The 115,343-nt window shown below is 62.9% G+C and carries 96 protein-coding genes and 1 tRNA gene (2 of these 97 running past the window's edge); 53 read left to right on the forward strand and 44 right to left on the reverse strand.

Translation table 11 applies throughout. The annotated features are described in order from the left end of the window. The 3 genes from TM49_RS01040 to TM49_RS01050 form a co-directional block, all read left to right on the forward strand. Positions 1-678 carry the 3' portion of a homospermidine synthase gene (locus tag TM49_RS01040; RefSeq protein WP_045684572.1) on the forward strand. The gene continues 765 nt to the left of window position 1, outside the view, so the window shows 678 of its 1,443 coding nt (coding positions 766-1,443); its start codon lies beyond the left edge, outside the window; its stop codon occupies positions 676-678. A gap of 162 nt (positions 679-840) precedes the next feature. Next, positions 841-2,253 (forward strand): chloride channel protein, encoded by a 1,413-nt coding sequence (locus tag TM49_RS01045; protein ID WP_045679158.1) that lies wholly within the window; start codon positions 841-843, stop codon positions 2,251-2,253. Positions 2,254-2,388: 135 nt separating this feature from the next. Then, the gene (locus tag TM49_RS01050) at positions 2,389-3,111 is read left to right on the forward strand and encodes a phosphoadenylyl-sulfate reductase (protein ID WP_045679159.1); all 723 of its coding nucleotides are present in this window, start codon (positions 2,389-2,391) and stop codon (positions 3,109-3,111) included. A gap of 28 nt (positions 3,112-3,139) precedes the next feature. Here the strand turns inward: TM49_RS01050 and TM49_RS01055 are convergent, their stop codons facing one another. The 3 genes from TM49_RS01055 to TM49_RS01065 all read right to left on the reverse strand — a co-directional run bounded on the left by TM49_RS01055 (position 3,140) and on the right by TM49_RS01065 (position 6,802). Next, positions 3,140-4,117: a LacI family DNA-binding transcriptional regulator gene (locus TM49_RS01055; RefSeq protein ID WP_244464847.1), complete on the reverse strand. Its 978-nt coding sequence runs from the start codon at positions 4,115-4,117 to the stop codon at positions 3,140-3,142. Positions 4,118-4,345: 228 nt separating this feature from the next. Further along, positions 4,346-5,566, reverse strand: coding sequence for an NAD(P)/FAD-dependent oxidoreductase (locus tag TM49_RS01060; RefSeq protein ID WP_045679161.1), 1,221 nt, complete (start codon positions 5,564-5,566; stop codon positions 4,346-4,348). Between the two features lie 129 nt (positions 5,567-5,695). Further along, positions 5,696-6,802 carry a TRAP transporter substrate-binding protein gene (locus tag TM49_RS01065; protein WP_045679162.1) on the reverse strand — a complete coding sequence of 369 codons (1,107 nt, stop codon included), beginning with the start codon at positions 6,800-6,802 and terminating at the stop codon, positions 5,696-5,698. A 319-nt stretch (positions 6,803-7,121) separates the two neighbouring features. Between TM49_RS01065 and TM49_RS23580 the strand changes: the two genes are divergently transcribed. The 16 genes from TM49_RS23580 to TM49_RS01145 all read left to right on the forward strand — a co-directional run bounded on the left by TM49_RS23580 (position 7,122) and on the right by TM49_RS01145 (position 31,376). Next, positions 7,122-7,748, forward strand: coding sequence for an adenine deaminase C-terminal domain-containing protein (locus tag TM49_RS23580; protein WP_045679163.1), 627 nt, complete (start codon positions 7,122-7,124; stop codon positions 7,746-7,748). A 228-nt stretch (positions 7,749-7,976) separates the two neighbouring features. After that, positions 7,977-8,618, forward strand: coding sequence for a TetR/AcrR family transcriptional regulator (locus TM49_RS01075; RefSeq protein ID WP_045679164.1), 642 nt, complete (start codon positions 7,977-7,979; stop codon positions 8,616-8,618). Further along, positions 8,615-9,580: an HlyD family secretion protein gene (locus TM49_RS01080; protein ID WP_045679165.1), complete on the forward strand. Its 966-nt coding sequence runs from the start codon at positions 8,615-8,617 to the stop codon at positions 9,578-9,580. The genes TM49_RS01075 and TM49_RS01080 overlap by 4 nt, the downstream gene beginning before the upstream one ends. Continuing rightward, positions 9,577-10,512, forward strand: a complete 936-nt coding sequence (locus TM49_RS01085; RefSeq protein WP_045679166.1) for an ABC transporter ATP-binding protein — start codon at positions 9,577-9,579, stop codon at positions 10,510-10,512. Before TM49_RS01080 ends, TM49_RS01085 begins: the two co-directional genes overlap by 4 nt. Next, positions 10,502-11,647: an ABC transporter permease gene (locus tag TM49_RS01090; RefSeq protein WP_045679167.1), complete on the forward strand. Its 1,146-nt coding sequence runs from the start codon at positions 10,502-10,504 to the stop codon at positions 11,645-11,647. The genes TM49_RS01085 and TM49_RS01090 overlap by 11 nt, the downstream gene beginning before the upstream one ends. A 148-nt stretch (positions 11,648-11,795) precedes the next feature. Next, complete coding sequence (locus tag TM49_RS01095) at positions 11,796-15,128, forward strand: transglutaminase family protein (RefSeq protein ID WP_045679168.1); 3,333 nt, start codon at positions 11,796-11,798, stop codon at positions 15,126-15,128. A 169-nt stretch (positions 15,129-15,297) separates the two neighbouring features. Next, positions 15,298-17,655 (forward strand): circularly permuted type 2 ATP-grasp protein, encoded by a 2,358-nt coding sequence (locus TM49_RS01100; RefSeq protein ID WP_045684573.1) that lies wholly within the window; start codon positions 15,298-15,300, stop codon positions 17,653-17,655. A 7-nt stretch (positions 17,656-17,662) separates the two neighbouring features. Further along, the gene (locus TM49_RS01105; RefSeq protein ID WP_045679169.1) at positions 17,663-18,538 is read left to right on the forward strand and encodes a transglutaminase family protein; all 876 of its coding nucleotides are present in this window, start codon (positions 17,663-17,665) and stop codon (positions 18,536-18,538) included. A gap of 221 nt (positions 18,539-18,759) precedes the next feature. Further along, positions 18,760-21,219, forward strand: a complete 2,460-nt coding sequence (locus tag TM49_RS01110; protein WP_045679170.1) for a glycogen/starch/alpha-glucan phosphorylase — start codon at positions 18,760-18,762, stop codon at positions 21,217-21,219. Further along, entirely contained in the window at positions 21,220-23,433 is a 2,214-nt protein-coding gene (gene glgB / locus TM49_RS01115) for a 1,4-alpha-glucan branching protein GlgB (protein WP_045679171.1), read from the forward strand. Positions 23,434-23,446: 13 nt separating this feature from the next. Beyond that, the gene (gene glgC, locus TM49_RS01120; protein WP_045679172.1) at positions 23,447-24,709 is read left to right on the forward strand and encodes a glucose-1-phosphate adenylyltransferase; all 1,263 of its coding nucleotides are present in this window, start codon (positions 23,447-23,449) and stop codon (positions 24,707-24,709) included. Positions 24,710-24,712: 3 nt separating this feature from the next. Next, positions 24,713-26,158 (forward strand): glycogen synthase GlgA, encoded by a 1,446-nt coding sequence (gene glgA / locus TM49_RS01125; protein WP_045679173.1) that lies wholly within the window; start codon positions 24,713-24,715, stop codon positions 26,156-26,158. A 1-nt stretch (position 26,159) separates the two neighbouring features. After that, positions 26,160-27,785: an alpha-D-glucose phosphate-specific phosphoglucomutase gene (locus TM49_RS01130; RefSeq protein WP_045679174.1), complete on the forward strand. Its 1,626-nt coding sequence runs from the start codon at positions 26,160-26,162 to the stop codon at positions 27,783-27,785. A 7-nt stretch (positions 27,786-27,792) separates the two neighbouring features. Then, the gene (gene glgX / locus TM49_RS01135) at positions 27,793-29,820 is read left to right on the forward strand and encodes a glycogen debranching protein GlgX (protein ID WP_045679175.1); all 2,028 of its coding nucleotides are present in this window, start codon (positions 27,793-27,795) and stop codon (positions 29,818-29,820) included. 9 nt (positions 29,821-29,829) lie between these two features. Further along, a complete protein-coding gene (locus TM49_RS01140; protein ID WP_045679176.1) occupies positions 29,830-30,318 on the forward strand; it encodes a MaoC family dehydratase in 489 nt (162 codons plus the stop codon). Positions 30,319-30,320: 2 nt separating this feature from the next. Next, entirely contained in the window at positions 30,321-31,376 is a 1,056-nt protein-coding gene (locus TM49_RS01145; RefSeq protein WP_045679177.1) for a DUF2332 domain-containing protein, read from the forward strand. Positions 31,377-31,400: 24 nt separating this feature from the next. On the opposite strand, the gene TM49_RS01150 is transcribed toward TM49_RS01145, so the two are convergent. The 5 genes from TM49_RS01150 to TM49_RS01170 are packed head-to-tail and all read right to left on the reverse strand — an operon-like array spanning position 31,401 to position 37,292. After that, a complete protein-coding gene (locus tag TM49_RS01150) occupies positions 31,401-31,943 on the reverse strand; it encodes a sarcosine oxidase subunit gamma (protein WP_045679178.1) in 543 nt (180 codons plus the stop codon). After that, entirely contained in the window at positions 31,936-34,893 is a 2,958-nt protein-coding gene (locus TM49_RS01155) for a sarcosine oxidase subunit alpha (protein WP_045679179.1), read from the reverse strand. The genes TM49_RS01150 and TM49_RS01155 overlap by 8 nt, the downstream gene beginning before the upstream one ends. Further along, positions 34,890-35,186 (reverse strand): sarcosine oxidase subunit delta, encoded by a 297-nt coding sequence (locus tag TM49_RS01160; RefSeq protein ID WP_045679180.1) that lies wholly within the window; start codon positions 35,184-35,186, stop codon positions 34,890-34,892. Before TM49_RS01160 ends, TM49_RS01155 begins: the two co-directional genes overlap by 4 nt. 4 nt (positions 35,187-35,190) lie before the next feature. Continuing rightward, positions 35,191-36,027, reverse strand: coding sequence for an alpha/beta fold hydrolase (locus TM49_RS01165; RefSeq protein ID WP_045679181.1), 837 nt, complete (start codon positions 36,025-36,027; stop codon positions 35,191-35,193). An 11-nt stretch (positions 36,028-36,038) separates the two neighbouring features. Beyond that, a complete protein-coding gene (locus TM49_RS01170) occupies positions 36,039-37,292 on the reverse strand; it encodes a sarcosine oxidase subunit beta family protein (protein WP_045679182.1) in 1,254 nt (417 codons plus the stop codon). 305 nt (positions 37,293-37,597) lie between these two features. Here TM49_RS01170 and rpsU point away from each other — a divergent pair, with 305 nt between their 5' ends. After that, a complete protein-coding gene (rpsU, locus tag TM49_RS01175) occupies positions 37,598-37,810 on the forward strand; it encodes a 30S ribosomal protein S21 (RefSeq protein WP_024710130.1) in 213 nt (70 codons plus the stop codon). Between the two features lie 175 nt (positions 37,811-37,985). Continuing rightward, on the forward strand, positions 37,986-38,849 hold the full coding sequence (locus TM49_RS01180) for a tetratricopeptide repeat protein (protein ID WP_144409422.1): 864 nt from the start codon (positions 37,986-37,988) through the stop codon (positions 38,847-38,849). A gap of 127 nt (positions 38,850-38,976) precedes the next feature. Here the strand turns inward: TM49_RS01180 and TM49_RS01185 are convergent, their stop codons facing one another. Further along, a complete protein-coding gene (locus TM49_RS01185) occupies positions 38,977-40,440 on the reverse strand; it encodes a TonB family protein (RefSeq protein WP_045679184.1) in 1,464 nt (487 codons plus the stop codon). Between the two features lie 70 nt (positions 40,441-40,510). Further along, the gene (locus tag TM49_RS01190; protein ID WP_045679185.1) at positions 40,511-40,960 is read right to left on the reverse strand and encodes a hypothetical protein; all 450 of its coding nucleotides are present in this window, start codon (positions 40,958-40,960) and stop codon (positions 40,511-40,513) included. Between the two features lie 180 nt (positions 40,961-41,140). On the opposite strand from TM49_RS01190, the gene hemP reads away from it, so the two are divergent. From hemP to TM49_RS01210, 5 genes are read left to right on the forward strand one after another with little or no spacing between them, the layout of a single operon-like run. Then, positions 41,141-41,314 (forward strand): hemin uptake protein HemP, encoded by a 174-nt coding sequence (gene hemP, locus TM49_RS22860; RefSeq protein ID WP_082074562.1) that lies wholly within the window; start codon positions 41,141-41,143, stop codon positions 41,312-41,314. Between the two features lie 10 nt (positions 41,315-41,324). After that, the gene (locus TM49_RS01195; protein WP_045679186.1) at positions 41,325-42,389 is read left to right on the forward strand and encodes a hemin-degrading factor; all 1,065 of its coding nucleotides are present in this window, start codon (positions 41,325-41,327) and stop codon (positions 42,387-42,389) included. 13 nt (positions 42,390-42,402) lie between these two features. Next, complete coding sequence (locus tag TM49_RS01200; RefSeq protein WP_082074862.1) at positions 42,403-43,263, forward strand: heme/hemin ABC transporter substrate-binding protein; 861 nt, start codon at positions 42,403-42,405, stop codon at positions 43,261-43,263. Positions 43,264-43,276: 13 nt separating this feature from the next. Beyond that, complete coding sequence (locus tag TM49_RS01205; protein ID WP_082074863.1) at positions 43,277-44,365, forward strand: FecCD family ABC transporter permease; 1,089 nt, start codon at positions 43,277-43,279, stop codon at positions 44,363-44,365. Positions 44,366-44,372: 7 nt separating this feature from the next. Next, a complete protein-coding gene (locus tag TM49_RS01210) occupies positions 44,373-45,167 on the forward strand; it encodes a heme ABC transporter ATP-binding protein (protein ID WP_045679189.1) in 795 nt (264 codons plus the stop codon). A 65-nt stretch (positions 45,168-45,232) separates the two neighbouring features. On the opposite strand, the gene rsmD is transcribed toward TM49_RS01210, so the two are convergent. Next, positions 45,233-45,790: a 16S rRNA (guanine(966)-N(2))-methyltransferase RsmD gene (gene rsmD / locus TM49_RS01215; RefSeq protein ID WP_045679190.1), complete on the reverse strand. Its 558-nt coding sequence runs from the start codon at positions 45,788-45,790 to the stop codon at positions 45,233-45,235. Continuing rightward, on the reverse strand, positions 45,771-47,273 hold the full coding sequence (locus tag TM49_RS01220; RefSeq protein ID WP_045679191.1) for a pseudouridine synthase: 1,503 nt from the start codon (positions 47,271-47,273) through the stop codon (positions 45,771-45,773). Before TM49_RS01220 ends, rsmD begins: the two co-directional genes overlap by 20 nt. Positions 47,274-47,357: 84 nt before the next feature. On the opposite strand from TM49_RS01220, the gene TM49_RS01225 reads away from it, so the two are divergent. Next, a complete protein-coding gene (locus TM49_RS01225; protein ID WP_045679192.1) occupies positions 47,358-47,786 on the forward strand; it encodes a nucleoside deaminase in 429 nt (142 codons plus the stop codon). On the opposite strand, the gene TM49_RS01230 is transcribed toward TM49_RS01225, so the two are convergent. The 4 genes from TM49_RS01230 to TM49_RS01245 form a co-directional block, all read right to left on the reverse strand. Beyond that, entirely contained in the window at positions 47,783-48,262 is a 480-nt protein-coding gene (locus tag TM49_RS01230) for a GNAT family N-acetyltransferase (RefSeq protein WP_045679193.1), read from the reverse strand. The genes TM49_RS01225 and TM49_RS01230 overlap by 4 nt on opposite strands. Next, positions 48,262-48,948 carry a hypothetical protein gene (locus TM49_RS01235; RefSeq protein ID WP_144409424.1) on the reverse strand — a complete coding sequence of 229 codons (687 nt, stop codon included), beginning with the start codon at positions 48,946-48,948 and terminating at the stop codon, positions 48,262-48,264. The genes TM49_RS01230 and TM49_RS01235 overlap by 1 nt, the downstream gene beginning before the upstream one ends. 185 nt (positions 48,949-49,133) lie before the next feature. Beyond that, positions 49,134-52,127, reverse strand: coding sequence for an isoleucine--tRNA ligase (gene ileS / locus TM49_RS01240; RefSeq protein WP_045684575.1), 2,994 nt, complete (start codon positions 52,125-52,127; stop codon positions 49,134-49,136). 386 nt (positions 52,128-52,513) lie between these two features. Next, entirely contained in the window at positions 52,514-54,385 is a 1,872-nt protein-coding gene (locus tag TM49_RS01245) for a glycoside hydrolase family 2 protein (RefSeq protein WP_082074563.1), read from the reverse strand. Between the two features lie 195 nt (positions 54,386-54,580). Between TM49_RS01245 and TM49_RS01250 the strand changes: the two genes are divergently transcribed. Then, a complete protein-coding gene (locus TM49_RS01250; RefSeq protein WP_045679194.1) occupies positions 54,581-55,555 on the forward strand; it encodes a LacI family DNA-binding transcriptional regulator in 975 nt (324 codons plus the stop codon). A 51-nt stretch (positions 55,556-55,606) separates the two neighbouring features. On the opposite strand, the gene murB is transcribed toward TM49_RS01250, so the two are convergent. After that, entirely contained in the window at positions 55,607-56,593 is a 987-nt protein-coding gene (murB, locus tag TM49_RS01255) for a UDP-N-acetylmuramate dehydrogenase (protein ID WP_045679195.1), read from the reverse strand. Positions 56,594-56,804: 211 nt separating this feature from the next. Here murB and TM49_RS01260 point away from each other — a divergent pair, with 211 nt between their 5' ends. From TM49_RS01260 to TM49_RS01270, 3 genes are all read left to right on the forward strand, one after another. Then, a complete protein-coding gene (locus tag TM49_RS01260; RefSeq protein WP_045679196.1) occupies positions 56,805-58,415 on the forward strand; it encodes a bifunctional helix-turn-helix transcriptional regulator/alpha/beta hydrolase in 1,611 nt (536 codons plus the stop codon). A gap of 181 nt (positions 58,416-58,596) precedes the next feature. Then, positions 58,597-59,460: a HupA family protein gene (locus tag TM49_RS01265; RefSeq protein ID WP_045679197.1), complete on the forward strand. Its 864-nt coding sequence runs from the start codon at positions 58,597-58,599 to the stop codon at positions 59,458-59,460. A gap of 5 nt (positions 59,461-59,465) precedes the next feature. After that, entirely contained in the window at positions 59,466-60,788 is a 1,323-nt protein-coding gene (locus TM49_RS01270) for a surface lipoprotein assembly modifier (protein ID WP_045679198.1), read from the forward strand. Here the strand turns inward: TM49_RS01270 and TM49_RS01275 are convergent. Together TM49_RS01275 and TM49_RS01280 are read right to left on the reverse strand one after the other, a co-directional pair. Further along, positions 60,785-61,981, reverse strand: coding sequence for an MFS transporter (locus TM49_RS01275; protein WP_045679199.1), 1,197 nt, complete (start codon positions 61,979-61,981; stop codon positions 60,785-60,787). The genes TM49_RS01270 and TM49_RS01275 overlap by 4 nt on opposite strands. Before the next feature lie 43 nt (positions 61,982-62,024). Then, positions 62,025-62,630: a TetR/AcrR family transcriptional regulator gene (locus TM49_RS01280; RefSeq protein ID WP_045684577.1), complete on the reverse strand. Its 606-nt coding sequence runs from the start codon at positions 62,628-62,630 to the stop codon at positions 62,025-62,027. Positions 62,631-62,834: 204 nt separating this feature from the next. Here TM49_RS01280 and TM49_RS01285 point away from each other — a divergent pair, with 204 nt between their 5' ends. From TM49_RS01285 to ligD, 10 genes are all read left to right on the forward strand, one after another. Then, positions 62,835-63,893, forward strand: coding sequence for a LacI family DNA-binding transcriptional regulator (locus tag TM49_RS01285; protein WP_045679200.1), 1,059 nt, complete (start codon positions 62,835-62,837; stop codon positions 63,891-63,893). A gap of 136 nt (positions 63,894-64,029) precedes the next feature. Beyond that, complete coding sequence (locus TM49_RS01290) at positions 64,030-65,295, forward strand: ABC transporter substrate-binding protein (RefSeq protein ID WP_045679201.1); 1,266 nt, start codon at positions 64,030-64,032, stop codon at positions 65,293-65,295. Between the two features lie 90 nt (positions 65,296-65,385). Then, positions 65,386-66,282 carry a carbohydrate ABC transporter permease gene (locus TM49_RS01295; RefSeq protein ID WP_045679202.1) on the forward strand — a complete coding sequence of 299 codons (897 nt, stop codon included), beginning with the start codon at positions 65,386-65,388 and terminating at the stop codon, positions 66,280-66,282. Then, positions 66,279-67,097: a carbohydrate ABC transporter permease gene (locus tag TM49_RS01300; RefSeq protein WP_045679203.1), complete on the forward strand. Its 819-nt coding sequence runs from the start codon at positions 66,279-66,281 to the stop codon at positions 67,095-67,097. The genes TM49_RS01295 and TM49_RS01300 overlap by 4 nt, the downstream gene beginning before the upstream one ends. 9 nt (positions 67,098-67,106) lie before the next feature. After that, on the forward strand, positions 67,107-69,344 hold the full coding sequence (locus TM49_RS01305) for a glycoside hydrolase family 2 protein (protein ID WP_045679204.1): 2,238 nt from the start codon (positions 67,107-67,109) through the stop codon (positions 69,342-69,344). An 8-nt stretch (positions 69,345-69,352) separates the two neighbouring features. Further along, positions 69,353-70,435: an ABC transporter ATP-binding protein gene (locus TM49_RS01310; protein WP_045679205.1), complete on the forward strand. Its 1,083-nt coding sequence runs from the start codon at positions 69,353-69,355 to the stop codon at positions 70,433-70,435. A 200-nt stretch (positions 70,436-70,635) separates the two neighbouring features. Continuing rightward, a complete protein-coding gene (locus tag TM49_RS01315) occupies positions 70,636-71,154 on the forward strand; it encodes a putative pterin-binding protein (protein ID WP_045679206.1) in 519 nt (172 codons plus the stop codon). Positions 71,155-71,157: 3 nt separating this feature from the next. Then, complete coding sequence (locus TM49_RS01320; protein ID WP_045679207.1) at positions 71,158-73,749, forward strand: PAS domain-containing hybrid sensor histidine kinase/response regulator; 2,592 nt, start codon at positions 71,158-71,160, stop codon at positions 73,747-73,749. A gap of 474 nt (positions 73,750-74,223) precedes the next feature. Beyond that, the gene (ku, locus tag TM49_RS01325) at positions 74,224-75,090 is read left to right on the forward strand and encodes a non-homologous end joining protein Ku (protein ID WP_045679208.1); all 867 of its coding nucleotides are present in this window, start codon (positions 74,224-74,226) and stop codon (positions 75,088-75,090) included. Then, positions 75,091-77,580 carry a DNA ligase D gene (ligD, locus tag TM49_RS01330; protein WP_045679209.1) on the forward strand — a complete coding sequence of 830 codons (2,490 nt, stop codon included), beginning with the start codon at positions 75,091-75,093 and terminating at the stop codon, positions 77,578-77,580. Positions 77,581-77,681: 101 nt separating this feature from the next. Here the strand turns inward: ligD and TM49_RS01335 are convergent, their stop codons facing one another. From TM49_RS01335 to gltB, 14 genes are all read right to left on the reverse strand, one after another. Continuing rightward, a complete protein-coding gene (locus tag TM49_RS01335) occupies positions 77,682-78,782 on the reverse strand; it encodes a Gfo/Idh/MocA family protein (RefSeq protein ID WP_045679210.1) in 1,101 nt (366 codons plus the stop codon). Between the two features lie 251 nt (positions 78,783-79,033). Further along, complete coding sequence (locus TM49_RS01340; RefSeq protein WP_045679211.1) at positions 79,034-79,819, reverse strand: ThuA domain-containing protein; 786 nt, start codon at positions 79,817-79,819, stop codon at positions 79,034-79,036. Between the two features lie 57 nt (positions 79,820-79,876). Continuing rightward, entirely contained in the window at positions 79,877-80,905 is a 1,029-nt protein-coding gene (locus tag TM49_RS01345) for an ABC transporter ATP-binding protein (protein WP_045679212.1), read from the reverse strand. 12 nt (positions 80,906-80,917) lie between these two features. Beyond that, on the reverse strand, positions 80,918-81,751 hold the full coding sequence (locus TM49_RS01350; protein WP_045679213.1) for a carbohydrate ABC transporter permease: 834 nt from the start codon (positions 81,749-81,751) through the stop codon (positions 80,918-80,920). Beyond that, positions 81,748-82,728 carry a carbohydrate ABC transporter permease gene (locus tag TM49_RS01355; protein WP_045679214.1) on the reverse strand — a complete coding sequence of 327 codons (981 nt, stop codon included), beginning with the start codon at positions 82,726-82,728 and terminating at the stop codon, positions 81,748-81,750. Before TM49_RS01355 ends, TM49_RS01350 begins: the two co-directional genes overlap by 4 nt. 96 nt (positions 82,729-82,824) lie before the next feature. Next, positions 82,825-84,102: an ABC transporter substrate-binding protein gene (locus tag TM49_RS01360; RefSeq protein WP_045679215.1), complete on the reverse strand. Its 1,278-nt coding sequence runs from the start codon at positions 84,100-84,102 to the stop codon at positions 82,825-82,827. Between the two features lie 144 nt (positions 84,103-84,246). After that, complete coding sequence (locus TM49_RS01365; protein WP_045679216.1) at positions 84,247-85,272, reverse strand: substrate-binding domain-containing protein; 1,026 nt, start codon at positions 85,270-85,272, stop codon at positions 84,247-84,249. A gap of 188 nt (positions 85,273-85,460) precedes the next feature. After that, a complete protein-coding gene (locus tag TM49_RS01370) occupies positions 85,461-86,063 on the reverse strand; it encodes a GNAT family N-acetyltransferase (protein WP_045679217.1) in 603 nt (200 codons plus the stop codon). An 80-nt stretch (positions 86,064-86,143) separates the two neighbouring features. After that, positions 86,144-87,136 (reverse strand): KpsF/GutQ family sugar-phosphate isomerase, encoded by a 993-nt coding sequence (locus TM49_RS01375; protein ID WP_045679218.1) that lies wholly within the window; start codon positions 87,134-87,136, stop codon positions 86,144-86,146. A 30-nt stretch (positions 87,137-87,166) separates the two neighbouring features. Then, a complete protein-coding gene (locus TM49_RS01380) occupies positions 87,167-87,961 on the reverse strand; it encodes an alpha/beta hydrolase (RefSeq protein WP_045684578.1) in 795 nt (264 codons plus the stop codon). Positions 87,962-88,030: 69 nt separating this feature from the next. After that, positions 88,031-88,918, reverse strand: coding sequence for a UTP--glucose-1-phosphate uridylyltransferase GalU (gene galU / locus TM49_RS01385; RefSeq protein WP_045679219.1), 888 nt, complete (start codon positions 88,916-88,918; stop codon positions 88,031-88,033). Between the two features lie 158 nt (positions 88,919-89,076). Then, positions 89,077-90,531 (reverse strand): glutamate synthase subunit beta, encoded by a 1,455-nt coding sequence (locus tag TM49_RS01390; RefSeq protein WP_045679220.1) that lies wholly within the window; start codon positions 90,529-90,531, stop codon positions 89,077-89,079. A 14-nt stretch (positions 90,532-90,545) separates the two neighbouring features. Continuing rightward, positions 90,546-90,869, reverse strand: coding sequence for a heavy metal-binding domain-containing protein (locus TM49_RS01395; protein WP_045679221.1), 324 nt, complete (start codon positions 90,867-90,869; stop codon positions 90,546-90,548). Between the two features lie 45 nt (positions 90,870-90,914). Then, positions 90,915-95,636 (reverse strand): glutamate synthase large subunit, encoded by a 4,722-nt coding sequence (gene gltB, locus TM49_RS01400; protein WP_045679222.1) that lies wholly within the window; start codon positions 95,634-95,636, stop codon positions 90,915-90,917. Positions 95,637-96,295: 659 nt separating this feature from the next. Here gltB and TM49_RS01405 point away from each other — a divergent pair. From TM49_RS01405 to TM49_RS01425, 5 genes are all read left to right on the forward strand, one after another. Next, positions 96,296-97,348, forward strand: coding sequence for a threonine aldolase family protein (locus TM49_RS01405; protein WP_045679223.1), 1,053 nt, complete (start codon positions 96,296-96,298; stop codon positions 97,346-97,348). Positions 97,349-97,507: 159 nt separating this feature from the next. Beyond that, positions 97,508-97,807: a BufA1 family periplasmic bufferin-type metallophore gene (locus TM49_RS01410; protein WP_045684579.1), complete on the forward strand. Its 300-nt coding sequence runs from the start codon at positions 97,508-97,510 to the stop codon at positions 97,805-97,807. Between the two features lie 64 nt (positions 97,808-97,871). Next, the gene (bufB, locus tag TM49_RS01415; RefSeq protein WP_045679224.1) at positions 97,872-98,759 is read left to right on the forward strand and encodes an MNIO family bufferin maturase; all 888 of its coding nucleotides are present in this window, start codon (positions 97,872-97,874) and stop codon (positions 98,757-98,759) included. Continuing rightward, complete coding sequence (locus tag TM49_RS01420) at positions 98,752-99,519, forward strand: HvfC/BufC N-terminal domain-containing protein (RefSeq protein ID WP_045679225.1); 768 nt, start codon at positions 98,752-98,754, stop codon at positions 99,517-99,519. Before bufB ends, TM49_RS01420 begins: the two co-directional genes overlap by 8 nt. Beyond that, the gene (locus TM49_RS01425; protein ID WP_082074566.1) at positions 99,513-100,082 is read left to right on the forward strand and encodes a DoxX family protein; all 570 of its coding nucleotides are present in this window, start codon (positions 99,513-99,515) and stop codon (positions 100,080-100,082) included. The genes TM49_RS01420 and TM49_RS01425 overlap by 7 nt, the downstream gene beginning before the upstream one ends. 52 nt (positions 100,083-100,134) lie before the next feature. On the opposite strand, the gene TM49_RS01430 is transcribed toward TM49_RS01425, so the two are convergent. After that, complete coding sequence (locus tag TM49_RS01430; RefSeq protein WP_045679226.1) at positions 100,135-100,626, reverse strand: Hsp20 family protein; 492 nt, start codon at positions 100,624-100,626, stop codon at positions 100,135-100,137. A gap of 582 nt (positions 100,627-101,208) precedes the next feature. On the opposite strand from TM49_RS01430, the gene TM49_RS01435 reads away from it, so the two are divergent. Further along, positions 101,209-102,129 carry an alpha/beta fold hydrolase gene (locus tag TM49_RS01435; protein WP_052699653.1) on the forward strand — a complete coding sequence of 307 codons (921 nt, stop codon included), beginning with the start codon at positions 101,209-101,211 and terminating at the stop codon, positions 102,127-102,129. On the opposite strand, the gene hisN is transcribed toward TM49_RS01435, so the two are convergent. After that, entirely contained in the window at positions 102,116-102,892 is a 777-nt protein-coding gene (gene hisN, locus TM49_RS01440; protein ID WP_045679227.1) for a histidinol-phosphatase, read from the reverse strand. The genes TM49_RS01435 and hisN overlap by 14 nt on opposite strands. A 406-nt stretch (positions 102,893-103,298) precedes the next feature. Next, positions 103,299-104,174 carry an N-formylglutamate amidohydrolase gene (locus TM49_RS01445; RefSeq protein WP_045684584.1) on the reverse strand — a complete coding sequence of 292 codons (876 nt, stop codon included), beginning with the start codon at positions 104,172-104,174 and terminating at the stop codon, positions 103,299-103,301. Positions 104,175-104,357: 183 nt separating this feature from the next. Between TM49_RS01445 and cpdR the strand changes: the two genes are divergently transcribed. Both cpdR and TM49_RS01455 read left to right on the forward strand, forming a co-directional pair. Then, a complete protein-coding gene (gene cpdR / locus TM49_RS01450) occupies positions 104,358-104,720 on the forward strand; it encodes a cell cycle two-component system response regulator CpdR (RefSeq protein WP_045679228.1) in 363 nt (120 codons plus the stop codon). An 87-nt stretch (positions 104,721-104,807) separates the two neighbouring features. Continuing rightward, positions 104,808-104,882 (forward strand) — tRNA-Val (locus TM49_RS01455). A gap of 388 nt (positions 104,883-105,270) precedes the next feature. Here the strand turns inward: TM49_RS01455 and TM49_RS01465 are convergent. Then, on the reverse strand, positions 105,271-105,543 hold the full coding sequence (locus TM49_RS01465; protein ID WP_045679229.1) for a hypothetical protein: 273 nt from the start codon (positions 105,541-105,543) through the stop codon (positions 105,271-105,273). Positions 105,544-105,616: 73 nt separating this feature from the next. On the opposite strand from TM49_RS01465, the gene TM49_RS01470 reads away from it, so the two are divergent. The 4 genes from TM49_RS01470 (at position 105,617) to TM49_RS01485 (ending at position 107,960) form a co-directional block, all read left to right on the forward strand. Continuing rightward, entirely contained in the window at positions 105,617-105,946 is a 330-nt protein-coding gene (locus tag TM49_RS01470; protein ID WP_144409429.1) for a hypothetical protein, read from the forward strand. Then, positions 105,946-106,578, forward strand: a complete 633-nt coding sequence (locus TM49_RS01475; protein WP_045679231.1) for an SOS response-associated peptidase — start codon at positions 105,946-105,948, stop codon at positions 106,576-106,578. The genes TM49_RS01470 and TM49_RS01475 overlap by 1 nt, the downstream gene beginning before the upstream one ends. A 150-nt stretch (positions 106,579-106,728) precedes the next feature. Further along, positions 106,729-107,736, forward strand: coding sequence for an SDH family Clp fold serine proteinase (locus tag TM49_RS01480; protein WP_045679232.1), 1,008 nt, complete (start codon positions 106,729-106,731; stop codon positions 107,734-107,736). Next, positions 107,733-107,960, forward strand: a complete 228-nt coding sequence (locus tag TM49_RS01485) for a hypothetical protein (protein WP_045679233.1) — start codon at positions 107,733-107,735, stop codon at positions 107,958-107,960. The genes TM49_RS01480 and TM49_RS01485 overlap by 4 nt, the downstream gene beginning before the upstream one ends. Before the next feature lie 148 nt (positions 107,961-108,108). Here the strand turns inward: TM49_RS01485 and TM49_RS01490 are convergent, their stop codons facing one another. The 7 genes from TM49_RS01490 to TM49_RS01520 form a co-directional block, all read right to left on the reverse strand. Further along, the gene (locus tag TM49_RS01490; RefSeq protein ID WP_045679234.1) at positions 108,109-108,486 is read right to left on the reverse strand and encodes a hypothetical protein; all 378 of its coding nucleotides are present in this window, start codon (positions 108,484-108,486) and stop codon (positions 108,109-108,111) included. Continuing rightward, positions 108,486-108,671, reverse strand: a complete 186-nt coding sequence (locus TM49_RS01495) for a hypothetical protein (RefSeq protein ID WP_045679235.1) — start codon at positions 108,669-108,671, stop codon at positions 108,486-108,488. The genes TM49_RS01490 and TM49_RS01495 overlap by 1 nt, the downstream gene beginning before the upstream one ends. Positions 108,672-108,681: 10 nt before the next feature. Further along, positions 108,682-109,107: a hypothetical protein gene (locus tag TM49_RS01500; protein ID WP_045679236.1), complete on the reverse strand. Its 426-nt coding sequence runs from the start codon at positions 109,105-109,107 to the stop codon at positions 108,682-108,684. Continuing rightward, positions 109,107-109,343 (reverse strand): hypothetical protein, encoded by a 237-nt coding sequence (locus TM49_RS01505; protein WP_045679237.1) that lies wholly within the window; start codon positions 109,341-109,343, stop codon positions 109,107-109,109. Before TM49_RS01505 ends, TM49_RS01500 begins: the two co-directional genes overlap by 1 nt. Next, positions 109,340-110,026, reverse strand: a complete 687-nt coding sequence (locus TM49_RS22490; protein ID WP_052699654.1) for a peptidoglycan recognition protein family protein — start codon at positions 110,024-110,026, stop codon at positions 109,340-109,342. The genes TM49_RS01505 and TM49_RS22490 overlap by 4 nt, the downstream gene beginning before the upstream one ends. Positions 110,027-110,090: 64 nt before the next feature. After that, entirely contained in the window at positions 110,091-113,282 is a 3,192-nt protein-coding gene (locus tag TM49_RS01515; RefSeq protein WP_045679238.1) for a hypothetical protein, read from the reverse strand. Between the two features lie 9 nt (positions 113,283-113,291). Next, positions 113,292-115,343: the 3' portion of a phage tail protein gene (locus TM49_RS01520; protein WP_244464771.1), read on the reverse strand. 174 nt of this gene lie beyond the right edge of the window; only the last 2,052 of its 2,226 coding nucleotides appear in the window; the start codon falls outside the window, past its right edge; the stop codon is at positions 113,292-113,294.

Here is a 115,343-nt window from a genome sequence, read left to right on the forward strand (position 1 = left end):
CCGAAGAACGCCCGCAAGCACAAGAAGGGCAGCAAGGCGGCGATTTTCCTCGAACAGCCCGGCGCCAATACCCGGGTGCGCACCTGGTGCCCGACGCCCGGCGCGCAATATGGCTTCCTCGTTACCCACAATGAGTCGATCTCGATTGCCGACTACTTCACCGTGCGCAACGACAAGGACAAGGTGAGCTACCGCCCGACCTGCCACTATGCCTACCACCCCGCCGACGTCGCGGTGCTGTCGCTCGACGAGATGTTCGGCAATGGCGGCAATCCGCAGGACGACAGCCTGGTGCTGGAAGAAGCCGACATCCTGACCGGCATTGATGAACTCGGCGTGCTGCTCTACGGCCACGACAAGAACGCCTACTGGTACGGTTCGCGGCTCTCCATCGAGGAAACCCGCAACCTCGTGCCCTATCAGAACGCCACGGCGCTGCAGGTGACCTCGGCGGTGCTTGCCGGCATGGTCTGGGCGCTCGAAAATCCGGATGCCGGCATCGTCGAGGCCGACGAGATGGACTATCGCCGCTGCCTCGAGATCCAGACCCCCTATCTTGGCCCGGTCGAAGGCCACTACACCGACTGGACACCGCTGACCGGCCGGCAGACGCTGTTCGCCGAGAAGAAGGACGAAAGCGACCCCTGGCAGTTCAAGAACATCCTCGTGCAGTTCTGACAGCGGCGCGGCCGCGGGAATATCGGAAAAACCGGATTTCTCCCGCGGCCAACCTTGAAATCGGCGGCGCACAAGAGGATAACGAAAAAGCGGGCCCCAGCGCGTTATCCGGGGACGGGAACTTATTGTACCGATTGATTAAACCGCCGCGAAAGCCGCTCGATGCGCCCATATTACAAGAACGTCAAAATGTTCCGCCGCAGCCGTGTGATGTGGGGATCATGGCGAATATGGCAACCGCGGCTGGTGTTCTGGGTCGGCGCCGTCATGATCGGCGTCATCAGCGTGCTGTTTGCCCGCGCCGCCGACGAGGCGATGGACATCTTCAACCATGTCCGCACGGCCAATGCCTACACACCCTACCTGCCGCTGATCATCACCCCGCTCGGCTTCATGCTTTGCTCCTATCTCGGCAATCGCTGGTTTCCGAATTCGCAGGGGTCCGGGATCCCGCAGGCGATCGCCGCCCGGCATCTGCATCACACCGAAAGCCAGCACCGGCTCCTGAACCTCAGGATCGCCGCCGGCAAGATCCTGATCACCGTTCTCGGCCTCTTTTGCGGCGCCTCGATCGGGCGTGAGGGGCCGACGGCGCAGGTCGGCGCCTCGATCATGATCCAGACCGCGCGCTGGGGAAAGATGATCCAGACCAAGGGCCTGATCGTCGCCGGCTCCGCCGCCGGCATCTCCGCCGCCTTCAACACGCCGCTCGCCGGCATCGTCTTCGCCATCGAGGAGATGAGCCGCGCCTACGAATCGCGCGCCAACGGGCTGGTGGTCTCCGCCATCATCCTCTCCGGCCTTGCCGCCATCGGGCTTGCGGGGAACTACACCTATTTCGGGCAGGCCTCCGCTATCGCGGTCGCGCCGCAGGAATGGGTTGCGGTTTTCGTCTGCGGCATCGGGGGCGGTCTTCTCGGCGCGCTGTTCTCGCTCTATTCCCTGAAGGCAGCTCGCCGGCTGAAGCGCTGGGCGCAACCGGCGCCGATCAAGCGCATGGCGCTGGTTGCGGGCGGCTGCGGCCTTGCGGTCGCCGTCATCGGCGTCATATCCGGCGGTTCGACCTTCGGGACCGGCTACGAGCAGGCCCGCACCGTCATCGAAGGCGGCGATATCGGAGCCTTCTATTTCGTCGGCAAGCTCGCCGCGACCTTCCTGTCGATGGCGTCCGGCATTCCGGGCGGCCTGTTCGCGCCGTCGCTGTCGGTCGGCGCAACACTGGGGTCATCCATTGCCCATGTTCTCGGCATCTCGATCGGCCTCGGTGCAATCCTCGGCATGGCAGGCTATTTCGCCGGTGTCGTGCAGTCGCCGATGACCGCCTTCGTCATCATTCTCGAAATGACCGACAATCATGATGGCATCATCACCCTGATGGCGACCTCGATGCTCGGCTACATCGCCTCGCGGCTGATCCTGAGCGAACCGCTCTATCACGGCCTGTCGCGCGCCTACCTCGCCGACGCCATCAAGTTCCAGCGCGCCCGCAGCCGCGAAAGTGCGGAGGAAGAGCGCGCCAATATCGACGAGATGCGGGTCGAGACGAAGCGCTACAACGACAAGGGAGCCCTCTAGGGGATGGCTTCATTCTACGGGTACCATCTTTGACGCCAAGCTTTTGTCCGCGAGCGACGGTTTTCGGCAAGCCGGTTCCTCGTGGCATGATGGGTCAGCCGCCATACTGTGCCAAACTGACATAGGGCAAGTTCGATGAGCATCAGCAGCAACACGGCAGAGACGACTTTCGAGGAGAAACTGGCGGGCCTGGACCTTGAGGGGCGCCTGCGACTGACCGCCGAGACCGGCAGGCCCGCCGTCTTCACCACCAGCCTCGGCATCGAGGACCAGGTGATCACCGCCGCCATCGCCACCGCCCGCCTGCCGATCCGCATTGTCACCCTCGACACCGGCCGCCTGTTCGACGAGACGCTGGCGCTCATCGAGGAGACCGAGGCGCGCTACGGCATTGCGATCGAGCGCTTCGTGCCGGATGAGGGAGCGGTTGCCGGCTATGTGGCCGATTACGGCCGCAACGGATTCTATGAAAGCGTTGAAGCCCGCCACGCCTGCTGTCAGATCCGCAAGCTGGAGCCGCTGGCGCGCGCGCTCGCCGGCGCAAGCTACTGGGTGACGGGGCTGAGGCGCGGCCAGTCCGGCAACCGCGCGACGACGCCGTTTTCAGAACCCGACCGGGCCCGCAGTCTCACCAAGATCAATCCGCTCGCCGACTGGAACATCGAGGATATACGATCCTACGTTGCCGCCGAGGGCGTGCCGGTAAACCCGCTGCACGAGCGCGGTTATCCGTCGATCGGCTGCGCCCCTTGCACCCGCGCCATCCGTCCGGGAGAGCCGGAACGCGCCGGCCGCTGGTGGTGGGAAAACGACGCCAAGCGCGAATGCGGCCTGCATGTCGCCAAGGCCGCCGGCTGACCGCTCGTCAGCCGCGCGGATTGCGCCGTCAGCGCCGGGTCGAGCGGCCCTCGATCAGCCCGAAAGGCAATTCGACGGCGGCTTCCGGCCTCACGCCCTCGCTCATGAAATGCATGATCATTTCCGCGGCCTTGTAGCCGATCTCGTAGAGCGGCACATAGATCGAGGTCAGCGGCGGATCGGCCATATCGGCGAAGGCGAGACCGTTATACCCACAGATTCCGAGCTCCTCCGGCACCCTCAGACCGAGCTGCTGGGCCCCGAAATAGACGCCGAGCGCCAGTTCGTCATCGTGACAGAAAACGGCATCGATATCCGGACGGCGCTCGCGCATGCGATGCAGCATGATGATACCCTGCTCGAGCGGGTTGCCATCCTCGGCATCGAAGATCAGCGCCGGGTCATAGGTGCCGGCCTTGCTCAGCACATCGCGATAGCCTTCGAAGCGCCGCCGTGACCGGATATCCTTGCCACCGCCAAGCATGGCGATGCGTTCATACCCCTTGGACAGCAGATGCTCGACGGCTGCCGCAGCGGCCGAGCGGTGACGGATGCCGACGCCCATGTCGAGCGGCTCAAGGCTGGTATCCATCATCTGGACGACGGGGCAGTCGATCTCGGCGATCAGCGCCCGGTTGACCGGAAATTCCGCGACGCTTTCGAGAATGATGCCGGCCGGGTTCTGCGCCACGAACAGGGAGAGCTGCTTGGCTTCCTCGGCGGCATTGAGGCCGATATTGGCGAATTGCGTGCTGACATCGGAGCTCTGGAACCGCTCCTCGATGCCCTTTGCCGCATGAAAAAAACCGCTCATTTCGAGGATCGGGCCGAGCACGGCGACGACGCCGCTATGCCGGCTGGCAAGCGCCCGCGCGGCGAAATTCGGCACATAGCCGATTTCCTCGACCACATTGAGGATGGTTTCGCGCAGCTTGTCGCTGACCTTGTGGGGTTCACGCAGCGCCCGCGAGACGGTGATGGGGCTGACGCCCGCAAGCCGCGCCACATCACTCAACGTCGTCCGTGCTCTTGCACCACCCCTCAGCCTGAATGACAAAATCTCTTCCCCTGTATCAAAACCGAACGCCGTTTTCGCATTGCAAGTGGCACGGTATTTCGGAATCGTCTAAAGCGCACGCCCGGAGCATGCCCCAAATTCCCGCCAAAGGCAAAGTCTGCGCGCCTGCTTACCAAGCATTGTTCAGAAGCAACCGCCAGTCCATCAAAAACGCTATCAGCCGGTCGACAATGCCTTGAGATCGGTCGCCGGATCCGCAATCACATCGGGCGACGGCCGCAGGCCTGCAGCCAACATTTTCTTCCCGGCAACATAGGCACGCGCATCATTGATCGCGTCGACGGCAAGCAATTCGTCGCCACGGAAGTACCAGACGGAAACGCTGCCCTCGCGGGGGCCTGGCCTCACCACGGTGGCGTCATAACCATCGTTAAATCCGGCAATCTGTAGCTTCACGTTATACTGATCGGACCAGAACCACGGTTCGGCGACATAGGGCGCCGGCGTGCCGGCGATCACACCGGCCACGGCCTCGCTCTGGTCAACGGCGTTGGGCACGCTTTCGAAGCGGACGCGGCGTCCGGCAAAGGGCTGTTCGGCACAGTCGCCAATGGCGTAGATATCGGGGTCGGAGCTGCGCCCGAAGGCATCGACGACGATGCCGTTGCCGACCGCAAGCCCTGCCCGCTGGGCAAGGTCGTCATTCGGCGTGACGCCGATGCCGGTCAGCACGATGTCAACGGCGAGCGTGCTGCCATCAGACAGACGAGCGCGCGTCACCCGGCCGCCTTCACCCTCGAGGAGTTCAATGCCGGTATTTTCGCGGATATCGACACCATGACTGCGGTGGATGGCGCGCATGATGTCGGAGGTCTCGGGTGCCGCGACACGCTTGAGGATGCGATCGGCCATCTCGATGACGGTGACCGAAACATCGAATTTCCGCGCAACCGCCGCCGCTTCGAGCCCGACATAGCCGCCGCCGATGACGAGCATGTGCCGGCCGGGCTGCATTTCCTCCCTCAGCGCATCAGCGTCGCGCTTGTCGCGCATGACGAAGACGCCGGAAAGGTCACCGCCGAGATCGCGCGGCAGACGCCGGGGCGTGGCGCCGGTCGCCAACACCAGCGTGCCGTAGCCGATCCGTTCGCCATCCTGCAGCACGACTTCGCGCGACTTCCGGTCTATGGCCTCGACGAAGGCCGCGAGGCGGAGGTCAATGCTGTTTTCCGCGTACCAGCCTTCGGGCCTGAACAGCAGCCTGTCGAAGGTCATCTCGTCCAACAGGTATTTCTTGGAGAGCGGCGGCCGCTGGTAGGGCGCCACCGCCTCGGCACCGATGAGGGTGATGGCGCGCCGGTCACCGAGGCCCCTCAGCTTCGCTGCGAGCGCAAAGCCGGCCTGTCCTGCGCCGACGATGACGATCCTGTCGGTCATGATGTCTCCTCGTTGCCTTTCGCAAGGCTTACGGCGCGCCCCATCATCCGTCAATTGTCCGCAGGCGCGCAAAGAAAAACCCGGGCGCCGGGCCCGGGTTTCTCACGTCAAAGTGACGGTCCGTGAAGCTTACAGGTTACCCTTGCGCTGCTGCACCATCATGTACTTGTCGAAGGAGAACTCGGCGAGCTGCATCCACAGATAGGCGTCCTTCTTGAACTCCTGCTGGCTGTCATAGATGCGCTTGAACCATGCGTTCTCGGCCGAAATGCCGGCAAAGACTTCCTGCGATACCGTGTAGCAGGCATCGAGGATTTCCTCGTTGAACGGCTTCAGCACGGCGCCATCGGCGACGAGCTGGCGCAGCGCCTTCGGGTTGCCGACATCGTAGCGGGCGAGCATGTCGAGATTGACGGCATCGCAGGCGTCGGTGAGGACCTGCTTGTAGCTGTCCGGCAGGTCGTTGAACTTGTCGAGATTGGTGAAGGCGTGGATGACCGGGCCGCCTTCCCACCAAGCCGGGTAGTAGTAATACTTGGCGACCTTGACGAGGCCGAGGCTTAGATCATCATAGGGGCCGACGAATTCGGTGGCGTCGATGGTGCCGCGCTCCAGAGCCGAGTAGACGTCGCCGGCAGCGATCTGCTGCGGGGTGACGCCGAGCTTCGCCATCACCTGGCCGGCGAGACCAGCGATGCGCATCTTCAGGCCCTTGAGGTCTTCAACGGAGTTGATCTCCTTGGAGAACCAGCCGCCCATCTGCGCGCCGGTGTTGCCCGCCGGGCGTCCCCAGACGCCCTTTTCGGCGAAAAACTCGTCGAAAAGATCGTTGCCGCCGGCCTGATAGAGCCATGCGTTCTTCAGGCGCGCATTCATGCCGAAGGGAACGGCCGTGCCGAGACCATAGGTCATGTCCTGGCCGATATAGTAGTAGGACGGCGTGTGGCACATCTCGATGGTGCCGTCGCGCACCGCATCAAGCACCTGCAGCGGCGGCACGATCTCGCCACCCGCATAGACCTGGATTTCGAAATTGCCGTCGGTCGCGGCGCTGACGCGATCGGCAATGCCGGTCGCACCGGAATAGAGGATGTCGAGCGACTGCGGAAAGGCAGACGAGAGCCTCCACGTCAGCTTCGGGTTTTCCTGGGCAATGGCCGGGGCGGCAAGGGCTGCGGGGGCAAGGGCGCCGGCCGAAGCGACACCCGCCTTCTTGAAGAATGTGCGGCGATCCATGAAGGGGTTTCCTGCTTGCGTTCTTATGAGGAGAGCGCCGGGGCAGACCCGGAACAGGCCTGCCGGACCGGCCGATCCGTACCGGGCGGTACTAGACGGTTTTTCGGGGCCGCGCAAGCCTGAACACCCTGGTGTCGCGGATTTTCAGTGCGTCGAGGCTACTGTCTTGAAAAAACGCGTGGACGAGGCAAGTGGAATCTGTCGCGCTTTTGACATCGTGCCACGCTATAGCTTGCGCGAAATAAAACGTGAGTCGTGCGGAACCTTTCCCGGCATGGATAGTTTTCCAGAAGTTTCCGCTCTTTCAGGACCAACCCCAATGCAAGACTGCCGCACGCAGAGTGAGCCCTCTCCCCTCGAAGATGTGGCAACCCTGCCCATAATCGAGGATGGCCTCTTCGATACCCTGCCCGGCACGCCCCTGCCGCTGATCGACTTCAGCGGCCCGCACCCGGTCGCTCGGGGTGCTCTTCCGCTGGCCAGCCTGCGCGATCCGCTGCCGGAAGCCCTGACGCTGATGGCCCGGATCGACGAGGACGGCGCTCTTCTCGAACTCTGCGGCATTTCCGGACTTGGCCGCTGGCGCGGCGCGCTGGCAACGACTGGCGACGACGGTATCCTGACGGTTTTCGGCTGCAGCCAGCGCGACATGGCCGTTGCGGCCAACGCCGTGATCAAGGCGGGCGGCGGACTGGCAGTGACGGAAGGGGACTGGATCAACGCCCTTATCCGCCTGCCAGGCGAAGGCATGTCGACAGATTTCGACCTTGCCGAAACCGCGCGCGAGATCGAGAGCCTGCGCAATGCGCTTGACGTCATCGTCGACTGGAAGCCACCCTTCCTGCTGAAGAAGCTTTTTGCCACGCCTCTGAGCCCGACGACGGAAAGCAACCAGGCGTCCAGGTTCGGACCTGATAGCGACTACCCAATGGTCGCAGCCGAGTAGTTTCGGGTCTTTGTGGCATTGTGGCCATCCTCTTTCATCTTTTTGAATCGCGAAACTTCGCGCTGCCCTCTTGCCGCGCAGAAGCCTCATCGTGCTGCGAACTCAGGCTCGCTGCAATCACGCCCCTCAGTGAATGATCATTCTATCGCCTGCCGGTTGCTTACTGAATTCGCCTTTGATATGACTGACCGGTCAGTCATATTTTGTGCAGCAAGAGGGAAGCTGGAGATGGCAGAGAAAAAGAGGGACGTCCGGGCGACACGAAAGCGTTCCGGGCCGGAGGTGAGGCGGCAGGCGGTGCTCGATGCGGCGCTCTCCACATTTGCCGAGAAAGGGTTCGCCAATGCCCGCATCGAAGATATCGCGAGGGCGGCAGGCGTCGGCAAGGGCACGGTCTATCTCTACTTCCCGGACAAGGAGAGCCTGTTCAAGTCGCTTGTCGGCACCTACCTAACGCCGCACATCGAACAGGCCAGCCGTTTTTTCGAGACGCCGTCACAGTCCCCACGAGCAACGCTTTCCGCTTTCTACAGCCTGATCCAGAATGAGGTGCTGAATACCGAGCGCGCAGATCTTGTGCGGCTGATGATTACCGAAATGCCGACCTTCCCCGAGATTGCACAGTTTTACCACGACAACCTCATAGAGCCCGCCATGCAGCTCGTGCAGAGGCTTCTGGCCGTCGCCCACGAACGCGGCGAACTGCGATCGCCACACGCACTGAAAGCACCGCAGATGGTGGCCGCGCCGATCGTGATGTCTGTGGTCTGGGGGTCGCTCTTCGCCAATTTCGGTACGCTCGACCGACAGGCAGCCTTCGAACTGAGCCTTGACACCCTGTTCAGATCGCCCGCGGAGGACACCCCATGAAAAGACTGGCCGCGCTTGTCGTCGTCCTTGCCCTCGCGATCGCCGCCGGCTTCATCTTCCTGCGCCATGACGACGATCAGGGCTGGCTCGGCTGGGTGGAGGCGGACATGGTCTATGTCGGCGCCACGTCGACCGCTCGCCTCACCGAGCTGACCGTTTCGGAGGGCGATATCGCCACGAAGGACGCAACGCTGTTCTCGCTTCAGGCCGACAGCGAAAAGGCCGCGGTCGATACCGCCAGCGCCAACCTGAAAAAGGCCGAAGCAGCGCTCTCGCTGGCAAGGGCGCCGATGGACCGGGAGCAGGAGCTTGAAGCGCTCGAAGCCTCCCGCGCCGAAGCCCAGGCCGCCTTCGACTATGCCCAGAAAGCCCTCACCCGCGCTCAGGCACTGGTGAAGCAGCAGAGCGGCACAGAAGCCAATCTCGATGACGCGGTCAGCAACTATGCCCAGGCCAAGGCCGCCCTCGACAAGATCAACGCCCAGATCGCGCTTGGCAAATTGCCGCAGCGCGACCAGCAGATATCCCAGGCCGAGCAGCAGGTCGCCGCGGCTGAAGGCGATCTCGCCAATGCCCGAGCCACGCTCGCGCTCAAGACCGTGACGTCGCCCGCGACCGGCAAGGTTCAGCAGGTCTATTACCGCGTCGGCGAGGTGGCCCCCGCCGGGCGGCCGGTGATTTCGCTGCTGCCGCCGGAAAACGTCAACATCGAATTCTTCGTGCCCGAGCAGAGCCGCGCGGGGATCGCGACCGGCGACAGGATCAGCTTCACCTGCGATGGCTGCGAGGCCGGGGAAGCTACCGTGAGCTTCATAGCCGAGGATGCGGAGTACACCCCGCCGGAAATCTTCTCCCGGGAGGAACGCGCGAAAATGGTCTACCGGGTCAGGGCCCGCCCTTCCGACCCCGCGACCCTTCCGGTCGGCCTGCCTGTGGAAGTCACGCTCGGGAGCCGGCCATGAATGCCGCCGAAAACGTCATCTCGGTCGAGGGTCTGACGAAGAGCTTCAGCGGCCGCACCGTGGTCGACCATCTCACCATGAGCGTGAAGAAGGGCGCGATCCACGGCTTCCTCGGGCCGAACGGGTCCGGCAAGACCACGACCATTCGCATGCTCTGCGGGCTGCTGACGCCCGACAGCGGTTCCGGCACCTGCCTTGGCTACGACATCACCCGCGACGGCGAGAAGCTGCGCCGCCGGGTCGGCTACATGACCCAGCGGTTTTCGCTCTACCAGGACCTCACCATCCGCGAGAACCTCGATTTCGTCGCCCGCATCCACGGGCTCGACAATCCGAGGAAGCGGGTCTCCGAGGCGATCGAGCGGCTCGGGCTCGGCGGGCGCGAGAAGCAGCTTGCCGGCAATCTTTCCGGCGGCTGGAAACAGCGTCTTGCGCTGGGCGCCTGCACCCTGCCCGATCCGGACCTGCTGCTGCTCGACGAGCCGACTGCCGGCGTCGACCCCAAGGCGCGGCGCGAATTCTGGACCGAAATCCACGCATTGGCCGCAGACGGCCTGTCGGTGCTGGTCTCCACCCACTACATGGACGAGGCCGAGCGCTGCCACGAGATCGCCTACATGGCCTATGGCAAGCTGATGGTGACGGGCACGGTGGACGAGGTGGTCGCCTCGGCGAACCTCAAGAGCTACCTGATCACCGGCGCCGATGTTCATGCGCTGCAGGCGGAACTGGAAAAGGCCGACGGCGTCGATCTCGTCGCCCCCTTCGGCGCATCGCTCCACGTCTGCGGCCGCGACCGCGACGCGCTCGAGCGCGCATTGCAGCCCTATCGCGACCGGCCGGACACCCACTGCAAGCCCGGCGAGACGACGCTGGAAGACGCGTTCATCTATCTCATGGGTTCATCGAAGGACAATTTCGATGACGGCTGAGCGCAGACAAGGCTTCGCGCCGCTCAGGCGTTTCTGGGCGATGACGATCAAGGAATTCATCCAGATGACCCGTGATCGGCTGACCATGGGCATGATGATCATGCTGCCGATCATGCAGCTCCTGCTGTTCGGATTCGCCATCAACACCACGCCGCACCATCTGCCGACCGCGGTGATGATGGGCGAGAGCACCGATGCCTCGCGCGCCATTCTGGCCGCGCTGCAGAATACCGACTTCTTCGATATCAATGGCGTCGCGACAACGCCCGATGCGATGGACCGGATGCTGGAATCCGGCGAGGTGCTGTTCGTGGTGGAAATCCCGCCGAATTTCGAGCGTGACCTGCGTCGCGGTCTGTCGCCCTCGCTGCTGGTCGCTGCGGACGCCACCGACCCCGTGGCCTCGTCATCCGCGCTCGGCGCGCTTTCCGGCATCATCAACACCTCGCTTGCGGGCCTCCGGCACATCCGCATCGAGGCGGCGCAGGACCCGCCCTACACCATCATCCAGCACCGCCGCTACAATCCCGCCGGCAAATCGACGCTCAACATCGTTCCCGGCCTGCTCGGCACCATCCTGACGATGACGCTCCTGATCTTCACCGCGCTCGCCGTCACCCGCGAGATCGAACGCGGAACGATGGAAAACCTGCTCGCCATGCCGATCCGGCCGATCGAGATCATGATGGGCAAGATCATGCCCTATGTCTTCGTCGGCACCTTTCAGGCTGCACTCATCATATTCTCGGGCCTGTTCGTCTTCGACGTCCCGATCCTCGGCGATCCGTGGTCGCTGGCGCTCCTGACCCTGCTCTTCGTCGTCACCAACCTCTCGATCGGCTACACCTTTTCGACGATCGCCAAAAACCAGCTTCAGGCCGTGCAGATGTCGATGATGTTCTTCCTGCCGAGCATTCTGCTCTCCGGCTTCATGTTCCCCTTCGATGGCATGCCGAAATGGGCTCAATATATCGGCGAATGCCTGCCGCTCACCCATTATCTGCGCATCGTGCGCGCCATCATGCTGAAGGGCGCCGACATCACCGTGCTCGGCTTCGACAGCGCCATGCTCGCCGCCATCGCCCTCGTCGCCATCACCATCGCAGTGACGCGCTTCCACACGACGCTGGACTGAAAAACGGCCCGCCGCCAAATTTCGCGCAAGGCGGGCAATCGGCCTTGCTTTATCGCCGTGCTTTGCTCACACTCGCCTGAAAGAACAGGGGAATACTGAAGGGCGGGGGCTGTTCCAGTCGTGCGTCCTGATGCCGATAAGGACGCATATGTCAATCAAAGCAGCGATTTACCATCTCACGCACTATAAGTATGACAATCCCGTCAATCTCGGTCCGCAGATCATCCGGCTGAAGCCGGCGGCCCACTCCAAGACCAAGGTTCTCAGCCACTCGCTGAAGGTCACGCCGGAAAACCACTTCGTCAATCTGCAGCAGGACCCTTACGGCAACTACCAGGCCCGCTTCGTTTTTCCCGAGCCGGTCACCGAATTCAAGATCGAGGTCGACCTCGTCGCCGACATGACGGTCTACAATCCGTTCGATTTCTTCGTCGAGGAACAGGCGACGAAGTACCCGTTCGACTATGACGAGGCGATCCGCGAAGATCTCTCCATCTACATGACGCCCGAGCCGACGGGACCGCGGCTGAAGGCGTTCATGGAGAAGCTCGACCTCACCCCCGGTCAGGGCACTGTCGACATGATCGTCGGCATCAACGCCAGCCTGCAGCATGACGTCAACTACATCATCCGCATGGAACCCGGCGTGCAGACGCCGGAAGAAACGCTGGAGAAGAAATCCGGCTCCTGCCGCGACAGCGCCTGGCTGCTGGTGCAGGTTCTGCGCAACATGGGTCTCGCCGCCCGCTTCGTCTCCGGCTACCTGATCCAGCTCGAGCCGGACCTGAAGGCTCTCGACGGTCCGTCCGGCACCGACCACGATTTCACCGACCTTCATGCCTGGGCCGAAGTCTATCTTCCGGGCGCCGGCTGGATCGGTCTCGACGCCACCTCCGGCCTTCTGACGGGCGAAAGCCACATTCCGCTTGCCGCGACCCCGCACTACAGGAACGCCGCACCGATTTCCGGCGGCTATTTCGGCAAGGCCGAGACCTCGTTCGATTTCGACATGACGATCTCACGCGTCGCCGAACATCCCCGCATCACCAAGCCGTTCTCGGATGAAAGCTGGGATGCGCTGAACGCGCTTGGCGAAAAGGTCGACGCCATGCTCGAAGAGACCGACATGCGGCTGACCATGGGTGGCGAGCCGACATTCGTGTCGATCGACGATTTCGAGGCCGACGAATGGAACACCGGCGCCGTCGGCCCGACCAAGCGCGGACTTGCCGACGACCTGATCCGGCGCCTGCGCGAACGCTTCGCACCCGGCGGCTTCCTGCACTACGGCCAGGGCAAATGGTATCCCGGCGAAAGCCTGCCGCGCTGGACGTTTTCGCTCTACTGGCGCAAGGACGGCCTGCCGATCTGGAACAATCAGAGCCTGATCGCCAACGAAAAGCGCGATACCGCCGTTGACGAGAACGATGCCGGGCGGCTGCTATCCGCAATTGCCAACGAACTCGACATCGACCCCGAACTGGTGACGCCAGCGTTTGAAGACCCGGCCGAATGGATGATCCGCGAGGGCAACCTGCCGGAGAATGTCGATCCGTCGAATTCCAAGCTGAAGAACGCGGAGGACCGTGCCCGCATCTCGAAAGTCTTCGAGCGCGGCCTGACGCGGCCGACCGGCTATGTGCTGCCGGTGCAGGCATGGCAGGGCCGTGCGTCGGGCCTGCGCTGGGTTTCGGAGAAATGGACGACCCGGCGCGGTCGCATCTACCTGATCCCCGGCGACAGCCCGGTCGGCTTCCGCCTGCCCCTCGATTCACTCGCCTGGATCCCGCAGGCGCAATACCCGTTCATCAACCCGCTCGACCCCTCGGTGAGGCGCGAGCCGCTGCCCGATTATCGCGAGGACGAGGGCCGGCCGCTGCCGCGCGCAAGCTTCACCCCGTTCGAGGACAGTCCGCAACCGGCCGTCCCCTCTTCCACAGGTGCGTCGATCGGCGGCCATGTGCGCACCGCCCTCTCCATCGAACCGCGCGATGGCCGGCTCTGCATCTTCATGCCGCCGACGGTGACGCTGGAGGAATATCTGGACCTGATCGCCTCGGCCGAGCGCGCTGCCGAAAAACTCGGTCTGCCGGTCCATATCGAGGGCTATCCGCCGCCGCATGACGAGCGCATCAACGTTATCCGCGTCGCGCCCGATCCGGGCGTCATCGAGGTCAACGTTCATCCGGCAGCGAACTGGAAGGAATGCGTGGAGACCACGACGGCGCTCTACGAGGAGGCACGCCAGTCGCGCCTCGGCGCCGACAAGTTCATGATCGACGGCCGCCACACCGGCACCGGCGGCGGCAACCACGTGGTTGTCGGCGGCGCCAATCCCGGCGACAGTCCGTTCCTGCGCCGGCCGGACCTTTTGAAGAGCGTGGTCCTGCACTGGCAGCGCCACCCCTCGCTCTCCTATCTGTTCTCGAGCCTGTTCATCGGCCCTACGAGCCAGGCGCCGCGCATCGACGAGGCGCGCCACGACACGCTCTACGAACTCGAAATCGCGATGGCGCAGATCCCGCATCCGCAGTCCGGCTATCTGCCGCCGCTGCCGTGGCTGGTCGACCGACTGTTCCGCAATCTCCTGATCGACGTTACCGGCAACACCCACCGGGCCGAGATCTGCATCGACAAGATGTTCTCGCCCGACGGCCCAACCGGGCGGCTCGGCCTCGTAGAGTTCCGCGGCTTCGAAATGCCGCCGAATGCGCGCATGAACCTTGCCCAACAGCTTCTGGTTCGGGCCCTCCTCGCCCGCTTCTGGAAGAACCCGCTGGAAGGCAAGTTCGTGCGCTGGGGCACGGCGCTTGCCGATCGCTTCATGCTTCCGCATTTCATCTGGCAGGATTTCATGGACGTGCTGCAGGACCTGAAGCAAAACGGGCTGGAACTCCGCCCCGAATGGTTCGAAGCGCAGTTGCAGTTCCGCTTCCCGTTCTTCGGCGAGGTCGATTATGCCGGCAACCGGCTGGAGCTTCGCCAGGCACTGGAGCCCTGGCATGTGATGGGCGAACAGGGCGCGCCGGGCGGCACGGTGCGCTACGTCGATTCCTCGGTGGAACGCCTGCAGGTGCGCCTCGAAACGCAGGCGCCGGAACGCTTCATCGTCACCTGCAACGGCCGCAAGGTGCCGCTGAAGCCAACCGGCGAGAATGGCGTTTCGGTCGCAGGCGTCCGCTTCAAGGCCTGGCAGCCGGCCTCCGGCCTGCACCCCGTCCTGCCGGTCAACTCGCCGTTGACGTTTGACATTTACGACACATGGTCGGCAAGATCGGTGGGCGGTTGCCGATATCATGTTGCGCATCCGGGCGGGCGCAATTATGAGACCTTCCCGGTCAACAGCAATGAGGCCGAGGCACGGCGACTGGCGCGCTTCGAGGCGGCCGGGCACACCGTTGGCGGATACACCGTCTACAACGAAGGCCCGCAGGCGGAATTTCCGCTGACCCTCGACCTCAGACGCCCCGCCGGGCTCTGAATTTCGGCCAATCGGCCGGGGACTAATCATGTCCGCGCTTTTCTTGAAGCGCGGACATGCCTCATAATGCGACCAGCAGGAACCAGACCAGATGGCAGAAGCGAAGGCGGAGGCTTCCGCCGGCAGAGAGAGGGCGGAAGAAGCACGGGTCATTGAAACGGCCCTTGCCATGCGCACCGGGGATTACAAGCCCCTTCCCGGCGTTCCTGACGAGATGGTCGACGCCGATGGTAACGTGCGCCCTGTCTGGAAGGCCTTTCTCAATGCTGCATCCGGCCTGAAGGCGGCCGATCTTGCCGAACGCTTCGCCCGCGCCGACCGCTACCTGCGCGATGCCGGTGTTTTCTACCGGGCCTATGATGGGCAGGACGATGCCCGCGCATGGCCCTTTTCACACATCCCCGTCATCATCGACGACAAGGAATGGCAGGGCCTCGCCGAGGGGCTCAAGCAGCGGGCGGACCTGCTCGAAGCGATGATGGCCGATTTCTACGGCGAGAACCGGCTCGTCGCCGAAGGCTTCATCCCGCCCGCCCTCGTCGCCTCCAACAGCGAATTCCTGCGTCCGCTGGTCGGCGTCACACCACCCGGCGGCCATTTCCTGCATTTCGTATCCTTCGAGGTCGGCCGCGGTCCGGACGGCAACTGGTGGGTGCTCGCCGATCGGGCCCAGGCGCCCTCGGGTGCCGGCTTCGCGCTCGAAAACCGCGTCGCCGCCTCGCGCGCCTTTTCCGGCATCTATGGCGAGATGCATGTGCGCCGTGTCGCCTCCTTCTTCGGCGCCTTCCGCGAGGCGCTGCAATCCGATGCGCTCGGCGGCGAGGGCCGGATCGGCGTTCTGACCCCGGGCCCGGCGAACGAAACCTATTACGAACACGCCTATATCGCCCGCTATCTCGGTATTTCGCTGCTCGAGGGCGAGGACCTGATGGTCGTCAACGACAAGGTCATGGTGCGCACCGTTGCCGGCCCGATGCCGGTGAGCGTGCTCTGGCGTCGCCTTGACGCAAGCTTCACCGACCCGCTTGAACTCAATCCGAACTCGCGGATCGGCACGCCCGGCATCGTCTCGGCCATTCGCGCCGGCAATCTCACCATGGTCAATGCACTCGGCTCCGGCATCGTCGAGACACGCGCTCTTCTTGCTTTCCTGCCGGCGGTCTCCCGCAGGCTGCTGAACGAGGACCTGAAAATCCCGTCGATCGCCACCTGGTGGTGCGGGCAGGAGGCGGAACGTCAGCACGTCGCCGCCAATCTCGACGAGATGCTGATCGGCCCGGCCTATTCGCGCATGCCGTTCTTCGATGATTCCGGCCAGTCGTTTACCGGCGAGAAGCTCGGCAAGCGTCGTCCGGGCGCGGTCGAACGCTGGCTCGAGCGGCGCGGGCCGTTCCTTGTCGGGCAGGAAGCGGTGAAGCTCTCGACGGCCCCCGCCTTCGTCGACGGCAAGCTTACCCCGCATCCCTTTTCGCTGCGCGTCTTCGCCGCCCGCACGCGCGATGGCTGGACCATCATGCCGGGCGGCTTTGCCCGCATCGGCTCATCGGACGATGTTGCCGCGATTGCGATGCAGCAGGGCGGTCGCGCCGCCGATGTCTGGGTCGTATCCGAAACGCCGGTCGGCAAGCCGACGCTGCTGACGCGTGAAAGCCGGGTGCCGCGCAACAAGCCCGCCAACCTGCCGAGCCGGGCCGCCGACAACCTGTTCTGGCTCGGCCGCTATATCGAGCGCGCGGAAGGCAATCTGCGCATCCTGCGCGCCTGGCACAGCCGTTTCGCCGAATCCGACGACCGGTCGCAGATACTGCTCGCCCGTGTCGAGGCCTATCTCGACCAGATCGGCATCGACCTCACCGAGGCCGCCCTGCCCCAGAGCCTGCTGCAGGACATCGACAGCGCCGTCTATTCGGCCGGCAATATCCGCGACCGGTTCTCTCCCGATGGCTGGCTGGCGCTCAACGACCTTTCCAAGACCACGCGTCGTTTCGTCGACGTGGTCAAACCGGGTGATGACGCCGCCCACGCGATCACCGTTCTGCTGCGCAAGCTCGCGGGCTTTGCAGGTCTGGTGCACGAAAACATGTACAGATCGACGGGCTGGCGGTTCCTTTCCATCGGCCGCTATCTCGAACGCGGCCTGCACATGACGCGACTTCTCGGCGAGCTTTCCGGCGAGGATGCGCCCGACGGCGCCTTCGACATCCTGCTCGAGATCGCCGACAACGTCATGACCCACCGCCGGCACTACAACGTCAACACCGACCGGCTGACGATCACCGACCTTCTGGCGCTCGATCCGCAGAACCCGCGCTCGGTGCTGTTCCAACTCAATGAGATGCTGGCGGAGGTGGAGAAGCTGCCGGACCGCGAGCGCCACGTGCTGATGTCGCCGCTCCACCGTGAGACGATGCGGGTGCAGGCGGGACTTGCGGTTATGACGGCGAACTCGATCTCGACCGATTTCTATGTGACGCTCGAGCGCGACTTCGAAGCGCTGTCCGACTGTCTTGCGCAAAGCTATCTGTGAGGGACCGATGCTCTACGATCTCTCCCTGAAGATGGAATACAACTACGACACGCCGGCCCAGCTTGCGCGCCATATCACCCGCGTCCTGCCGCTTGCCGCGAGCAGTCGCCAGCGGCTGATCGCCGGTCATGTGTCGTTCGATCCACGCCCCGACGAGCAACACGGCTTTACCGATTTCTTTGGCCACCCTGCCATCGCCACGCTGGTCAATCCGCCGCATCAGCGCTTTGCGATCATGATGAAGGCCAGGGTTCAGGTGGAGGCGCCGCACACCGCACTGGAATTCGCCCCCGAGCTCGAGCAGTTGCGCGCGGAATATGCCCGCGTGCTCGACGTCGGCCGCAACTCGCCGCACCATTTCCTCGGCCCGAGCCCGCGCATCGGGCTCGATCGAAAGATCGGCGCCTACGGCCATTCGGTGATCCGGGAGGGCATGAACGTCAACCAGATCGCGACGGCGATCTGCGCAAAGATCTTCACCGATTTCAGCTATGACGACGAGGCGACGACGGTCGACAGCACGCCCTCTGAAGCCTTTGCGCTGAAGCGCGGCGTGTGCCAGGATTTTGCCCATGTGATGATCTCAGCGCTCAGAATGGTCGGCATTCCGGCCGGCTATGTCAGCGGCTTCCTGCGCACCATCCCGCCCGCCGGCCAGCCGCGGCTGGAAGGTGCGGATGCGATGCATGCCTGGGTGCGAGTCTGGTGCGGCAACGCCATCGGCTGGGCGGAGTTCGATCCGACCAACAACATGCAGGCCGGCTCCGATCACATCGTCGTCGCCTATGGCCGCGATTACGGCGATGTCGCCCCCGTCCTCGGCATGCTGAAGACCTATGGCGAACACCAGGCGACCCAGGCGGTCGACGTCGTCCCGGTCTGAGCCGCCATTTTTCCGCCGGGTTGAAGGTATCAGGCTGCGAGCGCTCGTTGCGTGGCGAAGAATTTCGCGCGCCATTCGATCACTTTGTTGCAAGTGCGTCATATCAGTGCATAAACTAGCCTCCATAAGACGCACATGCCGGCCGTTCCGAAAGGAAAGGACCAAGTTTTAACCGCTCAACAGACGCCATCCTCCCAGCCCTTGATTGACGGAACCAACCCATGAGCATAGTGACGAATCCCGATCTGCCTTTGCCGCCGCCGCGCTTCACCGATGCCGAACATCTGGCTTCGTCGATCATCGAGAAGCTGACCTATCAGGTTGGCAAGAACTCTATCGTCGCCCAGCCCCATGACTGGCTTCGTGCCATTATCCTGGCCATCCGCGACCGGATCATCGACAACTGGATGGAATCGACGACGCGCACCTATGAGGCTGGCTCCAAACGCGTCTACTATCTGTCGCTGGAATTCCTCATCGGCCGGCTGCTCCGGGATTCGATCTCCAATCTGGAGCTCGTCGACCAGATCAACGAGGCCATGGGCAAGCTCGGCGTCGATCTTGCGGAAATCGCCCAGCTCGAGCCGGATGCGGCACTCGGCAATGGCGGCCTCGGCCGTCTGGCGGCCTGTTTCATGGAGAGTATGGCCACCGTCGACATTCCCGCCTACGGCTACGGCATCCGCTACGTCAACGGCCTGTTCCGTCAGGAAATCGCCGACGGCTGGCAGGTGGAACTGCCGGAAAACTGGCTGGCCCATGGCAATCCCTGGGAATTCCATCGCCGCGAAAGCAGCTATGAGATCTATTTCGGCGGCAAGGTCGACATCATCGAGCAGCGCGGCGCCGAACCCAAATACGTCTGGAAGCCGGCCGAGCGGATGATGGCGGAAGCCTATGACACCCCTGTCGTCGGCTGGCGCGCCAACCGCGTCAACACGCTGAGGCTCTGGTCCGCCGAGCCGATCGACCCGATCCTCCTCGACAAGTTCAACGCCGGCGACCATATCGGTGCGCTGCAGGAAAGCACCAAGGCGGAAACGCTCACCCGCGTTCTCTACCCCGCCGATGCCAATCCGGCCGGCCAGGAACTGCGCCTCAGGCAGGAATATTTCTTCTCCTCCGCCTCGCTGCAGGACATCTTGCGCCGCCATATGCAGCAGTTCAACGACATCAAGCTGCTGCCGGAAAAGGTTGCGATCCACCTGAACGATACGCATCCGGCCGTCTCCGTCATCGAGATGATGCGCCTTCTGATCGACATCTACGGTGTCGAATTCGACGAGGCCTGGGAACTGACGGTCGCGACCTTCGGCTACACCAACCACACGCTGCTGCCGGAAGCGCTGGAAACCTGGCCGGTTCCGCTGTTCGAGCGGCTGTTCCCGCGCCACATGCAGCTGATCTATGCCGTCAATGCCAAGATCCTGCTGCACGCCCGCAAGGAGGCCGGCGCCAGCGACGAGGCGATCCGCCAGATCTCGCTGATCGACGAGGGCGGCGAACGGCGCGTGCGCATGGGCAATATCGCCTTCCTCGGCTCGCACTCGATCAACGGCGTCTCGGCGTTGCATACCGAGCTGATGAAGGACACGGTGTTCTACAATCTTCACCGCCTTCATCCCGACCGCATCAACAACAAGACCAACGGCATTACGCCGCGCCGCTGGCTGAAGGAATGCAATCCGAAACTCACCGCGCTGATCCGTGAAACGATCGGCGATGACTTCCTCGACGATGCCGAGAAGCTGCAGGCGCTCAACGACGTCGCCGAGGATTCAAGCTTCCAGGAGCGTTTCGAGGCCGTCAAGCGCGAGAACAAGGTCCGCCTTTCCAACCTCGTCGGCGAGCGGCTCGGAACCCGGATCGATCCGAACGCGATGTTCGACATCCAGATCAAGCGCATCCACGAATACAAGCGCCAACTCCTCAACATCATCGAGGCTGTCGCGCTCTACGACCAGATCCGCTCGCATCCGGAAATGGACTGGGTACCGCGCGTCAAATTCTTCGCCGGCAAGGCGGCGCCGAGCTATCACAACGCCAAGCTGATCATCAAGCTTGCCAATGACGTCGCCCGCGTGATCAACAACGACCCGTCGGTGCGCGGTCTTCTGAAGATCATCTTCGTGCCGAACTACAATGTCTCGACCGCCGAGGTGATGATCCCGGCCGCCGACCTGTCGGAGCAGATTTCGACGGCCGGCATGGAGGCATCCGGCACCGGCAACATGAAGTTCGCGATCAACGGCGCGCTGACCATCGGCACGCTTGACGGCGCCAATGTCGAGATGCGCGACTGGGTCGGTGCGGAAAACATCGTGATCTTCGGCCTGACCGCCGACGAGGTCGATGAAGCGCGTGCCAAGGGCCACAATCCGCGCGAGATCATCGAGGGTTCGAAGGAGCTGTCGCAGGCGCTCTCGGCGATCTCCTCCGGCGTGTTCTCGCATGACGATCCCGGCCGCTATACCGAGCTTGTCGGCGGGCTTTACGACCACGACTGGTTCATGGTCGCAGCCGACTTCGACGCCTATGCCGCCGCGCAACGTGAGGTGGATGCGATCTGGAACGATAAACCCGCCTGGAACGTTAAAGCCATTAGAAACACAGCCCGCATGGGATGGTTCTCGTCCGACAGGGCCATCAGGGAGTACGCGCGGGATATCTGGAGAGTTTAAATGAAAAAGCCGGAAACGGTCGACCCGGACAGGAGCCCGGACGACGCCCCGGCCAGGGGGGATATCGAAGCCATCCTGAACGCGACGCATGGCGACGCGTTCTCGGTCCTTGGAATCCAGAACATCGGCGGCGCCCATGCCGCGCGGTGCTTCATCCCGGGCGCGGAAACCGCCGAGGCGTTCGACCTCGAAGGTCAATCCCTCGGCAAGCTGCGCATGGTCGACGAGGCCGGGTTCTTCTCCGGCATCGTGAATGTCGAGGGCTTCGTTCCCGTCCGCTATCGCGCCACCCGCGGCAGTGATGAATGGTGGGTGACGGATCCCTACAGCTTCTGGCCGGTGCTCGGTCCGATGGACGATTATTTCGTCCGCGAGGGCTCTCATTTGCGGCTGTTCGACAAGCTCGGCGCCCATCCGATGACGCATCAGGAGGTGGAAGGATTTCACTTCGCCGTCTGGGCGCCGAACGCCCGCCGGGTGTCCGTCGTCGGCAGCTTCAACGGCTGGGACGGCCGCCGCCACATGATGCGGTTGCGCCGCGATTCCGGTGTCTGGGAAATCTTCGCCCCCGGCGTCGAGGCCGGACAGCCCTACAAGTTCGAGATCATCGGCGCGGACGGCAAGCTGCTGCCGCTGAAGGCCGACCCCTTTGCCCGCCGCAGCGAGCTTCGCCCGCAGACGGCATCCATCACGGCGCCCGAACTCGAGCAGGAATGGGATGACGAGGCCCATATCGAGGCTTGGGCATCGACCGACAAGCGCCGCAAGCCGATGGCGATCTATGAGGTCCATGCCGGATCATGGCAGCGCGCCGACGACGGTTCATTCCTATCGTGGGATGAACTCGCCGACCGGCTGATCCCCTATTGCGTCGATATGGGTTTTACCCATATCGAGCTGCTACCGATTTCCGAATATCCCTACGACCCTTCCTGGGGCTACCAGACCACAGGTCTTTATGCGCCGACTGCCCGTTTCGGCGAGCCGGAGGGTTTTGCCCGTTTCGTCAATGGCTGCCACAAGGTCGGCATTGGCGTCATCCTCGACTGGGTGCCGGCCCACTTCCCGACCGACGAACACGGGCTGAGAAACTTCGACGGCACGGCGCTTTACGAGCATGCCGATCCGCGCCAGGGCTTCCATCCCGACTGGAATACGGCGATCTACAATTTCGGCCGCACCGAGGTTGCCTCCTTCCTGCTGAACAACGCCATCTACTGGGGCGAGAAATTCCATGTCGACGGCCTGCGCGTCGATGCGGTCGCCTCGATGCTCTACCTCGACTATTCCCGCAAGCACGGCGAATGGGTGCCGAACGAGTACGGTGGCAATGCCAACCTCGCGGCGGTGCGATTCATCCAGGAAACCAACAAGGCCGTCTACGCGCAACAGTCGCAGATGATGACGATCGCCGAAGAGTCGACTTCGTGGCCGAAGGTTTCCCAACCGGTGCATGAGGGCGGCCTCGGCTTCGGCTTCAAGTGGAACATGGGCTTCATGCATGACACGCTGAGTTATTTCTCGCGCGAGCCAATCTTCCGCAAGCACCACCACCAGGAAATCACCTTCGGCATGCTCTATGCCTTTTCGGAAAACTATGTGCTGCCGCTCTCCCATGATGAGGTGGTGCACGGCAAGGGTTCGCTGATTGCCAAGATGGCCGGCGACGACTGGCAGAAATTCGCCAATCTTCGCGCCTATTACGCCTTCATGTGGGCCTATCCGGGCAAGAAGCTCCTGTTCATGGGCCAGGAATTCGCCCAGTGGAGCGAATGGAGCGAGGCCCGCGGACTCGACTGGAACCTGCTCCAGTACCACACCCACGAGGGCGTTCGCCGGCTGGTGCGCGACCTCAACTTCGCCTACAGGGCGAAACCCGCCCTTCATGCGCGCGATTGCGAGCCGGAAGGTTTCGAGTGGATCATCGTCGACGATCAGGACAACTCTGTCTTTGCCTGGCAGCGCAAGGCTCCGGGCGAAAAGCCGGTTGTCGTCGTCTGCAATTTCACGCCGGTCCCGCGCGAGGGCTACCACGTACCCCTGCCGAAGGCGGGCGTCTGGCGCGAAATCCTGAATACCGACGCGGAGATCTACGGCGGCAGCGGCAAGGGCAATGGCGGGCGCGTGCGCGCCGACGTCCACGGCCATGGCGGGATTTCCGCCGCGCTGATCCTGCCACCGCTGGCAACCATCATGCTCGAACCGGAAGACTGAGAGGGAGGGAAGGATGAATAGCAGAGTTGGACATCCCCTGGCGCGCGACGCCATGGCCTATGTGCTTGCGGGCGGGCGTGGCAGCCGCCTCAAGGAACTGACCGATACCCGCGCCAAGCCCGCCGTCTATTTCGGCGGCAAGACGCGCATCATCGACTTCGCGCTGTCGAACGCGCTCAATTCCGGCATCCGCCGTATTGGCGTGGCGACACAGTACAAGGCGCATTCGCTGATCCGCCACCTGCATCAGGGATGGAACTTCTTTCGGCCGGAGCGAAACGAAAGCTTCGACGTGCTGCCCGCATCGCAGCGCGTTTCGGAAACACAGTGGTATGAGGGCACGGCCGACGCCGTCTACCAGAACATCGACATCATCGAGTCCTATGCGCCGGAATACATGATCATCCTGGCCGGCGATCATATCTACAAGATGGACTACGAGCAGATGCTGCAGCAGCACGTCAACGAGGGGGCCGACATCACCATCGGCTGCCTCGAAGTGCCTGTGGAGGAGGCCAAGGGCTTCGGCGTCATGCATGTCGATGCCAGTGACAGGATCGTCGATTTCGTCGAGAAGCCGGCCAATCCGCCGGGCATTCCCGGCAATGAAAGCATGTCGCTCGCCTCGATGGGCATCTATGTCTTCAAGACGAAATTCCTGTTCGACTGCCTGATCCGCGACGCCGCCGATCCGACTTCCAGCCGCGACTTCGGCAAGGATATCGTTCCCTACATTGTCAAGAACGGCAAGGCCGTCGCCCACCGCTTCTCCAAGAGCTGTGTCAGGGCGTCGAACGAGGAAGAGTCCTACTGGCGCGATGTCGGCACGATCGATGCCTACTGGCAGGCCAATATCGACCTCACCGCCGTCGTTCCCGACCTCGACATCTATGACAAGTCCTGGCCGATCTGGTCCTATTCGGAAGTCACACCGCCGGCGAAGTTCGTGCATGACGATGAAAACCGTCGTGGCTCGGCGATCTCCTCGGTGGTTTCCGGCGATTGCATCATTTCCGGCTCGCAGCTCTACAAGAGCCTGCTCTTTACCGGCGTGCGCGCCAATTCCTATTCCCGCCTCGAAGGCGCCGTGATCCTGCCGCAGGTTTACATCGGCCGCCACGCGCGGCTTCGAAACGTGATCATTGACCACGGCGTGCGCATTCCCGAAGGCCTCGTCGTCGGCGAGGATCCCGAACACGACGCAAGGCGTTTCCGCCGTTCGGAAGGCGGCATCTGCCTCATCACACAGGCCATGATAGACAAACTGGATAACTGACACATGAAGGTTCTTTCCGTCGCATCGGAAATCTACCCGCTGATCAAGACCGGGGGGCTTGCCGATGTCGCAGGCGCGCTGCCGCTTGCGCTGCAGGGGCTCGGCATTGAAACCCGCACGCTCGTTCCCGGCTATCCGGCGGTGATGAAGGCCGTTGCCGACAAGGCGGTCAAGCTGCACGACTTCCCGAACCTTCTGGGCGAGCCGGCCACACTGCTCGCCGCCAAGCATGCAGGCCTCGATCTGTTGATCCTCGACGCTCCGGCCTATTTCGGCCGGATGGGCAACCCCTACAATGCCCCGCATGGCGAGGGCTATTCCGACAACTGGCGACGCTTCGCGGCACTGTCGAAGGCCGGCGCCGAGATCGCCGGTGGCACGCTTTCAGACTGGCGCCCGGACATCGTCCACACCCACGACTGGCAGGCGGCGATGACCACGGTCTTCATGCGCTATGCCGAGACGCCGGAAGTGCCATCGATCCTCACCATCCACAACATCGCCTTCCAGGGCAATTTCGATGCCGGCATATTCCCCTGGCTTGGCCTGCCCTCGCACGCGCTCGCGGTCGACGGCATCGAGTATTACGGCCGCATCGGCTACCTCAAGGGCGGCCTGCAGACGGCCTGGGCGGTCTCCACCGTCAGCCCGACCTATGCCCGCGAAATCGAAACACCGCAGTTCGGCATGGGGCTTGAGGGACTGATATCGGCTCGCGCCCATACCGTTCACGGCATCGTCAACGGCATCGACACCGATGTCTGGGACCCGGAGACCGACGAGACGATCGCGCGCCGCTTCACCGCGAGCAAGCTTCGCCTGCGCGATGACAACCGCATCCGGCTTTGCGAGAATTTCGGCCTCGACAATGACGATAGCCCGATCTTCTCCGTCGTCTCCCGCCTCACCTGGCAGAAGGGCATGGATCTGCTTGCCGAGGCCGTGGACGCTCTGGTCGCCATGGGCGGCAAGCTCGCCGTGCTCGGCTCTGGCGACTACAATCTCGAGCAGGCCTTCCTCGATGCGGTGCGCCGCCATCCGGGCCGCGTCGGCACCGTCATCGGTTACGACGAGACGCTCTCGCACATGCAACAGGCGGGTGCCGATGCCATTCTCATCCCGTCGCGCTTCGAGCCCTGCGGCCTGACCCAGCTTTACGCCCTGCGCTATGGCTGCGTGCCCGTCGTGGCCCGCACCGGCGGCCTCGCCGATACCGTCGTCGATGCCAATCCGGCGGCCCTTGCCAGCAAGTCGGCCACCGGCATCCAGTTCTCGCCGGTCGAGACCTGGTCCCTCATCCATGCCATCCGCCGCACCATCGACCTCTACAACGACAAGAAGATCTGGCTGCAGATGCAGAAACAGGGCATGAAGAGCGATGTCTCCTGGGATGCCAGCGCCGCCCGTTACGCCGACCTTTATTCGAAACTTCAGCTGATGGCCAAGTAAGATGACCACGATCGCGACCACGCCCTTTGACGACCAGAAGCCCGGCACATCCGGCCTGCGCAAGAAAGTGCCGGTATTCTCCCAGCCGCACTATGCGGAAAACTTCATCCAGTCTGTATTCGACAGCCTCGATGACTATGCCGGCAAGACGCTGGTGATCGGTGGCGACGGCCGCTATCTGAACCGCACCGTGATCCAGACCGCGATCAAGATGGCGGCTGCCAACGGCTTCGGCAAGGTGATGGTCGGCAAGGGCGGCATCCTGTCGACGCCGGCCGCATCCAACATGATCCGCAAGTATCAGGCTTTCGGTGGCATCATCCTGTCGGCAAGCCACAATCCCGGCGGCCCGAACGAGGATTTCGGCATCAAGTACAACACCGGCAATGGCGGCCCGGCCCCGGAAAAGATCACAGACGCGATCTTCGAGCGCTCCAAGCTGATCGACCGCTACCGGATATCCGAAGCCCCAGACGTCCCGCTTGACGAGATCGGCATCTATACGGTCGACGACATGGAGGTCGAGGTCTTCGACCCGGTCGCCGACTATGCCGAACTGATGGAAGAGCTGTTCGACTTCGACACGATCCGCACCTTCCTCGCCAACGGTTTCGAGATCGCCTTTGACGCCATGAGCGCGGTGACCGGGCCTTACGCCAAGGAAATTCTCGAAAACCGCCTCGGCGCGCCCGAAGGCACCGTCCGCAATTTCACGCCGCTTGAGGATTTCGGCGGGCATCACCCGGACCCGAACCTGGTCCATGCCAAGGAACTCTATGACGAGGTGATGAGCGAGGGCGGACCCGCCTTCGGCGCCGCCTCCGACGGCGACGGCGACCGCAACATGGTGGTCGGCAAGGGCATCTTCATCACGCCCTCCGACAGTCTCGCCGTGCTCGCCGCCAACGCCCATCTGGCACCCGCCTACAAGGGTGGCCTTGCCGGGATCGCTCGTTCGATGCCGACGAGCCAGGCCGCCGACCGTGTCGCCGAAAAGCTCGGCATCGGCGCCTACGAGACGCCGACCGGCTGGAAGTTCTTCGGCAACCTGCTCGACGCCGGCAAGGCAACGCTTTGCGGCGAGGAAAGCTTTGGCACGGGCTCCAACCATGTGCGCGAGAAAGACGGGCTCTGGGCCGTGCTGCTCTGGCTCAACATCCTCGCCATGCGTGGCGAGAGCGCCTATGACATCGTCAAGTCGCACTGGGCCGAATATGGCCGCAACTACTACTCGCGCCACGACTATGAAGGCATAGACACGGACGCCGCCAACGGCCTGATGGATGCGCTGCGCGACAAGCTCGAAACCCTGCCCGGAACCACGTTCGGCGAACTCACGGTCGCCGAGGCCGATGATTTCGCCTATCACGATCCGGTCGATGGGTCCGTATCAAAGAAACAGGGCGTTCGGATCATGTTCGAAAGCGGCTCCCGCGTGGTCTTCCGCCTGTCGGGCACCGGCACCTCGGGCGCGACGTTGCGCGTCTATCTCGAACACTACGAGCCCGATCCGGCCAAACACGATCAGGACACGCAGGAAACGCTTGCCGAGCTGATTGCCTATGCCGAGCATATCGCCGGGATCGTCGCCCGCACCGGACGGACCGAACCAACCGTCATCACCTGAGAAGCGTATGACCAGCAGTCGAGACAAAACGCCCGGTGTGAGGGTTTCAGACCGGGGCGTCGAATTTTCCGTGTATTCGGAAAACGCCTCCGGCATGGAGCTCTGCCTGTTCGACACGGCCGGCACGGAAACCGCGCGCCTGCCGATGGCGCATGAGCGCGGATCGCTGTTCTCGCTCTTCGTCGACGGACTGAAGCCGGGCCAGCGCTACGGTTACCGCGCCTATGGTCCGTGGGAGCCGATGCGCGGGCAATGGTTCGACCCCGCCAAGCTTCTCGTCGACCCCTATGCGCGGGAAATCGACCGGCCTTATGTCTTCGACGACAAGCTTCTGGAATTCGGCGTCGACACCGCCGACATCGTGCCGAGGGCGATCGTCGTTGCCGATGCGCCCACCGCGCCCGGCCATATTCCCTTTCCCGATGGCGGCCTGATCTACGAGGCGAACATCAAGGCGTTGACGATGCTCAACCCGCACGTTCCCGAGAGCGTTCGCGGCACCGTCGCGGCGCTCGGCCATCCCGCCGTCATCGAACATCTTCAGACGCTCGGCGTCGATGCGATCGAGCTGATGCCGGTCACCGCCTGGATCGACGAGCGCCACCTGAAGCCGCTCGGGCTCACCAATTCCTGGGGGTACAACCCGGTCACTTTCATGGCGCTCGACCCGCGGCTCTGCCCCGGTGGCTTTGCCGAACTGCGCGGCGCGGTCGAGGCCCTGCACGCGGCCGGCATTGGGGTGATCCTCGATCTCGTCTTCAACCACACCGGCGAAAGCGACCAGTTCGGCGGCGTGCTCAGCCTGCGCGGCCTCGACAGTCGCACCTATTATCGCCATGCGGCGGACGACCCATCGGTGCTGATCAATGACACCGGCTGCGGCAACACGGTCGCCTGCGATCATCCGGTCGTCCGCGAGCTGATCCTCGACAGCCTGCGCACCTTCGTCACCCAGGCCGGCATTGATGGCTTCCGCTTCGATCTGGCACCGATCCTCGGCCGCACAGCGCAAGGCTTCGACACTCATGCCGAAACGCTGTCAGCGATCCTCACCGACCCGGTGCTGAAGGACCGCACGATGATTGCGGAGCCTTGGGACATCGGTCCGGGCGGCTATCAGCTCGGCCATTTCCCAGCGCCCTTCCTCGAGTGGAACGACCGGGCGCGCGATGACCTGCGCCGTTTCTGGCGCGGCGACGAATATCTGACCGGCCGGCTTGCCGACGCGCTTTCCGGCTCGTCGCACATCTTCTCGGTGCGCGATGCGCATGTGACGCGCTCGGTGAACTTCATTGCCGCCCATGACGGCTTCTCGCTTACCGACATCACCGCCTACGTGCACAAGCACAACGGCCCGAACGGCGAGAACAACCGCGACGGCCACGACGAGAACTATTCCTGGAACAACGGTATTGAGGGTGAGACGGACAATCCCGTCGTTCTGGAGCGGCGCAAGCAGGATGCGAAGGCACTGCTTGCCTCGCTCTTTGCCAGCCGCGGCGCGATCATGCTGAAGGCCGGCGACGAAGGCGGGCACAGCCAGAAGGGCAACAACAACGCCTATTGCCAGGACAACGAGACCACCTGGCTCGACTGGAAGATGCTGGATTACGAGCTGATCGAGTATACCGCCATGCTCTCGGAAATGCGCAAGCGTTTCTCGGTATTTTCGGAGACCGAGTTCTTCGCCACCGGCGAGGTCGAATGGCTGAGGCCGGACGGCCAGGCGATGGCTGTCGCCGACTGGGAAGCTCCGCGATGCGACTGCCTCAGCGTCGTGCTTGACACCGAAGACCGGACCGCCGGCTACCGGACCCGGCTTGCGGTGCTGATCAACCGTTCGCACGAGGATGCGATCTTCACCCTGCCGGAGCGCGACGATCACGGCTGGCACATGGTTGTCGGCGAAAAGCAGGGCGCGGTCGACATCGCCCTTGCACCGAGATCGGTATCGTTTTATGCGGAGAAGCTTTCTGAAAACGGCTCGTGGACGGGCCTCGGGGCCGATGCGGCGGCACTCCACAGGGGAAACTGAAAGACAGCCATGCCCATCGAGATTTCGCTTTCCGACGTGAAGGGGTTCGTCGGCCATGAGGTCGGTGTGTCGCGCTGGTTCACCGTCGACCAGTCGATGATCGACACCTTCGCCAATGCAACCCTGGATCACCAGTTCATCCACACCGACCCGGAGCGCGCCCGCGCCGAAACGCCGTTCGGCGGCACCATCGCCCACGGTTTCCTGACGCTCTCGCTGCTGTCGGCGATGAACTTCGATTGCGTGCCGAAGGTCCGCGAACAGACCATGGGCATCAATTTCGGCTTCGACAAGGTGCGCTTCATGACGCCGGTGAAGAGCGGCGCGCAGGTGCGCGGCCATTTTGTGCTGAAGGACGCCCGCTTCCGGGGCGCCGAACTGCTCGCCATCAACTATGCCGTCAGCGTCGAGATCGAGGGCGAGCGCAAGCCGGCCCTCACCGCCGACTGGATCACGCTCATCCAGTTCGACGCCGCCGACCGCCCGGAAACGGTGTAGCCATGGTCGCCAACGTTGCAATCCGTGCGGCCTTCGAACGGCAGGCGCGGGCCTGCGACGACCTCGGCTCTCCCTTCACCGCCCGTCTCTGCCGGCTTGCCGCCGACCAACTCTCGGGACCCGGCGAAATCGCCTCGCTTGTCGAAGCCTGGCCGGAAACCCGCGTCGTGGCGGATGCGCTGGCGCTGCGTTTCTGCGGCGCATTGCATGCGTTGAAACGGCAGGGTTATGCGCCGCTTGCCGCCGTCTACCCGCCGCAACAGGCCGATGACGGAAGCCTGTGGCAGGCTGTCGAACAGGCGCTTTCGCAACATCATGGCTTCATCGCCACCCGCATGGAATCCGCGCCGCAGACGAACGAAGTGCGCCGCTCCGCAGCACTTTTTCCCGCCTTTGCCGCTATCGCCGCACGCTTCCCAGGCAAGCCGCTGATCCTGTCCGAGGTCGGCGCCTCAGCCGGGCTCAATCTGTTGTGGGACCGTTTCGGCTACCGGTTCGATGGCACGGACTATCTCCCGGCTTCGGGAGAAGCACCGTTCACGACCGCGCCCGACTGGTCTGGCCCGCTGCCGCCGCATGCCGCAATCACCGTAAAAGAGCGTGCAGGCTGCGACCTCAATCCGCTTAGCGCCCAAAGTCCCGAAGATTGTGAACGCCTGCTGTCCTATATCTGGGCCGATCAGGCGGACCGGCTGGAAAGGACCGAAAAGGCCCTTCAGCTCGCCCGCGAAACCGACATCACCGTCGAGAAGGCCGACGCCGTTTCGTGGCTTGATGAGCGGCTTGCAGCACCGCGCAGTGGCGCCGTTCATGTCGTCTATCACACCATCGCCTGGCAATATCTGCCGGACCACGCTCAGCGGGAGGGCCTGCGGCTGATCGCCGAGGCCGGCGCGCGCGCCGGCGAAGACGCACCGCTCTGCCATCTCGCCATGGAAGCCGATAACGCCGGCCGGGGTGCGGGATTGACGCTCACGGTTTGGCCGGACGGCGAGACCCACGCCCTCGGGCGCGCCGATTTTCACGGTCGCTGGGTCGAGTGGCAGGGGCTGGCATAGACCAGTGCTCTCAGGCGATGAGTGTCAGAACGCCGCGTCCTTCGCACCCTGATCAAGCAGGGCAAAGACGTAAGGGGCGAACGAGCGCCAGCATTCCACGCGAAAGGTGTTTTCGTCCTTGCGGTAGAGCACGATCTCGGCCTTGCCCAGCACGGTGCGGGTGACCTTGCCGACGGGGAATTTTTCCAGTCGCAGGTCGAGCGGGCTGCCCGCATTGAGCGTTGCCACCGCGCCCGGGCCATCGACCATGATCGCGACATTGCGATGGGAGATATCGACCGCGGAATAGGGCGCGGCTGCGGGGCCGAGAGCCTCGCCGAGATCGCCGCCGACCTCGTCGATCACCAGCCATTCGTCCGGGCCGAGCCAGAAGGCATAACGGCCATCGCCACGCGTCGCCGTCAGCGGCACGGTCGGCAGGCTGATGTCGAGCATGCCCGAAAGGCCTGCAACAGCCGCCTCGCCAGCCCGCAGAGAGAGCCGGCTCGCCGGGCCGGCCACGACCAGCCGGGCAAGCCCGGAACCGCCATAGACACCTTCGAGTGGCAGAGCGCGTTGTTCAGCCATGGATGCGGGCTCCTTCCTTGTCATAGAATATCGGATCGACCACCTCGACGGCGATCGAGCGACCGGGCATCGGGACATAGAGCGTCGTGCCCTTCAGCTGATGGCCATCCTTGACGACCGCCATGGCGATCCCGCTTTGCAGGTTCTCCGACCAGTAGGCCGAGGTGACGTGGCCGAGCATCGGCACCGGCTTTGCCGCATTCGCATCGGCAACGATCTGCGCGCCCTCCTCCAGCACCAGCCGAGGATTGTTCTTGACCGTCAGCCCGACGAGCTGCTTGCGGCCGCCGGCCACAAGGTCCGGGCGTTTCAGGCCGCGTATACCGACGAAATCGGCCTTCTTCTTCGACACCGCCCAGCCCATGCCAAGATCATAAGGGGTCACTGTGCCGTCAGTGTCCTGACCGACGACGATATACCCCTTCTCGGCGCGCAGCACATGCATGGTCTCGGTACCATAGGCACAGCCGCCAAGGCCCTGCGCCCGTTCGAAGATCGTCTCCCAGACGGCGGCGCCGTAATCGGCCGGCACATTGATCTCGAAGCCGAGTTCGCCCGTGAACGAGACCCGGAACAACCGCGCCGGGACGCCGCAGACCATGCATTCGGCGAGGCTCATATGCGGGAAGGCCTCGTTTGCAATATCGACGCCCTCGACAAACGGGGCGACGATCTCGCGCGCCTTCGGCCCCTGCACCGCAATCACCGCCCACTGCTCCGTGGTTGAGGTCAGCCAGACATTCAGATGCGGGAACTCGGTTTGCAGATAGTCTTCCATCAGATTCAGAACACGCGGCGCACCGCCGGTCGTCGTCGTCACATGGAAGCGGTCGTCGGCCAGCCTGCCGACGACACCGTCGTCATAGACATAGCCGTCCTCGCGCAGCATCAGGCCATAGCGGCACTTGCCGGGCTTCAGCGTCGACCAGGCGTTGGAATACATCAGGTTCATGAAGGCTTCGGCATCCGGGCCGACGACCTCGATCTTGCCGAGCGTCGAGGCATCGAACACCCCGGCCGCCTGCCGCGCCGTCCGGCATTCGCGGTTGACGGCATCCTCCTTGGTCTCGCCTGCGCGGGGAAAATACCAGGCACGCTTCCAGTTTCCGACATCCTCGAAGGCGGCGCCCTGCCTTTCCGCCCAATCATACATCGGCGTCTTGCGCGCCGGATCGAAGAGCTCGTCCCGCGAATGGCCGACCAGCGTGCCGAAGCTCACCGGCGTGAAAGGCTGGCGGAAGGTCGTGAGGCCCACTTCGGGGATCGGTCGGTCGAGCACTTCCGCCGCAATCGCTAGACCGTGCATGTTGGAAAGCTTGCCCTGATCGGAGGCCATGCCATTGGTGGTGAAGCGCTTGATGTGCTCGATCGAGGCCATGCCCTCATGCACGGCCTGACGGATATCCTTGGCGCAGACATCGTGCTGATAGTCGATGAAGGCCTTGGCGTGGCTTGCGGCGGTCTCGTCTTCGCCGAGCATGCCGCCGGTCCAGGCAAACTGGTTCTCGGCCGCAATCTCGGCAAAGCCGCCGCCTTCGGCAGCCGCCTCCGCCACCAGCGCCGCAATCGCGTCCGTGCCGTTGCAGGCGCCGACCGAGACTGCGTTCTGGACATGGGTGCCGGGCACGAAGCGTTCATGCTCGGCATCGAACACCAGCTTGCCGCGCGACTGCGAGAACAGGTGCACCGACGGCGTCCAGCCGGCCGAGGTGATCAGCGCGTCGATCGCGTAATCCCGCGTCCTGCCGCCATCCTTCGCCTTCACCCGCATGGACCTGACCCTGAGCCGCCCCCTGGTGCCGGTGACGGTGTGGTGAGTGAGAAGCTTGATGTCGAGCGCTTTCGCCATTTCGGCAAGGCCGGGGCCCGGCTCGGCACGGCTGTCGACGATCGCCACCACTTTCACGCCGGCCCGCTTCAGGTCGAACGCCGCCTCATAGGCGGAATCATGGGCGCAGTAGACGCCGACCCGCTCACCGACGGCAACGCCATAGTGATTGAGATAGAGCCGCGCGGCCGAGGCCAGCATGATACCCGGCCGGTCATTGGCCGGAAACACCATCGGCCGCTCGATGGCGCCGGTCGCAAGCACCACCTTTTCGGCGCGTACCTGCCAGAGCCGCTCGCGCGGCCCATCGGCCTTGGCACTCGGCAGATGATCGGTCAGCCGTTCGGCAAGCCCGAGGAAATTGTGATTGTAGTAGCCGAACGCTGTCGTGCGCGGCAGATAGCGGACATTCGGCATGCTTTCGAGCACGTTCAGCGTATCGATCGCCCACTGATAGCCCGGTTGGCCATCGATCGTGGTCTCGCTTTCATATTGCAGCGCCCCGCCCGGCTCAGGCTTCTCGTCGCAGAGGATGACGTCCTTGCCGGTACGTGCAGCCGACAGCGCGGCCGTCAGCCCGGCCAGACCGGCGCCGACCACCAGCACGTCGCAGTGGATATAGCGGCAGGCATAATGATCCGGATCCTCTTCCTTCGGCGCTTCCCCGAGGCCCGCCGCTCGGCGGATCGCCGGCTCATAGAGCTTGTGCCAGGCCGCACGCGGCCACATGAAGGTCTTGTAGTAGAAGCCGGCGATCAGGAACGGCGACAGGAAATCGTTGACCGCGCCAACATCGAAGGAGAGCGATGGCCAGCGGTTCTGCGAGCCCGCCTTCATGCCGTCGAACACCTCCTGCACCGGGCCGCGCACATTCGGCTGCCGCCTTGCGCTGTCGCGGGCGATATCGAATAGCGCGTTAGGCTCTTCCGAGCCCGCCGTCAGGAAGCCGCGCGGGCGGTGATACTTGTAGGAACGGCCGACAAGATGGATGCCGTTGGCGAGCAGTGCCGAAGCCAGCGTGTCGCCCTCGAGCGCAGTATAGGTCTTGCCGTCGAAGGAGAAACGGACGGTCTTTGCCGGCGTCAGCCGCCCCTTGCCGGCAATGCGGAACGCGCCGCTCATCGGCCTTCTCCCTGAAGTTCGGCAGGCTTCGGCTCGCCGGCCCTGTATGTCGCGACAAAACGATCGGTCACCGTATCGCGGGCGGCGTTGAAGAACCGGCCGCAGCCGCGGATATGGCGCCAGCGCTCGAAATGCAGGCCCTTCGGATTGCTGCGCATGAAGAAATAGTTGGCGAAATCCTCGTCGGAGATCTCGGCGATATTCTCCGGCCGGGCGATATGGGCCTCGCCGGCGGCGGCGAATTCCAGTTCGCTCCGCGCCTCACCACAATAGGGACAATGAATGAGCAGCATGGTTTCAGTTTCCCTTCAGTCCGGGCAGGGCGCCGGGTATCGCATTGAGAGCATCGAGAACAGCGCGCGGAGCCTCGAGTTGCGGCATGTGGCCGACGCCGGGGATCGGATGCAGGCCCACCCCGATCTTGCCCGCCAGCACGTGACCGCGCTTGATCGGGATCCACGGATCCTGCTCGCCCCACAGCACCGCGACCGGGCAATCGATCCGCCCGAGCCTGTCGGCGAATTCGTCGGTGAAACGGTCGTCGGCCTGGGCAAACTGCCGGTAGAAACTGACATGCCCTTCCGGCGTGAGCCACGGGGAAACCAGTTCGCGCAGGTCGTGAGCATCGATGTCGCTGACAAGGGCACCCTTGATGTAGGCTCCCACAATCGCGGCATGGATATGCGGCGGAAGCGGAGTGAAGGCATCCACATGGCGACCGACATGATCGAAGAAATCCGATCCCCACGGGCTCAGCGCCACGACATTCATCAAGATGAGCTCGTGATAGGCGACATCATGAAGCAGATGCGCGCGAAGCGTCACCGCGCCACCGAAATCATGGGCGAAGACGGTGGGTTCGTCGATCTGCCAGAATTCCAGCATTTCCCTGAACACCTGTCCCTGAACGTCAAGCCCGGTAGCCTGCTCCGGGTTCTTGTCGGAGCGTCCGAAGCCGGGCATGTCATACCAGTAGACGGTGTAGGCCCTTGAAAGCGGCAGAACGAGGCAATGCCAGGAATAGGACGACCACGGCCAGCCATGGGCGAGCACGAGCGGCGGTCCCTCGCCCGCACGGCCCCAGGCCACCGTTCCGGCGCTGGTCTCTGCCCTTTCGCTGACGTTCCAGAGCATCCGTCCTCCCCTCAGTGCGCGACGGCCGCGGCGGCGGCTTCGTCGATCAGGCGACCGGTGCGATAACGATCGAGCGTGAGGCCCGCCGCGAGCTTGTGCGGCTCGCCTTTGGCGATCAGGTGCGCGAACAGATGGGCCGAACCCGGTGTTGCCTTGAAGCCGCCCGTGCCCCAGCCGCAATTGACGTAGAGGCCCGGCACCGGCGTGACGCTCTGGATCGGCGAGCGGTCCGGCGTGTTGTCGGTGATGCCGCCCCACTGGCGCATCATCTTCACCCGGCGGAAGATCGGAAACAGTTCGCAGATGGCATCGAGCGTGTGGGTGATGATCTGCAGTCCACCGGTCTGGGAATAGGAATTGTACTGGTCGGTGCCAGCCCCGATCACCAGTTCGCCCTTGTCTGATTGCGAGATATAGGCGTGGACCGAGTTCGACATGACGACGCAGGGAAAGATCGGCTTCAGCGGCTCCGACACCAGCGCCTGCAGCGGCTGGCTTTCGAGCGGCAGGCGGACGTCCGCCATCGCCATCACCACCGAATTATGACCGGAGGCGGAAACGCCGATCTTCTTCGCGCCGATGAAGCCCTTCGACGTCTCGACACCCGTGACCGCGCCATCCGGCCCGCGGCGGATCGCCTTGACCTCGCAGTTCTGGATGATGTGGACGCCGCGGTCGGACGCCGCGCGGCCATAGCCCCAGACCACCGCATCATGGCGGGCCGTGCCGCCCCGTCGCTGCAGGGCCGCACCGTTGATCGGATAGCGGGCGCTGGCCGAAATATCGAGGGGCGGACAGTAGTCCTTCGCCTCAACGGGCGTCAGCCAATCATTGTCGATGCCATAGAGCCGGTTTGCATGGACATGCCGCTTGAACGACTGGCGGTCATGTTCGTTGTGCGACAGCATCATCACGCCCCGTGGCGAATACATGACATTGTAATTGAGGTCGAGCGACAGGCCTTCCCAGAGCTTCAGCGAGTGCTCGTAGATGTCCATGCTCTCGTCGTAGAGATAGTTGGAGCGCACGATGGTGGTGTTGCGGCCGGTGTTGCCGCCGCCGATCCAGCCTTTCTCGAGCACGGCGATGTTGGTGATGCCGTGCTCTTTGGCCAGATAATAGGCCGCACCGATGCCATGACCGCCGCCACCGATGATGATGACGTCATATTCGCTCTTCGGCTCAGGCGAGGTCCAGTGCTTCTCCCACCCCTTGTGGTGTCGCATCGCCTCCCGCGCCAGGGCGAAAACGGAATATCTGCGCATCTTCAGGCTCCATCGGTTCCGCAGCCGGCCAAGGCCGCCGCCCCTATACCAATCGCAAATCGAAATGGGGTGCAACGTCCTTTTTGCGACGCTTTTGCGACCCGCCTTCGACATCGCCTGATCGCCCTGGTGGACAGGCCGGCGAAAATAATCGCGGCGCGGCGGCGCAATGGCTTCGCTTTGGACTGGACTCACGCGCTCCAATCTGCTATCCGCGACGCCAGTAATGGGCGAGGCTGCCCGAACGATACACCGATGACGCCTGCCGGGCAGGCCGCCACACGAAAGATAGGAACGGGATACACGTGCAAGTACTTGTCCGCGACAACAATGTTGACCAGGCTCTCCGCGCTCTCAAGAAGAAGATGCAGCGCGAAGGTATTTTCCGCGAAATGAAGATGCGCGACTTCTACGAAAAGCCCTCGCAGAAGCGTGCGCGCGAAAAGGCCGAAGCCATCCGTCGCGTTCGCAAGCTGGCGCGCAAGCGCGCGATCCGTGAAGGTCTCGTTTCGCGCTGATTGTCGTTTTTTCGGCACAATGAAGCGTTCTTCTGGCGGGAGCTCATGCCCCCGCCTTTTTCTTTGGTAGTTGTTTACCTTGGTCGTGTAGCGATCGTCGCAGCGCACGCCGGAACAATCCGGCCGCTGTCGGCTTATCGGGTGACGGAACAGATTCACGCTTGAGAGGATGAAGATGACACGCAACATCGCTGGCAATGGAAGAACCGGAACCGGACACGCGCTCCGCGCCATCCTGACCGCCGGTGCGATGGGCCTGCTCGCCTCCTGCTCGACCACCGACATGATGAACCAGAACGTCGTCTCGATCGACGCTTCGCAAGGGTCGGAACAGAACATCTCTTCGCTGTCACAGGTGATTGCCGCCAATCCGAACGATCCGGGCGCCTACAATGTGCGCGGCGCCGCCTATGGGCGCGCCGGTGACGACCGCCGGGCGATGGACGACTTCAACCGCGCCCTGCAGCTCGATCCGAACTACTATCAGGCCTATGCCAACCGTGCCCTGATCGAGCGCAGCCTCGGCCGCCAGATGGAAGCGCTGAACGACTATAACCGGGCGCTGCAGATCAATCCGGATTACGACATCGCCTATATCGGCCGCGGCAATCTCTATCGCGAGGCCGGCCAGCAGAACGATGCGCTGAGCGACTATACCCGCGCGATCAATCTGAACACCACCGATCCGCGCGCCTATCACAATCGCGGCCTGATCTATCAGCAGCGCGGCCAGCAGGAACAGGCAATTGCCGATTTCTCCTCCGCGATCTCGCTCGCACCCAAGGCGCCCTACCCCTACAATGGCCGCGGCGTCTCGTATCTGGCGCTCAACGACGACCAGAACGCGAAGGCCGACTTCACCAAGGCTCTGGCGCTCGACCAGCAGAACGCCGAGAGCTGGGCCAATATGGGTCTGATCTTCGAGCGCGAGGGCGATTTCCAGAAGGCCGCGTCCTACTACCAGAAGGCCAAGGCGCTGAACCCCAGCTATCAGCCCGCCATCCAGGGCCTGCAGCGCGTCGCCGGCGGAGCGGCATAAGCGGCACACTACCCAACTTTTTGAACGCGGCTTGTCCGTGACTGATAAGGGCGCCTTGTGGGCGCCCTTTTGCGTTGCTCAGCATCGCCCCAAATCCGGGCACGGCGCAAGAAGCAATGACGCCGGCTTAGCGCTCAAGCTTCAGATTGATCGGCAGGCTGAAGGAATGCGAGTTGCCGGAATAGCTTGACGGAAATGAACCGAATGGACCGGCCGAACGGGCGCGCTGCAACACGATGGCATCGACGGCCCCGTTGCCGGAGGATCGGGCAAGCGACAGTGAGGCGATGCCGCCGCCGCGGTTGAGCGTCATGCGCACCACGACGGTGGCGTTGAGCGGACCGTGACCGCGATAATAGCGTTCCACCGCGACGGCTCGGCGCAGGCGGCTTCCGACCTTGCCGGCATAATTGGCCATAGCCGCCGCGCCATCGCCCGTGGAGCCCGTCCGCGCGCTCGCTGCCTTCGTCGCACCGCTGCTGGCGGTGGCGGTGGCGGCACCCCGGCGGGCATTCTGGCTCGATTGACCGCCGGAACCGGATGTCTGGCGCTGAACCGTGCGTCTCGGGGTCGGCGGCGGCTCGGCGGCCTTGCGAGCAGCGACCTGGTCTTCGGGCAGCGGTTCGTTTTCCCACGGCGACGGTTGGGGAACCGGCGGGGCGATGTCGAATTCCGGGTCATCGATGGTGGCTGTCACCGTTTCGCTCGGCGCAGACGTGGCCCGCAGCGGCGTGTCGGCAGCCGGAGGGGTTGCTTCGAGCGGCTCGGACGGCAGGGCCGCGGCGGTTTCCGGCGGCGGCGCTTCCGCAGCCTCGGGCGTCACGGCGCTCGCCGCTTCCGGCGGCAGGGCCTCCGCCGTCTCTGCGACTACGGCCGGCGGCGGCGCGGAGGGGGGAACGGCATCGGGCGACAAGGCCTCGCTCGGCGCAACCGCCAGAACCTCCGGTTCCGGCCGCGGCAGGGCGGGCGAAACGGGCGTTTCGGCCGGAGCCGCCGGCAGTGCCTCCATTGCCGGCGTTTCGGCGACCTCGGGTCGCGGCGCCTGCGCCTGCTCCACCGGTCGGGTGGCCTCCAGCGGCTCGGCCGTCACGGCCCTTGCCGTTTCAACCGGCACCGGCTGGGCCTCGACCTCCACGGGCGTCTCGATCACATCCTCACCCGCAGCCAAGGCATCGGCGTCGCCGTTTCCAAGCGAAACCACATTGACGACGACGCCACCTTCTTCCTGCGGCGCCTCCGGCACCGGCTTGGCGACATTCATCACCATGGCAAAGACGAGCGCGTGGAAGATCACCGAGCCGAGTGCGGCCGACGACATCACCTGGCGCTTGCGGCCCGCGGCCAGCGGCACGAGGCGCGGCAGCGTCGGTGCGATCATTTCGGCGTCGGCTTCGGAGAGTTCCGGCCCGGCAGCCACCGGTGGAGGCGCCTCGGTCTTTGGCGCGAGCGGCACAGCCTTGGCGTTTGCCTGGCTCAGTAGCTCGAAGACCACGGCATCGAAGCGATTGTCGGCTGCGGTATCGACCTCGATTTCCGGAGGCGTGACGACGGGCTCCCCGTCCGCCTCCTCGCGTGCGGGGCTATCCAGCATGCCGCCTGGCAAGCCTCTGGCAAACATAGACCTGTCGTCCATCATTACCCCGAACCCAGTTTGTGGCCGTTCAGCCGTCGAAAGGAATGCCGGCCTTCGAATCAGTGGTCAGATTGGCCATGCAGTCGGCGCCGCCCGCTTCGCAGACCTTGATGTCGTTCAGCAGCAGTCCGCCCAGCGCATCGCAGGTCTGGCCGGGAAGCTCGAACTGGCGGACGCGCTTCTTGCCGGCCGGCAGCGTCAGGAAGTCCAGCATGGTCAGTCGATCCACCACGCCTTCGGCATTGAAGAGAGCCACTTCCGTCTGCAGGCTCTCGATCGTCTCGGCAAGCTCGTTGTCGACAACGAAGGTCAGCTTGCAGCCGTTCTCCGTGGTCTCGAGCGAATTCAGCGAAATCGACAGGCCAGCCGGCGCCGGCGCATCCGAAGTCGTCTCGGCGTCCGTCGAGGCCGCCTCCTGAGCCATCAATGGCTGCGACAGGGCGAAAAGCGCGACGGCGGCGCTTGCGAATAGTTTCATCTCTCAAATCCCGGTTCAAATTTGGTGGTTGGCGACACGGGGCTGAGGCCCGCGCCACATTCTATCGGTCAACCGTCAAATCGTCTATTGCGTGGATAGACAAAGGTGATTAATGGAGTCAACTTATAAAAACATGATTCCAATTATCAAGTTTATAGAACCAAGACAACATACGTGACGATGAACGACACGAAAACGGACCGTGGCGAGGCCCGCGAGAAACAATCGGAAACCCCTGCCGTCCTCGAAAGCGACACGCTTTTCCGGGGCGCAAGCGAGATCATCATCCGCCATCAGGGGGCCGATTACCGCATGAAGATCACCCGTCAGGGCAAGCTCATCCTGAACAAATAGGCAAGAGACGATGACCGAGCAGAAGACCCCCGAAGAAATCCGCGCCTTCCGCCGCGACAACCCGAAGATGCGCGAACGCGACATCGCCCGCATCCTCGGCATCAGCGAGGCCGAGCTGGTCGCCGCCGAAGTCGGCCTCACGGCGACGCGCATCGACGCGAACCCCACCCCGCTTCTCGCCCACGCCGAAGGTTTCGGCGAGATCATGGCGCTGTCGCGCAATGAAAGCGCGGTACACGAGAAGATCGGCATCTTCGAAAACATCAAGAGCGGCAAGAACTCGGCCATCGTGCTCGGCGAGAATATCGACCTGCGCATCTTCCCGAGCCGCTGGGCCCATGCCTTCGCCGTCACCAAGACCGACGATGAAGGCAATGAGAAGCTCAGCCTGCAATATTTCGACAAGACCGGCACCGCGGTGTTCAAGCTCCACTGGCGCCCGGCCTCCAATGTCGAGGCCTATCACCGATTCGTTTCGGAGACCCGGCTTGAGGCGCAGAGCCAGACGGTTGAAACCGAGGCCTTCACCGCCCACGACGCCGATCATGCCCGCGATCCCGATGCCGTCGATGTCGAATTGCTGCGCGACCGCTGGAGCGCGCTCACCGACACGCACCAGTTCTTCGGCATGCTGAACGAGTTGAAGGTGCACCGCAAGACGGCGCTCTCATCGGTCGGCGATGACTATGCGGTCCGGCTCGCGGACGATGCCGTCACGGCGCTTCTGACCAAGGCCTCCGCCCTTCAGGAACTGCCGCTGATGGTGTTCGTTTCCAATCGCGGCATCGTCCAGATCCATTCCGGGCCGATTTCGAAGGTCGCCGAGATGGGGCCGTGGATCAACATCATGGACCCGACCTTCCACCTGCACCTGCGCCGCGACCACATTGCCGAGACCTGGCTGGTCAGAAAGCCGACCAGCGACGGCCACGTTACCTCGATCGAGGCCTTCAATGCCGAGGGCGAGATGATCATCCAGTTCTTCGGAAAGCGGCTGGAAGGCTATGCGGAGCGGCCATTGTGGCGCGAACTCGCAGAAGGCCTGCCCCGCGCCGGCGCAATGGCGGTCGCCTGAGGAGATGCCCGCCATGAATGCCCTGAAGACGCTCGCCCTTCTGACCGCAGGCCTGCTTTCCGCCAACGCCGCGCTTGCGGCCGAGCCGCTTGCCGATCCCTCGCGGCTCGTCACCATCGGCGGTTCGGTGACCGAGATCGTCTATGCGCTCGGCGCCGGCGACGAGATCGTCGGCCGCGACACCACCAGCACCTTCCCGCCCGAGGCGAATGACCTGCCGGACGTCGGCTACATGCGACAATTGTCCCCGGAGGGCGTGCTCTCGGTCAGCCCGACGGCGATCATCTCGATCGAAGGCGCCGGCCCGCCGGAAACCATCGATGTGTTGAAGAAGGCCGATCTCGACTTCGCCGAAGTGCCCGAAGCCTATAGCCGCGACGGCATCATCGAGAAGGTGAAGACCATCGGCACGCTGATCGGTCGCAAGACCGAGGCGGAGGCGCTCGCAGCCGACATCGCCGCCGATCTCGACCCGATCCTCGCGGCAAACGAGGCGCGGACAGAGAAGAAGCGCGCGATCTTCATCCTGTCGCTTCGCGGCGGCAAGGTGATGGGTTCCGGCACCGGCACGGCGGCCAACGGCGTCATCGAGGCGGCCGGGCTCGAGAATGCCATCGGCGACTTCCCCGGCTACAAGGCGCTCTCCGACGAGGCGGTTATCGAAGCGGCGCCCGACATCATCCTCGTCATGGGCGGCGCCGCAGGCGGCCATTCGCTGAGTAATGACGACATGGCCGGTCAGCCGGCACTGGCGCTGACGCCTGCCGTCCAGAACGGCGCGATCTACCATATCGACCCGGTCGGCATGATGAATTTCGGACCGCGCTTTGCCGACAACCTGAAGACACTGACCGACGAAATCTACGGAAAGTGAGACTGGCATGGCGATGATGGACGCGCTGAGCACACGGCAAGCCCACTGGCGCGCGACCGGCGACCGATCCCGGATCGCCGTCGCGACCATCTTCGTGCTTGCCGTCGTCTCGATGGCGGTACTGCTGATCTCGGTTGCGACCGGCGCCTCGGATGCCTCGGTGTTCGATGTTGCCCGCGCCATCCTTACCGGCGGCGCCGACGACGCGCTGGCGGCACGCGACCGCATCATCATCTTCGATATCCGCCTGCCGCGCGCGGTGATGGGCTTCCTCGTCGGCGCCTCGCTTGCGGTCTGTGGCACGGCCATGCAGGGCCTGTTCCGCAATCCGCTGGCCGATCCGGGGCTTGTCGGCGTCTCCGCCGGCGCCGGCTTCGGCGCGGTGGTGATGATCGTGCTCGGCGGCACGGTGGCGGCGCCGGTCTATAACCTGCTCAGCTTCTACGCCTTGCCGGCGGCCGCCTTCCTCGGCGGCCTGGTGACCACATTGCTGCTCTATCGCATAGCCACCCGCCACGGGCAAACCTCGGTTGCCACCATGCTGCTTGCCGGCATCGCGCTTTCGGCGCTGACGGGCGCGGCCACCGGCTTTCTCGTCTATCTCGCCAACGACCAGCAGCTTCGCGACCTGACGTTCTGGTCGATGGGCTCGCTTGCCGGCGCGACCTGGACCAAGGTCTTCGCCATCCTGCCGATCATGGCCGCAGCCTTTGCCGTATTGCCCTTCATGGCGAAGGGGCTGAACGCGATCACGCTCGGCGAAGCGACGGCCTTCCATATCGGCATTCCCGTACAGCGGCTGAAGAACGTCACCATCGTCGCGGTGGCGGCCGCGACCGGCGCGGGCGTCGCCGTTTCCGGCGGCATCGGTTTTGTCGGCATCGTCGTACCGCACCTGCTGCGCCTCGTCATTGGCCCGGATCACCGCTTCCTGCTGCCGGCCGCAGCCCTTCTCGGCGGTGCCCTTCTGGTGCTTGCCGACATGTTCGCACGCACGGCTGTCGCGCCGGCCGAGCTGCCGATCGGCATCATCACCGCCGTTGCCGGCGGGCCATTCTTCCTGTGGATCCTGCTGCGCAACCGCTCGCGGCTCAACCTGTGACGGCATGATGATCACCACCCGCGACATATCCGTCACCCTTTCGGGCCGTTCGGTGCTGCATGGCGTATCGCTTCAGGCGCCGGCCGGACGTCTCACCGCCATTTGCGGGCCGAACGGCTGCGGCAAGACCACGACGCTGAAGACGATCGCCGGCGACATCACCCCGCAATCGGGCGCCGTCACGATCAACACTCGGGAGATAGCCAGCCTGGCGCCGTGGCAGCTTGCCGAACTGCGTGGCGTGCTGCCGCAGGCCTCAAACCTCGCCTTTCCGTTCACCGTCACCGAAGTGTTGCGCATGGGGCTTTCCGGACGCGGCCACCGCGCAGCGGACAAGGATCGCGCGGTGATCGCCGCCGCGCTTGCCGCCGTCGACCTGAAAGGCTTCGAGGGCCGCTTCTATCAGGAGTTATCCGGCGGCGAACAGCAACGCGTGCAGCTCGCCCGCGTGCTCTGCCAGATCGAACGCCCCGTTGAGGACGGAACGCCGCGCTGGCTGCTGCTCGACGAGCCCGTGGCGAGCCTCGATATCCGCCACCAGCTTGCCATCATGCGGCTCGCCCGCGGCTTCGCCGAGGCCGGCGGCGGCGTCATCGCCGTGATGCACGACCTCAACCTGACCGCACTTTATGCCGACCATGTGGTGCTGATGAAGGAGGGCAGGATCGCCGCAGCGGGCGCGCCAAGGGATGTGCTCACCGACGACAATCTCTATGCCGTCTTCCGCGCCCGCCTTTCCGTCAACCAGATACCACGGGACGACACCCCCTTCGTGCTGCCGCATTCGGCGGCCAGCGAATAGGCGCAGAAGGCACGGACGCTCCCGCGCTTGACGGCGCCTCGCCCACGGGTGACGGGGCGAAGGGCTCAGCCCCTATAGCGATAGAAATGCATACGCGTGTCGCCGAACTCGCGGGTTTCGAGGGCTTCGTAACCGGCGGAAATCTCCGGCGTCACGTCGGCGCGTTCCTCGAGGATGGCAAGTGCGCCCGGCTTCAGCCAGCCGCCCGTGGCCGCCGCCGTGAACGCCTTTTCGCCGAGGCCCTTGCCATAGGGCGGGTCGGCGAACAGGAATTCATAGGGTTCAAGCTTGCCGGCAACACCGAGCGAGGTGGCATCGCGGCGCATGATGCGCGTGCGCCCGGCAAGGCCGAGCGTTTCGATGTTCGACCACAGCAGGCCCCGTCCCTCGACGCTGTTTTCGACGAAGAGCACCGCCTTGACGCCGCGCGACAGGGCCTCAAGCCCCATCGCACCGGTTCCGGCAAAGAGATCCATCATCCGGGTGCCTTCCAGTGCCTCCGGATAGGCATGCATCAGGATATTGAACAGGCTCTCGCGGGTGCGGTCGGTCGTCGGCCGGATGTCGGATGACTTCGGCGTTGCAAGCGGCCGCCCGCGGAACTCACCGCCGACGATCCGCATTGCCCCTCGGCCCCTTGCCCGAACCGCCACGCGGTCCACTGTCCCGAGAACCACCACCGCGCTTATCGCCGGAAGGACGGCCTTCCCGTTTCGGGCCGCCGCCCTCAAAACGCTTCTCGCCGGCCGGGCGACCTTCGCCACGCGGCCGTTTCGGCCCGTCGAAACGCTTGCCTTCGCTCGCGCCGCCTGCCTCGCGCGGCTTGCGCGGGCCACCGGCGCCACCGGGCTTGGCGAAGGACTTGCCCTTGCCGCCGGCCTTTGCGCCTGCCGGACGCGGGCTCTTGCGGACCTCGCCCTCGGCGCCCGAAGCTGACGGCTTGCGACGTTCATCACGGCGGGCGTCACGGCGCGCGTCCTCGCGGGCGCGGTCCTCGGCCTTCTTCTTCGCCTTGGGCCCCAGCGGACGGGCGCCCGGCGCCATCCAGACATTGGTGGAGCGGTTGCGGGTCTCGATATCCTTGAAGACCTTTTCCTCGGCACCCTTGCGCTTGGTGTCGAGTCGATCACGACCGCGTTCGGAGCGTTCGCCACGATCGAGCTTTTCACGGCGCGGCGTCCGCTTCGGTTCCTCGACGGGTTCCGCCTTGCTCACCGGCGCCTCGCCATCGTGATAGATCGGCGCATCGAAATTGGCACCGGATTCCTCGATCAGACGCGGGCCGAGCTGGTCGCGCAGCGTGCGGCCGCGCACTTCCATGACATTGCCCTCGGCAATCTCGCCGAGCTGGAACGGACCGTAGGAAATCCGGATCAGCCGGCCGACCTCAAGACCGAGCGCGCCGAGCACGTTCTTGATCTCGCGGTTCTTGCCTTCGCGCAGGCCCATGGTGATCCAGACGTTGGAGCCCTGCACCCGGTCGAGCGTCGCATCGATCGCGCCGTAGAGCACGCCGTCGACGGCGATGCCGTCCTTCAGCTTGTCGAGATCGGCCTGCTCGATCTTGCCGTGGGCGCGCACGCGGTAGCGCCTCAGCCACCCGGTTGCCGGCAGTTCCAGCACCCGCGCCAGACCGCCGTCATTGGTGAGCAGCAGCAGGCCCTCGGTGTTGATGTCGAGACGGCCGATGGAGATGACGCGCGGCAGGTCCTTCGGCAGGTTGTCGAAGACGGTCGGCCGGCCTTCCGGATCGGCATTGGTGGTCACGAGCCCCGCGGGCTTGTGGTAGATCCACAGTCTGGTGCGCTCGATGCCGCGGATTTCCTCGTCATCAACCTCGATCTTGTCGGCAAGCGTGACGTTGATGGCCGGGGTTTCGAGCAGCTTGCCATTCACCTTGACGCGGCCATCGAGGATCATCCGCTCGGCATCGCGCCTGGAGGCGACGCCGGCGCGCGCCAGGATCTTGGAGATGCGCTCGGGCTCGCCGGGCACGGCCTCTGCCTTCGGCGCCGCCTTGCGGGGCGCTGCCTTGCCTTCCGGCTTTCCGCCCTTCGACCCGCCCGGCTTGCCGCCACGCTTTGGAAATTTGCTTTTATCGTTCATTCTTCTTTGCCTGTTGGTTCCGATCCTCTAACAGGAACGGGAAAGAGCGTTAAGAGGAAACTTGTCGTGGTGCCCCCGGATTTCATGGCGATCGCGCTTGAAGCGGCGGAAGCGGCCGGAAAGCGCGGCGAAGTGCCGATCGGCGCCGTGGTGGTGCGCGATGGCATCGTGCTGGCCAGCGCCGGCAACCGCACCCGCGAACTCTTCGATCCGACGGCCCATGCCGAAATCCTAGCGCTGCGCGAAGCCTGCGCCACCGAGGGCTCCGAACGGCTTCCGGGTGCACACCTCTATGTCACGCTGGAGCCCTGTGCCATGTGCGCCGCGGCAATCGCGTTCGCCCGCATCGAACGGCTCTATTATGGCGCCGCCGATCCCAAGGGCGGCGGCGTCGATCATGGCGGCCGGTTCTTCGACCAGCCGACCTGTCATCACCGGCCCGAGGTCTATTCCGGCTTTTCCGAAACCCGTGCCGCGACCCTTCTCAGGCAATTCTTCGAAGAACGCCGCTAGCCGGCGGCAAATCCCGCCAGGGTGTCGTCTTCCAGCCGGTAGCGGATCCACTCGCTCTGCGGCACCCCGCCAACGGCATCATAGACGCGGATGGCGCCGACATTCCAGTCGAGCACGCTCCATTCCATCCGCCCGCAGCCGCGCTTTACCGCGATCTCCGCAACGGCCTTCATCAGCGCCTTGCCGAGGCCGGCACCACGATGCTCGGGATCGACATAGAGATCCTCGAGATAAATGCCGTTGCGGCCCTGCCAGGTCGAAAACGTGTAGTAATAGACCGCGAAGCCTGCCGGCTTGCCGTCAACCTCGGCGATCAGGCCACCGGTCACCGCATCGGGACCGAACATCGCCTCCGCAATCCCCTCCACGCTGGTCTCGACCTTGTCGAGCGCCTTCTCGAACTCGGCGAGATCGCAGATGAAGCGGAAGATGGTGGCGGCGTCTTCACGCACCGCCTTCCGGATTGCAAAACCCATCAGTTCCGGCCGGTCGCGTAGGGCGACTGGCTCTGACTCATCTCCTCAGCCGCCCTGCTGGTGCAGTTCAGGAACAGGAAGCACTTGTCGGGGTTCTTGCCCTCGGCAAGCTGCTTGCGGCGACGCTCCTTGGTCCGCTCGTCCTCGCCGAGGTCGTTCAGTGCTTCGGGGCTCGATGCTTCGCGATAGGATGCCGGCGGGTCGATCAAATATTTCCGCTGGGAGATATCGATCGTGGTCGCTTCCTTGCGTGCCTGACGGAAGGCTTCGAGCTGTTCCTTCTCCGTCATGCCCTGCGGGTTGTTACCCGTCAACAGCGGCGAACGGTAGGACGGATTGTCCTTGTTCTCCTCGGCCTCGTCGTAGAGGCGCTGGCGCTGCTCCTCGGGCGATTCGACCCAGCCGGGGCTGCCGGCTTCGGCGACCGATTTCTGCGGCGGCGCCAGCTGACGGCCGGACACATCGCCGGTCGGCCGCACCAGTTCGGGGCGGGCTTCGTAATCGATGTCGTTCTTCTGCTCCGGGTTGACGACCAGCACGGCGGCGCCGAGATCCTCGACGAGCTGCGTTGTCGCCTTGGTGCCGGTGCCATAGGTGGGCGCGCTGACACAGGCGGAAAGCGAAGCCATGCCAGCGAGGCCGGCAAGGGCAATTGCGATCTTCATCGAACGGGGAACAAAAGTCATGCGCTCTCTTACCATTCCTCCGCGCCGTCTCAGCGACGCCCGGTCTCATTTTTGGCCATCAGCCATGCTTCGGCGATGAATCCGGCTAAAACGCGACATTCCTAGCGCAGAACCACCCTTTTCGCAATTCGTCAACAGAATGAAGACGAAAGGCCGCGGCGAACCGCGGCCGGCCTTGGTATTTCTCAGCCCTTCAGCGCCGCCAGTTCACGCAGCGCCGCCGCGTCGCGGGCAGAAACCTCCGGATATTCCGGATCGGAGCCGACATCATCCGTGATCTTCCAAGAACGCGCGCACTTCTTTCCCGACGCCAGCGCCGGAACCACGGCAACATTGGCAACCTCGGGCAGACGGAACGCATCGGCTGGGCCCTCGCCCTTCTCGACGCGGATCGCCGAAGTGATGCAGATATCCTCGAAATCGCGGTCATCGAGGGCACCCAGCAGCGCATCGTCACTGACATAGACGACCGGAGCCGCCTCCAGCGAGGAGCCGATCCGCTTTTCGCGACGTTCGACCTCGAGCGCGCCGGTCACCACCTTGCGAACCTCGCGGATCTTTTCCCACTTGGCGGCAAGCGCGTCATCCTTCCATGCGGACGGCACTTCGGGGAACTGCTCAAGATGTACGGACACGGCCTGCGGGTTGCGCGAGAGCCACGCTTCATCCGTGGTGAAGGGCAGCATCGGCGCCAGCCAGGTCACCAGGCAATCGAACAGCTTGCGGATTACCACGAGGGCCGAACGGCGGCGCAGCGACGACGGCGCATCGCAGTAAAGCGCATCCTTGCGGACATCGAAGTAGAAGGCCGAAAGCTCGATATTGGCGAAATCCGTCAGCGTGCGGGCGATGCGCTTGAAATCGAACGCATCATAGCTCGACCGCACAAGCTCATCGAGCTCGGCCAGACGATTGAGCATCAGCCGCTCGAGCTCGGGCATTTCCGCCGCGTCGATCTCCTCGCCCTCGTCATGGGCGAGCGTGCCGAGCATCCAGCGCAGCGTGTTGCGGAGCTTGCGGTAGCTGTCGACATTGGTCTTGATGATGGTGTCGCCGAGGCGCTGGTCGTCCCAGTAGTCGGTGGTCATCACCCAGAGCCGGAGAATATCGGCGCCGGACTTTTCCATCACCTGCTGCGGCGATACCACATTGCCGAGCGACTTCGACATCTTGCGGCCCTGCTCATCCATCGTGAACCCGTGGGTGATCACGGCGTTGTAGGGCGCGCGGCCGCGCGTGGCGCAGCCTTCCAGCAGCGAAGAATGGAACCAGCCGCGATGCTGGTCGGAGCCTTCGAGATAGACATCGGCCGGCCACTTCAGGTCGGGACGATCCTCCAGCGTGAAGGTGTGGGTCGAGCCTGAGTCGAACCACACATCGAGGATGTCGGTGACCATGTCCCAGTCTTCGTTGGCACGGGAACCGAGGAAGCGCTCGCGTGCGCCTTCGGCAAACCAGGCGTCGGCGCCTTCAGCCTCGAAGGCCTCGAGGATGCGAGCGTTGACGGCTTCATCAACCAGCACATTGCCGGCCTTGTCGGCGAAGACGCAGATCGGCACGCCCCAGGCGCGCTGGCGCGACAGCACCCAGTCCGGACGGTTCTCGATCATGCCGCGCAGCCGGTTCTTGCCGCCAGCCGGCACGAAACGGGTGTCGTCGATGGCGGACAGGGCACGCGATCGGAGCGTCGAGCCGTCGGCAAGGTCCTTGTCCATATAGACGAACCACTGCGGCGTGTTGCGGAAGATCACCGGCTTCTTCGAGCGCCAGGAATGCGGATAGTCGTGCTTGATGCGGCCGCGGGCAAACAGCATGTTGGCGGCGATCAGCGCCTTGATCACGCGGTCGTTGGCATCGCCCTTCTTGCCGTCATCATCCATGACGCGGGCCGCACCGCCCTCAGCCGACGGGCCGAAGCCCGGCGCATCATCGGTGTAATAGCCGTCGTCGCCGACAGTGAACGGGATTTTTGCCGAAATGCCGCGCGCCTCGAGCTCGCGTGCCTTCTCCATCCACGCATCAAAGTCCTCGCGACCGTGGCCGGGCGCGGTGTGGACAAACCCCGTACCGGCATCGTCGGTAACGTGGTCGCCATCCAGTAGCGGGACGACAAAATCGTAGCCGCCGCCAAAGCCGCGAAGCGGATGGCCGCAGATCAGGCTCTTCAGCTTTTCGGCAGGCACATCCTGCAGGCGGCGGTATTCGAGCTTGGCTTTTGAAAACGAAGCCTCAGCCAACGTATCGGCGAAGATGAGCCTTTCGCCGACCTGAGGTCCGAATTCATTCTCCGCCGCCGTCACCTCGTAAAGACCGTATTCGACGCGCGTCGAGTAGGCGATCGCGCGGTTACCGGGGATGGTCCAGGGCGTCGTTGTCCAGATTACGACATAAGCGCTGTGCAGATCGCCGAGCGGCCCTTCCCGTCCTTCGGCATTCTGTGCATGCACGGCACGACGCAGCGCCTCGCGATCACCGAACGTCTCGTCCTGCCCGAAATGCCCGAGGACGGGAAACTTCACCCAGATCGTATCCGACTGAACCTCGTGATACTCCACTTCCGCTTCGGCCAGCGCCGTGCGCTCGACGACGGACCACATCACCGGCTTCGAGCCACGGTAAAGCTGGCCGGATTTCGCGATCTTCAGCAGTTCGCCGGCGATCCGGGCCTCGGCGTGGAAGGCCATCGTGGTGTAGGGATGCTCGAAGTCGCCCTCGATGCCGAGACGCTGGAATTCCTTGGTCTGGACATCGATCCAGCCCTGCGCGAATTCGCGGCACTGGCGGCGGAATTCGTTGATCGGCACCTCGTCCTTGTTCTGGCCCTTGGCGCGATAGGCTTCCTCGATCTTCCATTCGATCGGCAGGCCGTGGCAATCCCAGCCGGGAACATAGTTGCTGTCAAACCCACGCATCTGGAACGAGCGGGTGATCACGTCCTTCAGGATCTTGTTCAGCGCATGACCGATATGGATGTTGCCGTTGGCATAGGGCGGGCCGTCGTGGAGCACGAATTTCTCGCGGCCTTTGGCATCATCGCGGAGCTTCTTGTAAAGCCCCATTTCCTGCCAGCGGGCAACGGTCTCGGGCTCCTTCTGCGGGAGACCGGCACGCATCGGGAAATCGGTCTTCGGCAGATAAAGCGTCTCGGAATAGTCGATCGTGTCTTTGGTGTCGCTCATGGTTTCGCGGCTTTCTGGCGGCCCGTCGCGGGCGCGCAATCGCATATCGATGGAAATGTCGTGGCGAAGGGCGTGATAAACGCCAAAATCCCGGACCTTCCGGCGCTCTTCATTCAAGCAGCGCGGAAGGCCGGGCCAATAATTCGTATGGAGCGATACCCTGTCATCATGGGGCGTCTTTAAGCGTTTTTCGCCGCGATGAAAAGAGGTTTGGCGAATAGAGGCACGATCGATCGGGCGAAAGCGTCGCTCCATTCAGGAAAGACCAGCGCTCCAGACGAGCGATCTCTTTTGCCGGCGTGACAACAACCAACCCCTTTGACGAAGATCGAAGGCTGTGAAGCCGGCCGATGCCGGCTTCATCCAGGACGGTACAGGGAAAGACCTCAGTCCTCGCGGGCTTCGCCCCGCGCCGCTTCGATGCCCTTCGAACGGGCCTTGGCGTATTCGCGCTCGGCGGCGACGCGTTCCTGCGGATGCGCGGCGGAAGGCAGTGTGATCATGCGGCGGAGCTTGTCGACGGCGATCTTTGGCGTCCGGTCGGCGAGCAGCAGGCCATTGGTCTCCTGCAGCGTGTCGGTGAGCTGGGTATAGCAATAACCCATCAGGTGCTGCGAGGCGGCAATCGCCTCGAACATCCCCTCAAGCTTCGCCTCCAGTGCCGCACCATCTGAGACCGTGGCATAGCCGTGCCATTCCACACCGGTTTCGGGTGTGAAGCTGACGCCACCGAATTCGGTGAGCATCAGCGGCCTGCCATCGGCCTTTTCGCCCTTCAGCAGGATGCGCCGACCGGCCGCGCCATAGCCCTTGATCAGTTCGGCAAGTCCCTCGCCGTCGCCGTAGCGTGCGCCCAGCTCCTCGCCATCCGGCGCATAGTCGTGCAGCGACAGGATATCGGTGTCGCCGAGTTCCCAGCCATCGTTCGAGATCGCCGGCCGCGAAGGATCGAGCGCCTTGGTAAGGTGGTAGAGCGCATCGGCGAAATGCAGCTGGTCGGCGCGTTCCGAAATGTCCTGCACGCCCCAGCTTTCATTGAGCGGCACCCAGGCGATGATGCAGGGATGGCCCTTGTCGCGGCGAATGACTTCCGCCCATTCGCGGCTGGCGCGTTCGACCAGCGAGGCGGAGAAGGCGTAGCCGCTCGGCATTTCCTCCCAGACCATGACGCCGAGACGGTCGCACCAGTAGAGGAAGCGCGGGTCTTCCACCTTCTGATGGACGCGTACGCCGTTGAAGCCGAGCGCCTTGATATGCTCGACCTCCTCGCGCAACTCGCCGGGTTTCGTGGCGAGATGGGTATCGGGCCAGTAGTTCTGGCCGAGCACCAGGCGGAGGAATTTTGGCCGGTCGTTCAGCAGGAAATGACCATGACCGATGCCGACGGTGCGAAGGCCGAGATAGCTCGACAGCCGGTCGGGCACCGCACCCGCGAGCGTCAGTTCGGCATCGATCAGGGTCGGCTTGTCGGGCGACCACATCAGCCTGCCGCGCGTCATGCCGTGACGCAGCGCGGGGACGGCGATGTCGAACTCCGCCTCGCTGTCATCGACCATCACGGTCACCTCGGCCAGCACCTCGTCACCGCCGAGCTTCACGGTCAGCGGCACGGGACGCTCCGGCATGGCGGAAAGGCGGACTTCGCAGCGCACCCGCGCATTGGCGATATCGGTGACAAAGGCGAGGTCGGTGATATGCAGCTTCGGCACCACGGTCAGCCACACCGGCTGCCAGATGCCGGAGGTGCGGTCGTACCAGATGTCGTGCGGCTTTTCCTGCCAGTCCTGCTTGCCGCGCGGGATGCGGACATCCGAGCACGGATCCTCGGCACGCACCACCACGGTCTGCGCACCGGTGCCCAGAACGTCGGTGATGTCGGCAGAAAAGGGCGTGTGGCCACCTTCATGCTTTGCCACAAGCCGGCCATTGACCCAGACGGAGGCGTAGTAATCGACCGCGCCGAAATGAATGACGAGGCGCTCGCCCTCTTTCAGTGCCGGGACCTCGAAGACGCGGCGATACCAGATGACGGGATGGAAGCCCTTGGCATTGACGCCGGAAGCCACCGATTCCGGCGGATAGGGCACGGTGATGCGCTGGTCGAAGGCGGTATCGCCCTTGTCCCAGCCGTTAGCCAGCCCGGCTCCGGCATCATCATGCGCAAACTCCCATTCGCCGTCGAGCGAAGTCCAGTTTGCGCGCGTCATATAGGGGTTCGGCGACAGGGCCGCGTCTTCCATCTCGGTCAGTCTTGTCATGTTCCTGCGGTGAAATCGCGCCGCGGGCTTTCGCCGCACGGGCATTTCTCCTCCCTTGTTCAAATGGTCTTCATCTCGGTATCGCGTTCGGCAGACGCATCTGCTAAACTTGTTTATCAGGGTGCTACAGGTCACCAAGGCTTGTCAAGCGGGCGTTTACCGGCCAGAAAAAATCGGATGGCAAAACGAGTCAGAATGTCAGACGTGGCCAAGGCCGCCGACGTCTCCAAAACCACGGTGTCGCTGGTGCTGAACCATGTGGCCGAAGCCCGCATTCCGGATGCGACGCGCGCGCATGTTTTCCGCACCGCCCGCGAGCTTGGCTATGTATCGCTGCCTTCGACGCTGAACCGCGACGGCGAGCGGCAGACGCTCCATGGCCTGCTGATCAACGAGATCTCGGCCGCCTATCCGATCAACCTTCTCGACGACCTGCAGACCGCCGCCGAGGCGCGCGGGGCCGAGCTCATCCTGCAGATGACCGGCGGCAGCCCGGAGCGGGAACGCGAGGCGCTGATGCGGTTTCGCGATTTCGGCGTCAGTAGCGTGATCTACGCGATGTCCTTCCGCGCCGAGGTGACGCCGACGATCGAGCTCGACATGTTCCGCCACGTCTTCGTCAACTGCCGGCGCGAGGACGGCCGTGGAACGGCGGTTGTCACATCCGGCCATCGCGGCGGCCACGCCGCGACCCGCCACCTGCTGGAAGCCGGCGCCACCCGCATTGCTGCGATTACCGGCGATCCCTGGCAGGTGGAAACGCGCGAGCGGCAGGAAGGCTTCACGGCGGCGCTTGCCGAAGCCGGCCACGCGCCCTTCGCCGTCGAGGCGGGCGCCTGGAGTTACGGTCACGCCCGCGAGATCGCGCTTGCCTGGCTTGGTTCGGACACCCGGCCGGATGCGATCTTCTGCCATAACGATTTCATGGCCCGTGGCGCGGTATCGGCGATCCAGGCGGCAGGCCTTTCCTGCCCCGGCGACATCCTGGTGGCCGGCTACGACGATCGGGAGGTTTCGGCCTGGCCTGCACCGACGCTGACGACGGTGACCCTGCCCTTCACCGAAATGGCCGAGCGCGCGCTCGAATGCCTGAGCGCCGACGGCGAGATCGCTGAGGAGACCCACATCGTCGCGGGTGAACTGATCGTGCGCGAGAGCACCAGTCGCTAGAGCCGTTCCGCGTTTCACGGAAACGCCGCCCATCTGACTGCGAAATGCCCCCTAGAACGCGATCGGCTCCTGGATGAGCTCGACGCCGAACCGCTCCCGAACCCGCTCCCTGACCAGCGCCGAAAACCGCTCGACATCGGCCGCAACCGCACCGCCGTGATTGACCAGCACCAGCGCATGGCCCTCATACATGCCGACGGGACCGAGGCGCTCGCCCTTCAGCCCGCATTGCTCGATCAGCCATCCGGCGGAAAGTTTCACGGTGCCATCGGCCTGCGGATAGCGCGGCGCGCCCTCTATCGCGTCGGCGATGGCGACCGTGACAACCGGGTTGTGGAAGAACGAGCCGGCATTGCCGAGCACCTCCCAGTCCGGCAGTTTCGAGGCCCTGAGCGCCACCACCCGGTCCATCACCGTCTTCGCATCGGCATCGGCCGGCAGGCTGTCGAGGCCGGGATAGGCGCGGTTCGCCTGCCAGGCATGCGGCAGGGCGAGCGACACCGAAAGGATGACGTAGCGCCCGGGATGGGCCTTGAAGAAGCTCTGGCGATAGGAAAAGCCGCAGGCCACGCGGTCGAAGCTGCGGGTTTCGCCGGTCTCGGTATCGAAGGCGGTCAGTTCATGGAAATGATCGGAAAGCTGGATGCCGTAGGCACCGATATTCTGCACCGGCGCGGCACCGACGGTGCCCGGAATGCCGGCGAGGTTTTCAAGCCCCGGCAGCCCCTCGCCAACCGTCCAGGCGACGAAATCATGCCAGTTTTCGCCGGCACCGGCCGTGACGACGGTGTGAGTCGGCGATGAGGGAACGCGCGCGCGACCCGAAATCCGCATCAACCCGACGATCGCATCGAGCCGCTCCGGCAGCACCAGATTGCTGCCGCCGCCGATGATCCTGAATGGCAGGCCCCGGGCGCCACTTTCGGCGACAAGCGCCTCGATGATCCCGGCCTCCTCGATGACGACGCCGTAGCGCGCAACGGATTTAAGCCCGAGCGTGTTCAGGGCGGTCAGGTCATAGTCGGCAATGAGATCCATTCGGGCAGGCTTTCGTCTTCGGTTCGCGATCCGCCCCTTATGACACTGCCGCCGGGCGAATGATATAGCCTGCGTCAAGGCTGGGCGCCTAGACCCGCCAACACATGGAAGCCGCAAAAAACGCACTTTTTCGCCACAAATTGTTGACCGTCCTCCGCAAGTCCGCAACTCTGTTTTCATGACGATAAAGAGCGGGACATTTGCGCGGTACATGCACCGGCTGGCGGAGATACCGCGGCTTTTCAAGCCGTCGACACTGCCGCAGGCCTGGGAGCGCGACAATGTTGAAGTTCTCGCCGCCCGCCGCCGGATTGAAATCCATCAGTCCTTCCTCACCGCACTGCCCGACTTCGGGCTCCCCGGCGCGATCCTCGACACGGAAGGGCAGAAGCTCGTCGACATTGGCGATGCCGAGACCCTGCCGGCGCTCTTCACGCTGCCGCCGGAAAATGACGAGGGTATCGCCTTTGCCGGAACGGGTCGGCGGCTGGTCATCCTGATAAACCTTCGCCGCTCCTGGCCCGGTGCACCCGAAGGCGTGGGCTGGCTGGCGCTGATGCTCGATCGCGCCTTCATCGGCAAAACCACCGGGGCGACCCTGACCAACAGCGAATACGAACTGCTTTCCTGCCTGCTCGTCGGGCTGGAACTGAAGGAGGCGGCCGCAAGACTGGATGCGTCATACGATACCAAGCGCAAACAGCTTCAGATCATCTTCCAGAAGATGGAGGTGACGAGCCAGGCGGCGCTCACACGCACGGTCTCGATCCGCCTGATGAGTCATTTCATCGAATCCTTCGGGCGCAGACAGCATGTGCCTGCCGAAATCACCCTGCTTCGCCGCCAGTACGGGCGCGACGTGCTCATTCACGCGGTCGCGCTTGAAAACGGAACGCAACTGCCGGTCTGGGAGTTCGGCGACCGGCGCGGCAAGCCTTGCCTGTTCTTCCACCCACTGCTTTCCCCAACCGTTCTCAGCGACGACAAGATCGGTTTGCTGCGCGAAAACGGGCTGCGTTGGCTCGTCGTGCCGCGCTTCTTCGCCCCGGGAACCGCCGAGGCCACCGCCGATCCGTTGCGGGCGCTCGAAGACCATGCGGATGCGCTTGCGGATTACGTCGCCCACTTCGTTGGCGCGCCGGTGACCTGCGTCGCGACCAGCGCCGGCGTCTCCTGGGCGGTGTTCTTCGCCAAGCGATATCCGACGCTCGTCGAGCGGTTGGTCATCGCCGCAGCCCCCTTCCCGTCCTCGCTTGCGCCGGAAACCGCTGGCGACAGCCTGCAGGCGGCTCTTGCCGGCGCGCTACGCCAGAGGCCGGGCGTGCTGGCAGCGCTGGTGCGCGCCTTCGCCCCCATCGCCCGCTCGCAGAAGCTCGCCTTCCGCGCCTACCGACATGCCTACCGCAATGCGCCTGCGGATCTGCGCACCATCGCCTCCTATGCCGAACACGGCCACGCGCTCGAATGGCTGAAGCTGATTGCCGACCGGGCGTCAGCGAGCGTCGTCACCGACCTGGCAGTCAATCACCGGGACTGGCTGGCGGATGCCGCCGACCTTTCGCTCCCCATCACGCTGCTGCAGGGCGAGGAGGACACCATGTGCCCGCCCGCGATCATGCGCCATGTCGCCGCTGGCCTGCCGACAGCGCGGCTGAAGGTAGTGCCGGATGCGGGCCACCACCTGGCTGTCAGCCACTTCTCGCTTCTTGCAAACGTCCTCAAGTCTCCGGAAAACGCGATCGCGCCGAACACCCTCGATGAGACGTTCTCCACTCCGGTTCTCGCGGCGGCGCCGGAAGGCCGCCTGCCGCAATCCTCATGATACCGCCAGGGCACACCCGCCCAGCCACTTGTGCCGAATTTGCAACGGTCTCACCCCACCCCGAACCGATGCCGGATTCACCCCCCATTTGGGGGGCGCGGCTTATTTTTGTGCTCGCTAACGTTCCGGCCAGCGCGTCCAGTCATGCGCGATTTCTATGACGCTTACGGAGTTAGGGGATATGAACAAACTGATTTTGGCCTTCCTGGCGGGAACGGCAATGATTTCACTGGCCGGCTGTGGCAGCACAAGCGGCGGTTCGGACGGCATCGATATCAGCACGACCGGCTCGACCGGCACCGGCAATACGGCGAGCGGCTCTGACGGCAACTATACTGTCGCCGGCACCATCGTTCAGGTCAGGGATGGCTCGGTGGAAGCGACCGCCACGGCCGGCGATTTCACCGAGGACGAGGACGGCAATTTCACGCTTGCCTTTACCTCCGGCCCCTATGCCGGACAGAGCGTCTCCTTCAGCGAAGGCAACGACACATCCGCGCTCGGCGACGAGACCGCGACGCTTGAAGCCTTCCTCGGCGCAGGCGACGATACCTCTTCCGGCGCTCTCTACATCACCGTCGGTGACTATGAGGGTCTGAACGGCAATTTCATCGCAGCCTATAGCGGCGACGCCGTTTCCGATCTGCCGCAGTCCGGCACCGGCACCTATAACGGCGAATACTTCGGCAGCGCCGCCAACGATGGCGTCACCGGTCTCGTCTCCGGCAACAGCCAGATCGCCGTCGACTTTACCAGCGGCGCGGTCAACGGCACGTTCAGCGGCCTGACGATCACCGATGACGGCACCGCGATCGGCACGATGGACGATGTCGGCTTCTCCGGTTCGCTCGACAAGACATCGGGAACCTATACCGCAAGCAGCATGACGATCGGCGGCAACGCGGCCGACACCGATTCGACCCTGAGCGGGGCGCTCTATGGCGAAGGTGCGGATTCGACCGCCGGCAGCCTCGCTGTCGTCGACGACTTCGACAATCCGACCAAGGCCACGGTCGGCGTCTTCCAGGCCGACAAGGCTGACTGAACCCGATGGCGATCGGGAATTACAAACCGCGCGCCGCTTCGGCGCGCGGCCTTCTCGGCATGGCGGCCATTCTTCTGGCCCTTGCCACCAATGCGACCGCCGCCACGACGACAAAGGTGACCGGGTTCGACGCCGTGCGCGTGCTGGTCGAATATGGCGAATACGACAATGCGCTGGCGCTTGCCGAAAGCTTCGCCAACGACGAGAAGGGCAAGGCGCTGGCGGCAGCCTTCACCCAGGCACTGATCCTCGAACAGCAAGGACGTTTGCCAGAGGCAGCCGAAGCCTTGCGTGCGATCCTCTCGGCCAATCCGGACGCCCGCAATGTCCGCCGCGAGCTTGCCGGCGTGCTTTTGAAGCAGGGGGCCGGCGGTGCTGCCCTGCATCATTACGAACTGCTCGCCAACAGCACGACCAATGCCCAGCAGCGCGCCGTCTACGAACGCTTCGCCGCCCGCAGCCGGACACTGAGGCCGTGGACGCTCGACGGCTACATCTCGATTGCGCCCAGCACCAATATCTCCGAGGCGCCCGATGCAGACCTCGTCTATGTCGGCGGCGTGCCGATCCAGCCGGAAACCAAACAAAGCGGGATCGGCTACGGCTATGAGCTCAACGGCTCCTATCGTTTCGATCTCGATGAGGTCTCGGCGATCACGGTCGGCGCCGGCATCGATGGCACCGCCTATCGCGACGAGAGCTTCAACACCAGTTTCCTCGACACTTTCGTCGACTATCGCCGCGATGTCGGCGACTGGACCTTTACCGGCGGGCTGACCGGTCAATATGTGATGAAGGGCGGCGATCCCTACCGCACGGCGCTGGGGCCCGCCTTTTCCGTGCGCCACAATATGGGCCGGCGCGGCGTCAGCACGCTGCGGCTTCTCTGGCGCAAGCTCGACTACCGCAATCAGGATGCGCTGGACGGCAGCGAGACCATGATCGGCCTCAGCCATCTTTACGGCATCTCGTCATCGAGCTCGATCCGCTTCGGCGGCAATCTCGGTTATGTCGACGCCGAAAACGACACCAACAGCTATATCCGCTACTCGCTGAACGCCCAGTATTTCCGGGAATGGAGCATCGGCGCGATCTCCGACATCGCGCTGATGGTCGACGACCGGGAATATCAGGACATTACCTATCTGGCCGGCGAAAAGCGCTCCGACCAGCGCATCGTCGCTTCGCTCGGCCTGACGCTGCGAAACCTCTCCGTCAGGGGTTTCGCGCCGCGGCTTGAATATGCCTATACCCAGAATTTCTCGAACATCGACGTCTACGACTTCTCGAAGAACACCTTCTCGACCTATCTGACCAAGAAGTTCTAGCCTTCTTTCCGTTCTGTCGAGAAAGCAAGCAGGGCAAGAATCGGCAGTGCGAAACCGAGCCAGGAGGCGAGCGCCCAGCCGCCCTGGGCATAGGCAACGCCGCCGATCGCGGAACCGATGGCGCCGCCGGCGAAGAAGGTTGCCATATAGAGCCCGTTCAGGCGGCTGCGATACTCGGCGCCAAGCGCGAAGATCGCCCGCTGGCCGAGCGTCAGGTTGGCGGCAACGCCGAAGTCGAGCAGGATCGCCGCCGCGACCAGAAGGCCCAGCGACGTCGCAGAGCCCAGCGGCACGATATGGGTGATCAGGAAGGCGATGGCGACTGCCAGCATGGCGAAAGCCGTGGCCGGCTTCGTCCAGCCGCGGTCGGCGATGCGACCGGCAATCGGCGAGGCGATTGCGCCGGCAACGCCGGCGAGCGCAAACAGCGCGATCCCGCCCTGCGAGAGGCCGAAGGCCGGGCCGCCGAGCAGCAGCGGCGTCACGGTCCAGAACAGCGAGAAGGCGGCGAAGAGGAAGGCATGGTAGATGGCGCGGCGCTGCAGCACCCGCGTCGTGCGGGCAAGCTTGACCATCGACATCAGCAGTTCTCCATAATGGACATTCGACTGCGGCGCGCGCTGCGGCAATAACCGGCGCAGTACGAGCGCCAGCGCCAGCATCGCCGCCGCCGATATCCAGAAAACCGTCTGCCAGGGCGCGAACTCGGCGATGAAACTCGCCGCGGGGCGGGCCAGCATGATGCCGAGCATCAGGCCACTCATCACGTTACCAACCGCGCGGCCGCGGCCTTCCTCAGGCGCAAGATGGGCCGCATAGGGCACCAACACCTGCACGGCGACCGAGCCGAGGCCGATCATCAGCGAGGCCGCAAGAAAGGGCAGCGCATGCGGCGAAAGCGCCGCGCCGAGGAGCCCGAGAGTCGCGATCCCCATCAGGGTCAGCACCAGGCGGCGGTTCTCATGAAGATCGCCGAGCGGCACCAGCAGCAGCAGGCCGAGGCCGTAACCGGCCTGGGTCAGCGTGACGATGAGGCCGGAGGCGGCCGGCGAAAACCCCAGCGACTGGCCGATGGGGCCGATCAGCGGCTGGGCGTAATAAAGATTGGCGACGATCAATCCGCAGGCCGATGCCAGCAGAAAGGTGATGCCGGCCGGAAGCGACGCTTCGGCGGAAATGGAGGAGGAGGACATCTGGAACCCTATATTGGAAATATCTGTTTTCTTTTAAGCCGTATCAGAGGGCGCGCATGGCAAGCTCCACCACGTCCGCCATCTCCTCCCTGCTGCGCCCGGTCTTGCCTGTGACGCGCATGCCGTTCACCACGCAGAGCATGAAACGCGCGGCTGCGGCAGCATCAGTACCCGGATCGACCGAGCCATCCGCAATACCCTCCTCCAGATATCCGGCCATCAGCTTCTCCTTCCGCACCAACGCCGCCGCCACTTTCGCCGCCGCCTCATCGTCGAAAGCCGCAAGTTCGGAGGCCGAGCCAACCACAAGGCAACCACGGCGCCCCTCCTCCCCAAAAGAGCTATCGGCAAAGAACATCAAGGCATTACGCAGCTTCTGACGACCCGTACGCCCCGAGGCGGCAGCCTCCTCCAGCAACTGCGTGCGGACGGTGTGGTAGCGCTCAAGCGCAGCGATATAAACGCCACGCTTGTCCCCGAAGGCCTTGTAGATGCTACCCTGCGCAAGCTCCATGGCCTCGGCCAGATCATTGATCGAGGTTGCGTGGTAGCCGCGTTCGCTGAACACGCGGACGGCTCTGTCGAGCGCGACGTCGGCATCGAAACGGCGGGGACGGCCGGGGCCGCGGACGGGTGCTATCGTATCCATGACGCCGATATAGAAAACGTTCGTTTCCAATTCAAGGCTTTTTTTGCGCCGACATCGAGCGACTGCGCGGCAGTCGCCATCACCTACGTTTGATGACGGACACGCCTTGACTGCCGCATCAACAAACGGGACTTGCCAAAGCCTTCGGATTTAGTAAAAATTTACTGTCTTCGCGTGATGTCTGCGCGGCGGCGGGAGGAGTACATGGTCACCATTCGCGAAATCGCCAAGGCTGTCGGGGTCTCCGCCGGCACGGTCTCCCGCGTGTTGAATTACGACCCGACGCTTTCGATTACCGAGGTCAAGCGCAAGGCAATCATCGAGACGGCCGAAGCGCTGAATTATGCGACACCACGCAGCCGACACCGCACCAGGAATGGCGGCATCCGACTGCAGGACCGGCGCCTCACGCTACCGCATCTGGCGACGGTGCATTTCCTGGAAGCCGACGAGGAACTGATCGACCCCTATTACATCGGCGTCCGCCTCGGCATCGAGCGTCGCTGTCGCGCCTATGAGGCCGAGCTTGCCAAGGTCTTCCATTCCCAGCTCTTCGATGAGGCAGCGATGCTGCAGGGCATGGCCGGCGTTATCGCCATCGGCAAGCACCGCGACCATGAGGTGGAGTTTCTGGCGCAAAACAGCCAATGTCTCGTCTTCGCCGATTTCGTGCCGCAGGACGAGCGCTTCGACTGCGTTTACAGCGATCTTGGCCGCGCCACGGTCTCGATCCTCGACGGCCTGCAGGCCGCCGGCTACCGGCGCATCGCCTTCATCGGCGCGCAGGACCGCATCAACAGTCCGGGCGAGCTTTATGGCGAGGCGCGCTGCCGGGCATTCGTCAACTGGCAGAAGGCGCGCGGCCAGTTCGACCCCGACATGATCGCGCTCAGCGACGATTGCAACAATGGCCAGAACCTGCGCCTCGAGGTGGGCTTCGAGCAGGCGAGGCTGCTGCTGTCGCGCGACAAGCGCCCGGATGTCATCCTCACGGCAAACGACAACATCGCCATCGGCACAGGCCGCGCCATCCAGGAGGCGGGTCTTTCCGTGCCCGGCGACATCGCCATCGCCTCGTTCAACGACATTCCCGTCGCCCAGTTCCTGAACCCGCCGCTGTCAACGATGAACATCCCGGGAGAGGCGATCGGCGAGGCTGCGGTCGACCTTCTGGTCGAGCAGATCAACGGCCGTGAATATGCCAAGCGGGTGCGGATCCCCACAGAAATGATCTGGCGCGACAGCTGCCGCCGCCCGGGCTGAGGGCGGCGGTCAGGTAAACTTTTTACTAAATTTTTTTGTTGCCATCCGTCAGGATTTGCAGTTAGCTCCCCATGTGGCTGGAGAGGACCCGCCGCATTCGAGGAATTTGGATCGACATCCATTTTGGGAGGATACCATGGATAACGTGCTGAAGCGCGTCTCGGGCGTAGCCCTTGCAGGCGCCTGCGTCATGAGTGCATCGGCGGCCTTTGCCGGCGAAATCACCATCTGGTGCTGGGACCCGAACTTCAACGTCGCGATCATGAAGGAAGCGGGCGAGATCTACACGCAGTCTCATCCCGATACGACGTTCAACGTCGTCGACTTCGCCAAGCTCGACGTCGAGCAGAAGCTGCAGACGGCGCTTGCCTCCGGCACCACCAGCGCCCTGCCGGACATCGTCCTGATCGAGGATTACGGCGCGCAGAAATATCTCCAGTCCTTCCCCGGCGCCTTTGCGCCGATGGATGACGTCGTCGATTACTCGGGGTTTGCTCCCTACAAGGTGTCGCTGATGACCCTGGACGGCAAGGTCTACGGCATGCCCTTCGATTCCGGCGTCACCGGGCTCTACTACCGCACAGACTATCTGGAAGAAGCCGGCTTCAAGCCGGAGGACATGGAAGGCATCACCTGGGACCGGTTCATCGAGATCGGCAAGCAGGTCGAGGAAAAGACCGGTCACAAGATGACCTCGATCGACCTCAATGACGGCGGCATGACCCGCATCATGATGCAGTCGGCCGGCCAGTGGTATTTCGACGAGAACGGCGACCTGAACGTCACCGATAACGCAGCCCTGAAGGCCGCGCTCGAAACCCAGGCGAAGATGGCCAATGCGGGCATCCTCTATCCCGCGACCGGCTGGTCCAACTACGTGAACGCCTTCACCTCCGGCAACACCGCATCCGTAATCACCGGCGTCTGGATCACCGGCACCATCAAGGCGCAGGAAGATCAGGCCGGCAAATGGCGCGTCGCGCCCATTCCGTCGCTCGACGGCGTCGAAGGCGCCACCCACGCCTCCAATCTTGGCGGTTCGAGCTGGTATGTGCTGTCATCCTCCGACGTGAAGGACGAGGCGATCGATTTCCTCAATGAAATCTTCGGCAAGGACGTCGATTTCTATCAGAAAATCCTGACCGAGCGTGGCGCCGTCGGCTCCCTGCTTGCCGCCCGCGAGGGTGAAGCCTACAAGGAGGCCGATCCCTTCTTCGGCGGCCAGGAAGTCTGGCAGATGTTCTCGACCTGGCTGAACGAGATCCCGCCGGTCGACTACGGCATCTTCACCAACGAGCTTGATACGGCGGTCACCTCGAACCTGCAGTCTCTGGTTCAGGGCAAGCCGATCGAAGACGTGCTGAAGGCCATCGAAGACCAGGCCAAATTCCAGATCCAGTGATGACGACCGGGCGGGGTATGTCCCCGCCCGCTTCCGCCCCAATCGGATGACTGCGCGAACCTCTCGGTCGCGCTTCAAGCGGAATGCACCATGGCAAAGGCAAGACCCGGCAATCTGAAGCGGTTCTACGACGTCAACGGCTGGCTGTTCGTCGCCCCGGCGCTTCTCCTGATCGCCACCTTCATGTTCTACCCGATCATCAGATCGCTCGTGCTGTCGACCTTCTCGGGTCGCGGCATGATGATGAAGTTCGTCGGCTTCGGAAACGTCGTCAGGCTCTGGAACGACCCGGTGTTCTGGCAGGCGCTCACCAACACGATGACCTTCCTCGTCATCCAGGTACCGGTGATGATCATGCTGGCACTGATCCTCGCCAATGCGCTCAACAATCCGCGGCTGAGGTTTTCGGGCCTGTTCCGCACCGCGATCTTCCTGCCCTGCGTTTCGTCGCTGGTCGCCTATGCGATCCTGTTCAAGAGTATGTTCGCCACCAACGGCATCATCAACTCGACGCTTGCCGGCATCGGCATCATCGATACGCCGATCGAGTGGTTCACCGATCCCTTCTGGGCAAAGACGCTGGTCATCCTCGCCATCACATGGCGCTGGACCGGCTACAACATGATATTCTATCTCGCCGCTCTCCAGAACATCGACAAGTCGATCTATGAAGCCGCCCGCATCGATGGCGTGCCGGCTTACCGCCGTTTCCTGCACATCACCATTCCGATGCTGAAACCGGTGATCCTGTTCACCACGATCACCTCCACCATCGGCACACTGCAGCTCTTCGACGAGGTCTATAACCTGACCGAGGGCACGGGCGGCCCGGCGAATGCGACGCTGACCCTGTCGCTCTACATCTACAACCTGACCTTCCGCTTCATGCCGAACTTCGGCTACGCGGCGACCGTCTCCTACGTCATCGTCCTGATCGTGGCGGTGCTCTCCTTCCTGCAGTTCTACGCCGCGAGGGAACGTTCATGACCCGCTACATCCGCCTCGCCACCGGTTCGCTGCAATACATCCTGCTCGGCCTTGCCGCCTTCATCTCGGTGTTTCCGTTCATCTGGATGGTGATCAGCGCCACCAACACGACGGCCGACATCATCATCGGCAAGGTCTCGTTCGGCCATGCGCTGCTGACCAATATCCAGACCTTCATGACCCAGGTCGACGTGCCGCTGATCATGTGGAACTCGATCAAGATCGCCGGCGTCGGCACGGTTCTGACGCTCGCCGTCACCTCGCTTGCGGGCTACGGCTTCGAGATATTCCGCTCGAAACTGCGCGACAAGGTCTATGCCGTCGTGCTGCTGACCCTGATGGTGCCGTTTGCGGCGATCATGATCCCGCTGTTCATGATGATGGCCAAGGCCGGGCTGATCGACACCCACATCGCCATCATCCTGCCGACCATCGCCTGGGCCTTCGTGATCTTCTATTTCCGCCAGGCGACCAAGGCGTTTCCATCGGAACTGCGCGATGCCGCCAAGGTCGACGGGCTGAAGGAATGGCAGATCTTCCTCTACATCTACTTCCCGGTGATGCGTTCCACCTATGCGGCCGCCTTCGTCATCGTCTTCATGCTCTACTGGAACAACTACCTCTGGCCGCTGATCGTGCTGCAGTCGAACGAGACCAAGACGATCACGCTCGTCGTCTCCTCGCTCGCCTCGGCCTATTACCCGGATTACGGCACGGTGATGATCGGCACGATCCTGGCCACGCTCCCGACCCTCTTCATCTTCTTCGCCATGCAGCGCCAGTTCGTCGAAGGCATGCTTGGCTCGGTCAAATAGGTTAATCCGATGCGCGAAACAGAAAACTTCAACGCCGACTGGGTCTTCTCCGAAGGCTTCGACACCGCCGCGACGACGACGCTTCGGGATGGCGAAAAGGTGCGCCTGCCGCACACGGCGGTGGAACTGCCCTTCAACTATTTCGACGAGACGCTCTACCAGCGCGCCTTCACCTATCAGAAGGTCTTTGCCTACGATCCCGCGTTTGACGGCCAGCGGGTCTCGCTGGTGTTCGACGCGGCGATGGCCGACAGCGTCGTCTGGCTGAACGGCATCGAGCTTATCACCCACAAGGACGGCTACACGCCTTTCGAGGTCGAGATCGGACCGCATCTGAAGGATGGCGACAACCTGCTGACGGTGAAGATCGACGGCTCGGAAAATCCGGAGATCCCGCCCTTCGGCAATGTTATCGACTACCTGACCTTCGCCGGTATCTACCGCGATGTCTGGCTGAAGGTGACGACGCCGGTCGCCATCGAAAACGTCAAGATCGAGACCCCCGATGCGCTGGCGCCGCAGAAGAGCGTCCACGCGGTCGTCCATCTCATCGGCGAACCGACCGAAGGCACGCTCCGGGCGACGCTTTTCGACGCGGCCGGTCATAGTATCGCACACGCCGAGTCCGCCGTTTCCGGAAGCCAGGCGAGCCTCGACATGTCGGGGCTCGAGAACATCCGGCTCTGGGACATCGACGATCCGGCGCTCTACACGCTGACGGTGACGCTCGAAACAGAGGCCGGCACCGACGCCTTTCACAGCCGCTTCGGCTTCCGCACCGTTTCATTCGCGATCGATGGCTTCCGCCTGAATGGCCGGCCGCTGAAGCTGCGCGGCCTCAACCGCCACCAGAGCTGGCCGCATCTCGGCTATGCCATGGGCCGGCGTGGGCAGGAGAAGGATGCGGACATCCTGAAATTTGACCTCGCCTGCAATGTGGCGAGGACGTCCCACTATCCGCAGTCGAAATATTTCCTCGACCGCTGCGACGAGATCGGCCTTCTGGTCTTCGAGGAAATCCCCGGCTGGCAGCATATCGGCGGCGATGGCTGGAAGCAGGAATCGATTGCAAACGTCCGCCGCATGATCACCCGCGACTGGAACCATCCCTCGATCATCATCTGGGGCGTTCGTATCAATGAATCGCCCGATGACCACGATTTCTACGCCGAGACCAACCGGCTCGCCCGCGAACTCGACACCACCCGCCAGACCGGCGGCGTGCGCTGCATCGAGGACAGCGAGATGCTGGAAGACGTTTACACCATGAACGACTTCATCCTTGGCGACGAGGAAATGCCGGGCCGCAACCGCGGCCGGATGTTTACCCGCGACCAGAAGCAGGTGACACGGCTTTCGAAGACCGTGCCCTACATGATCACCGAATATTGCGGCCACATGTACCCGACCAAGCGCTTCGATCAGGAACAACGCCAGCACGAGCACGTCACCCGCCACCTGCAGATGATGAACGCGATTGCCGGCGACCCGACGATTGCCGGCGGCACCGGCTGGTGCATGTTCGACTACAACACCCACCAGGACTTCGGCTCGGGCGATCGCATCTGCTATCACGGCGTCATGGACATGTACCGCGAGCCGAAGCTTGCGGCCTTCGCCTATGCCTCGCAGGGCGAGCCGGAGAACGGCGTGGTGCTGCAGCCGGTCACCTTCTGGGCCCGCGGCGAGCGCAATATCGGCGGTGTACTGCCGCTGATCGTGCTGACCAATTGCGACTATGTCGAAATCCGTGTCGGCAACAGTCAGCCGAAGCGGGTCGAGCCGGACCGGGCGACCTATCCGCACCTGCCGCACCCACCGGCGATCCTCGACAGGCATGACGTTTCCCCGGAGGAATTCGGCGAATGGGGGGTACGCTGGTTCGATGGCGAAATCATCGGCTATGTCGGCGGCAAGGCGGTGAAGACGATGAAGCTCGCCGCCAATCCCCTGCCGACAACGCTTCAGGTCGCGCCCGACGCCACCGACCTCAAGGCTGGCGAAAAGGATTGCGTACGCGTCATCCTGCGCGCCCTCGACCAGTGCGGCAATATCCTGTCCTTCTTCGACGATCCGGTGGCCCTCTCGCTCGAGGGCCCCGGCCGCATCGTCGGGCCGGAGCTTGCAAGCTTCAAGGGCGGCACGGCCGGTCTTTATATCGAGGCTGGCGATGAGCCCGGCACGCTGACGCTTTCCGTCCGCTGCCGCCCGTTCGACGACCAGACCGTCACATTCACGATCTCCTGAGGTTTGCCATGGCTGATGTTTCCCTCAACGAAATCCGCAAGACCTTCGGCGCCGTCGAGGTCATCAAGGGCGTCGATCTCGACATCAAGTCGGGCGAGTTCATCGTCTTCGTCGGGCCATCCGGTTGCGGAAAGTCGACGCTTCTGAGGATGATTGCGGGGCTCGAGGACATCACCGCCGGCTCGCTTGCCATCGGCGGCAAGGACATGACCGACGAGGACCCGGCCAAGCGCGGCATCGCCATGGTGTTCCAGACCTATGCGCTCTATCCGCACATGACGGTTCGGGAGAACATGGGCTTCGCCCTGCGTTTCGCCGGCATGAACAAGAAGGAAATCGAGACCCGGGTGATGGAAGCCGCCCGCATGCTGGAGCTCGAACCCTATCTCGATCGCAAGCCGAAGGCGCTGTCCGGCGGCCAGCGCCAGCGCGTCGCCATCGGCCGCGCCATCGTGCGCCATCCGGATGTGTTCCTGTTCGACGAACCGCTCTCCAACCTTGATGCGGAACTGCGCGTGCACATGCGCGCCGAACTATCGGCTCTCCATGACCGGCTGAAGACGACAATGATCTATGTCACCCACGACCAGGTGGAGGCGATGACGCTGGCCGACCGGATCGTGGTGCTGCGCGGAGGCAAGGTCGAGCAGATCGGCACCCCGCTCGAACTCTTCAACACGCCGGCCAATCTTTTCGTCGCCGGCTTCATCGGCTCGCCGGCGATGAACTTCCTGCCCGCGACCGTGACCGACTACGACAATGATAGCCTGAAACTCAGCCTGCTCGGCTCGGAGGCGATGGAGGTGCCTTTCGAAGCCGCACGTCCCGACGGGGCTACGGTCACCGTCGGCGTCCGGCCGCAGCATATCCGCCTTGCCGAGGCGAACGAACCGGCGATCGACATGGCAATCAGTCTCGTCGAGGCACTTGGAACGGAAACCGTCGTCTATGGCGAGGCCGGTAACGGCGAGCGGCTGATGGCCGTGCTCGGCGGCCAGCATCAGTTGAAGACCGGAACCACCATCCGCGTCGCTTTCGATACGACCGCCGTCCACATCTTCGATGAAGCCGGCAAGCGCATCTCGCGCTGAACCACCGGCCCTTTGCCTGACCGCTTCAGATGCGCCGAGCGCCTGCAGCGCGTCGTTTATCGTCTCGTCCCTGCCCAAATCCGGCACCTGAAGCCGCCATCCTATACTTCCGTATAGCCACACCACACTTGTTTGCCGGTCTGTCATCCACGGATTTTCGTAAACAAGTGCTGGCGATTTCCGGGAAAAGGACGAGCCCCATGATAAAAAGGCGCATGCTTCTTTCCGCATTGGCAGCCACCCTGCTTTTCGGCGTCGGCGATCTCAGCGCCAGCGAGCTGCGGCAACCGGACGGCCCGATCATCCTCACGGTCGAGGGTGCTATCACCAACGTCAACACGCCCGACGGCAAGGCCGAATTCGACATGGCCATGCTCGATGCCCTGCCGCAGCGCCGTTTCAGGACGGCAACGATCTGGACCAGCGGCGTTTCGGAATTCTCCGGCCCCACCCTCACCGCTCTGCTCGCGTTTGTCGGCGCAAAGGGCAAGACGCTCAGGCTGACAGCGCTAAACGAATACGCGGTCGAGATGCCCGCGGCGGATGCGTTTGCCGATGGTCCGATCCTCGCCACCCGCAAGGATGGCCGGACGCTCTCCGTTCGCGACAACGGCCCGCTATGGCTCATATATCCGTTTGACGATGAGCCCGCCTACAAGACAGAAGTCACCTATTCGCGTAGCATATGGCAGTTGAAGTCGATCGAGGTCAAAGACTGAGCCATGCTGACGCTGCAGAACAGGAACGCCAACAGCCTTGAACGGCGCGACTGGCGCGGCGTCTACCTCATTGCAGCCCTCGCCATGCTGGCGGTCGCCATCCTGCTCTGTTTCCTCGCCTTCCAGCTCACGCGCGAACTTCACCGGCTGCAGGCGGCGTCGACGGACAATGTCCAGTGGTCGATGGCGCAGGCGCAGGTGGAACTGCTGACCCTGCGCGAAGCGCTCGATACCGCCTCCCATGATCCCGACGGCCGAACTCTTGCCGACCTGCGGCAGCGCTTCGACATCTTCTACAGCCGTGTCGATACGCTGAAGAACGGTTCATTCTTCGACGGCGAGCCCGATGATGCCAAGGCACCCCGGCTGCTTGACGGGATCTCCGAAACTCTCGATCGGCTCATCCCCGCCATCGACGGCAGCGATGCGGTATTGGCGGCAGCGCTGCCTGAAATGGTGGAAGCCTTCGCGGCCATCCAGCCAGCGGTGCGCGAGATCGCGCTCGAGGGTGTGCGGGTTCGCGCGGAACGCTCCGACCTCGATCGGCGCCTGTTTACCGAACTCGTCCTGCGCACCGCGCTGGTCGCAGGCATCCTTCTCATCGCCATGGTGCTGGCGCTTGTCATGTTCATCTGGCAGTTCCGGGTCGCCCGCCAGAAGACCGCGGAACTGCAGATGCAGAACCGCCTCCACGAGAGCGCCATCAATGCCTCGCTCGACGCCATCCTCGTCTCCGACGAGAATGCGCGGGTCCTCGATTTCAGTCCCGCGGCGGAGGCGCTCTTCGGATATTCGCGCGACGAAGTTCTCGGCAAGCGCACCGATCAGCTCATCATCCCGCCGGAAGAGCGCGAGCAGTTCCGCGAACGCCGCGCCAGCTATCTGGGCAAGGAAGTCGCCGAGGACGTGCATCTGTCGGGTCGGCTCGAAATCGACCTGATACGCGCCGACGGCACGCGCTTTCCGGCGGAGCTTTCCGTCGCGGTGATCCGCAGCGGAACCGGCCGGCTGATCGTGACTTATCTGCGCGACATATCCGACCGGTTGCGCACCCAGGAAGCCCTGACGCGGGCGCGCGACGATGCGGTCGCCACAGCCAAGGCAAAGTCCGATTTCCTGGCCGTGATGAGCCACGAGATGCGCACGCCGCTGAACGGCGTGATGGGCCTGCTCGACATGCTGAGCGAGACGCGGCTGACCCGCAAGCAGCGCGACTATGTGCGCACGGCCATCACCTCCGGCGAGATCCTGCAGCGCCATATCGACGATGTGCTGAACATCAACCGGATCGAATCCGGCGTGACCCGGCTTAGTCCGGGCCGGTTCGAGGTCTTGCCGCTCCTCACCGAGTTGAAGAAGATGAACGAGCCGGCAGCCCTTGCCCGCCACAACACGATAACCGTCGACGCGCCGTCCGGCGTCGTCTTCGCGCAGGACCGGCACGGCTTGCGCCAGGTGCTGATCAACCTCGTCGGCAATGCGGTGAAGTTCACGGAGAACGGCCACATCACCGTCACCGCCCGCCCGCAGGGGAGCGATGGTTCCATGGCGTTCGTGGTCGAGGATACGGGCATCGGCATTGCCGCGGAAGATGCAGCCCGGATCTTCGAGGATTTCGTGATGCTCGACCCGTCCTACAAGCGGACAGCACCGGGATCGGGGCTTGGTCTCGCGATCTCGCGGCGGCTCGTCGAGCTCATGGGCGGCGAGATCGGCGTGGAGAGCGAGCCTGGCCGCGGCAGCCGCTTCTTCTTGCATCTGCCACCGCTGACGGCGCCCGATGAGGCCGAAAGCGAGGCGGACGTCGAGCCCCCTCCGGCCGATCCCGGGCCCAAGACGCCGCTTTCCGTCCTCATCGTGGAGGACAACGAGACCAACCGCTTCGTCGCCCGCGAGATGCTGTCGCGTTACGGCTGCCAGGTCAGCGAAGCCCGCGACGGGATCGAGGGCGTCGAAGCCGCAGAGAAGACGCGGTTCGACGTCATCTTCATGGATATCAGCATGCCCCGCCTCGACGGGCTCGGCGCAACCCGGGCCATTCGCGGCGGCGATGGTGCCTCCCGCGAGACGCCGATCATCGGCCTGACGGCGCACGCGCTTCCCGAGGAACAGAAACAGCTTATCGAAGCCGGAATGCAGGATTGCATCGTCAAGCCGCTGCGCACCGCCCGGATCGCCGAGGTGATGGCCTCGCTTTCCGAACGCCGGACCACGGACGCGCCGGCACGAAAGCCGATTCCCTCCGGCCTCGTGGACCGGCGCACGGTGACCGAGCTTCTCGAAGCGCTGCCGCCCGAAATGTTCCGCCGGCAGATCGACCGTTTCATCAGCGAACTCGGCGAATCGCGCGAACGGTTCTGCGCACGGCCGGAAGACCGGCAGGATCTGGAAGCGCTTGCGGCCTGCGCCCACAAGATGGCGGGCTCCGCAGCCGTCTTCGGCGCCGTCGCGCTCAGGGCTCACCTGCTCGAAATCGAGTCGGCCGCCAGGCATGGCGAGCGAGACCAGCTCGACGCGCTCTGCGACAGCGTCCTGAAGACGGCCGAGCAGACCCTTGCCGCGCTGAAGACGATTGCCGACGACCCCGCCCTCTAGCGCGCCATCCAGTCCCAACCGGCTATACCGAAGCATAGTCGCGAAATCCGGATGGCACCTGCCACTGTCCGCCGGAGCGCGCAATTTCCCCGCCCGATCTCCTATTCTCATCCTGCAACGAGAGAGAACATCCTTCTTCGGAAGGGCGACCACGGAAGGAGGGTTGCACCGAAATCAGTCAGTCTCCGGCAAGGCGCGCAAAAGCCCGTTTTGCTCGAAACGTTCAATCCCATTCGACGGGGCGCCGTAATCCCGACGAATGCGGGCGCAGGAGGCAGGACAGTCGCTCCCAAAGCGCTTGCCGCGTCTGTCCACGCCGTCCAGAACAACTCCCCCCCGTGCTCCGGACGGCACAAGAACCCACCACGCCCGCATCGAAGAGCCCGCCGGTTTCCACCGGTGGGCTCTTCTGCATTTTCGGAACATTTGCCTCGGCGCCGTCGTTTTTCTTGGCGTAAAGCGTAGGAGCGGGACATGGCCTCAAGAGCAGTCTGGAAAGGGCAGATGCGGCTTTCGCTGGTGTCGATCGCCGTGGAACTCCACTCGGCGACCAAGCGGTCGGCCCATATCGGCTTCCGCCAGATCCACGAACCTTCGGGCAAACCCATCCACTATGAAAAGGTCGCCGAGGGCGTTGGGCCGGTCAAGGCGGATGACATCGTAAAGGGCTACGAGAACAATGGCGAGTATCTGCTGATCGACCCCGAGGAAATCGATGCGATCAAGCTCGAAACGAAGAAGACCTTCGAACTGGTGCAGTTCGTCGGCTCCTGCGAAATTCCGCCACTCTATTACGACAAGCCCTACTATGTCGTGCCCGCCGACGACCTTGCCGAGGACGCCTATCGCGTGATCCGCGACGCACTGCGCAAATCCGAGAAGACGGCGATCGGCCAGATCACCTTGCGCGGCAAGGAATATCTGGCCGCCGTGCGCCCCTGCGGCGACGGGCTGCTCCTTGAAACGCTTCATTATGCCGACGAGGTCCGCAATGCCGACCCGCTGTTCTCCTCGATCGAGGACGAGGCGAGCGACGAGGAACTGCTCGAGGTCGCGACCACGCTGATCGAGCGCAAGTCGGCGCCTTTCGACGCCTCGAACTTTCATGATCACTACCGCGAAGCCCTGCTCGAACTGGTCGAGAAGAAGCGCAAGAACCGCAAGACGCCGCGGACCACCGCCGGTGCGGACAAGAAGCGAGAGGGCACCAGCGACAATGTCGTCGACCTGATGAGTGCCCTGAAGAAGAGCGTCGAGGGCACGAAGAAGAAGCCGGCATCGAAATCGTCGGCAGTTCAGAAGAAGTCATCCTCGCGCACCAGCAGGAAGAAGGCATCCTAGATGGCTGAAGCCGACCGCCTTGCCGAATATGAACAGCGCCGCGACTTCTCGAAGACCCGTGAGCCGAAGCGCGGCGGGCCGAAAAAGGCCGGCAAGACGCTCGGTTTCGTCGTCCAGAAGCACGATGCCCGCCGCCTGCACTACGATTTCCGCCTCGAATGGGATGGCGCGCTGCTAAGCTGGGCAGTGACCCGCGGCCCGAGCGACGACCCCGGCGAAAAGCGCCTTGCCGTGCGCACCGAAGACCATCCGCTGGATTACGCCGACTTCGAGGGCACGATCCCCAAGGGGCATTATGGCGGCGGCACAGTGATGGTCTGGGACAGGGGCACATGGGAACCACTGCACGATCCGGCCGAAGGCCTGAAATCCGGCAAGCTGCATTTCAACCTCTCCGGCGAGCGGATGCAGGGCGGCTGGGCGTTGGTGCGCATGCGCCGCCGCAGTGGCGAAAAGCGCGAAAACTGGTTGCTGATCAAGGAGCGCGACGAGACCGCAAGCGACACGCCTGACGCACTGACCGAGAAGAACCTCAGGAGCGTCAAGACGGGCCGGTCGCTGAAGGGGATCGAATCCGACAAGCCGCCGAAGAAACCTTCGACAAGGCCCGCTAAGGCGAAAGCCGCCGAGAGCAAATCGGCGAAGAAGATGCCCGCCTTCCGGAAACCGCAGCTCGCGACGCTTTACGACACCGCGCCCGAAGGCGAGGACTGGCTGCACGAGACCAAGTTCGACGGCTACCGCTGCATCGCCGCCATTGCCGGCGGCAAGGCAAGGCTTTTCACCCGCTCCGGCAAGGACTGGACGGAGAAATATGCCGCCCTCGATGGCGCCTTCGAGGTGCTTGGCAACGAGACGCTGCTGATCGATGGTGAGATCATGGCGGCGGATATCCCGAAGGGACAATCGGCCTTCTCCGCCCTGCAGCAGGCGCTGCACGACGACGGCGCACTGGTTTTCTACGTCTTCGACATTCTCGAACGTGGGGGCAAATCGCTGACCGAGAAGCCGCTTTCCGACCGCAAGGCGGTGCTGGAACAGGCGCTTGCGCCTCTCGATCCCGATGGCCCGGTGCGACTCAGCACCTATATCACCGGCGACGGCAGTGATATCCTGAAGCAGATCTGCAAAGCGGGAGGCGAGGGCATCATCTCGAAGCGGGCCGATGCGCCTTATAGCCACAGCCGCACGAGCACTTGGCGGAAGGTGAAATGTACGAAGCGGCAGGAATTCGTCATCGGCGGCTATTCGCCGTCGGACAAGAAGGGGCGTCCGTTCTCGTCGCTGCTGGTGGGCCAGTTCGATGAGGACGGCGGTTTTCACTATCGCGGTCGGGTTGGGACCGGCTTTTCGGAGGAAACGCTGGAAACGCTCGCCGAAGAGTTTTCCGCGCGCGCCCGCAAGACCTCGCCCTTCGACGATGTGCCGGCCTCGATTGCCCGCAAGGCGCGCTGGGTAACACCGGAACTGGTGGCGGAGGTCGATTTTGCCGAGTTCACGGCTGACGGCCATATCCGCCACGGCGCCTTTCTCGGCCTGCGCGACGACAAGGAGGCAAAGACGGTGGCACCGGAGAAAAGCAAGGCAAGCGATGCGGTGAAGGTCGCCGGCATCGCCATCTCCCATCCCGACCGGCAGCTTTTCGGCAAGGCCGGGATCAGCAAAGGCGACCTCGCCGAATATTACGGACGCGCCGGCAAACGCATGCTGGAGGCGAGCGGCGAGCGGCCGTTTTCGCTGCTGCGCTATCCTTCCGGCATCGCGGATGAAGGCTTTTTCCAGAAGCACGCCGGCAAGGGCTTTCCGGACGAACTCACCGAGATCGATATCGAGGAAAAGGACGGCAGCACGGCGCAGTATCTCTATACGAAGAAGCCTGCGGGCTTCGTCGCCGCCGCGCAGTTCGGCACGATCGAGTTCCACGGCTGGGGTTCGCGCGTCGACCGGCTCGAACGACCGGACCGGCTGATCTTCGATCTCGATCCGGATGAGGGCCTCGGCTTTGCGGAAACGAAGAAGGCCGCCTTCGACATGCGCGACCTGCTTGAAGAACTCGGCCTCGCCGCCACTGCCATGGTCACCGGCGGCAAGGGCATCCATGTCACCGTGCCGCTGCGGCGCACGGTGAGCTGGGACACGCTGAAGATGTTTGCAAAAACCTTTGCCCATATCCTCGCCGAACGCGAGCCGGAGCGCTTCACCGCGACAATGTCGAAGGAAAAGCGCAAGGGAAAGATCTTCATCGACTGGCTGCGCAACGAGCGCGGCGCCACCGCGATCATGCCCTATTCCGTCCGCGCGCGAGAGGGCGCGCCGGTGGCGACACCGGTGACCTGGGAGGAGCTGAAGCCGATGAAATCCGCCGCCGCCTTCACCCTTCCCGACATGGACAAGCGGCTTGCCGCCCCCTGCCCCTATGTCAAAGCCTTCAAGGAGCCGCAATCGCTTTCGGCCAAGGTCATCGACAAACTGGAGAAGCTCGCCGATTAGGCCCCGCAACACCCATCAAACGCCCGCGAATGTAGGAGCATCCCCGACACGCGGAGCTCTGCCGTCAGGCAAAGGTCCGCCGCCGCGACGGCGGGCCTCAGTCATACGGCGGCGATGGTTTCTTCCACCGGTTCCAGCCTCAGCGACCGGCAATCCATGTCCTGAGAGCGGCCGGCAAGGTCGAGCACCTGCTGAAGTTCCGCACCGCGTTCGAAGGTCGGCTCGGCCGGCTCTTCGCCACGGATCGCGGCAATGAAGCGATCGTAGATCGTCGGGACCTTCGGGCACTCGATGTCGGTCCAGGTCTCGTTCAGCATTGCCTCGGGGCCGATGCAGCCGCGCAGCACGCTTTCATTGCGCTCGAACAGCACCTGCAGTCCGCCGAGATCGCCATAGATGCGCAGCCTCAGATCGTTGTGATGGCCGGAGGCGAAGCGAGTGGCGGAAATCGTGCCGATCGCCTCGTTGGCAAGCTTCAGATGCATGACGAAGCTGTCATTGGCATCGAGCGTGTATTCACCGATCTTGCCGCCCTCGGCCTTGCCGAACACGGCGGTGCGGCACGATACGGATTCCGGCGCGATGCCGGCGATGAAGGTGGCGAAATCGATGATGTGGATGCCGACATCGCCGAGCACGCCCTTGGAGCCGTGTTCGGTCGAAAGCCGCCACAGCCAGCCGGGCTCCGTGCGCCAGTCGCCCCAGGCCGCCTGTGTCAGCCAGCTCTGCAGATAGGAGGCCTCGAAATGGCGCACCGTGCCGATGGCACCCTCGGCCACCAGTTCCGCGGCCTTCTGCAGGGCCGCGACATTGCGGTAGGAAAGGTTGATCATGTTGACCACGCCCGCGTCCTTCGCCTTCGCCGCCATCTCGGCCGCGAATTCATAGGACGTGCTGAGCGGCTTTTCGCAGAGCACATGCTTGCCGGCGTCAAGCAGCGGCAGGGTCGTGGCATAATGGATGCCGTCCGGCGTGACATTGGAGGCGGCATCGAAGTCGCATTTTTCCAGCGCTTCGGTCAGCGATGTATAGCGGCCGGGAATGCCATGCTTGTCGCAGAAGGTGTTCAGCACGTCCGGCCGTGTATCGACGCCGCCGACAACCTCGACGCCCTCCATCTCCTTGAACGACTGCGCATGCACGCGGGCCATGCCGCCCGTGCCGATAATCAGCACACGAACCGGTTTCTTCGTCTTCTTCATCTCATCGGTCTCCCGAATTGGGCGTAGCGCCCGGTGTTTTTCTGTCCTGGATGGCTTTCTTCACCAATCTCCCCCCTTGAGGGGGAGATGCCCCGACAGGGGCAGAGGGGGGGGCCCTATCGGCTGGTTCGGAGATTGCGGCTTATAGGGCTTGCGCCCTTCACCCCTCTCTGTCGCTTTCGCGACATCTCCCCCCCAAGGTGGGAGATCGGTTGGAGCAAGGGGCGGTTGCCGTAGTTCAGAAACCCGCCTTACCGGAACCCGGCCTCGCCGGCTTGATGCAGCGTGACGCCGCGTTCCTCGATCTTTTCCGGCGCCTTGTCGACGGGGACGTTCGGGGCAGCGGTCGAATCTGCCAGGCGGGCGGCGGGGTTGTGGGCCCAGTGCACGGCGTTGGTGATGACCTTCAGGACGTTTTCGTTGTGATAGGTCGGGTAGGTCTCGTGGCCGGGGCGGAAATAGAAGACGTTGCCGGCGCCGCGCTTGTAGGTGAGACCGGAGCGGAACACCTCGCCGCCCTGGAACCAGCTGACGAACACGGTCTCCAGCGGCTCCGGAACGCCGAAGGGCTCGCCGTACATCTCCTCGTTCTCGAGCTCGAAATAGTTGTCGATGCCGGCTGCGATCGGGTGGTTGCGGGAGGTCACCCACAGCCGTTCGCGCTCACCCGCCTCGCGCCAGGTGAGGTTGCAGGGCGCGCCCATCAGCCGCTTGAACGGCTTGGAGAAGTGGGCGGAATGCAGGAAGATCATGCCCATGCCGCCCCAGACGGCCTCGCAGACACGCTCGACAACCTTGTCGTCGACATCGCCGTGGGCGGCGTGACCCCACCAGATCAGCACATCGGTGTTGGCAAGCCGCTCGGCCGTCAGGCCGTGCTCGGCATCCTGCAGCACCGCGGTCTCGGCGCTGATGCCGGCATCCTTGTTCAGCGCGCCGGCGATGCAGGCATGCATGCCGTCCGGATAAAGCTCCGCGACCCGCTTGTTGGTTTTCTCATGCACGTTTTCACCCCAGACGAGGGTCCTTATCGTCATCGTTTTCTTCCTTCATGCTGGAGGCGCCGGCGAACCCGGCCCTCGATCCTTTAATGCTCAGGCGACCGGCGCGGTTTCCGAAAGCGGCAATCCATCCTTGTCGAAGCGATGGATGAAGCCGGGATCGGACGGCGCCAATGACACCTCGGTGCCAATCGCCGTATCCAGCTTGCCGCCCTGGCGCACCGTCAGCGGCTCCTCAGCCCCGATATCGACAAACAGGTGGTGGTCGGAGCCGAGGTCTTCCGTGTGGATGACCTTGCCCTGCCACAACCCCTCGCCGGCGCCGACGATATCGATATGCTCCGGCCTGATGCCGAGTGTGGCGCAATCGAAACGGTCGGCAAAGGCGCCGGTGAGAAAGTTCATCTTCGGTGACCCGATGAAGCCGGCGACAAAGAGATTGGCAGGCTTTTCGTAGAGCTCGGAGGGCGTGCCCACCTGCTCCACCCGGCCGTCGCGCAACACGCAGATCCGGTCCGCCAGCGTCATCGCCTCCACCTGGTCATGCGTCACATAGACCATGGTGACATTGTCCATTTCATGATGCAGCCGGGCGATTTCGAGGCGGGTCGCGACACGCAGCGCCGCGTCGAGGTTCGACAGCGGTTCATCAAACAGAAAGACGCGTGGGTCGCGCACGATCGCGCGGCCGATCGCCACGCGCTGACGCTGGCCGCCGGAAAGCTGGCGCGGCAGCCGGTCGAGCAGATGCTCGATCTGCAGCATTTCGGCCGCCTTGCGCACCCGCTCATCCATCTCCGCAGACGTCGCCTTGGCAAGCTTCATGCCGAAGGACATGTTCTTGTAGACGGTCATGTGCGGATAGAGCGCGTAGGACTGGAACACCATGGCGATGCCGCGCTTCGAGGGGATGACGTTGTTCATCCGCTGGCCATCGAACAGCAATTCGCCGCCGGAGATGCTTTCGAGCCCGCAGATCAGCCGCAGGAGCGTCGACTTGCCGCAGCCGGACGGGCCGACGAAAACCATGAATTCGCCCTTCTGGATTTCGAGGTCGATACCCTTGATGACCTCGATGGCGCCGAAGGATTTGCGGAGTTTTTTCAGTTCAATCTGAGCCATTTTTGCCTCCCGTCAGCCCTTGACCCCACCGGCGGTGAGGCCGGAGACGATCTTGCGCTGGAAGATGAGAACGAGCAGCACCAGCGGCACCGTGACGAGGACGGATGCGGCCATGATGGTGCCCCACGGGGTTTCGAACTGCGATGCGCCGGACAGAAGCGCGATCGCGACCGGCACCGTGCGCTGGGTCTCGGATGCGGTGAAGGTGAGCGCGAACAGGAATTCGTTCCAGGCCGCGATGAAGGCGAGAAGTCCGGTCGTCACCAGCGCCGGCCACAGAAGCGGCAGGAACACCTGGGTGATGATGACCCACGGCGTGGCGCCATCGACGATCGCCGCCTCCTCGATTTCAAGCGGCAGATCGCGCATGAAGGTGGTCAGCACCCAGACGGTGAACGGCAGGGTGAAGATCGTGTAGGAGAGGATCATCGCCCAAGGCGTGTTGAAGATGCCGAGGAAACGGACCAGCTCGAACAGGCCGGCAAGCACCGCGATCTGCGGAAACATCGAGACCGCGAGGATGGTCATCAGCAGCAGCGCCCTGCCCCGGAACCGGACACGGGCCAGCGCATAGGACGCGGTGACGGCGAGGAACAGCGCGCCAAGCACCGTGACCGAGGCGATGAACACCGAGTTCAGCACCGAACGCGGAAAGTTGCGCGCCGTCAGCACCGAGACATAGTTGGCGAAGTCGATGACTTCCGGCAGGTAATTGACCCGGAAGAGAGCCGTGCCGGTCTCAAGGCTCGTCAGGATGGCGTAGTAGAACGGGAACACCGCGACCACGACGATCAGGAGAACGGCGAAGTAGAAGGCGACCTTCTTGATGATATCGGTGGCTGTCATCGTGCATCCTTCCCGCCGAGATCGACACGGCCGAGCCAGATATAGAGGATGACGAATAGCGCGATGATGGTGAACAGCAGCGTCGACTGTGCCGAGCCGTAAGCGAACTTGTTGAAGTCGATCATGTTCTCGCGGCTGATGATCGACATTGTCTTGGTCGCCGCCGAATTCGGCGTCAGCACGTAGATGAGGTCGAAGATGCGCAGCGCATCGAGCATGCGGAAGATTACCGCCACCATCAGCGCCGGGCGCACCAGCGGCAACGTCACGCGGAAGAACACCTTCACCGGATTGACGCCATCGACCTTCGCCGCCTCGTAGATGTCACGCGGGATCATCTGCAGGCCCGCAAGGCAGAGCAGCGCCATGAATGGCGTCGTTTTCCAGATATCGACGATCAGCACCGCGATCATCGCGGTATCGATATTGGCGGTCCAGGCGATCTTGTGGTCGATCAGGCCGAGCTTGAGCAGCATGTCGTTGATGATGCCGAACTGGTCGTTGAACATCAGGCCCCACATGCGCGCCGAGACGATGGTCGGGATCGCCCAAGGGATGAGGATCGCGGCGCGCACGATGCCGCGCCCGACGAAACGGGCATTCAGCACCAGCGCCACCAGCAGGCCGAGCACGGTTTCGATCGACACCGAGATGATAGAAAAGCGCACGGTGTTCCACACCGCGTTCCACCAGTCGGCATCGGCGAGCGTGCCCCGCCACAGCACCCGGCCGGAGGAAAGCTCGCGGCGATAGAGATAATTGTCGAAGCCGATCCACTTGCCGCCATAGAGATTGTCGAGCGTGGTGTCGGTGAAGGAGAAGTAGATGGAGCGCAGAAGCGGCCAGGCGGCGACGCAGAACAGCATCACCAGCATCGGCACGAGAAACCAGAAGGCGGCGCGGCGGCGCTGATCCTCAAGGCTTCGCTCGCGCCCGCCGCCTGTGGCGGGGGGAAGCGCGGACGAGGTTTCGGTCATGGCCCGTTTCCTGTCGGTTACTGCCGCCGCCATTTCCGGCGCGGCCGATGGAAGATGGGACGGCGCAAGAACGCCGCCCCGACCAACAAAGGAGCGTTACCAGCCGCTGCCCTTCAGATCCTCAAGGTCAATCTCGAGGATTTCAAGGTTTTCAGCGGCAGTGCCGTCGCCGGCCAGCGTATTGTGGACGGCCGACCAGAACAGCGAGGAGACCTCGTTATACTTGCCCTTTGTGGGGGCGGACGGCCGCGGAACGGCGTTCAGGAACACCTCTTTCCAGCGCGGAATGATCGGCTGCTGCTCGGCGATTTCCGGATCGTCATAAAGCGCGACGAGCGTCGGCAGGTTGGTCTGCTTCAGGGCGCGTTCCTTCTGCGCCTCGGGGCCGGCCAGATACATGGCAAGCGAGACGGCGGCCTCCTGATGCTTGCTGTATTTCGACACGGCGACATTCCAGCCGCCAAGCGTTGCTGCCGGCGATCCGCCGTCCGGGCCGGCCGGCAGGGTCGTGACGTCGAACTCGCCCTTGATCGGGCTCGAATCGTCATTGCCGAGCGCATAGGCATAGGGCCAGTTGCGCATGAACACGGCATTGCCGGTCTGCCAGACGCCGCGGGCCTCCTCTTCCATGTAGGCGAGCACGCCTTCCGGCGAGATCGTGTTGATCCAGGAAGCGGCTTCCTCTACCGCCGCCGCGGCCTTGGGATTGTTGATCGAGATCGTGCCGTCCGGCTCAACGATCTGGCCGCCGCCATAGGACTTCACCCATTCCAGCGCGTCGCAGGTCAGCCCCTCATAGGCGTTGCCCTGCCAGACATAACCCCACATGTCGGCATTGCCGTCGGCCCGCTCGCCGTCCTGGATTTCCTTGGCGGTCTCGGCAAGCTCCGTCCAGGTCTTCGGCGGTTCCTTGCCGTATTTGTCGAGCAGGTCCTTGCGGTAGTAGAGCGCCGGCGCGTCGGTAAAGATCGGCATCGCCACGAGCTTGCCGTCAACGGTCTGCGACTGGATGATCGAGGGGAAATAGTCGTCGATGACATCCTTGGCGGCATCGCTCAGATCGACGAAATGATCGGCAAGCTGCGGCGCCCAGATGACGTCGGTCTGGTAGAGATCGACATCGGCGTTACCGGCGGCAAGCCAGAGGCGGTACTGACCGAACTGGTCCGTGGTCGACGACGGCATAGGCACGATCTTCGCGGTGTTGCCGGTTTCATCCTCCCACGGCTTCACCAGATCCTTGAAGTTCTGCACTGCCGTGCCCGTGTCACCCGAAACGATGGTGACCTCGACGGCAGAAGCGGGTACCGCAAGACTTGCGAAAAGTGCTCCGCCTGCGGCAAAATATGCCAGTCTGTTCAGTCGCTTGACCATGAATTCCTCCCTTGAAGACAGCCGACACTCCCATATCGGCGAACACCGTTTCTTGATTTACGTGAAATCCGAAACGTTTCGGGAGGGTAGGCTCGCAAATGCGTTCTGTCAACGGGACAAATCGGAGGGCCGTGGACGACGACCTTACACAGTGGCGACGGAAGCGCGCTCGATGAACACCGTGCGGCCGATTTCCTGCATCTGCGCAAGCGGATAGCCGCCGTCGATGGCGCGGGCGAGGAAGGTCGCCATCGGCTTCCAGCTTTCCGACAGGGCACTGGCGGTCACGGTGAGCGGCGGATTGAAGCGCTCGGAATCGAATTCGAACAGGAGATCGTCATGGGCAACCACAGAGACATCGCCCGGAATCGACAGCCCCGCCGCCTCGACCGCGCGATAAACACCCTTTGCAATCCGTGTGTTACCGCAGATCACCGCCGTCGGTCGCTCAGCCATGTGGGCAACGAAACGCACGCTTTCGACAAGGCCCGCGCTTTCCGTCATCTCGACGGCAACATGAAGCGTCTCGTCATAGGCAATCCCCGCCTCGGCAAGCGCGCGGGCATAACCTCTCTGCCGAGCCTCGACGAATGTCAGCGAGCGAAGACCGTTGATGAAGGCGATGCGACGGTGTCCACGCTCGATGAGATGGCGCGTGAGGCGATGGGCGACCTCTTCATTGTCGATATCGAAATAGGGGTGGGCGCTGTCGGGCGCGGCGCGGCCATGGACCACGAAGGGCACCTCCCGCTCGCGCAGGAAGGCAATACGCCGGTCATCGACCACAGGATTGAGGATCACGAAGCCATCAAGCGTTCGGCTGTCGACCAGCCGCCGATAGACCTTGATCTCGTCATCCGTCAGCCGGCCGACATGCAGCATGAACTGCAGGTCATGCTCGGCAAAGAACTCAGAAAGCCCGCATGTCGTCTCCACGAAGAGCGTATCGGGCGGCACTTCCGAACGATTTCGGAAGACCAGGCCGACAGTGCCGGAGCGGCCGGAAACCAGCCGCCGCGCCGCAATATTGGGTATATAATTCAAGATTTTGGCGGCTTCCATCACCCGTTCCCGGGTGGCCGCGCTCACATCGCTGTGGCCATTCAGCGCCCGGCTGACCTGGGTGACCGACAGCCCCAGCGCCCGGCTCAAATCCTTCAGTGTTGTCATCGTATCCCGAAGCGCAAATCGAATTTCTCGCGCCTTTCCTCGCACTTATCTTGCCAAGGGCGGCAGCGGCAGGCAAGTCGCGTCAACCGAAACGTTTCGGATATCCTGCCCTGCAGCAGCCTCCGTTCGCATCCGCACGCGCTTTCCCGAGGCTCCCATTCGGCTTTGTGGACTTAGTCACCGCCAAACTAATCGAGCGCCTTGACGAACCAGAGGCCATCTTCGCGATCCTGCCGCGTCAGGCCGATATAGCTATAGAATCCCTGCGCATTTTCGTTCGTCCGGCTGACACCGAGATGGACACCACGGGCTCCGGCAGCGGTCAGCGCTTCGAGCTCCGTCGCGATCAGGCGCCGGCCCCAGCCACCCGATTGCAGCGGTGGCAGGAGATTGATGTGGAGATGGGCAGGATATCGCCGGGCGATATCGACCGGCTGATATCGCGGTGCAGTAATATAGGAAAGCACATTGCCGTCGAGCGGCTTCTCGACCACGCACTCGGCATAACGACGCCTCAGCCTCGGCCACCAGGCCTCGTCGAGCCGCTGTTCGAAGGCGGCCGTATCCGGCGTGCCGACGATATAGCCCATGGCCGTGCCATCGACATCAACGACGAAACAGAAATCCGGAGAGAATTCGAGATAGGGCACGGCCCAGACGAGACCCGGATAATCCGGATCACTGTAGAGCGCGCTGGCGTCCCCGCCGGAATCGGCGGTTTTCAGGCAGATGTCGAAAAGCGCCTGGCGATCTTCGGGCCGGGCACGGCGGATGAACGGTTCTGCGGTCATGAAAGGTCTCCGATGAACGAAGCGGCAAGGCCGGATCGCGGGCTCATAGCCCGCCGGATCGGCAGAAGCATGGCAAGGCCTCAGGCGGCGCCGACGCGCAGGAAATCGTGGAAATGGACGATACCGACCGGCCTTCGCTCGTCGTCGACGACCATCAGCGCCGAGATATTGTGCTTGTTCAGCAAGGCGAGCGCGCTCGAGACGAGCATGTTCGGCCTCACCGTCTTCGGCTCCGTCGTCATGATGTCCTGAACGCTGAGGCCGCTCAGGTCGCGCGACAGGTGGCGGGCGAGATCGCCGTCGGTGATGATGCCGGAAAGCCGTCCGGCCTCATCAAGCACGCCGACGCAGCCGAAACGCTTCTGCGACAGCACCATGATCGCCTCCGGCACGCGCGTGCCGAGGCGCACCAGCGGCATCCGGTCGCCGCAATGCATGATATCCTCCACATGCGACAGCAGCGCACCGAGCTTGCCGCCCGGATGATAGACCCTGAAATCGGTCTCCGAAAAGCCGCGCATCTCAAGAAGCGCAATCGCCAGCGCATCGCCGAGCGCGAGCTGCATCGTCGTCGACGTCGTCGGCGCAAGGCCGTGAGGACAGGCTTCATCCGCCTTCGGCAGGATCAGCGCGATATCGGCGGCCAGCGCCAGCGATGACTGGCGGCCGGCGGTGATCGCGATCAGCGGAATGGCAAAGCGGCGGGTATAGGCCACGAGTGCGGTCAGCTCGCTGCTTTCGCCGCTCCAGGAGAGCGCCAGCACCGCATCATTCTGGGAGATCATGCCCATATCGCCATGATTGGCTTCGGCGGGATGGACGAAAAAGGCCGGCGTGCCGGTGGAGGCGAAGGTCGCCGCGATCTTGGTGCCGACATGGCCGCTCTTGCCGACGCCGGAGACGATCACGTGGCCCGCCGTCTGCTTCAGAAGGATCGCGGCCTTGGCAAAGGGATCGGAAAGACCATTGGCGATCGCGTCCGCCAGCGCATCAAGGCCCTTCCGCTCGTAATCGACGGTTCTCAGCGCCGAGGCGGCGGCTTCTGCCGCCAGAATGTCCATTTCGTCAGCCATGATCGCTGGTAGCCCCTTTATCTGTCGCAATCAAGTGAGCCGCCGCATCCAGTCGAGCGCAAGCTCCGTCCATGCAGCATGCGTGCCGGTGCGGTCGCGGAGCGCGAAACCGTGCGGCGCTGCGGCGAAGACGTGGGCATCGACGGCAAGCCCCTCTGCTGCTGCCGTTTCGACAAGCCGCAGGGCATGCTCGACCGGCACGGAGCGATCGTTCAGCGCATAGGCCAGGAATACGGGCATTTTCGGATGGGCATGCGGGTGGCCGGCTAGGCCGACCGGCCAGTCGTCATAAAAGTCCTGCTTTTCAACGGGCGGATAATCCGGCTTGCCGGGCGGAAACTTGTGGTTCCGGTGGTTGGCATTGAGCGGCGCATAGCCGATCACCGCGCCTTGCGCCATCAGCCGGTGCTGCTGGCAGGCCATGACGCCGGCAAGGTGGCCGCCGGAGGACAGGCCAACGTGAAAGAGCGGCAGGTCCGGGCCGGTCTTCGCCAGGTGATCGAGCGCGGCGAGACCATCGGAAAGCGCGACATCCTTCGGATGAACGCCGCCATCCCCCGTCGGGGCGCCCGGCAATCTGTGCACCAGAACATGGGCATCGACACCGATGCCGTTCAGCCAGCGGGCGACCTCGACACCCTCCTTGTCATAGAAGAGCCTGGTGTAGCCGCCACCGGCATAGACCAGCGCCCGGGCGCAGGGGCGATCCACGGTGAAGGCGTGCAGTTCGGGGCGGTGGACATTGGCGAAGAACCGGTTCGGCGCCTCGCCTTCGAGGCGGTTTTCCGCACCCTGGCGGAGAATGGTGATATCGGGGAAGGGCATGGACATTCCAGACGAAAAAAGCGGCGCATGAAGCGCCGCCCTTATAGCATTTCCAGTTGATCGCGCGAATTATTTCAGCGCGGCAATCAGCGCCTTGAGCTCGTCCTCGACCTTCGGGCGGATATCTTCGCGCTTCAGCGCCAGCGCCACATTGGCGATGATGAAGCCTTCCTTGGAGCCGCAGTCGAAGGTCTGGCCATCGAACTTGTAACCGAAGAATTCCTGGCTCTGCGCAAGCTTCAGCATACCGTCGGTGAGCTGGATCTCGTTGCCGGCACCGCGCTCGGTCTCGGCAAGGATCGGGAAGATTTCCGGCTGCAGGATATAACGGCCATTGATGAAGTAGTTGGACGGCGCAGTACCCGGTTCCGGCTTTTCAATCATCTCGGTGATCTTGAAACCGTTGCCGACCGTTTCGCCGACGCCGACAATGCCATACTTGTGGGCGAGCGAGGGGTCGCATTCCTCGACCGAGACGACATTGCCGCCGGCAACGTCGTAGACTTCCATCATGCCCTTCAGGCAGGGCTTGTCGGCTTCCATCACCATGTCGGGCAGGATCAGAGCGAAGGGCTCGGGGCCGACGATCTCGCGGGCGCACCAGACAGCGTGGCCAAGACCGTGGGGTTCCTGCTGACGGGTAAAGGTCGCCGTGCCGGCCTTCGGCAGCATCGTGGCAAGCAGGCTCAGCTCCGCATTCTTGTTGCGCGCCTTCAGCGTCGCTTCCAGCTCGTACTGGATATCGAAATAATCCTCGATGACGTGCTTGTTGCGGCCGGTGACGAAGACGAAGTGCTCGATGCCGGCTTCGATCGCCTCGTCGACCACGTACTGCACGATCGGCTTGTCGACGACGGGCAGCATTTCCTTCGGCACGACCTTGGTCGCGGGCAGGAAGCGTGTACCGAGACCGGCGACCGGCAGAACTGCCTTGCGAACCTTCTTATGCTGAGCCAAGACCCTCTCCTTTTATCGTCAAAACGCGGAAATGAATGAATTATTCTGGCAATATTGGTAAGGTCTAGCAAGATACAAGGGGCGGTGCAATCAAGCGCCCGCCCCTTCTGGATTTTTATCAGGAATGGTCCGTCCGCCATCTGGACGGGCAGTTTACGTCAACGCGGCAGCAGCGTTTCGCCCATCAGAGCCTCGTCGATGGCGCGGGCGGCCTGGCGGCCCTCGCGAATCGCCCAGACCACCAGCGACTGGCCGCGGCGAACGTCGCCAGCGGTCCAGAACTTGTCGACCGAGGTCTTGTAGTCGGTGTCGTTGGCAATCACGTTGACCGAGCCGCGGCTGTCGGTGTTGAGCGTCAACCGGCCTTCCAGATCGGCAAGCACGCCGTCCTTGAACGGGCCGCGGAAGCCGATGGCGATAAAAGCGAGATCGGCCTTGATGACGAATTCCGTGCCAGCGATCGGCTTGCGCTTCTCGTCCACATGGCAGCACTTCACGCCGGTCAGCACGCCGTCCTCGCCCACGAATTCCAGCGTTGCGACCTGGAACTCGCGTACCGCACCTTCGGCCTGCGAGGAAGACGTGCGCATCTTGGTGGCCCAGAACGGCCAGACGGCGAGCTTGTCTTCCTTTTCCGGCGGCTGCGGGCGGATGTCGAGCTGGGTGACCTTGACGGCGCCCTGGCGGAAGGCCGTGCCGACGCAGTCGGACGCGGTATCGCCGCCGCCGACGACGACGACATGCTTGCCGCCGGCAAGGATCGGCTCGGACGGCCAGCCGGTACTATCGATGTTCTCACGGCCGACGCGACGGTTCTGCTGCACCAGAAACGGCATCGCATCATGCACGCCGTGCAGCTCGCCGCCGCCGATGCCGGAGGCACGCGGGGTTTCCGAACCACCGCAATAGAGCACCGCATCGTAATCGGACAGCAGCTGATCCATCTTCACATCGACGCCGACATTGACGCCGCAATGGAAGGTAACGCCCTCGCCGCGCATCTGCTCGACGCGACGGTCAATGAAGTTCTTCTCCATCTTGAAGTCGGGAATGCCGTAGCGCAGCAGGCCGCCGGGCTTCGATTCACGCTCGTAGAGGTCAACCTCGTGGCCAGCGCGGCCGAGCTGCTGGGCTGCCGCCATGCCGGCAGGGCCGGAGCCGATGACGGCCACGCGCTTGCCGGTCTTCACCGTCGCCGGCTGCGGCACGATGAAGCCGAGCTCATAGGCCTTGTCGGCGATCGCCTGCTCGACGGTCTTGATCGAGACCGGAATGTCCTCGAGGTTCAGCGTGCAAGCTTCTTCGCAGGGAGCGGGGCAGACACGGCCGGTGAACTCGGGGAAATTGTTGGTCGAATGCAGGTTCGCAATCGCCTCTTTCCAGTTGCCGTTATAGACCAGATCGTTCCAGTCCGGGATCTGGTTGTGGATCGGACAGCCGGTCGGGCCGTGGCAATAGGGGATGCCACAGTCCATGCAGCGGGCAGCCTGCTTCTGCACTTCCGGATCCGACATCGGGATCGTGAACTCACGGAAATGCCGAATCCGATCGGAGGCCGGCTGATACTTCGCGACCTGCCGGTCGATTTCCATAAAACCTGTAACCTTGCCCATATTCTTCCCTGAAACTACTCGATGACGACCGCAGTGCCGGATACCGATACCATCAGCATCGTACCCTTTCCGGTCGTAATATTTTCATAGTCGATGTCGACAGCGACGATGGCATTCGCCCCCAACCGCTCGGCGTCGTTCTGCATTTCCTCATAGGCTGCCTCGCGGGCTTCGCGCAACGCATTCTCGTAAGCGCCGGAGCGCCCGCCAATGATATCGCGAACACCCGCCAGAAAATCCCTGAACACATTGGCGCCGATGATGGCCTCGCCGGTCACGATACCCTTGTAGGCGGCGATCCGCCGCCCTTCGAGCACATTTGTCGTCGTCATCAGCATTGAACATCTCCTGAGAGCATTCAACCGCCCCGTGAGGCGGCCAGATCACTCCGCCGCAACACCCATGCGCATCCGCTCCATGTCCTCCAGCGCACGCCGGTATTCGACCGGCATGACCTTGCGGAACATCGGGCGATAGTGCGCCCAATCGTCGAGGATCGCCTTGGCGCGGGTGGAGCCCGTGTAGAGGAGATGGTTGGTGATGAGGCGGACGAGACGCTCTTCGTCATGGCGGGTCATGTCGCCCGAGACGTCCACACGGCCCTTGTGCATGAGGTCGCCGCCATGATGGTGCAGCTTCTCCAGCATGTCGTCCTCTTCCGGCACCGGCTCCAGCATGACCATGGCCATGTTGCAGCGGTCGGCAAAGCCGCCATCCTCGTCCAGCACATAGGCAACGCCACCCGACATGCCGGCCGCGAAGTTGCGGCCCGTCGAGCCGAGAACGACGACAAGACCACCGGTCATGTATTCGCAACCATGATCGCCGACGCCCTCGACAACGGCGATGGCGCCGGAGTTGCGGACGGCAAAGCGCTCACCGGCGACACCGCGGAAGTAGCACTCGCCAGCGGTCGCGCCGTAAAGCACCGTGTTGCCGACGATGATCGATTCTTCCGGCACGATCGGCGAGTTCTCCGGCGGGCGGATGATGATCTTGCCGCCCGAAAGGCCCTTGCCGACATAGTCGTTGCCGTCGCCGATGAGGTCAAAGGTGACGCCGCGCGCCAGGAAGGCGCCGAAGGACTGGCCGGCCGTGCCCTTGAGCGTGACCGCAATCGTGTCGTCCTTGAGACCCTTCTCGTTCCAGCGCTTGGCAACCTCGCCGGAGAGCATCGCGCCGGCGGAGCGGTCGACGTTCTTGATCGTGGTCTCGATGACGACCTTTTCCTTGTTCTCGAGCGCCGGCATCGCTTCAGCGATCAGCTTACGGTCGAGAATATCGTCGATCGGGTGCTTCTGGCGCTCGGTCCAGAGCGTGGCTTCCTTCGGCGCGGGCACCTTGTGGAAGATCTTCGAGAAATCGAGACCCTTGGACTTCCAGTGGGCAATCGCCTCGTCCTTGTCGAGCAGCTCGACGGCACCGATAACCTCATCGAGCCGGGTGAAGCCGAGTTCGGCGAGCAGCTCGCGCAGCTCTTCGGCGACGAAGAAGAAATAGTTGACGACGTGCTCGGGCGCACCCTTGAACCGCTTCCGCAGGACCGGGTCCTGCGTGGCCACACCGACGGGGCAGGTGTTCAGATGGCACTTGCGCATCATGATGCAGCCAGCCGCGATCAGCGGCGCTGTCGAGAAGCCGAACTCGTCGGCGCCGAGAATGGCACCAATCAGCACGTCGCGGCCGGTCTTCAGGCCACCGTCGACCTGCAGCGCGATGCGCGAACGAAGGCCGTTCAGCACCAGCGTCTGCTGGGTTTCGGCAAGGCCGATTTCCCAGGGGCTGCCGGCATGCTTGAGCGAGGTCAGCGGCGAAGCGCCGGTACCGCCATCGAAACCGGAGATGGTGATGTGATCGGCGCGCGCCTTGGCGACACCTGCGGCAACCGTGCCGACACCGACTTCCGAGACCAGCTTGACCGACACGTCGGCCGCCGGGTTGACGTTCTTCAGGTCGTAGATCAGCTGCGCCAGATCCTCGATCGAATAGATGTCGTGGTGCGGCGGCGGCGAGATCAGGCCGACGCCCGGGGTCGAGTGACGGGTCTTGGCGATCGTCGCGTCGACCTTGTGGCCGGGCAGCTGACCGCCCTCGCCGGGCTTGGCACCCTGCGCCACCTTGATCTGCAGGAGATCGGCGTTGACCAGATATTCGGTCGTGACACCGAAACGGCCGGAGGCGATCTGCTTGATCGCAGAGCGTTCCCTCGGCGTGGTGCCATCGGGAAGCTTCAGATAGCGATCGGACTCTTCGCCGCCCTCGCCCGTGTTCGACTTGCCGCCGATCTGGTTCATGGCGATGGCGAGCGTGGTGTGCGCCTCACGCGAGATCGAACCGAAGGACATCGCCCCGGTCGAGAAGCGCTTGACGATCTCGGCAGCCGGCTCGACCTCATCGATCGAAACGGGCGTGCGGCCGAGTTCGGCGGCGCTGCGGACCTTGAACAGGCCACGAATGGTGTTCATCCTGAGCGCGCTGGCGTTTTCCAGGCCGGAGAAAGCGTTGTAGCGGTCGCGCGCATTGCCGCGAACGGCGTGCTGCAACTCGGCGATTGCTTCCGGCGTCCAGGCATGAGCCTCGCCGCGCATGCGGTAGGCATATTCGCCGCCGATATCGAGCGTGGACGACAGGATCGGGTCCTTGCCGAATGCCGAAAGGTGGCGTGCCGCGGTTTCCTCGGCGATTTCCTTCAGGCCGACGCCCTCGATCATCGAGGCCGTGCCGAAGAAGAAACGCTCGACGAATTCCGACGACAGACCGACGGCGTCGAAGATCTGCGCACCGCAATAGGACTGATAGGTCGAAATGCCCATCTTGGACATGACCTTGAGCATGCCCTTCCCGATTGCCTTGATGTAGCGATAGATCACCTCGCCGGCATCGACTTCCTTCGGGAACAGGCCCTTGGCGTGCATGTCGGCCAGCGTATCGAAGGCGAGGTAGGGGTTGATGGCTTCCGCGCCATAGCCCGCGAGACAGCAGAAGTGATGCACTTCGCGCGGCTCGCCCGATTCGACCACGAGACCGACCGAGGTGCGAAGCCCCTTGCGAATCAGGTGATGATGCACGGCCGCCGTCGCCAGCAGTGCCGGGATGGCGATTCGGTCCGGACCGAGATGACGGTCGGAGAGCACGATGATGTTGTAGCCGCCCTTGACCGCCGCTTCCGCGCGCTCGCAAAGCCGGTCGATCATTGCCGGCATGCCCTCGGCGCCCTGTTCGGCGTCATAGGTGAAATCGAGCGTCTTGGTGTCGAAACGATCTTCCGAGTGACCGATGGAGCGGATCTTCTCCAGATCGCCATTGGTCAGGATCGGCTGGCGCACTTCGAGGCGCTTCTCGCGCGAGGCTCCCTCGTGATCGAGAATGTTCGGACGCGGACCGATGAACGAGACCAGGCTCATCACCAGTTCCTCGCGGATCGGGTCGATCGGCGGGTTCGTGACCTGGGCAAAATTCTGCTTGAAATAGGTGTAGAGCAGCTTCGCCTTGTCCGACATCGCCGAGATCGGCGTGTCGGTGCCCATCGAACCGATCGCTTCCTGACCGGTCGTCGCCATCGGCGACATCAGGATCTTGGTGTCTTCCTGGGTGTAGCCGAAGGCCTGCTGGCGGTCGAGCAGCGACACGTCACGGCGCAGTGCCCGGGGTTCGACCGGGGCCAGGTCCTCGAGGATGAGCTGGGTGTGATCGAGCCAGTTCTGGTAGGGATGCATGCCGGCAAGCTCGGACTTGATCTCCTCGTCGGAAATGATCCGGCCCTTGTCCATGTCGATCAGCAGCATCTTGCCGGGTTGCAGGCGCCACTTGGCAACGATGTTTTCCTCTTCGACCGGCAGAACGCCGGCCTCGGATGCCATGATGATCCGGTCATCCTTGGTGATCAGATAACGCGCCGGACGCAGGCCGTTACGGTCAAGCGTCGCGCCGATCTGGCGGCCATCGGTGAAGGCGACGGCGGCGGGGCCGTCCCACGGCTCCATCAGCGAAGCGTGATATTCGTAGAACGCCTTGCGCTCCGGGCTCATCGACATGTTGCCGGCCCAGGCTTCCGGGATCAGCATCATCACGGCATGCGCCATGGAATAGCCGCCCTGAACCAGGAATTCGAGCGCGTTGTCGAAACAGGCCGTATCGGACTGGCCTTCGTAGGAGATCGGCCAGAGCTTGGAAATGTCGGAGCCGAACAGCGGCGAGGAAACCGACGCCTGACGCGCGGCCATCCAGTTGACGTTGCCTCTGAGCGTGTTGATCTCGCCGTTATGGGCGACCATGCGATAGGGATGCGACAGCTTCCAGGACGGGAAGGTGTTGGTCGAAAACCGCTGATGCACGAGGGCGACGGCCGATTCGAACCGGGGATCCGAAAGGTCCTTGTAGTAGGCGCCGACCTGGTAGGCGAGGAACATGCCCTTGTAGACGATCGTCGAGGAAGACATCGACACGGAATAGAAATCTTCGGTCGCTTCCGGGCTTTCCATGAAAATGGTGTTGGAGATCACCTTGCGCAGGATGAACAGCCGGCGCTCGAATTCCTGCTGGGTGTCGGCGCGCTGGCCGGCGCCGATGAAGACCTGCAGATGATAGGGTTCGGTCGCTGCGATATCTTCTGCCTTCGACAGCGAGGAATTGTCGACGGGCACTTCGCGGAAGCCGAGGAAACGCTGGCCCTCGTCGGCAATCACCTTCTGGATGATGTCCTTGTAGTGGGCGATGCGCGCCTCGTCGCGCGGCATGAAGAAGTAGCCGACGGCGTATTCGCCAACCTTCGGCAGAACCGTGCCTTCCTTCGCCATCTCCTCGCGGAAGAAACGGTCGGGGATCTGCATCAGCATGCCGGCACCGTCCCCCATCAGCGGATCGGCACCAACGGCGCCGCGGTGGGTGAGGTTTTCCAGGATGAAGAGACCGTCGCGCACGATCTGGTGCGACTTCTCGCCCTTCATGTGGGCGATGAAGCCGACGCCGCAGGCATCGTGCTCGTTTCGCGGATCATAGAGACCCTGACGTTTGGCGCGACGAGCCTCGGCAGCTTTGTGAGCGGTCTTCACGTCAGGCTGCGTGACCGGGGCACCACTAAGCGCGGATGGCGTCATCTTCGTCATTCAAGGTCTCCTTAAAGCGCCTTATCAAGCCAAGGCGAAACCGGATCATCGGGCATGGGTGCAGCGACGCGGTGAACGCCTCCCTGCTTCATTGCCACATTACTGTTCTGATACCGGAGCGCCCTCTGCGGCAAACCGGCCTGTGCCAGGAACGATCCCTGCCGGACCGTTGACGGTCTCGCCGTCTGTCGGAACACTATAGCCCGAAAAACGGCATGACGTCAGCCCCTCAGAGAGGGCGGCAGCAAAGCGAGCCGGACACAAAAATAGGACAGCATAACTGTCCTATTTGCCCTTCATGCCAGAAACGACCAACAGTAGCAAGTTAAATTATGGGTCGCGGCGCGCAAATACGAGCGATAATTACGCGGCACACGAAGGCAAAGCAAGAAAATTTCGTTTTTCAGGTGTTTGTCGTAAGACCTGAAACAAAACGTCATTTCTGGGGCGATTTTCGCGCTTCATCGACGCAGTGACCGCAAGCTCCTGCGGGAAATGGCCTGCCGAGCGCCGATTTCGCCTTCCGAGCGCGCCTTGTCAAGGCGGCCGCCGCCGTCTGTCGGGCCATCCGCCGGCCACCTTGCCGCGAGGCCCTTTACATTGACCTGCCTTTCCATTGATATCGCGCCCGACTCCCAAACGCATTTCCGAGGTCTTCCATGTTCTTTGCATCCGACAACTGGGCCGGCGCCCATCCCGCCATCGGCGAGGCGCTCGTGCGCGAGCAATCCGGCTACGCCAATGCCTACGGCACCAGTGACCTCGACCGGAAGATCGAAGCGCGTTTCAACGAGATCTTCGAGCGCGAGGTGGCTGTCTTTTTCGTCGGCACCGGCACGGCGGCGAATTCGCTGTCGCTGTCGGCCGTCGGTCGGCCGGGTGGCGTCGTCTTCTGCCACACAGAGGGCCATATCGCCAATGACGAGGGCGGCGCGCCGGAATATTTCACGGGTGGCGGCAGGCTGGCGCTCGTTTCGGGCCCCGATGGCAAGATGACGCCGGCAAACCTGCGCAAGGTCGCGGCCCGCTATCCCGCCGACTTCATCCACCACGGCCAGCCGATGGCGGTGTCGCTCACGCAATCGACCGAAATCGGCACGGTCTATTCCCTCGACGAGATTGCCGGTATCACCGCCGAGGCGAAGGCGCTTGGCCTGCCGGTGCACATGGACGGTGCGCGCTTCGCCAACGGCCTTGTTGCGCTCGACACCACGCCGGCGGAAATGACCTGGAAGCGCGGCGTCGACATCCTTTCCTTCGGCGGCACCAAGAACGGCTGCTGGTGCGCCGAGGCGATCGTGTTCATGAACCCGGACATGGCCCGCGACATGCCCTATATCCGCAAGCGCGCCGCCCACCTGTTCTCGAAGACCCGCTTCATCTCCGCGCAGTTCGATGCCTATCTCGAAAATGACCTCTGGCTCGATCTCGCCCGTCATTCCAACGCGATGGCGGAGCGCATGCGCCAGGCGTTCCGCAACGCCAGCGGCGCCCGGCTTGGCTGGGAGACGCAGTCGAACGAGGTTTTCGTGATCATGCCGAAAGCGGCTGCCGAGGCGGCACGCACTGCCGGCGCCCGCTTCTATGACTGGCTCGTGCCGGCCGGCGCCGACGATCTGGTCGGCGAAGACGAGATTCTCGCCCGTTGCGTCACCAGCTTTGCCACCACAGAAGCGGAGGTCGACCAGTTCGTCTCCTTCCTCGGACGCTGACGGATAACGCGAACCTCACAGCGACATCACAACCCGTTCACCAGCCGTGAACCCAAAATGACGCGCCATTGATTTCCAGTTGAAGCAAGTTTTTGCAACTCTCTTTCGTGCAGGAGCCACCCTGCGCAACAATCGAACACGATGGAGAAGGAGAGTTTCATGTCCACACAGAAGAAGATCAGTGCCGCGACCCTTGCGGGCGCCCTCGCTGTCGCCGCCGGCGGCCTCATCGCCACCACGCCGGCCCAGGCGGCCAACGTCAAATGCTACGGCGTCGCCATGGCCGGCCAGAACGATTGCGCGGCCGGCCCCGGCACGACCTGCGCCGGCACGTCCAAGGTCGACTACCAGGGCAACTCCTGGAAATACGTGGCCGAAGGTTCCTGCACCGAGATGATGCTGCCGGGCGACCGGATGGGCTCGCTTTCGCCGCTCGACCGCGACCTGCCGGAAATGTGATCCGCCTTGCACCGCCGGCCGCTTCCCGCGCCGGCGGTGCTTTCGTTCACCGGAGGCAACAGCAATGACGACCCTGAAGACATTCGATCGCAGGCCGATCCCGCCGCGCCCAGGCGCCGGGTTCAAGACCGCCCACGCCGATGCAATCCTCACCGACGATTACCGAATCGGCTTTCTGGAGGTACATGCGGAGAACTACATGGGCGAAGGCGGCCACCCGCACCGCATCCTCACCCGCATGCGCTCCGATTTTCCGCTCTCCATCCATGGCGTCGGCATGTCGATCGGCTCGCCGCGCGGCCTCGATCCCGCCCACCTTGCCCGGCTGCGGACCGTCGTCGAACGCTACGAACCCGGCCTCGTCTCCGAACACCTCGCCTGGTCCACCCATGACGACGCCTATTACAACGACCTGCTGCCGCTGCCTTATACGCCGGAAACGCTGGCCGATATCGTCGCCCACATCGACACGGTGCAGGAGGCGCTGAAGCGGCCGATCCTGCTGGAAAACCCCTCGACCTATGTCGCCTTTTCCGAAAGCAGCATTCCCGAGACCGAATTTCTCGATGAGATCGCCCGGCAAGGCGGCTGCGGTCTGCTGCTCGACGTCAACAATGTCCACGTCTCCGCGGTCAACAACGGATTTGACGCGATGTCGTACCTGAAGGCGTTTCCGCTGGAGCGGATCGGCGAGATCCACCTTGCCGGCCATGCCGAGGATGTTGACGACACCGGCGCTCCGCTGCTGATCGACGCCCACGACCGGCCGGTCGATGATGCCGTCTGGGCGCTCTATGCCTTCGTCATCCGCCAGACCGGCCCGCTGCCGACGCTGATCGAATGGGATAATGATGTGCCCGAATGGCCGGTGCTGAAGCGCGAGGCGGTGCTTGCCGAAGCGATCATGGCAAAGGAGGGCGAGCGCTTCCTGCTCGGCGCCCGTCATGGCTGAGGCCACACTGGATGGCTTCGCCGCGGCCCTGCTTTCACCCCCGCCGCGGGTCGCGCCCGCCGGTGTCGTCAATCCGCTCGGCGGCCCTGCGGAAAAACGCTTCGGCGTCTATCGCAACAATGTCGCCGTCGGCCTGAAGGGCGCGCTCGGCGACATCTTTCCCGTGACCCGCGACCTTGTCGGCGAGCGTTTCTTCGGCGCGATGGCGCACGAATACATCGAGGGCAACCCACCGCATTCTCCGGTTCTTGCCCAGTACGGCCACGGCTTTGCCGATTTCGTCGCCAGTTTCCAGCCCGCGCGCGATCTGCCCTACCTTGCCGATGTCGCCCGGCTGGAGCGCGCATGGCTCGACGCCTATCATGCGCGCGACGCCGCGCCGCTGGACCATCAAGGCCTCGCCGGGATTGATGGCGATGCCTTGATGGCGATGGCACTTTCGCCCCATCCCGCGGCCCGCCTGCTCGAATTCGAGAGCGCTGCCGTGACGATTTTCAAGCGGATCAAGGCCGGCGCCGGCCTGAAGGGCGTCGACCCCGCCTCGCCGGAGCGGGCACTGGTCACCCGCCCCTTCTATGAGGTCGCGGTGCAGGCCATCGACGCGGCGGATTTTACCTTCCTCGCGGCGATCATGAATGGCGAGACACTTGCTAGAGCCGCCGAAACCGCCCTTGCAACCAACGACGATTTCGATCTGGCCGCCGGCTTTGCCCTGCTGCTGAGATCGGGCGCGATCGCGGAGGAGGAAACCCGATGCTGACGACTGTTACCCGTCTCTATACAGGCACACTCGACCTTATCGAGAGCGCGCTCCTGCCCTGGTTTCCCGGCCTGTTCGCGCGGTTTGCGTTTGCGGCGACGCTCTGGCTCTACTTCCTCAACTCTGCGCGCACCAAGATTGAACCCGGTCTGTTCGGCTTCCTGTCGGTGCGCGATTCCGCCTACTACCAGATCGCGCTTCCCGCAGTGGAGGCGGCCGGCGGCGATGTCTCCGCCGTTCCCTTCCTGCCCTGGGGTCTGATTGTCTATCTCGGCACCTATGCCGAACTCATCCTGCCGCTGCTGATCGTCGTCGGACTGGCGACCCGGATTGCAGCCCTCGGCATGCTCTGCTTCGTCGCGGTGCAGACGCTGGTCGACATCACCGTCCATCAGGTCGGCCCGGAAACCATCGGCGCCCTGTTCGATCGCTTCCCAGACAGCGTCATCCTCGACCAGCGCCTGCTGTGGACGGTCCCGCTCGTCTTCCTCGTCCTCTATGGGCCGGGATTGATCGCGCTCGACACCCTCGTCGACCGGTGGACCAAAAGGCGGCGCCAATAAAAAACGGCGCCCGGATGGGGCGCCGTCTGGCATTCTCACAAAGCGCTGCGGCTTAGGCGGCGGTCGCCTGTTCCGTCTTCTGCAGGTCGGCGGCAATCGTCTTCGGCTCGCTGCCGGCGCGGCTTTCAATAGCAATGCGGCGCGGCTTCATGGCCTCGGGGATATTGCGGAGCAGTTCGACGTGGAGCAGGCCGTTCTTCAGCGATGCACCGCGCACTTCCATGTGATCGGCGAGCTGGAAACGGCGCTCGAAGGCGCGCTTGGCGATGCCGCGATAGAGATATTCGCGATCGCCCTCATTTTCATCTTCGGCTTTCTCGCCCTTGACGGTCAGCACATTCGCATGGGCTTCGATGGAGAGCTCGTTTTCGCTGAAGCCAGCGACGGCCATCGAGATGCGGTAGCTGTTCTCGCCGGTGCGCTCGATATTGTAGGGCGGATAGGCCGGCGCCTGTTCCGGCTGGCCCATCGAATCGAGCAGGCTGAAGAGACGGTCAAAGCCGACCGTGGAGCGATAAAGGGGGGAAAAATCGACATTACGCATGGTGTCCTCCTGTGAGCGACTGGTTTGCGATGATGCTTTCCGACCATCCCGATCCCGGCGATGGCGGCAAGCTGTCAGGGACCCATTCATTGGCGTCCCTACGCTGCCGGATTTGGGAATTCTGAAAACCCATTTCAAGAGGCTGAAAGCGCGCGCCCTCGACAGCGAAAAGTCGATGCAATCCACTACACTTATTACGCGTTCTCATGTATAGACTGGGGCTGAACGAAGGCACCAACCAGTGGGTAAGTGTTTGGAGACAAATACGATTTTTTAATGAACTTCCTGCGATTCGCCTTCATTCCGACAACCGAAAGCCACCGAATATTCGAATGAACCCTGTATGAATGCGTCGTTGCCGCTGCATTCAGGAGAAATGTACGAAACACCTTTTGCCGGGAATTACGGCGCACCCGTCCCGGCGCCGCCGACACTCTTGACCCAGTGTTAGCGGTACACTTGGCCGGAATCGCATCGCTTTTACCCCTGTTCAAGCGGTCGGTTCCGGTCCTTTTTTCCTGAAGCCATTGCAGGCAGGGGCGCAGGTCGCCATGTCACTCGCACGAGAACTGGTTCAGGCGCATGTACATCCACGATACCGAATACCGCCAAGCCGATGAAACCGGCACCCTCATGACCTGCGATGGGATATCGCTGAGCTACGTGCTCCATCATCCCGCCGGCGCCCGCGGCACGGTGGTGATCGTCCAGGGCCGATCAGACTACATCGAAAAGTACGGCGAAGCCATGACCGAGCTTGCTTCGGCCGGTTATGCCATCGCGAGTTTCGACCTGCGCGGCCAAGGCAGCTCGGGACGGCTCCTCGGCGATCTCCGCACCGGACATGTGCACCGGTTTTCAGACTATACGGACGACCTGCAGCTCTTTCTTCAGACCCATGTCCTGGGAAAGCTGCCCGCTCCCTATACGCTGCTCGGCTATTCGCTCGGCGGGCTGATCTCGCTTGCCGCGGCGCAGGCAGCCAACCCGCCATTCGATGGCCTCGTCCTCGTCGCCCCCTTTGTCGGCCTGCACGGCCAGATCTATCCCGAGCCCTTCATCCGCTTCTTTAGCCGAACGATGTGCACTTTCGGCTGGGCCGAGCACCTGGCAAAGGCTCACCCTGGCGCGGAAACCTTCGAAAATCAGAATCTGACATCGGACCGGCGCCGCTACGATCGCAACATGAAAGCAGCGAAGAGCGACCCGCCCTATCTTCTCGGCTCGCCGACCTATGGCTGGCTGGCAGAATGCCTCGCCGCCGCCAAGAGGGTGCGGCAGAAGGAGGCGCTCAGCCGGGTCGGGTTGCCGACGCTGGTGCTGAGCGCCGGTTCGGACGGCGTGATTCCCGCCGCCCCCCAGAAGAAGGTTGCCGAAGGCCTCGGCGCCCGGCACGTCGTGGTTCCCGGCTCCCGCCACGATCTGCTGCAGGAACGGGATGCCATGCGCGATGCCGCCATGGCCGAGATCCTGTCCTTCCTTGAAACGGTCAAGCCTCGTTGAGCACGGCAAGCGCCCGTGCGTGCAGCGCCGGGTTGGCCGCGGCAATGACGTCGCCACCCTGCTCCGGCCGTCCGCCATCCCAGGTCGTCACCACGCCGCCGGCCTGCTCGATCAGCGGGATCAATGCGGCGATATCGTAAGGCTTCAGCCCGCTTTCGATCGCGATATCGGCGAAACCGCCCGCCACAAGCGAGAACGCGTAGCAATCCGTGCCATAGCGGGCGAGACGGCAGCGCGCCTCCAACCGGTCATAGCGGGCAAGCTTTTCCGCCGCGATGATCCGCGGCGAGGTGGTGAACAGGATCGCCTCCTCAAGGGCCTCCGTCCGGCTTGTCGCGAGCGTCCGCGGCCCACCCGGCCCGAGATAGTGCGACTGGCGTCCGTCGGCGAAATAGCGCTCGCCGGTAAACGGCTGGTCCATCAGCCCCATCACCGCGCGACCGCCGCGATAAAACCCGATCAGCGTGCCCCAGACCGGCAGGCCGGCGATGAAGGCGCGGGTGCCGTCGATCGGATCGATGACCCAGACATGTTCGCGGTCAAGGCCGCTGGCGCCGTGCTCCTCACCCAGAATGCCGTGATCGGGGAATTCGCGGGCGATTAGCGCCCGGATGGCCGTTTCGGCGGCACGGTCGCCCTCCGTCACCGGATCGAAGCCGACCTCGTACTTGTTGTCGACGGCAAGCTGGGAACGGAAGCGCGGCAGGGTTTCGGCGCGGGCGGCATCCGCAAGACGATTGAAGAAATCGCGGTCGGGAAGCATGGCGGCTCCTCTGATTCAAGATGGTGGCCAAGTCATAGAGCCTTTCCGCCTTTCTTCGAAACGCGAAAACGCCAATTCTCTCGGTTTTTGAGAAATTCCGGACGGCGAGCTACGTTTCAGGTCAGGTGACATGACCCCAGCAAGCCCGGCCAAAACAGAAACAGCGCCCTATACTGCCGAAAAAACGCGCAGAGCAGGCCCACACAACCCCAAATCAAGTGCAACCAGCACACAAAATAGACATTTACCCTGCCTGCGCAAATTTAAGGCAAATTAGCTTGACACAGAACTGTCATTCACCTACTCTGCAATTACAGTCTTTCGACTGTGAATACCCTCCTTGGGTGTTTCCTCCCTAGACTTAACCGCGCGAACAGCGCGGTTTTTTTTGTCGATCGGGCGGAAACTACTCGGCGGCCATTGGCTGGGCGCCACCGAAGGCGACGACTTCCGCCGCGAAAGCGCGGATGAAAACGTTGAGCGCCTGCTTCACCGCGATGAATTCCGGCTTCTTCACGAAATTTTCTTCGTCCGCATAAAGCCGGCGGGAAATCTCGATCTGCAGGGCGTGGGTGTCGGAGGCGGGATGGCCATAATGTTCGGTGATGAATCCGCCAGCATAGGGCTTGTTGTAGGCCGTCGAAAACCCCATGCCCTCGAGGATCGAAAGCGCGGCGAAGGCGAGCGCGCCCGAGGCGCTGGTGCCGTAGCGATCGCCGATGATGATGTCCGGCCGCGCCCGGCGCCCGCCGAGCGAAACCGTGCCCGGCATGGAATGGCAATCGACCAGCACGGCATAACCGAATTGCCGGCGCGTGTCCTGCATCAGCCCCTTGAGGCTCTGGTGATAGGGCCTGTAGATGCGCTCGATCCGGGCAAGCCCCTCGGCCGCATCGATCGGCCCCTCATAGATCGGCATGTTTTCGGCAACAACCTTCGGAATGGTGCCGAGGCCGCCGGCAACGCGCATCGATGTCGCGTTGACATGGGCAGGCAGTGCCCCGGAGAACATCCGCGGATCGAGCTCGTAAGGCTCCCGGTTGACGTCGAGGAAAGCGCGCGGAAAGAAGGCCCGCTGCAGCGGTGCGCCGAAGGCCGGAACCTCGGCGAAGAGTTCGTCGACATAGAGGTCTTCCGAACGCCTTATATCGCGCGCATCGAGCCTTGCGGCCTCCAGAAAGGGCCGCGGATAGACACGGCCGGAATGGGGCGAATTGAAGATCAGCGGCAGGGACTGATGTTCGGGCCGGATGACCTCGAAGAAGGGGCTTTGACTTTCCACGGTGTTTCTGCCGGTCTCTCTCACTCTCTATCCTTCGGAATTTAGGCGCTTGCAGGCAAGCCGGCAAGCCTCGCGGTGATGCTTGTCGCTGGCAGCGATGGTGTCCTTCATTGCTTGTTTACGACAGCCGGTCTATCAGTCGGGTTAACGATAAACGTCCCTTGCGCCGATTTGGTTGAACTGATGGTACTGAAAATCCTTCTGGCTGAAGATGATGACGACATGCGCCGTTTTCTGGTGAAGGCGCTGGAAAAGGCCGGCTACCAGGTCGCCGCCTTCGACAATGGCGCCAGCGCCTATGACCGGCTGCGCGAGGAACCGTTCTCGCTGCTCCTGACCGACATCGTCATGCCGGAGATGGACGGTATCGAACTGGCCCGCCGGGCGACCGAGCTCGATCCCGATCTGAAGGTGATCTTCATCACCGGCTTTGCCGCCGTGGCGCTCAACGCCGATTCGGCAGCGCCGAAGGACGCCAAGGTGCTCTCCAAGCCATTCCACCTGCGCGACCTCGTCGACGAGGTTGAAAAGGTGCTCGCCGCCTGACGGCGGGGCGAAACCGGACAGCGTCAAAAAAGCTTCAGAAATGAGTTGACGCCGCCGCCAAAGTTTGGAATACACCGCGCCACGGATGGGCGTGTAGCTCAGCGGGAGAGCACTACGTTGACATCGTAGGGGTCACAAGTTCGATCCTTGTCACGCCCACCATCCAATTATTTGATTTTAAAGGGCTTTCGTGAATACGGAGGCCCTTTTTGCGTAGTGTTCTGTAGGTTTAACGAACCTGACAAAATCGGCACGCATAAAAAAAGCCGCCACTGTTTCCAGGGCGGCCGCAGATTACAGAATATGCTTTTCCAGACGCAATCGGATAATGGAAGGAAATGGTTTGGGTTACGACCCCTTGACCCCCAGTCAAGTGCGCTACCGGGCTGCGCTACACCCCGACCCATGCCTAACGGCCCGTTCCCTCTAGACTTTCGGCGCTGAGCACGCAAGAGGCAAAAACTCATTTCCGAAACAAAAACGGAAAATTTGCCTTGAAAGGCAGCCGGTGGGAACGAAAGTCCCACGAAACTCCCACGAGATGTTCCGATCATGTTCCGGCTTTTGTTCGTCGTTCGCCAGCGAGAAACCTGTCGCTCGGTAGGCCATCCAGACGAAACTTGATTTGGCAGCGGTCATCGAACCGGCCATCAACTTGCTTCAGCGCGCGCGGGCATTTTGCGTTGCGGGCGAAAGCGAGAAGCGCCGAAGGCGCGCTGTCGGTGCCAGCGATCCAGAAGAACCTGTCTTCGCGATACTCGCCGTAGCGGCTGCAAAGCTTGCATTCCACCTTCACCCTGCGCGGGCTCGCATCGTCCTGCATCTGCCGCCCCTTGACTCTCTGCCATCAAATTTGACAGTAGAACATAATAGGAACAAAGACGATTGAAAAGGCCATGCCCGCACGACGACCACCGCCCGGATTGCCGCCCGGTACCGGCTATCGCACGCTTCAGGATGCCGCCGACAATCACCAGATCCTGCAGGTCTGGTGCGGCGGCTGTCGCCGGCGGGTCAACTATCTTCCCGCCGACCTAGTGCCGATCGTCGGATGGCAGCACTATGCCCACGAGCCGCCCTTCGCTTGCTCGCGATGTAAGACCAAGGAATACATGGCGACAGCGTTGCTCTCGCCAAGCCTTGGCGATTATGGTGATATCAAGGTGCGCCGGCCGGCCGGGATGGTGCGGGTATGGAAGACGGTCAATCTCGGAGATGACCCCTGATGTGCAATCTGTACAACAACACGACGACACATGAGGCCGTACGCGCGCTGTTCCGGCCGGAACGTGACCTCACCAACCGCGCCGACCTCAACGGAGACTGCTATCCGGACAGGCCGGCGCCGATCGTGCGCATGGCGAACGGCGAGCGCGAACTCGCCTTCGCCACCTGGGGCATGCCCTCCCCGCCCTTCGTCACCAAGGGCAGGCCGGACACCGGCGTTACCAACATCCGCAACACCGCCTCGCCGCACTGGCGGCGGTGGCTCGGGCCGGAAAGCCGCTGCCTGGTGCCGTGGACGACATTCTGCGAGTGGGAAGATACCAAGCCGAAGAAGACCAAGCGCTGGTTTGCCATCAACGACGACAAACCGCTCGCGGCCTTCGCGGGTATATGGACAGTCTGGGAGGGGGAGCGCGGTTCGCTGAAGAACCCGAGACCGGGCACGCACGAGCTGTTCGGCTTTCTGACCTGCGAGGCAAACGCCGTGGTGAAACCGATCCACCCGAAGGCTATGCCGGTCATATTGACGACGACCGAAGAAATGGATGTCTGGACGCGGGCGCCTTGGGAGGAGGCAAAGGCGCTGCAGCGCCCATTACCCGACGGCGGCCTGATATTGCTGGAAAACTGAACTCAAAAGGAACAGTCCGGCCCCAAGAAAAGGCACACTCATTCCATCATTTGATGTTAGCTAATATTTAATTCAAATTTCTCTAAAGTACTATTGACATCGCTAGTAATGCTCAGAAATATCCTTTCATATCGATGAGGGGACATCAATATGAATTTTGCCGAAAGGGAAGCGTTCTATCGTCAGATCGAGGAAGAACGGGACACGAAGGTTATTGCCTACGTTACCGGCGACAGACGTAACATGGAGACGCAAATCGGTGCAGACTGCATCGATATTTTCATAGAAAAGCTCGATGAAATAGGACCGACGAAGAAGATTTCTTTGGTGCTTCATACAAACGGCGGCAACACCGCTGCAGCTTGGCGTTTAGTAAATCTGATAAAATCATTCTGCGATGAATTCGAGGTAATCATCCCATTCACTGCAATGAGCGCCGGGACCTTGATATCACTTGGGGCTCATAACATTGTGATGACAAAGCAGGCGACGCTAGGGCCGATTGACCCAAGCCTTAACCACCCTTTGGGCCCAAGCGTTAAAGACGGAAATCAGCTTGCGCGGCTATCTGTGAGCGTTGAGGCGGTGCGAGGCTACCTAGACGCGGCTTGCCTTGATCTTGGGATCAAAGATGATAGCTCGCTCGCAACGATTTTGACGGATTTGTCAAATAAGGTCCACCCACTTGTTCTCGGTGAGATTTTTAGGTCCAGAGCGCAAATCCGATTTCTCGCAGAAAAACTTTTGAACAGCACGATGAAAGATGGCGAGAAAATAAAGCCGATTGTCGATTTCCTTTGCGCAGATTCCGGTAGCCACGACTATACAATCAATAGGCGAGAAGCAAAAACTTTGGGTCTTCCGGTTGAAAAACCAACAAATGAGTTCTATGCTCTTCTTAAAAGCATCCAAAGAAGCTATAGCGCCGAGATGAAACTGGCAGAGCCATTCAACCCGCTAACGCTTGCGACAGCTGCGAATGGTGCGCCAGTACAATACAAGTTTGTGCGTGCAGTCATTGAAAGCGTCGATAATGGTTCCCACGCGTTTATTTCAGAGGGTGTGATGACGCGACAGGTTGGTCCGCAACAAGGTCCCATGCCACCCCAGCAGACAATCCAGGATCAAAGACAATTCGAAGGATGGAGGCAAATATGAAAGACTTCACCACCGGAACGGACGCAGCCCACGTGTTCCGTGAGACTTCCGCATCAGATACGCTGACCCTCGACGGGACAGGAGACACAGGCAGCCTATTCAATTTCATGAAAGATTCTATGATCGTTATGAGTTACGATCAGGAGGAATGGGACGCCAAAATTCCAAGCCGCCCCGAAGGGGACATGGATGCGACGGTTGCAGGGTCCTATACGGCGCGCTAAGCACCGTTTCCAGAATAGAAAAGCCGCCTAAAATTCTTAGGCGGCTTTTTTTTCGTTTGAATGGCCTTCAAACGCTGGGAGCTTTTTGTTGGCAACAAATGAACCCGTCCTATGCGTAGCACCGCGCCGGCCTTGCGGTGCGGACGGTTCAGCGGCTCGACAGCCAACTCCAAATGTTTTCCTTCTGACCGACCAGCCAAACAGCCAGCGCCAGTAGAAATCCGCCGGCAACCCACAGAGCCCGGCCGAGCTTTCCAGCCCCTTCGACCTGCGCCTTCTTCGTGGCGTAGTCCTCCAGCGTCGGCGCCGCATCGTTCACCGCTTTCTCAACATTCTCCAGCCGATGGTTGATCTTGAGAAGTTCGCGCTCATGCTGCTCCTGTCGCTGATGCATGCCGCGCCGGCTTTCGCTGGCACGAAGCTCAGAGTCCTCGAGGCGACGGTCGACGCGCTCCACGCTCTTGCCGACATCATCAATGCGCTGAAGAATGAGAGCCGTCACGCTTCCCGGTTCATAATCGGACACTAGCGCCCCTCCAGCACATCGATCGCCTTGACCAGCGCTGCATTGCGCGCTTGGCAGACACGATACTGCTGGCGGACCGCGATGAGAAGTGCTGTCGCCTCATAGACGTCCGGCGACGCCTCGGGCAGCGGCGGAAGGTTTTCGACCGGGGTCAGCAGGTCGCCAGGCGTCTTCGCCTGCCGCACCGTGGCCGGGTCAGCGGGCGTCTTCCTGTCGAATGTGCTCCCACAGCTCGCGAGAAGGACGAGGAGGACCGTCATCGCCACAGGATTTGTCATCTTTCGCATTAGCTTCCCTTTCCGCTGCCAGCTGCATCTGAAGTCCGGATATGCGCTGCGCCTGCGCCAGATCGCGCGAACGATTGGTCGCGGCGAGTTCATCAAGCGCCGCCTGCTTGTCATCCTCGACCGCCTGCAACTGATCGCGCAGGATCTGGGCTTTCTGTTCCCAAGCGATGCGTTCGCGCAGCTCGCCGGCGGCAAGCCCCCGCGTCCAGACGCCGTGGATGGCGTGGTTGACCCACCAGACGGCAGCGCCGGCGACGATCGCTACCAGCAGAGCCGCGCCGGCGAACCGGCCAAGCCGGGTGTCGCGCAGCCATGTGAAGATTGCCCACGCCATCACTCCGGCCCTCCCGGTCCCTTGAACTTCATCTTGTTCCGGTCATCCCAGGTGGCGCCGAAGACATAGGAGCCGAGCGTGCTCATGGCGACGAAACCGAGAATGTTGACGATGGTCTCATTCAGCCGCGTATCGCCGCCCAGCGCCGCCAGATAGGCGATAACAAGGCCGCAATAAATCAGCGTGCAGATAACGACCGTGCGCCGCACCGTCCAGTTGGCGTCGAGCTTGCTCACGCGCCCGCCCTCGCCCTCAGAACATCGACCGTGACCCGATCGAATGCCTCGGTGACCGAAATGCCGGCGTCTTCCTGAAACAGCGCGATCGCGTCGCGCGTCTTCGGGCCGACGATGCCGTCGACGGGCCCGACGGGATACCCGAGCCCGCGCAGAAGCTTTTGCAGCCAGCGGTCGCGCGCGTCCGGACCATCCTGCCCATGCACCGACCAGACGCCGCGGATATCGGCGGGCGGCAGGCCGTGCGATTGCGCCCAGGGGATCGCGTTGAACTGCGGGCAGAGCTTGATATGCTCGCTCGGCTCGATGATGCCGTCGCCATCGAGATCCGGGGAAAGGTCGCGGTGACCACAGACCTTGGCGCCGGGATAGCGCTTGGCCATCGCGTGAAGGCGCTGCTCAAGTGTGACCATCATCGCCGGCGTGGCATCGAACTCATTGAGGCCACCCTCAAGCGAAATCCCGTAGGCGATCGAATTGTATCCCTGCACATGCGCGCCGATCGCGTCGACGCCCCGGCCGGGCTGAAGCACCCCATCCCGGTCGATCCACTCATTGTAGCCAATATCCGAAAACCCACGGCGCTTGTGCATGGCGCGGAGCGAACTGACGCTCAGGCGGCTGGAGGGGTTCGTCGCCGTGACATGGACGACGAGGAGTTCGGTTTTCTTGCGTGAAGACATGATAAAGCTCCGCCGCCCGCCTCGGCGGGGAGGCGGTGCGATCTATTGAGTTGTCAATGATTTCTCAGCCGATGATTTCCCGGCACTCGACAAAGGCAACCTCAAGCGTCGCCCCGGTCGACTGGAGCCGGAAGGTAAAGTCACCCACCTCACCGGCCGGAACGTCGATATCGAACCGCGTTTCGCGCCACGCTGTCGGCGAAAGGCACCTGATCACGGCCCCGCCATTTGCCGGAATTGTCGACCCCATGGCTACGATGAGTTCGAACCATCGAAAATCGAACGTGTCGCTGTTGATCGGGCTATCGTCAGGATAGGTCGAAATCGTCCGGTCTATGTACTGGTCAGCATCCCAGCCGCGCCCCGTCGGATCGACATAGGCAGGCGGATTAAACCGGTGCCAAACCGAAAGCTCGAATACCCTGTCGACTGCCGTCGCCGCAATCGAGACCGATTGTGTGACGGTATCCGTATCCGTGATCTTGGCGACATGTGTGCAGCGCGCGCCGATGTTTCCAGGCGTCCACGGAAGGTATGGCGCATCGACCGGCGCGTCAGCAACAGGAGCGCCCGCCGCCGTCCACCCAGTCAGGGATGCGTCAAATGTCGGCGCGGCGACAAGCTGCGTGGCGGAACGTTTCATAGCAGGTGCGGCGAGCGGTTTGAGAGGCGTCGATGGAAACTCCATGAGTTGACCTGAGACAGTAAAGCTCGGAGCCGCCATGGTGAAACTTCCGGCTTTTGCAACAAGAAGCTGCACCTTGCGACCCTGCATATACCCCTTGGTTTCGGGGAAGACATAGTCGACACCATCGATGGCCGATATGGCCTCCCACGCGCCCTTCGGCGTGTTCCACACCGAGAGGTATTGCGCCGTCACAGTATTTTCAGACGTTTTTCCGGGAATGCCATCGTCGTAGTCCCAGTAACGCACATAGACCGTTGCGCCCGCCGGAACGTTCAGTTTTGCCGAAAGCTTATTGATCTGGAAATGCGCAGCAGGAACAATCGCCTCAATTAGCAGGTAGTCCTCACCGTCAATCGAGGCCCCCTCTTTTAGCGCCTGATATTCATCCGGTACATCGACGCCGGAAACCCATGTTTCGAGCGGAAGCCCCTCATCGAGCGCATCCCAAGCGTCGATGTAGTCATCGACGATCGGCCGATGGGCAATGTTTATTTCCTTCCACTTTTCATAACGCTCTTCGATAGTATCAAAGAGCAGGTCGTCAGCCGAAGAGATTGAGAATGACGGCTGGGGCCGGAAAATCTTGATCCCCTGGACCGGCTGGCCAAGATGCTCATTGACCCAGGCGGAGATAGGCTGATGATAGAGCGCGTTCGACCGGCAGGTCGTGTGGTGCCCGTCGATCTGCCATGCGGGCAACCCGCCATCGCGACGATAGACTGCGCCAGCATCAAAATAGGCGCAATCCGCCTTGAGCGCGGCAGCCTGTTTTGCCAGTCGATAGCCTTTTTCCTCGTCAATCTGCGAGACGAACACAGGCTCGATTCCGGCCGCCCTGATCATGGCAGCTGCCCGGAAATAGTTCTCCTGGAAATATTCCACGTCCGCGTTGTACATGTAGGCATCATTCGCAGCAGACGCCATCAAAAGGTAGCGAGCCGTGATGTCGGTGATAGAAACGCCGAAGGTGGTGAAAAGCGTGCCGTTGCGCACATCATCCGCGAACCCCAGAGCGTCCCGGCCCGTCTGCGACGCGTTGATGATGCGAAAATCAGTCAGATTACCGATATGGCAAGGAAAGGCCTTTGACGGAACGCTATAAAGGCCGCAAGACGTCGAGTCTACGCCGTAGATCGCACTTTCGGAATTGGAGATGGTGATCGTGCGGGTCTGTCCCGTGACGCCAAGGCCGCTTTGGAGGCCGGCGATATTTTCCTCGGCGCCGATCAGCCTGCTTGATGTCACCGCCTGCTCGTCACAGATCAACTGCATCTGCAGTTCATTGCCGTCATTATAGACCGCCGTGAAACTCGCATTCGTATCGCTCGTGGGATCATTCCAGAACGGAAGACCGTTCCCAGCCTTCGTCGCAACCCTGTTCTTGGGCCGCACCGCGAAATACCCACCGAGAACCAGCTGTTCCGGCAACACATAGGTTTCAAGGGTCTCGCTTTCGGTTGTCACAACAACCTCACTGCCCTCATCCACTGTCACCGCCAACGTGTCCGTATTCAGCGTAGCCGCATAGAACCGCACAGGTCCTGGTGTATCGCTTCCGGCAATCTTGATCGCCTTAACCGCCTTTCCCGCAGTCCCGGCCGAATAAACGTAAGTACGCGAAATCGTCTTCTGCGCCTCGACCTGAGGGTCCGGATTGCCAATGATCACTTCAGAAAACAATCTATCGACGGCCGGCTTGACGGTAGCGAGATCCTGTGTCGCCATGCCAGCAGCCTCCTCTATGTCTTCGATGCGGGCTGGGTTCGGCCCGATATATTCAAGACCGAATGAAACCTCGTAGCTTTTTTCGGTTTCCACGGTGGGCACAGGTATCGCAACACCAGGCGTCGGTGTCGTGGTAGTAGCGCTTACGGTCGACGTGTAGAGCGTTTTCGGCGGGGGCGACGCGGCAGAGACCCTGATGCTCCACTGCCAGATGCCGAGATATTCACCCTTCAGGACCTTTGCTACAGAAGTGACATCAACTTCGTCTAGCGTGCCGACAACGGATGTGAAGCTACCGACGATCGCGCGAGGCGTAAAAGTCTTTGCATTCTTGTCAAGCGATCCGGCAACGATCTGTCCGGTGTTAGCGCGCCCCCAACTTGCTTTGATTTTTCGGACGTACCCATCAGCTAAAGCCGCCCTGTCCTCGACGAGAATCCTGTTGACCTGGTCTGTATCGCCAGTTGCCACCGTATCCACGCCAAAAATCTGTACATCCTCAAGGTCAGCAAGATCGACCTTGGTTGCCAGAGCACTGGCCGCAGGGACCTCGGCGATAAGCACTGCCGCACCACCCGTCTTGCGATAGGCATAGTAAGCGATCACGTCGGTATCGTCAGACTCTACCTTGAAATCATAGCCTTCTGTCGTCGCCGCAAGACCAGCGGCCGTGTTCGCGAAAATCTGATCGGCTTCGAACACAAGCCCTTTCAGAATGTCGAATTGCGACTGGATGGTCTGTCCGACAATGCCGCGCACGGCAGATTTCATAGGCTGGTCGGGCGCAGATGCAGGGCCGTCAGGGTAGACGGCATCGAAGGCGTCACGGATTTCATTTGCCATGCTTGTTCCTCACGTCACGGTAAAGCTGCCGGTGGCGACAGGGTCGCCCTCAAGCCCGCTGCGGTTGATGGTGGTGATCCAGCCGAAATAGGTATCGGCATCGAGACCGGACACGATGGCGCCGTAATTGCCGCCCGCCGCGCCATAGGTCGGTGGCGAGACGGCACTCGCCGTCCCGAAACTATTGACCGTGTTGTAGTAGAGCCGCGCGCCCCGGTAGTTGTCGGCATTCGGCGCCGTCCAGCTATAGGTCGCCTGCCCCGCCCCGCCGACAGCGGCAGCACCAATCACTTCGCCGGCCGGAACCGGATCGGAGATCGTCTGCACTTCCTCTGTCGCGGAAAAGTCTGAATAGGTGCCCTTGCTGTTCTTCACCGCCGCCTGCACCTGCAGCAGTGTGTCGGCCGGCACGGTCTGCGTATCGAGCACGATAGAGCCCGCCGAGGGCTGCGCGCCCGGGAAAGCCTGTTCGACCCATCCGCCCGGCGATCCCGCGCCGGCATCCGCCACGCGGTAGCGCACGATCGGCGTCAGGCTGTCGTCTTCCGGGTCGTCAATCGCGACGCGAAGATAAACGCTGCCACCGCCGCCGATGGCCGAGACCGACTGTATGACCGGCTGTTCCAGATCGGCCGCGTTCGGCTCGGCCGCGATGGCCGGCTGCGCGCCCTCATCGGTGGCCGGGTTCCAGGCATCGATGTCGTCGGGGTGCAGAACCCACTGCATCGAGAAGCCGCCATTGGAAAGGTCGAGCGTGCTCTTGAGGTTCTCGATCAGCCTGCCATTCAGCTCGGGAAGCCTGACCGGCGTTTCGAGCCGCACCCACCGGGTGAACACGGCGTTGATGCCGGAAAGCCTGAGGCCGAACTGTCCGCGCTTCTTCTCCCGCACCCGCAGGAATTCCCGCTTTGTCAGCCGCCGCGCCTGCCGCCACTTCGTCACCCCGTCGAGCGGGTTGGTTTCGGCAAGCACCCGGCCCGCGATCAGCTGGGCGCCGATGTCGTCGAAGTCGTCGGCGCTGTTTTCGGCATAGTCGAGCGCCGGATCGATGAAGACCGGCGTCAGCCGGTTGACCTCTTCGTCAAACAGCACGTCGCCGTCGACCGAATAGTTGGCGATGTCGGCATCCGTGATCGTCGCGACCTTGGTCTCGCGGAACTTGCCGACCAGCGGCAGCCAGGCGCCGTCTCCGCGCTGGCAAATCCAGCCGTCGCAGCTCATCAGGATATCGGCAAGATAGGTCTTCGGCGCGAACTCCGTCGTCGTCGTGCCGTCGAACTCGTAGCGCCGCTCCGTTCCGCCGGCCGCCGTGGCGATCAGTTCGTCGCAGATATCGGCCTCCTCGATCCAGTCATCGAGGACAGGCAGCAGGCCGGTCTGATAGTCGTAGCCGAAACCGGCCTCGGCGAAGAACAGCCACCAGGCGAGAACCACCATCGGATTTCGGGTGAACTTCCATGTCGCCTCATTGGTGGCGCTCTGTGTCGGATCGCGGAAATCCCAGCAGAGCGCGCCGTCGACCTCGGCCGAGCAGGTCGGGCCGCCGTTCGGGAAGCGCTTGTTGAAGTCTTCCTGTTTCGGCGTCCGGCAGATCATGCCGATCGAGGCCTGTCCGTCGCCGCGATGGTTGTTCGTCCAGACGCCATCGGCGCCCATGATGTCGACGATCTCGCCATAGGCTGTCTCCGGCTTCACCCCGACGCGGGTACCGACCCAGACCTTGCCGTCACCATAGCGCCCGTCCGAAAGCTCGTTGACCGTGCCGTCCGGTTGCAGCGTCACCTCGTCGTCGTTCAGGAAGATGCGGTTGAATGCCGAGATCCTGTGAGCGGCGAGCGCCTGCACATGGCAGAGGTTCTTGCCCTTAGCCTCGCGCATCATGATCGCGCCGGCGATCCGACGACGACCGTTGCAGATGACGCGATAGGGCAGCGACTGCGAGATCGTGTTCTTGACGCTCTCCGCCTTCGCCTTTTTCGGCGTCTCCCGAAACAGCAGCTGCGCACCGATGCTGATCGCCGACAGCACGATGGCGCCGACAACCTGCCCGATGGTGATCCC

It is taken from the genome of Martelella endophytica (genome assembly GCF_000960975.1).
GTDB lineage: Bacteria > Pseudomonadota > Alphaproteobacteria > Rhizobiales > Rhizobiaceae > Martelella > Martelella endophytica.

Bases quoted from the DNA above. Each gene is read 5' to 3' on its own strand.
- TM49_RS01045 (WP_045679158.1), top strand. From the start codon at position 841: ATGCGCCCATATTACAAGAACGTCAAAATGTTCCGCCGCAGCCGTGTG.
- TM49_RS01050 (WP_045679159.1), top strand. From the start codon at position 2,389: ATGAGCATCAGCAGCAACACGGCAGAGACGACTTTCGAGGAGAAACTG.
- TM49_RS01060 (WP_045679161.1), bottom strand. From the start codon at position 5,566: ATGACCGACAGGATCGTCATCGTCGGCGCAGGACAGGCCGGCTTTGCG.
- TM49_RS01065 (WP_045679162.1), bottom strand. From the start codon at position 6,802: ATGGATCGCCGCACATTCTTCAAGAAGGCGGGTGTCGCTTCGGCCGGC.
- TM49_RS23580 (WP_045679163.1), top strand. From the start codon at position 7,122: ATGCAAGACTGCCGCACGCAGAGTGAGCCCTCTCCCCTCGAAGATGTG.
- TM49_RS01075 (WP_045679164.1), top strand. From the start codon at position 7,977: ATGGCAGAGAAAAAGAGGGACGTCCGGGCGACACGAAAGCGTTCCGGG.
- TM49_RS01080 (WP_045679165.1), top strand. From the start codon at position 8,615: ATGAAAAGACTGGCCGCGCTTGTCGTCGTCCTTGCCCTCGCGATCGCC.
- TM49_RS01085 (WP_045679166.1), top strand. From the start codon at position 9,577: ATGAATGCCGCCGAAAACGTCATCTCGGTCGAGGGTCTGACGAAGAGC.
- TM49_RS01090 (WP_045679167.1), top strand. From the start codon at position 10,502: ATGACGGCTGAGCGCAGACAAGGCTTCGCGCCGCTCAGGCGTTTCTGG.
- TM49_RS01095 (WP_045679168.1), top strand. From the start codon at position 11,796: ATGTCAATCAAAGCAGCGATTTACCATCTCACGCACTATAAGTATGAC.
- TM49_RS01100 (WP_045684573.1), top strand. From the start codon at position 15,298: ATGCGCACCGGGGATTACAAGCCCCTTCCCGGCGTTCCTGACGAGATG.
- TM49_RS01105 (WP_045679169.1), top strand. From the start codon at position 17,663: ATGCTCTACGATCTCTCCCTGAAGATGGAATACAACTACGACACGCCG.
- TM49_RS01110 (WP_045679170.1), top strand. From the start codon at position 18,760: ATGAGCATAGTGACGAATCCCGATCTGCCTTTGCCGCCGCCGCGCTTC.
- glgB (WP_045679171.1), top strand. From the start codon at position 21,220: ATGAAAAAGCCGGAAACGGTCGACCCGGACAGGAGCCCGGACGACGCC.
- glgC (WP_045679172.1), top strand. From the start codon at position 23,447: ATGAATAGCAGAGTTGGACATCCCCTGGCGCGCGACGCCATGGCCTAT.
- glgA (WP_045679173.1), top strand. From the start codon at position 24,713: ATGAAGGTTCTTTCCGTCGCATCGGAAATCTACCCGCTGATCAAGACC.
- TM49_RS01130 (WP_045679174.1), top strand. From the start codon at position 26,160: ATGACCACGATCGCGACCACGCCCTTTGACGACCAGAAGCCCGGCACA.
- glgX (WP_045679175.1), top strand. From the start codon at position 27,793: ATGACCAGCAGTCGAGACAAAACGCCCGGTGTGAGGGTTTCAGACCGG.
- TM49_RS01140 (WP_045679176.1), top strand. From the start codon at position 29,830: ATGCCCATCGAGATTTCGCTTTCCGACGTGAAGGGGTTCGTCGGCCAT.
- TM49_RS01145 (WP_045679177.1), top strand. From the start codon at position 30,321: ATGGTCGCCAACGTTGCAATCCGTGCGGCCTTCGAACGGCAGGCGCGG.
- TM49_RS01150 (WP_045679178.1), bottom strand. From the start codon at position 31,943: ATGGCTGAACAACGCGCTCTGCCACTCGAAGGTGTCTATGGCGGTTCC.
- TM49_RS01155 (WP_045679179.1), bottom strand. From the start codon at position 34,893: ATGAGCGGCGCGTTCCGCATTGCCGGCAAGGGGCGGCTGACGCCGGCA.
- TM49_RS01160 (WP_045679180.1), bottom strand. From the start codon at position 35,186: ATGCTGCTCATTCATTGTCCCTATTGTGGTGAGGCGCGGAGCGAACTG.
- TM49_RS01165 (WP_045679181.1), bottom strand. From the start codon at position 36,027: ATGCTCTGGAACGTCAGCGAAAGGGCAGAGACCAGCGCCGGAACGGTG.
- TM49_RS01170 (WP_045679182.1), bottom strand. From the start codon at position 37,292: ATGCGCAGATATTCCGTTTTCGCCCTGGCGCGGGAGGCGATGCGACAC.
- TM49_RS01180 (WP_144409422.1), top strand. From the start codon at position 37,986: ATGACACGCAACATCGCTGGCAATGGAAGAACCGGAACCGGACACGCG.
- TM49_RS01185 (WP_045679184.1), bottom strand. From the start codon at position 40,440: ATGCTGGATAGCCCCGCACGCGAGGAGGCGGACGGGGAGCCCGTCGTC.
- TM49_RS01190 (WP_045679185.1), bottom strand. From the start codon at position 40,960: ATGAAACTATTCGCAAGCGCCGCCGTCGCGCTTTTCGCCCTGTCGCAG.
- hemP (WP_082074562.1), top strand. From the start codon at position 41,141: ATGAACGACACGAAAACGGACCGTGGCGAGGCCCGCGAGAAACAATCG.
- TM49_RS01195 (WP_045679186.1), top strand. From the start codon at position 41,325: ATGACCGAGCAGAAGACCCCCGAAGAAATCCGCGCCTTCCGCCGCGAC.
- TM49_RS01200 (WP_082074862.1), top strand. From the start codon at position 42,403: ATGAATGCCCTGAAGACGCTCGCCCTTCTGACCGCAGGCCTGCTTTCC.
- TM49_RS01205 (WP_082074863.1), top strand. From the start codon at position 43,277: ATGATGGACGCGCTGAGCACACGGCAAGCCCACTGGCGCGCGACCGGC.
- TM49_RS01210 (WP_045679189.1), top strand. From the start codon at position 44,373: ATGATCACCACCCGCGACATATCCGTCACCCTTTCGGGCCGTTCGGTG.
- rsmD (WP_045679190.1), bottom strand. From the start codon at position 45,790: ATGCGGATCGTCGGCGGTGAGTTCCGCGGGCGGCCGCTTGCAACGCCG.
- TM49_RS01220 (WP_045679191.1), bottom strand. From the start codon at position 47,273: ATGAACGATAAAAGCAAATTTCCAAAGCGTGGCGGCAAGCCGGGCGGG.
- TM49_RS01225 (WP_045679192.1), top strand. From the start codon at position 47,358: ATGGCGATCGCGCTTGAAGCGGCGGAAGCGGCCGGAAAGCGCGGCGAA.
- TM49_RS01230 (WP_045679193.1), bottom strand. From the start codon at position 48,262: ATGGGTTTTGCAATCCGGAAGGCGGTGCGTGAAGACGCCGCCACCATC.
- TM49_RS01235 (WP_144409424.1), bottom strand. From the start codon at position 48,948: ATGACTTTTGTTCCCCGTTCGATGAAGATCGCAATTGCCCTTGCCGGC.
- ileS (WP_045684575.1), bottom strand. From the start codon at position 52,127: ATGAGCGACACCAAAGACACGATCGACTATTCCGAGACGCTTTATCTG.
- TM49_RS01245 (WP_082074563.1), bottom strand. From the start codon at position 54,385: ATGACAAGACTGACCGAGATGGAAGACGCGGCCCTGTCGCCGAACCCC.
- TM49_RS01250 (WP_045679194.1), top strand. From the start codon at position 54,581: ATGTCAGACGTGGCCAAGGCCGCCGACGTCTCCAAAACCACGGTGTCG.
- murB (WP_045679195.1), bottom strand. From the start codon at position 56,593: ATGGATCTCATTGCCGACTATGACCTGACCGCCCTGAACACGCTCGGG.
- TM49_RS01260 (WP_045679196.1), top strand. From the start codon at position 56,805: ATGCACCGGCTGGCGGAGATACCGCGGCTTTTCAAGCCGTCGACACTG.
- TM49_RS01265 (WP_045679197.1), top strand. From the start codon at position 58,597: ATGAACAAACTGATTTTGGCCTTCCTGGCGGGAACGGCAATGATTTCA.
- TM49_RS01270 (WP_045679198.1), top strand. From the start codon at position 59,466: ATGGCGATCGGGAATTACAAACCGCGCGCCGCTTCGGCGCGCGGCCTT.
- TM49_RS01275 (WP_045679199.1), bottom strand. From the start codon at position 61,981: ATGTCCTCCTCCTCCATTTCCGCCGAAGCGTCGCTTCCGGCCGGCATC.
- TM49_RS01280 (WP_045684577.1), bottom strand. From the start codon at position 62,630: ATGGATACGATAGCACCCGTCCGCGGCCCCGGCCGTCCCCGCCGTTTC.
- TM49_RS01285 (WP_045679200.1), top strand. From the start codon at position 62,835: ATGGTCACCATTCGCGAAATCGCCAAGGCTGTCGGGGTCTCCGCCGGC.
- TM49_RS01290 (WP_045679201.1), top strand. From the start codon at position 64,030: ATGGATAACGTGCTGAAGCGCGTCTCGGGCGTAGCCCTTGCAGGCGCC.
- TM49_RS01295 (WP_045679202.1), top strand. From the start codon at position 65,386: ATGGCAAAGGCAAGACCCGGCAATCTGAAGCGGTTCTACGACGTCAAC.
- TM49_RS01300 (WP_045679203.1), top strand. From the start codon at position 66,279: ATGACCCGCTACATCCGCCTCGCCACCGGTTCGCTGCAATACATCCTG.
- TM49_RS01305 (WP_045679204.1), top strand. From the start codon at position 67,107: ATGCGCGAAACAGAAAACTTCAACGCCGACTGGGTCTTCTCCGAAGGC.
- TM49_RS01310 (WP_045679205.1), top strand. From the start codon at position 69,353: ATGGCTGATGTTTCCCTCAACGAAATCCGCAAGACCTTCGGCGCCGTC.
- TM49_RS01315 (WP_045679206.1), top strand. From the start codon at position 70,636: ATGATAAAAAGGCGCATGCTTCTTTCCGCATTGGCAGCCACCCTGCTT.
- TM49_RS01320 (WP_045679207.1), top strand. From the start codon at position 71,158: ATGCTGACGCTGCAGAACAGGAACGCCAACAGCCTTGAACGGCGCGAC.
- ku (WP_045679208.1), top strand. From the start codon at position 74,224: ATGGCCTCAAGAGCAGTCTGGAAAGGGCAGATGCGGCTTTCGCTGGTG.
- ligD (WP_045679209.1), top strand. From the start codon at position 75,091: ATGGCTGAAGCCGACCGCCTTGCCGAATATGAACAGCGCCGCGACTTC.
- TM49_RS01335 (WP_045679210.1), bottom strand. From the start codon at position 78,782: ATGAAGAAGACGAAGAAACCGGTTCGTGTGCTGATTATCGGCACGGGC.
- TM49_RS01340 (WP_045679211.1), bottom strand. From the start codon at position 79,819: ATGACGATAAGGACCCTCGTCTGGGGTGAAAACGTGCATGAGAAAACC.
- TM49_RS01345 (WP_045679212.1), bottom strand. From the start codon at position 80,905: ATGGCTCAGATTGAACTGAAAAAACTCCGCAAATCCTTCGGCGCCATC.
- TM49_RS01350 (WP_045679213.1), bottom strand. From the start codon at position 81,751: ATGACAGCCACCGATATCATCAAGAAGGTCGCCTTCTACTTCGCCGTT.
- TM49_RS01355 (WP_045679214.1), bottom strand. From the start codon at position 82,728: ATGACCGAAACCTCGTCCGCGCTTCCCCCCGCCACAGGCGGCGGGCGC.
- TM49_RS01360 (WP_045679215.1), bottom strand. From the start codon at position 84,102: ATGGTCAAGCGACTGAACAGACTGGCATATTTTGCCGCAGGCGGAGCA.
- TM49_RS01365 (WP_045679216.1), bottom strand. From the start codon at position 85,272: ATGACAACACTGAAGGATTTGAGCCGGGCGCTGGGGCTGTCGGTCACC.
- TM49_RS01370 (WP_045679217.1), bottom strand. From the start codon at position 86,063: ATGACCGCAGAACCGTTCATCCGCCGTGCCCGGCCCGAAGATCGCCAG.
- TM49_RS01375 (WP_045679218.1), bottom strand. From the start codon at position 87,136: ATGGCTGACGAAATGGACATTCTGGCGGCAGAAGCCGCCGCCTCGGCG.
- TM49_RS01380 (WP_045684578.1), bottom strand. From the start codon at position 87,961: ATGCCCTTCCCCGATATCACCATTCTCCGCCAGGGTGCGGAAAACCGC.
- TM49_RS01390 (WP_045679220.1), bottom strand. From the start codon at position 90,531: ATGGGCAAGGTTACAGGTTTTATGGAAATCGACCGGCAGGTCGCGAAG.
- TM49_RS01395 (WP_045679221.1), bottom strand. From the start codon at position 90,869: ATGCTGATGACGACGACAAATGTGCTCGAAGGGCGGCGGATCGCCGCC.
- gltB (WP_045679222.1), bottom strand. From the start codon at position 95,636: ATGACGAAGATGACGCCATCCGCGCTTAGTGGTGCCCCGGTCACGCAG.
- TM49_RS01405 (WP_045679223.1), top strand. From the start codon at position 96,296: ATGTTCTTTGCATCCGACAACTGGGCCGGCGCCCATCCCGCCATCGGC.
- TM49_RS01410 (WP_045684579.1), top strand. From the start codon at position 97,508: ATGTCCACACAGAAGAAGATCAGTGCCGCGACCCTTGCGGGCGCCCTC.
- bufB (WP_045679224.1), top strand. From the start codon at position 97,872: ATGACGACCCTGAAGACATTCGATCGCAGGCCGATCCCGCCGCGCCCA.
- TM49_RS01420 (WP_045679225.1), top strand. From the start codon at position 98,752: ATGGCTGAGGCCACACTGGATGGCTTCGCCGCGGCCCTGCTTTCACCC.
- TM49_RS01425 (WP_082074566.1), top strand. From the start codon at position 99,513: ATGCTGACGACTGTTACCCGTCTCTATACAGGCACACTCGACCTTATC.
- TM49_RS01430 (WP_045679226.1), bottom strand. From the start codon at position 100,626: ATGCGTAATGTCGATTTTTCCCCCCTTTATCGCTCCACGGTCGGCTTT.
- TM49_RS01435 (WP_052699653.1), top strand. From the start codon at position 101,209: ATGTACATCCACGATACCGAATACCGCCAAGCCGATGAAACCGGCACC.
- hisN (WP_045679227.1), bottom strand. From the start codon at position 102,892: ATGCTTCCCGACCGCGATTTCTTCAATCGTCTTGCGGATGCCGCCCGC.
- cpdR (WP_045679228.1), top strand. From the start codon at position 104,358: ATGGTACTGAAAATCCTTCTGGCTGAAGATGATGACGACATGCGCCGT.
- TM49_RS01465 (WP_045679229.1), bottom strand. From the start codon at position 105,543: ATGCAGGACGATGCGAGCCCGCGCAGGGTGAAGGTGGAATGCAAGCTT.
- TM49_RS01470 (WP_144409429.1), top strand. From the start codon at position 105,617: ATGCCCGCACGACGACCACCGCCCGGATTGCCGCCCGGTACCGGCTAT.
- TM49_RS01475 (WP_045679231.1), top strand. From the start codon at position 105,946: ATGTGCAATCTGTACAACAACACGACGACACATGAGGCCGTACGCGCG.
- TM49_RS01480 (WP_045679232.1), top strand. From the start codon at position 106,729: ATGAATTTTGCCGAAAGGGAAGCGTTCTATCGTCAGATCGAGGAAGAA.
- TM49_RS01485 (WP_045679233.1), top strand. From the start codon at position 107,733: ATGAAAGACTTCACCACCGGAACGGACGCAGCCCACGTGTTCCGTGAG.
- TM49_RS01500 (WP_045679236.1), bottom strand. From the start codon at position 109,107: ATGGCGTGGGCAATCTTCACATGGCTGCGCGACACCCGGCTTGGCCGG.
- TM49_RS22490 (WP_052699654.1), bottom strand. From the start codon at position 110,026: ATGTCTTCACGCAAGAAAACCGAACTCCTCGTCGTCCATGTCACGGCG.
- TM49_RS01515 (WP_045679238.1), bottom strand. From the start codon at position 113,282: ATGGCAAATGAAATCCGTGACGCCTTCGATGCCGTCTACCCTGACGGC.